The organism is Allorhizobium sp. GW101-3B10 (assembly GCF_059424725.1).
In genome coordinates this window covers 2417926-2527732 of record NZ_JBWKZR010000001.1, presented here as the reverse complement: position 1 = coordinate 2527732, position 109807 = coordinate 2417926, and the positions used below count along the sequence as shown (strand labels likewise).

At 65.8% G+C, this 109807-nt stretch carries 116 protein-coding genes and 2 pseudogenes (2 of these 118 running past the window's edge); 69 read left to right on the top strand and 49 right to left on the bottom strand.

All coding sequences use genetic code 11. From position 1 onward, the window contains the following. Positions 1–874, top strand: the 3' portion of a protein-coding gene (locus tag AC07Y0_RS12520) for an AI-2E family transporter (RefSeq protein WP_498680229.1). It extends 350 nt beyond the left edge of the window; 874 of the gene's 1224 nt are visible here — the last part of the coding sequence; the start codon falls outside the window, past its left edge; it ends in the stop codon at positions 872–874. A gap of 219 nt (positions 875–1093) precedes the next feature. Then, entirely contained in the window at positions 1094–1435 is a 342-nt protein-coding gene (locus AC07Y0_RS12515; protein ID WP_498677675.1) for a DUF1491 family protein, read from the top strand. Between the two features lie 197 nt (positions 1436–1632). On the opposite strand, the gene AC07Y0_RS12510 is transcribed toward AC07Y0_RS12515, so the two are convergent. Next, positions 1633–2820, bottom strand: a complete 1188-nt coding sequence (locus AC07Y0_RS12510) for a DUF2336 domain-containing protein (protein ID WP_498677673.1) — start codon at positions 2818–2820, stop codon at positions 1633–1635. Positions 2821–3221: 401 nt separating this feature from the next. Here AC07Y0_RS12510 and AC07Y0_RS12505 point away from each other — a divergent pair, with 401 nt between their 5' ends. Next, positions 3222–3419, top strand: a complete 198-nt coding sequence (locus AC07Y0_RS12505) for a hypothetical protein (RefSeq protein WP_498677669.1) — start codon at positions 3222–3224, stop codon at positions 3417–3419. A gap of 45 nt (positions 3420–3464) precedes the next feature. Here AC07Y0_RS12505 and AC07Y0_RS12500 read toward each other — a convergent pair whose 3' ends face one another. Together AC07Y0_RS12500 and AC07Y0_RS12495 are read right to left on the bottom strand one after the other, a co-directional pair. Continuing rightward, a complete protein-coding gene (locus AC07Y0_RS12500; RefSeq protein ID WP_498680228.1) occupies positions 3465–4037 on the bottom strand; it encodes a DUF1254 domain-containing protein in 573 nt (190 codons plus the stop codon). Further along, on the bottom strand, positions 4034–4618 hold the full coding sequence (locus AC07Y0_RS12495) for a DUF1214 domain-containing protein (RefSeq protein ID WP_498677667.1): 585 nt from the start codon (positions 4616–4618) through the stop codon (positions 4034–4036). Before AC07Y0_RS12495 ends, AC07Y0_RS12500 begins: the two co-directional genes overlap by 4 nt. A 528-nt stretch (positions 4619–5146) precedes the next feature. Between AC07Y0_RS12495 and AC07Y0_RS12490 the strand changes: the two genes are divergently transcribed. After that, positions 5147–5395 (top strand): FitA-like ribbon-helix-helix domain-containing protein, encoded by a 249-nt coding sequence (locus AC07Y0_RS12490; RefSeq protein WP_498677664.1) that lies wholly within the window; start codon positions 5147–5149, stop codon positions 5393–5395. Continuing rightward, positions 5392–5823: a type II toxin-antitoxin system VapC family toxin gene (locus AC07Y0_RS12485; RefSeq protein ID WP_498677662.1), complete on the top strand. Its 432-nt coding sequence runs from the start codon at positions 5392–5394 to the stop codon at positions 5821–5823. The genes AC07Y0_RS12490 and AC07Y0_RS12485 overlap by 4 nt, the downstream gene beginning before the upstream one ends. A gap of 277 nt (positions 5824–6100) precedes the next feature. On the opposite strand, the gene AC07Y0_RS12480 is transcribed toward AC07Y0_RS12485, so the two are convergent. From AC07Y0_RS12480 to greA, 3 genes are all read right to left on the bottom strand, one after another. Further along, complete coding sequence (locus AC07Y0_RS12480) at positions 6101–6340, bottom strand: type II toxin-antitoxin system RelE/ParE family toxin (protein ID WP_498680227.1); 240 nt, start codon at positions 6338–6340, stop codon at positions 6101–6103. Between the two features lie 25 nt (positions 6341–6365). Next, positions 6366–6662, bottom strand: a complete 297-nt coding sequence (locus AC07Y0_RS12475; RefSeq protein ID WP_498677660.1) for a type II toxin-antitoxin system ParD family antitoxin — start codon at positions 6660–6662, stop codon at positions 6366–6368. Between the two features lie 88 nt (positions 6663–6750). Beyond that, complete coding sequence (gene greA, locus AC07Y0_RS12470; protein WP_498677659.1) at positions 6751–7233, bottom strand: transcription elongation factor GreA; 483 nt, start codon at positions 7231–7233, stop codon at positions 6751–6753. A gap of 324 nt (positions 7234–7557) precedes the next feature. On the opposite strand from greA, the gene AC07Y0_RS12465 reads away from it, so the two are divergent. Further along, positions 7558–7770 carry a hypothetical protein gene (locus tag AC07Y0_RS12465; protein WP_498677657.1) on the top strand — a complete coding sequence of 71 codons (213 nt, stop codon included), beginning with the start codon at positions 7558–7560 and terminating at the stop codon, positions 7768–7770. A 26-nt stretch (positions 7771–7796) separates the two neighbouring features. On the opposite strand, the gene AC07Y0_RS12460 is transcribed toward AC07Y0_RS12465, so the two are convergent. Both AC07Y0_RS12460 and AC07Y0_RS12455 read right to left on the bottom strand, forming a co-directional pair. Then, the gene (locus AC07Y0_RS12460; RefSeq protein WP_498677656.1) at positions 7797–8999 is read right to left on the bottom strand and encodes a GGDEF domain-containing protein; all 1203 of its coding nucleotides are present in this window, start codon (positions 8997–8999) and stop codon (positions 7797–7799) included. 170 nt (positions 9000–9169) lie between these two features. Further along, on the bottom strand, positions 9170–11335 hold the full coding sequence (locus AC07Y0_RS12455) for a transglycosylase domain-containing protein (protein ID WP_498677655.1): 2166 nt from the start codon (positions 11333–11335) through the stop codon (positions 9170–9172). Between the two features lie 208 nt (positions 11336–11543). Between AC07Y0_RS12455 and AC07Y0_RS12450 the strand changes: the two genes are divergently transcribed. Beyond that, positions 11544–12008: a YcgN family cysteine cluster protein gene (locus AC07Y0_RS12450; protein WP_498677652.1), complete on the top strand. Its 465-nt coding sequence runs from the start codon at positions 11544–11546 to the stop codon at positions 12006–12008. Positions 12009–12792: 784 nt separating this feature from the next. Here AC07Y0_RS12450 and AC07Y0_RS12445 read toward each other — a convergent pair. From AC07Y0_RS12445 to AC07Y0_RS12420, 6 genes are all read right to left on the bottom strand, one after another. Beyond that, a complete protein-coding gene (locus tag AC07Y0_RS12445) occupies positions 12793–13293 on the bottom strand; it encodes a chemotaxis protein CheW (protein WP_498677650.1) in 501 nt (166 codons plus the stop codon). Between the two features lie 102 nt (positions 13294–13395). Then, a complete protein-coding gene (locus tag AC07Y0_RS12440) occupies positions 13396–13860 on the bottom strand; it encodes a DoxX family protein (RefSeq protein WP_498677648.1) in 465 nt (154 codons plus the stop codon). 125 nt (positions 13861–13985) lie between these two features. After that, positions 13986–14756 (bottom strand): HvfC/BufC family peptide modification chaperone, encoded by a 771-nt coding sequence (locus tag AC07Y0_RS12435; RefSeq protein ID WP_498677646.1) that lies wholly within the window; start codon positions 14754–14756, stop codon positions 13986–13988. A gap of 7 nt (positions 14757–14763) precedes the next feature. Then, positions 14764–15618, bottom strand: coding sequence for an MNIO family bufferin maturase (gene bufB / locus AC07Y0_RS12430; RefSeq protein ID WP_498677643.1), 855 nt, complete (start codon positions 15616–15618; stop codon positions 14764–14766). Between the two features lie 75 nt (positions 15619–15693). Continuing rightward, positions 15694–15984 carry a BufA1 family periplasmic bufferin-type metallophore gene (locus AC07Y0_RS12425; protein ID WP_498677641.1) on the bottom strand — a complete coding sequence of 97 codons (291 nt, stop codon included), beginning with the start codon at positions 15982–15984 and terminating at the stop codon, positions 15694–15696. A 42-nt stretch (positions 15985–16026) separates the two neighbouring features. Then, positions 16027–16299 carry a BufA1 family periplasmic bufferin-type metallophore gene (locus tag AC07Y0_RS12420; RefSeq protein WP_498677639.1) on the bottom strand — a complete coding sequence of 91 codons (273 nt, stop codon included), beginning with the start codon at positions 16297–16299 and terminating at the stop codon, positions 16027–16029. A gap of 266 nt (positions 16300–16565) precedes the next feature. Between AC07Y0_RS12420 and AC07Y0_RS12415 the strand changes: the two genes are divergently transcribed. The 3 genes from AC07Y0_RS12415 to AC07Y0_RS12405 all read left to right on the top strand — a co-directional run bounded on the left by AC07Y0_RS12415 (position 16566) and on the right by AC07Y0_RS12405 (position 19794). After that, positions 16566–17081 (top strand): sigma-70 family RNA polymerase sigma factor, encoded by a 516-nt coding sequence (locus AC07Y0_RS12415; RefSeq protein ID WP_498677638.1) that lies wholly within the window; start codon positions 16566–16568, stop codon positions 17079–17081. Further along, the gene (locus AC07Y0_RS12410; RefSeq protein ID WP_498677635.1) at positions 17078–17713 is read left to right on the top strand and encodes an NrsF family protein; all 636 of its coding nucleotides are present in this window, start codon (positions 17078–17080) and stop codon (positions 17711–17713) included. The genes AC07Y0_RS12415 and AC07Y0_RS12410 overlap by 4 nt, the downstream gene beginning before the upstream one ends. A gap of 155 nt (positions 17714–17868) precedes the next feature. Beyond that, positions 17869–19794: an FAD-binding monooxygenase gene (locus tag AC07Y0_RS12405; protein WP_498677632.1), complete on the top strand. Its 1926-nt coding sequence runs from the start codon at positions 17869–17871 to the stop codon at positions 19792–19794. Positions 19795–19802: 8 nt separating this feature from the next. On the opposite strand, the gene AC07Y0_RS12400 is transcribed toward AC07Y0_RS12405, so the two are convergent. Together AC07Y0_RS12400 and AC07Y0_RS12395 are read right to left on the bottom strand one after the other, a co-directional pair. Continuing rightward, complete coding sequence (locus AC07Y0_RS12400) at positions 19803–20126, bottom strand: type II toxin-antitoxin system PemK/MazF family toxin (protein WP_498677631.1); 324 nt, start codon at positions 20124–20126, stop codon at positions 19803–19805. Next, on the bottom strand, positions 20123–20344 hold the full coding sequence (locus AC07Y0_RS12395; RefSeq protein WP_498677629.1) for an antitoxin MazE family protein: 222 nt from the start codon (positions 20342–20344) through the stop codon (positions 20123–20125). Before AC07Y0_RS12395 ends, AC07Y0_RS12400 begins: the two co-directional genes overlap by 4 nt. 599 nt (positions 20345–20943) lie before the next feature. Here AC07Y0_RS12395 and AC07Y0_RS12390 point away from each other — a divergent pair. From AC07Y0_RS12390 to AC07Y0_RS12360, 7 genes are all read left to right on the top strand, one after another. After that, positions 20944–23529 (top strand): heavy metal translocating P-type ATPase, encoded by a 2586-nt coding sequence (locus AC07Y0_RS12390; protein WP_498677628.1) that lies wholly within the window; start codon positions 20944–20946, stop codon positions 23527–23529. Positions 23530–23566: 37 nt separating this feature from the next. Then, positions 23567–24019 (top strand): Cu(I)-responsive transcriptional regulator, encoded by a 453-nt coding sequence (gene cueR / locus AC07Y0_RS12385; RefSeq protein ID WP_498680226.1) that lies wholly within the window; start codon positions 23567–23569, stop codon positions 24017–24019. Between the two features lie 90 nt (positions 24020–24109). Further along, the gene (locus AC07Y0_RS12380) at positions 24110–24316 is read left to right on the top strand and encodes a heavy-metal-associated domain-containing protein (protein ID WP_498677625.1); all 207 of its coding nucleotides are present in this window, start codon (positions 24110–24112) and stop codon (positions 24314–24316) included. A gap of 645 nt (positions 24317–24961) precedes the next feature. Further along, complete coding sequence (locus tag AC07Y0_RS12375; RefSeq protein ID WP_028738586.1) at positions 24962–25312, top strand: carboxymuconolactone decarboxylase family protein; 351 nt, start codon at positions 24962–24964, stop codon at positions 25310–25312. A gap of 160 nt (positions 25313–25472) precedes the next feature. Continuing rightward, complete coding sequence (locus AC07Y0_RS12370; protein WP_498677622.1) at positions 25473–25823, top strand: hypothetical protein; 351 nt, start codon at positions 25473–25475, stop codon at positions 25821–25823. A 483-nt stretch (positions 25824–26306) separates the two neighbouring features. Beyond that, the gene (locus AC07Y0_RS12365) at positions 26307–26870 is read left to right on the top strand and encodes a hypothetical protein (RefSeq protein WP_498677621.1); all 564 of its coding nucleotides are present in this window, start codon (positions 26307–26309) and stop codon (positions 26868–26870) included. 409 nt (positions 26871–27279) lie between these two features. Further along, positions 27280–28869, top strand: coding sequence for a DNA-packaging protein (locus tag AC07Y0_RS12360; RefSeq protein WP_498677620.1), 1590 nt, complete (start codon positions 27280–27282; stop codon positions 28867–28869). Positions 28870–29648: 779 nt separating this feature from the next. On the opposite strand, the gene AC07Y0_RS12355 is transcribed toward AC07Y0_RS12360, so the two are convergent. Beyond that, positions 29649–29780, bottom strand: a complete 132-nt coding sequence (locus AC07Y0_RS12355; protein WP_454745179.1) for a hypothetical protein — start codon at positions 29778–29780, stop codon at positions 29649–29651. A 238-nt stretch (positions 29781–30018) separates the two neighbouring features. On the opposite strand from AC07Y0_RS12355, the gene AC07Y0_RS12350 reads away from it, so the two are divergent. Together AC07Y0_RS12350 and AC07Y0_RS12345 are read left to right on the top strand one after the other, a co-directional pair. Beyond that, on the top strand, positions 30019–30645 hold the full coding sequence (locus AC07Y0_RS12350; RefSeq protein ID WP_498677618.1) for a glycoside hydrolase family 19 protein: 627 nt from the start codon (positions 30019–30021) through the stop codon (positions 30643–30645). A 106-nt stretch (positions 30646–30751) separates the two neighbouring features. After that, positions 30752–31081, top strand: coding sequence for a Dabb family protein (locus tag AC07Y0_RS12345; RefSeq protein WP_498677617.1), 330 nt, complete (start codon positions 30752–30754; stop codon positions 31079–31081). Positions 31082–31249: 168 nt separating this feature from the next. Here AC07Y0_RS12345 and AC07Y0_RS12340 read toward each other — a convergent pair whose 3' ends face one another. Beyond that, positions 31250–31603 carry an endonuclease domain-containing protein gene (locus AC07Y0_RS12340; protein ID WP_498677616.1) on the bottom strand — a complete coding sequence of 118 codons (354 nt, stop codon included), beginning with the start codon at positions 31601–31603 and terminating at the stop codon, positions 31250–31252. A gap of 348 nt (positions 31604–31951) precedes the next feature. On the opposite strand from AC07Y0_RS12340, the gene AC07Y0_RS12335 reads away from it, so the two are divergent. From AC07Y0_RS12335 to AC07Y0_RS12205, 27 genes are all read left to right on the top strand, one after another. Further along, positions 31952–33151 carry a phage portal protein gene (locus tag AC07Y0_RS12335; protein WP_498677615.1) on the top strand — a complete coding sequence of 400 codons (1200 nt, stop codon included), beginning with the start codon at positions 31952–31954 and terminating at the stop codon, positions 33149–33151. 898 nt (positions 33152–34049) lie between these two features. Beyond that, positions 34050–34370, top strand: a complete 321-nt coding sequence (locus tag AC07Y0_RS12330; protein ID WP_498677613.1) for a DUF6107 family protein — start codon at positions 34050–34052, stop codon at positions 34368–34370. 331 nt (positions 34371–34701) lie between these two features. Further along, complete coding sequence (locus AC07Y0_RS12325; protein WP_498680225.1) at positions 34702–35277, top strand: HK97 family phage prohead protease; 576 nt, start codon at positions 34702–34704, stop codon at positions 35275–35277. 3 nt (positions 35278–35280) lie between these two features. Continuing rightward, positions 35281–36567 carry a phage major capsid protein gene (locus tag AC07Y0_RS12320; protein WP_498677611.1) on the top strand — a complete coding sequence of 429 codons (1287 nt, stop codon included), beginning with the start codon at positions 35281–35283 and terminating at the stop codon, positions 36565–36567. Positions 36568–37575: 1008 nt separating this feature from the next. Further along, the gene (locus tag AC07Y0_RS12315; RefSeq protein WP_498677610.1) at positions 37576–38145 is read left to right on the top strand and encodes a head-tail connector protein; all 570 of its coding nucleotides are present in this window, start codon (positions 37576–37578) and stop codon (positions 38143–38145) included. A 2-nt stretch (positions 38146–38147) separates the two neighbouring features. Continuing rightward, positions 38148–38483, top strand: a complete 336-nt coding sequence (locus AC07Y0_RS12310; protein ID WP_498677608.1) for a phage head closure protein — start codon at positions 38148–38150, stop codon at positions 38481–38483. Between the two features lie 20 nt (positions 38484–38503). After that, entirely contained in the window at positions 38504–38737 is a 234-nt protein-coding gene (locus AC07Y0_RS12305) for a hypothetical protein (protein WP_498677607.1), read from the top strand. Continuing rightward, positions 38734–39132 (top strand): DUF3168 domain-containing protein, encoded by a 399-nt coding sequence (locus AC07Y0_RS12300; protein ID WP_498677604.1) that lies wholly within the window; start codon positions 38734–38736, stop codon positions 39130–39132. The genes AC07Y0_RS12305 and AC07Y0_RS12300 overlap by 4 nt, the downstream gene beginning before the upstream one ends. A 90-nt stretch (positions 39133–39222) precedes the next feature. Beyond that, positions 39223–39471 (top strand): type II toxin-antitoxin system TacA family antitoxin, encoded by a 249-nt coding sequence (locus AC07Y0_RS12295; RefSeq protein WP_454745191.1) that lies wholly within the window; start codon positions 39223–39225, stop codon positions 39469–39471. Positions 39472–39495: 24 nt separating this feature from the next. Then, a complete protein-coding gene (locus AC07Y0_RS12290; protein WP_498677602.1) occupies positions 39496–39990 on the top strand; it encodes a GNAT family N-acetyltransferase in 495 nt (164 codons plus the stop codon). Positions 39991–40068: 78 nt separating this feature from the next. Further along, a complete protein-coding gene (locus tag AC07Y0_RS12285) occupies positions 40069–40476 on the top strand; it encodes a phage major tail protein, TP901-1 family (protein ID WP_498677601.1) in 408 nt (135 codons plus the stop codon). Continuing rightward, on the top strand, positions 40476–40859 hold the full coding sequence (locus tag AC07Y0_RS12280) for a gene transfer agent family protein (RefSeq protein ID WP_498677600.1): 384 nt from the start codon (positions 40476–40478) through the stop codon (positions 40857–40859). Before AC07Y0_RS12285 ends, AC07Y0_RS12280 begins: the two co-directional genes overlap by 1 nt. Next, positions 40856–41104 carry a rcc01693 family protein gene (locus AC07Y0_RS12275; RefSeq protein ID WP_498677598.1) on the top strand — a complete coding sequence of 83 codons (249 nt, stop codon included), beginning with the start codon at positions 40856–40858 and terminating at the stop codon, positions 41102–41104. The genes AC07Y0_RS12280 and AC07Y0_RS12275 overlap by 4 nt, the downstream gene beginning before the upstream one ends. A 415-nt stretch (positions 41105–41519) precedes the next feature. Further along, a complete protein-coding gene (locus tag AC07Y0_RS12270) occupies positions 41520–41744 on the top strand; it encodes a hypothetical protein (RefSeq protein ID WP_498677597.1) in 225 nt (74 codons plus the stop codon). A gap of 77 nt (positions 41745–41821) precedes the next feature. Next, positions 41822–42121, top strand: coding sequence for a hypothetical protein (locus tag AC07Y0_RS12265; protein ID WP_454745202.1), 300 nt, complete (start codon positions 41822–41824; stop codon positions 42119–42121). A gap of 54 nt (positions 42122–42175) precedes the next feature. Next, complete coding sequence (locus AC07Y0_RS12260; RefSeq protein WP_498677596.1) at positions 42176–42847, top strand: response regulator; 672 nt, start codon at positions 42176–42178, stop codon at positions 42845–42847. Next, entirely contained in the window at positions 42844–44250 is a 1407-nt protein-coding gene (locus AC07Y0_RS12255; protein ID WP_498677594.1) for an ATP-binding protein, read from the top strand. The genes AC07Y0_RS12260 and AC07Y0_RS12255 overlap by 4 nt, the downstream gene beginning before the upstream one ends. A gap of 115 nt (positions 44251–44365) precedes the next feature. Beyond that, entirely contained in the window at positions 44366–44791 is a 426-nt protein-coding gene (locus AC07Y0_RS12250) for a hypothetical protein (RefSeq protein WP_454748768.1), read from the top strand. A gap of 117 nt (positions 44792–44908) precedes the next feature. Further along, the gene (gene ccmI, locus AC07Y0_RS12245) at positions 44909–46063 is read left to right on the top strand and encodes a c-type cytochrome biogenesis protein CcmI (RefSeq protein ID WP_498677592.1); all 1155 of its coding nucleotides are present in this window, start codon (positions 44909–44911) and stop codon (positions 46061–46063) included. Beyond that, positions 46060–46506: a cytochrome c maturation protein CcmE gene (ccmE, locus tag AC07Y0_RS12240; RefSeq protein WP_498677590.1), complete on the top strand. Its 447-nt coding sequence runs from the start codon at positions 46060–46062 to the stop codon at positions 46504–46506. Before ccmI ends, ccmE begins: the two co-directional genes overlap by 4 nt. Further along, positions 46503–48494 (top strand): heme lyase CcmF/NrfE family subunit, encoded by a 1992-nt coding sequence (locus tag AC07Y0_RS12235; RefSeq protein WP_498677588.1) that lies wholly within the window; start codon positions 46503–46505, stop codon positions 48492–48494. Before ccmE ends, AC07Y0_RS12235 begins: the two co-directional genes overlap by 4 nt. 170 nt (positions 48495–48664) lie before the next feature. Continuing rightward, complete coding sequence (locus AC07Y0_RS12230; protein ID WP_498680224.1) at positions 48665–49096, top strand: cytochrome c-type biogenesis protein; 432 nt, start codon at positions 48665–48667, stop codon at positions 49094–49096. Positions 49097–49246: 150 nt separating this feature from the next. Continuing rightward, positions 49247–50812, top strand: a complete 1566-nt coding sequence (locus AC07Y0_RS12225) for a Do family serine endopeptidase (protein WP_498677585.1) — start codon at positions 49247–49249, stop codon at positions 50810–50812. 139 nt (positions 50813–50951) lie between these two features. Next, positions 50952–51653, top strand: coding sequence for a response regulator transcription factor (locus AC07Y0_RS12220; protein ID WP_169734068.1), 702 nt, complete (start codon positions 50952–50954; stop codon positions 51651–51653). A 7-nt stretch (positions 51654–51660) separates the two neighbouring features. Beyond that, positions 51661–53073 (top strand): sensor histidine kinase, encoded by a 1413-nt coding sequence (locus tag AC07Y0_RS12215; RefSeq protein ID WP_498677584.1) that lies wholly within the window; start codon positions 51661–51663, stop codon positions 53071–53073. A 172-nt stretch (positions 53074–53245) separates the two neighbouring features. Beyond that, a complete protein-coding gene (locus AC07Y0_RS12210; RefSeq protein ID WP_498677582.1) occupies positions 53246–56206 on the top strand; it encodes a bifunctional [glutamine synthetase] adenylyltransferase/[glutamine synthetase]-adenylyl-L-tyrosine phosphorylase in 2961 nt (986 codons plus the stop codon). Positions 56207–56351: 145 nt separating this feature from the next. Beyond that, positions 56352–58178, top strand: coding sequence for a methyl-accepting chemotaxis protein (locus AC07Y0_RS12205; protein ID WP_498677580.1), 1827 nt, complete (start codon positions 56352–56354; stop codon positions 58176–58178). A gap of 142 nt (positions 58179–58320) precedes the next feature. Here AC07Y0_RS12205 and AC07Y0_RS12200 read toward each other — a convergent pair. Next, a pseudogene (locus AC07Y0_RS12200) lies at positions 58321–58560 on the bottom strand (ATP-binding protein); the annotation flags it as partial. 28 nt (positions 58561–58588) lie between these two features. On the opposite strand from AC07Y0_RS12200, the gene AC07Y0_RS12195 reads away from it, so the two are divergent. Beyond that, entirely contained in the window at positions 58589–58762 is a 174-nt protein-coding gene (locus tag AC07Y0_RS12195; RefSeq protein ID WP_498680338.1) for a hypothetical protein, read from the top strand. Between the two features lie 35 nt (positions 58763–58797). Here AC07Y0_RS12195 and AC07Y0_RS12190 read toward each other — a convergent pair whose 3' ends face one another. Beyond that, positions 58798–59016 (bottom strand): hypothetical protein, encoded by a 219-nt coding sequence (locus AC07Y0_RS12190; RefSeq protein ID WP_498677578.1) that lies wholly within the window; start codon positions 59014–59016, stop codon positions 58798–58800. 249 nt (positions 59017–59265) lie between these two features. Between AC07Y0_RS12190 and AC07Y0_RS12185 the strand changes: the two genes are divergently transcribed. Continuing rightward, a complete protein-coding gene (locus tag AC07Y0_RS12185; protein WP_498677577.1) occupies positions 59266–61242 on the top strand; it encodes a putative bifunctional diguanylate cyclase/phosphodiesterase in 1977 nt (658 codons plus the stop codon). Positions 61243–61257: 15 nt separating this feature from the next. Here AC07Y0_RS12185 and AC07Y0_RS12180 read toward each other — a convergent pair whose 3' ends face one another. Continuing rightward, positions 61258–63600: a PAS domain-containing sensor histidine kinase gene (locus tag AC07Y0_RS12180; protein WP_498677575.1), complete on the bottom strand. Its 2343-nt coding sequence runs from the start codon at positions 63598–63600 to the stop codon at positions 61258–61260. Between the two features lie 335 nt (positions 63601–63935). On the opposite strand from AC07Y0_RS12180, the gene AC07Y0_RS12175 reads away from it, so the two are divergent. After that, positions 63936–64823: a DUF4344 domain-containing metallopeptidase gene (locus AC07Y0_RS12175; protein WP_498677574.1), complete on the top strand. Its 888-nt coding sequence runs from the start codon at positions 63936–63938 to the stop codon at positions 64821–64823. A gap of 106 nt (positions 64824–64929) precedes the next feature. Here AC07Y0_RS12175 and pepN read toward each other — a convergent pair whose 3' ends face one another. Beyond that, on the bottom strand, positions 64930–67578 hold the full coding sequence (gene pepN / locus AC07Y0_RS12170; protein WP_498677572.1) for an aminopeptidase N: 2649 nt from the start codon (positions 67576–67578) through the stop codon (positions 64930–64932). A gap of 266 nt (positions 67579–67844) precedes the next feature. Then, positions 67845–68954 carry a methyl-accepting chemotaxis protein gene (locus tag AC07Y0_RS12165; RefSeq protein WP_498677570.1) on the bottom strand — a complete coding sequence of 370 codons (1110 nt, stop codon included), beginning with the start codon at positions 68952–68954 and terminating at the stop codon, positions 67845–67847. Positions 68955–69321: 367 nt separating this feature from the next. On the opposite strand from AC07Y0_RS12165, the gene AC07Y0_RS12160 reads away from it, so the two are divergent. Together AC07Y0_RS12160 and AC07Y0_RS12155 are read left to right on the top strand one after the other, a co-directional pair. Further along, a complete protein-coding gene (locus tag AC07Y0_RS12160) occupies positions 69322–70260 on the top strand; it encodes a DMT family transporter (protein ID WP_498677566.1) in 939 nt (312 codons plus the stop codon). A 273-nt stretch (positions 70261–70533) separates the two neighbouring features. Then, positions 70534–71437 (top strand): annotated as a pseudogene (locus AC07Y0_RS12155) (hypothetical protein). Positions 71438–71465: 28 nt separating this feature from the next. Here AC07Y0_RS12155 and AC07Y0_RS12150 read toward each other — a convergent pair. The 7 genes from AC07Y0_RS12150 to AC07Y0_RS12120 all read right to left on the bottom strand — a co-directional run bounded on the left by AC07Y0_RS12150 (position 71466) and on the right by AC07Y0_RS12120 (position 76527). Further along, positions 71466–71624, bottom strand: a complete 159-nt coding sequence (locus tag AC07Y0_RS12150) for a hypothetical protein (protein ID WP_498677563.1) — start codon at positions 71622–71624, stop codon at positions 71466–71468. Positions 71625–71745: 121 nt separating this feature from the next. Beyond that, complete coding sequence (locus AC07Y0_RS12145) at positions 71746–71928, bottom strand: hypothetical protein (protein ID WP_498677561.1); 183 nt, start codon at positions 71926–71928, stop codon at positions 71746–71748. A gap of 153 nt (positions 71929–72081) precedes the next feature. Next, positions 72082–72954, bottom strand: coding sequence for a uracil-DNA glycosylase (locus AC07Y0_RS12140; RefSeq protein WP_498677558.1), 873 nt, complete (start codon positions 72952–72954; stop codon positions 72082–72084). A gap of 343 nt (positions 72955–73297) precedes the next feature. After that, positions 73298–74590, bottom strand: coding sequence for an Hsp70 family protein (locus AC07Y0_RS12135; protein ID WP_498677554.1), 1293 nt, complete (start codon positions 74588–74590; stop codon positions 73298–73300). Positions 74591–74957: 367 nt separating this feature from the next. Then, positions 74958–75152 (bottom strand): hypothetical protein, encoded by a 195-nt coding sequence (locus AC07Y0_RS12130; protein WP_498680223.1) that lies wholly within the window; start codon positions 75150–75152, stop codon positions 74958–74960. Between the two features lie 83 nt (positions 75153–75235). Then, on the bottom strand, positions 75236–75460 hold the full coding sequence (locus AC07Y0_RS12125; protein WP_454745227.1) for a hypothetical protein: 225 nt from the start codon (positions 75458–75460) through the stop codon (positions 75236–75238). Positions 75461–75642: 182 nt separating this feature from the next. After that, a complete protein-coding gene (locus AC07Y0_RS12120; RefSeq protein ID WP_498677551.1) occupies positions 75643–76527 on the bottom strand; it encodes a LysR substrate-binding domain-containing protein in 885 nt (294 codons plus the stop codon). Positions 76528–76630: 103 nt separating this feature from the next. Here AC07Y0_RS12120 and blaOXA point away from each other — a divergent pair, with 103 nt between their 5' ends. Next, positions 76631–77452, top strand: coding sequence for a class D beta-lactamase (gene blaOXA, locus AC07Y0_RS12115; RefSeq protein WP_498677549.1), 822 nt, complete (start codon positions 76631–76633; stop codon positions 77450–77452). Positions 77453–77606: 154 nt separating this feature from the next. Here blaOXA and AC07Y0_RS12110 read toward each other — a convergent pair whose 3' ends face one another. The 4 genes from AC07Y0_RS12110 to AC07Y0_RS12095 form a co-directional block, all read right to left on the bottom strand. Beyond that, a complete protein-coding gene (locus tag AC07Y0_RS12110; RefSeq protein WP_498677547.1) occupies positions 77607–78395 on the bottom strand; it encodes an SDR family oxidoreductase in 789 nt (262 codons plus the stop codon). 145 nt (positions 78396–78540) lie between these two features. Next, positions 78541–79170 (bottom strand): class I SAM-dependent methyltransferase, encoded by a 630-nt coding sequence (locus tag AC07Y0_RS12105; protein WP_498677546.1) that lies wholly within the window; start codon positions 79168–79170, stop codon positions 78541–78543. Positions 79171–79266: 96 nt separating this feature from the next. Next, entirely contained in the window at positions 79267–79857 is a 591-nt protein-coding gene (locus tag AC07Y0_RS12100; RefSeq protein ID WP_498677543.1) for an NADPH-dependent F420 reductase, read from the bottom strand. 29 nt (positions 79858–79886) lie between these two features. Next, a complete protein-coding gene (locus AC07Y0_RS12095; protein WP_498677541.1) occupies positions 79887–80621 on the bottom strand; it encodes an SDR family NAD(P)-dependent oxidoreductase in 735 nt (244 codons plus the stop codon). A 226-nt stretch (positions 80622–80847) separates the two neighbouring features. Here AC07Y0_RS12095 and AC07Y0_RS12090 point away from each other — a divergent pair, with 226 nt between their 5' ends. After that, on the top strand, positions 80848–81741 hold the full coding sequence (locus tag AC07Y0_RS12090; RefSeq protein WP_498677538.1) for a LysR family transcriptional regulator: 894 nt from the start codon (positions 80848–80850) through the stop codon (positions 81739–81741). A gap of 95 nt (positions 81742–81836) precedes the next feature. Here AC07Y0_RS12090 and AC07Y0_RS12085 read toward each other — a convergent pair whose 3' ends face one another. Then, on the bottom strand, positions 81837–83246 hold the full coding sequence (locus AC07Y0_RS12085) for an FAD-binding oxidoreductase (RefSeq protein WP_498677536.1): 1410 nt from the start codon (positions 83244–83246) through the stop codon (positions 81837–81839). A 303-nt stretch (positions 83247–83549) separates the two neighbouring features. Between AC07Y0_RS12085 and AC07Y0_RS12080 the strand changes: the two genes are divergently transcribed. After that, positions 83550–85214 (top strand): electron transfer flavoprotein-ubiquinone oxidoreductase, encoded by a 1665-nt coding sequence (locus AC07Y0_RS12080; RefSeq protein ID WP_498677534.1) that lies wholly within the window; start codon positions 83550–83552, stop codon positions 85212–85214. Between the two features lie 96 nt (positions 85215–85310). Here AC07Y0_RS12080 and AC07Y0_RS12075 read toward each other — a convergent pair whose 3' ends face one another. Next, positions 85311–85769, bottom strand: coding sequence for a MarR family winged helix-turn-helix transcriptional regulator (locus AC07Y0_RS12075; protein WP_498677532.1), 459 nt, complete (start codon positions 85767–85769; stop codon positions 85311–85313). 135 nt (positions 85770–85904) lie between these two features. Here AC07Y0_RS12075 and AC07Y0_RS12070 point away from each other — a divergent pair, with 135 nt between their 5' ends. The 4 genes from AC07Y0_RS12070 to AC07Y0_RS12055 all read left to right on the top strand — a co-directional run bounded on the left by AC07Y0_RS12070 (position 85905) and on the right by AC07Y0_RS12055 (position 89648). Beyond that, on the top strand, positions 85905–86726 hold the full coding sequence (locus tag AC07Y0_RS12070) for an alpha/beta fold hydrolase (RefSeq protein ID WP_498677528.1): 822 nt from the start codon (positions 85905–85907) through the stop codon (positions 86724–86726). Positions 86727–86769: 43 nt separating this feature from the next. Continuing rightward, complete coding sequence (locus AC07Y0_RS12065; protein ID WP_498677526.1) at positions 86770–87537, top strand: alpha/beta fold hydrolase; 768 nt, start codon at positions 86770–86772, stop codon at positions 87535–87537. A 223-nt stretch (positions 87538–87760) separates the two neighbouring features. After that, positions 87761–88255 (top strand): EF-hand domain-containing protein, encoded by a 495-nt coding sequence (locus AC07Y0_RS12060; RefSeq protein ID WP_498677521.1) that lies wholly within the window; start codon positions 87761–87763, stop codon positions 88253–88255. A 286-nt stretch (positions 88256–88541) separates the two neighbouring features. Next, entirely contained in the window at positions 88542–89648 is a 1107-nt protein-coding gene (locus AC07Y0_RS12055) for a branched-chain amino acid aminotransferase (protein WP_498677516.1), read from the top strand. 96 nt (positions 89649–89744) lie between these two features. Here the strand turns inward: AC07Y0_RS12055 and AC07Y0_RS12050 are convergent, their stop codons facing one another. Continuing rightward, positions 89745–90140 carry a DoxX family protein gene (locus AC07Y0_RS12050; protein WP_498677512.1) on the bottom strand — a complete coding sequence of 132 codons (396 nt, stop codon included), beginning with the start codon at positions 90138–90140 and terminating at the stop codon, positions 89745–89747. A gap of 274 nt (positions 90141–90414) precedes the next feature. Here AC07Y0_RS12050 and AC07Y0_RS12045 point away from each other — a divergent pair, with 274 nt between their 5' ends. Continuing rightward, positions 90415–91029, top strand: a complete 615-nt coding sequence (locus AC07Y0_RS12045; protein ID WP_498677507.1) for a L,D-transpeptidase — start codon at positions 90415–90417, stop codon at positions 91027–91029. An 18-nt stretch (positions 91030–91047) separates the two neighbouring features. On the opposite strand, the gene AC07Y0_RS12040 is transcribed toward AC07Y0_RS12045, so the two are convergent. Continuing rightward, positions 91048–91965 (bottom strand): DMT family transporter, encoded by a 918-nt coding sequence (locus AC07Y0_RS12040; protein ID WP_498677505.1) that lies wholly within the window; start codon positions 91963–91965, stop codon positions 91048–91050. Positions 91966–92090: 125 nt separating this feature from the next. Between AC07Y0_RS12040 and AC07Y0_RS12035 the strand changes: the two genes are divergently transcribed. Further along, complete coding sequence (locus AC07Y0_RS12035; RefSeq protein WP_454745243.1) at positions 92091–92567, top strand: Lrp/AsnC family transcriptional regulator; 477 nt, start codon at positions 92091–92093, stop codon at positions 92565–92567. A 1-nt stretch (position 92568) separates the two neighbouring features. On the opposite strand, the gene AC07Y0_RS12030 is transcribed toward AC07Y0_RS12035, so the two are convergent. The 3 genes from AC07Y0_RS12030 to AC07Y0_RS12020 all read right to left on the bottom strand — a co-directional run bounded on the left by AC07Y0_RS12030 (position 92569) and on the right by AC07Y0_RS12020 (position 94247). Further along, positions 92569–92877: a type II toxin-antitoxin system RelE/ParE family toxin gene (locus tag AC07Y0_RS12030; protein ID WP_498677504.1), complete on the bottom strand. Its 309-nt coding sequence runs from the start codon at positions 92875–92877 to the stop codon at positions 92569–92571. A gap of 1 nt (position 92878) precedes the next feature. Beyond that, on the bottom strand, positions 92879–93124 hold the full coding sequence (locus AC07Y0_RS12025) for a type II toxin-antitoxin system ParD family antitoxin (RefSeq protein WP_498677502.1): 246 nt from the start codon (positions 93122–93124) through the stop codon (positions 92879–92881). A gap of 106 nt (positions 93125–93230) precedes the next feature. Then, entirely contained in the window at positions 93231–94247 is a 1017-nt protein-coding gene (locus AC07Y0_RS12020) for a zinc-binding alcohol dehydrogenase family protein (protein WP_498677501.1), read from the bottom strand. A 123-nt stretch (positions 94248–94370) separates the two neighbouring features. On the opposite strand from AC07Y0_RS12020, the gene AC07Y0_RS12015 reads away from it, so the two are divergent. Further along, positions 94371–94784 carry a winged helix-turn-helix transcriptional regulator gene (locus tag AC07Y0_RS12015; RefSeq protein ID WP_498677499.1) on the top strand — a complete coding sequence of 138 codons (414 nt, stop codon included), beginning with the start codon at positions 94371–94373 and terminating at the stop codon, positions 94782–94784. Here AC07Y0_RS12015 and AC07Y0_RS12010 read toward each other — a convergent pair. Further along, positions 94773–96008: an MFS transporter gene (locus AC07Y0_RS12010; protein ID WP_498677497.1), complete on the bottom strand. Its 1236-nt coding sequence runs from the start codon at positions 96006–96008 to the stop codon at positions 94773–94775. The two genes, AC07Y0_RS12015 and AC07Y0_RS12010, sit on opposite strands and share 12 nt — an antisense overlap. Before the next feature lie 286 nt (positions 96009–96294). Between AC07Y0_RS12010 and AC07Y0_RS12005 the strand changes: the two genes are divergently transcribed. After that, positions 96295–97203: a diacylglycerol/lipid kinase family protein gene (locus tag AC07Y0_RS12005; protein ID WP_498677496.1), complete on the top strand. Its 909-nt coding sequence runs from the start codon at positions 96295–96297 to the stop codon at positions 97201–97203. 26 nt (positions 97204–97229) lie between these two features. Here AC07Y0_RS12005 and AC07Y0_RS12000 read toward each other — a convergent pair whose 3' ends face one another. Further along, positions 97230–97664, bottom strand: a complete 435-nt coding sequence (locus tag AC07Y0_RS12000) for an RbsD/FucU family protein (RefSeq protein ID WP_498677493.1) — start codon at positions 97662–97664, stop codon at positions 97230–97232. Continuing rightward, entirely contained in the window at positions 97648–98895 is a 1248-nt protein-coding gene (locus AC07Y0_RS11995) for an ROK family transcriptional regulator (RefSeq protein WP_498677489.1), read from the bottom strand. Before AC07Y0_RS11995 ends, AC07Y0_RS12000 begins: the two co-directional genes overlap by 17 nt. Before the next feature lie 236 nt (positions 98896–99131). On the opposite strand from AC07Y0_RS11995, the gene AC07Y0_RS11990 reads away from it, so the two are divergent. From AC07Y0_RS11990 to AC07Y0_RS11970, 5 genes are all read left to right on the top strand, one after another. After that, the gene (locus AC07Y0_RS11990; RefSeq protein WP_498677487.1) at positions 99132–100157 is read left to right on the top strand and encodes a sugar ABC transporter substrate-binding protein; all 1026 of its coding nucleotides are present in this window, start codon (positions 99132–99134) and stop codon (positions 100155–100157) included. Between the two features lie 161 nt (positions 100158–100318). Further along, complete coding sequence (locus AC07Y0_RS11985) at positions 100319–101401, top strand: ABC transporter permease (protein ID WP_498677485.1); 1083 nt, start codon at positions 100319–100321, stop codon at positions 101399–101401. Then, positions 101401–102183 (top strand): ATP-binding cassette domain-containing protein, encoded by a 783-nt coding sequence (locus AC07Y0_RS11980; protein ID WP_498677483.1) that lies wholly within the window; start codon positions 101401–101403, stop codon positions 102181–102183. The genes AC07Y0_RS11985 and AC07Y0_RS11980 overlap by 1 nt, the downstream gene beginning before the upstream one ends. Further along, positions 102180–102806 (top strand): nucleoside triphosphate hydrolase, encoded by a 627-nt coding sequence (locus tag AC07Y0_RS11975; RefSeq protein WP_498677481.1) that lies wholly within the window; start codon positions 102180–102182, stop codon positions 102804–102806. The genes AC07Y0_RS11980 and AC07Y0_RS11975 overlap by 4 nt, the downstream gene beginning before the upstream one ends. A gap of 93 nt (positions 102807–102899) precedes the next feature. Next, complete coding sequence (locus AC07Y0_RS11970; RefSeq protein WP_498677479.1) at positions 102900–103289, top strand: hypothetical protein; 390 nt, start codon at positions 102900–102902, stop codon at positions 103287–103289. 18 nt (positions 103290–103307) lie between these two features. Here the strand turns inward: AC07Y0_RS11970 and AC07Y0_RS11965 are convergent, their stop codons facing one another. Further along, the gene (locus tag AC07Y0_RS11965; RefSeq protein WP_498677476.1) at positions 103308–104666 is read right to left on the bottom strand and encodes a glutamine synthetase family protein; all 1359 of its coding nucleotides are present in this window, start codon (positions 104664–104666) and stop codon (positions 103308–103310) included. A 209-nt stretch (positions 104667–104875) separates the two neighbouring features. Here AC07Y0_RS11965 and AC07Y0_RS11960 point away from each other — a divergent pair, with 209 nt between their 5' ends. Continuing rightward, the gene (locus tag AC07Y0_RS11960; protein ID WP_498677474.1) at positions 104876–106246 is read left to right on the top strand and encodes an aspartate aminotransferase family protein; all 1371 of its coding nucleotides are present in this window, start codon (positions 104876–104878) and stop codon (positions 106244–106246) included. 62 nt (positions 106247–106308) lie between these two features. On the opposite strand, the gene AC07Y0_RS11955 is transcribed toward AC07Y0_RS11960, so the two are convergent. The 3 genes from AC07Y0_RS11955 to AC07Y0_RS11945 all read right to left on the bottom strand — a co-directional run bounded on the left by AC07Y0_RS11955 (position 106309) and on the right by AC07Y0_RS11945 (position 108012). Beyond that, positions 106309–107085, bottom strand: coding sequence for an SDR family NAD(P)-dependent oxidoreductase (locus AC07Y0_RS11955; RefSeq protein ID WP_498677472.1), 777 nt, complete (start codon positions 107083–107085; stop codon positions 106309–106311). A 67-nt stretch (positions 107086–107152) separates the two neighbouring features. Then, positions 107153–107440 (bottom strand): DUF2218 domain-containing protein, encoded by a 288-nt coding sequence (locus tag AC07Y0_RS11950; protein ID WP_498677471.1) that lies wholly within the window; start codon positions 107438–107440, stop codon positions 107153–107155. A gap of 2 nt (positions 107441–107442) precedes the next feature. Continuing rightward, the gene (locus AC07Y0_RS11945) at positions 107443–108012 is read right to left on the bottom strand and encodes a PadR family transcriptional regulator (protein WP_498677469.1); all 570 of its coding nucleotides are present in this window, start codon (positions 108010–108012) and stop codon (positions 107443–107445) included. Positions 108013–108193: 181 nt separating this feature from the next. On the opposite strand from AC07Y0_RS11945, the gene AC07Y0_RS11940 reads away from it, so the two are divergent. Further along, the gene (locus AC07Y0_RS11940) at positions 108194–108667 is read left to right on the top strand and encodes an OsmC family protein (RefSeq protein ID WP_498677467.1); all 474 of its coding nucleotides are present in this window, start codon (positions 108194–108196) and stop codon (positions 108665–108667) included. Between the two features lie 17 nt (positions 108668–108684). On the opposite strand, the gene AC07Y0_RS11935 is transcribed toward AC07Y0_RS11940, so the two are convergent. Further along, a protein-coding gene (locus AC07Y0_RS11935; RefSeq protein ID WP_498677465.1) for an ArnT family glycosyltransferase crosses the window boundary here: on the bottom strand, positions 108685–109807 show its 3' portion. The gene runs 374 nt beyond the window's last position; the window shows 1123 of its 1497 coding nt (coding positions 375–1497); its start codon lies off the right edge, out of view; its stop codon occupies positions 108685–108687.

Sequence of the window (109807 nt, the reverse complement as noted above, 5' to 3'; positions counted from 1 at the left end):
CGTGCCCTCGTGGCTCGCCGGCATCCCGATCATCGGCCAGTCGCTCGCCGAACAGTGGACGCGCTATTTGAGCCATCCCGGCGGGCTCGGCGAAGTGGTCCAGCTCACCAGCGGCTCGAATATCGGCAGCATCTATCGCGGCCTGCTGGTCGTCGGCGCCTCGGCCTTCCAGTGGTTCCTGACGCTGCTGTTCATGCTGATCTCGCTGTTCTTCGTCTATCGCGACGGCGAGCAGCTGGTCGCCCAGCTCGATCGGCTGGGCGAGCGCATCCTGCCGAAACGCTGGGAGCGCGTGTCGCGCATCGTGCCGCTCACCATTTCGTCGACCGTCACCGGCATGACCATCATCGCGATCGGCGAGGGCATCGTGCTCGGCACCGCCTACTGGCTGGCCGGCGTGCCCTCGGCCGTCACGCTCGGCCTCATTTCCGGCGTCATGGCGCTCATCCCCGGCGGCGCGCCGCTCGCCTTTTCGCTGGTCTCCTTCTACCTCATGGCCAGCGGCTCGCTGGTCGCCGGCATCGCGCTCTTGGCCTGGGGCACGATCGAGCTGTTCATCGTCGACAAGACGCTGCGGCCCCGCCTCGTCGGCGGGCCGATCAAGCTGCCCTTCCTGCCGACCTTCTTCGGGCTGATCGGCGGGGTGAAGACCATGGGCTTCCTCGGCCTCTTCGTCGGGCCGGTGCTGATGGCGCTGCTCGTCGCCATCTGGCGCGAATGGATGCGCGAGGTGAGCGCCGAGGAGGTGAGCCCCGAGGGGCTGGCGACCGAAACCCTCGAGCTTGCCGTGGCCGCTGAACCCGTCGAGCCCGCCGGCATCGCCGCGCAGCCGGCCCCCGCCGCCCGCCTCGCCGGCAAGCGCGAAAGCGTCTGAGCGGGCAGGCTTGCAAAGCACGACAAGGGCCGTCCGGACCAGCGCGGCCGACCGGGCCGTGGCGCGTCCGCCCGGCAAGGGGGCAGGGCATGGGCACGGCCGGCGATGGCACATGGCCGGCTCGGCGGGCCAGGCCCGGGCCTGGCCGTGCGGTCCAAGGGGGCGGTGTCAGGGGCCTGGCCATTCCCATGCCCGCCCGGTTCGGCTAAGACACGCCCCATGCGTGTCCGTTCCGATCTTTTCGTCTCCGCCCTTGTCCGCCGCGTCTTTTCCGCCGGCGGCTTTGCCGCGGTCACCAAGAAGGGCATCGAGGAGGCGGGCGCCATCTATGTGCGCCAGCGTTTTCGCGACGGCAGCGAAACCCTCTACGGCCCGGCTCCCCAGGCCCTGGTGATCGACGAGGACCGCGACAGCCGCCTCTTCGAGATCCGCCTTGCCCGCGGCGAACCGCAGGCCATCGACACCCTGCTCGAGCGCGAACGCCGCTTCGATTCCGATTTCTGGGTGCTGGAAATCGAACTCGACGACCTCGGCCCGCTGCTGCCCATGGCGGCCGGGTGAGCGGCATTCTCCTCTCCCCCAGTGGGAGAGGATACAATTTCAGCATCTTAGCGTCAGCTAAGTGCTAGAAATTGTTGGTGAGGGGGGCTCTCTCGCCATGCCCCGCCCAACCCCCTCATCTGCGAAATCTGAGGTTTAGCCTTCGGCTAAGCCCTCGATTTCGCTTCTTCTCCCACAAGGGGAGAAGAAGTCGTCCATCACCGCATGCGATGCCGCAGGACCGGGCGGCTGCGGGTGTCGCTGGAAGGGACGAGGGTCGGGGCGGGGCGGGGGGTCGGCGTGTTGGCCGGCGCAAGGGCGGGGACGTCCTGGTCGGGCTGGAAGGTATAGCTGTCGGCGCGCCGCCAGGTCTCGATGCGTTCCTCGCAGTCGAGGGCGACGAGCCCGTTCCACAGCTGCTCGGCGCGGGTTGCGCCCGGCGCCGGCTTGGCGAGATGCGGATAGAGCTTCTCCAGCACGAACACCGCCTCGGCCGCTTCCATGCCGACGCCCAGAAGCGTGGTCGCCAGCTGCCGGCCGGACAGGTCGAGCAGGATGCGCTCGGCCAGCCACCGGCTGGAGGACAGGATGTCGGCGAGCGTCGTGGCGAAATGCGCGCCTTCGCGGTTGCGGGCGAAGCGCACCAGAAGCGCCGCCTGCATGGCGGTGATGGTGCGAAGCCCCAGCCGGTCGCTGCTCGGGCGGTTGACATGGGCGGCGAGCCTACGGATCTGGTCGCGCAATTGCTCCTCGCGCTCGGCGGCGCTGATGGCGACGGCGCCTGCGGCCGTATCGGCCTCGGCCGAAGAAGCGGCAGGTGCCGCGGACTTTCCCGTCTTGGCAGACCTGGCCGTCTTGCCGCGCTTGGATGTTGCGGCGGGAGCGACGGCGGTCTCCGCTGCTGCACCTGCGGCGGAAAGGTCCGGCGTTGCTCCGGCGGTCGAACCCGCCTCTGCCGTCGCGGCCCGGTCGGATGCGGCGGTTCTGGCCGTCGTCCGGGCCATGGCTTCGGCCTTCGGCTCTGCCTCGGCGGCGGGTGCTGCGGTCCGGGTGGGCTCGCTGTGGCGCAGGCCGACCAGCGTGTCGATCACGGTGGGCGACAGCTGCTCGCGCCGGACGATGGCGCGGGCGTGGTCGGCCCCTTGGGTGCGGGCGATCATGATCAGCAGGTCGTCGGAGAGACAGGGCGAGGAGACGAGGAAGGGCGCGGCGATCGAGATCGGCTGCGAGGCGATGAAGAGCGCGACGGCGCCCGGAACGTTGGGGCATTGCGACAGCGCCGCCACGGCCTGGCGGCGGGCTTCCTCGGTCGAGGCGTGGAACAGCGGCGTGAACAGTTCGGCGAATTGCCTGAGTTCGGATTTGGACGGGAAGGTAAGGGCTTCGAAACTCGTGACGGTCGCCATCAACACAACGTCCCTTTTCCTCACGCTCACCGGCTTTTCCAGCTCTCGAAACTGATCGATCACGACAAGACCCACACCTACGCAATACCTGATTGGCACACTGTAGAGGCAATTTGTTAGCAACCTGTTAACTAAGCTATGGCTCAATCGACAGGTAGCGAGGTGGCGCGGCGGTGATTCGCGTCGACCCCGCAAGAACCGCAGTTTGCGTGCCCTCGGAGGGCAGGACCCGACCCCCTCTTTGAGCGCGCAAGAGAAAGGCGCAGAATGGCTTCGGCCGGCGCCGGCCGCATTATGTCGCGCGGTCCGGCGGTCGGAGACTGCGCTGGCTCTTCCAGGCGAAGGGCAGGGTGAGATCGCTCGAACTTCATCCGTCTCGATTTTCAATCATGGAGACGAGAATGGCGGACATTATCAGGATTACGGACAGGCTTTCGTTCGGTGCGCGCGCCGTGCGCAGCGATGGTGCGGCGGCGAAGGTGCTGCTGTTCACCGGCATCCGCTACGAGCGGCGCGAGCCGCCGGCGAAGGCCGAGCCGCGGCTTCCGGCGCTGCCGCGCCCGCAGGGCGGCAAGGGCCAGGACAGCCTCGGCCGCTGAGGCGGGCCGAAGCATTGCCGACAGCCGGCGCGGGCCTTCCTGGCCTCAGTCGCCGGAAAGCGGCGCGCACACGGCCTCGTCGAGGAAGGCGGAGGCCTGGGCGGCAAAGCTCGGCGCCGGCACCATGGTGCGCAGCACGATATAACCCGTCGTGCCCCTGTGCTCGACGATGATCGACTGGGTCAGCGCCGCCCCCGGCGCCTTGCGGATCTGCGCCACCTGCACCGGGCTTGCCACCAGCGCATCCAGATCGCCGCCGACCGAGGTGCGGTCGTTCATCGAGAACACCTCGTTGGAATCCTGGTCGTAGACCGCCATCGACCAGAAGCTCGGCCCGGCAGGCGCCAGAAGCCGGATCGGCGCCAGCGTCAGGTCGAAATGGCAGACCGCCACCTTCAGGAACGGATCGACATTGGAAAGCCCGCCCGCATCGGCCCGCGTGTCGGCCCGGGCGTCCGAGAGGTCGGGCAGGCTGATGAAGCGATGCGACGGCCCGGTCATCTTGACGCGGGTGAAGGCGTCCTTGCCGGTGAAATTTGGCAGCGACAGGATGATGATGATGTGCAGCAGGGCCGCGCCGATCAGGCCGGTCAGCACCGCATAGGTCAGCCGGTTCATTGGCCGCATCCGAGGCTCTCCACCTTCGGCATTTCCAGCCCGATCAGCCCCGAACTGCCGGCCGCCGGCGTGTCGAGCAATGTCAGCACCAGCGAAAACGCCCCGGCATCGGGCAGCGCCAGCCAGTTCATCGGCTTGGCCGTCGGCGAAACCGTGATCTCGAACGAGCCGTCGCGATTGCGCAATATGCCTTGGGAATTGTGCGCGAAGGGCAGTTCGGCCCGCGTCTCGAGCGGTCGTCCGTCCGGACTGGCGGCATAGAGCGTCCAGAGTCTCGCCGTCGGCGTGCGCCCGACGATCTTATAGGTGCAGTTGGCGGTCAGTTGCCGTCCGCTCTCGTCGGTCGAGGCGGTGAATGTCAGCCCCTCGGCCGAACCATAGAGCAGCCGCCCGGCCTTGGCCCGGTGCGACTTGGCATAAGGATCGGCCCCGGCCGTCTGCACGTCGGGAAAGGCGCTCCACACGCCGAGCCGAATGGCGCCGAAGCCGGCCGACGCATTGAGCGCCGAAAGCGTCGTCAATATCCCCCCGCCAAAGGCGATGAAAAGCGAAACGGCGATGAGAAGGGGAACCCGAAACACGTGATGCCTTGAACCAGATTGCACGGTCAAACGGGTAGCACTGATTCCGGGGAAGGTGAAGGGTGAGGAATGGTCGGCGCAGCCGACGAAACGATCCAGCGAATCGTTTCGAACGACGAACGCCCGGAGCCCAAGCGAAGGGCCGGGGGCGGCGGCAGGCAGGCGGACGAGGAGCGGGGGAGACCGAACCTGGAGTTCGCGAATGACGCAAGAACCGCAAACATCGGCGGCCACGAGTTCGCCGCCGGTCGAAAGCCACCCCCGTCACCGGCCGTCGAGTCTCCGGCCTTGCCCCTCACCCTGACCCGACCGGGGTCGAGCCACGTGTCTCGACCCGTCCTTCGGACCCCCGTAGAAGGGGGAGAGGGGATGGCCCCGGCGGGGGCCGCATGTCCCTTCTCCCCGCGTGCGGGGAGAAGGTGCCGGCAGGCGGATGAAGGGCAGCGGAGACGCAACCCTTGACGCGCACCAGCCTTGATCGCAATGCTATCATTGACTACATTGCGATCATTGATGACAGAGGCAGAAATGGCGAGCATTACCATTCGCAATCTCGATGACGGGCTGAAGCAGCGGCTGCGGCTGCGCGCCGCGAGCCATGGACGGTCCATGGAGGACGAGGCGCGCGACATTCTGCGTTCGACGCTCTCGGCGGAAGGCCCGCGGCCCGGCAATCTGGCCGAGACGATCCGGCAAAGGGTCGCCGCGCTGGGCGGCGTCGAGCTCGAGATCGCCCCCCGCGAACCGATCCGGGAAGCGCCGGTCCTGGGCGAATGATCGTACTCGACACCAATGTCCTGTCGGAGCTTCTGGCGCCGAGCCCTTCGCCGGCGGTTGTCGCCTGGCTTGCCGCACAGCCTGCCGCAGCGGTTTTCACCACGGCCGTGACCGAGGCGGAAATCCTCTACGGATTGGCGCTCCTGCCCGATGGCCGCAGGCGTCAGGCGCTCGAGACGGCCGTGAGACCGATCTTCTCCGAGGACCTCGCGGGCCGTGTGCTCGCCTTCGATCGCGAGGCGGCAGGAAGCTATGCGGTGATTGCCGCCCGTCGCCGTTCCATCGGTCGGCCGATCAGCCAGTTCGACGCGCAGATCGCCGCCATCGCCGTCTCGCGCGGTGCTTCGATTGCCACCCGCAATGTCGCCGATTTCGCCGAGACCGGTGCGCTCGTCATCAATCCCTGGGAATTTCGCGCATTCGATTAGCGCTTTTTAGCCGGCGAGGTGGGCGCATCGACGAGCGTCGGCCACGAGGCTGCATCCGCCGGGCGAATGGACCCCGGCCTTGGGGCGCTGCGGATGCAACATCTGGGCGCGAGCGAACCGGCGGCGCGCCGGCGCACCGTATGGCTCCCCATCACCCAGCGCCACGATTTCGGCTCCTGCATCGCCAATGCCGCCAGATCACCGTCGGTCTTCCCGAACAGCAGCCGGTTTACCAGGTGACGTGGACATTCCCCCGCCCACAACACCGCGCCCCTCATTACTCCCCACCGAAGTCCACCGGCCTGACGTCCTGGGCGCCATGCAGCACGCGCAGGATCACGATGCGGTCAGGATAGGTGCGGAAATAGATGCAGCGGTCGCGGTATGGCAGGCCCCGCAGGCCCTCGAGAATGTGGTCGCGGGGCGAGCCGGAGAAGTCGACCTCTGCGATCCATGCGATCTTGGCGGTCAGGTCCGCCAGGAACGCGCGGGCATAGTGCGGGCTGGTCCGGGCGATGTAGCGCCGAATGCCCCGCAGATCTTCAATCGCCAGCGGCGCGATGATCAGGCGTTTCGGTTCGATGGCTCCGGCTCTCCTCCATCACCTCGTCCAGGATTTCGGCACTCGAAGAATATGTCTTGCCGCGCCCTGCCGCAATCTCCGCATCGGCGGCGCCGACGTCCTGCCGCAGCGAGCGCATCTTGACCTCGTAATCCGCGAGCATGCGGATTCCGGCCCGGACCACTTCGGTTTCCGTGCCGAACCGGCCGCTTCGCACCAGATCGGCCAGAATGCCGTCATAGGCGTCACCGAGGGAAAAGGTCTTTGCGCGTGCCATGGGCTGGGCTCCTTCGTTGCCCACAATATATGGAAAAACACAATAGTTTTGCAATATGAATTGCGCGTGCCTTCCTCCAGGCACCCCATCACCCCACCGCGACGATCTCCAGTTCCTGCTCGCCCATCGAGACCACGTCGCCGACTTCCTTGCCGAGCAGAAGCCGGGCGACCGGGGAGACGTAGGAGATCGAGCCGGTCTTCGGGTCGGCCTCGTCCTCGCCGACAATGCGGTAGGTCTGCACCCGGCCGTCGCTGCGCGAGAAGGTGACGGAGCCGCCGAAGGCGACGCGGTCGCTGGCCTCCGGCGCAGGCACGAGCTGGGCGGAGTGGACGCGTTCGGCATAGTAGCGCAGGTCGCGCAAGGGGCCGGCCGCCTGGCGCCGGCGTTCGTTCACGTCCTCGATGGCCGTCGTCGCCTCATAGGCCGCGCGCGCCGCCTCGAGCTGCTGCTCGAGCGCCTTCAGGCCCGCCTCGGTGACGAGATTGGGATGGGGCGAGACCGGGCGGTCGGGCAGCAGGGTTTCCGCCGCCGCTTCGGCACTCTCTTCCTTGACGAAGGCAACGCTCACTCTGCAACTCCTCTTGCCATGCTGATGCGCCTGCCGGCATCGGGCGAAAACCCTTGGCCGCCGGAGCGCATCGAGAGACCATAGACCAACCGCCCGCCTTGATCCATCGCCGGCATCTGTCGCTGCAATCCATGATGGGCAGGCTTTGCCCGGATCGGGGCGCGGGGTGCGGGGCGCGGGGGCAATTGACGTCCGCCCGCCGCCGGACGCACGAGCCGGATCGTCCGACCCTCGGGGGCAAGCCCGCCATCCTCGAAAACGTGATTTAGAAATCGCTCAATAAAGCGCTATCCTCTGCTCTGTGAACCAACGGAGGAATGAGCCATGAAGACTCTTGCCTTGAGTGCCGCCGTGCTGGCGATGTCGGCGGGCTGGGCCCTGGCCGATTGCAGCACGCACACCACCAGTGCCGCCGTGAATCTCGACGGTCGGATGACGACGGCCAGCATCGTGCCGGATGCGCCGGCGGCGACCGAGGATGTCGTTCTGCTCAAGCAGTCGCGCCTGCCGGCGGAAGAGAAGGCCGCCACCGAGTAGCACCGGCCGCCGGCCGGGTGGCGGCGTCAGGCCGCGTTGGTCCTTGCCGGTTCGGGCGCCGGAGCGGCCAGCTGCCAGCCGTTGCGGCCCGATGCCTTGACGGCGTAGAGCGCCTCGTCGGCGGCTTGAAGCAGCTGCGCCAGCGCGGAGTCGGTGGCGATCGAGCCGCAGGCGACGCCGAGGCTGATGGTGACGCGGCGGTTGCGGTCGCCGGTATTGTCGTGGCGGATGGAAAGCGCGCTGACGGCCCGGCGCAGCCGCTCGGCCAGCATTTCCGCGCGCGCCGGCACGGCCTGCGGCAGCACGACGAGAAATTCCTCGCCGCCCAGCCGGGCGATGTGCACCGCGTCGGGCAGTTCGCGCCGCATGACCTGGGCCACCCGTTTCAGGCATTCGTCGCCGGCGCCGTGGCCATAGGTGTCGTTGAACGCCTTGAAATGGTCGATGTCGATAATCAGCACGGCGCTGTCGGCGAGCCCCGCCGGCGTCAGCAGCCGGCGCAGCCGGGCGATCTCGGCCTCGGTGCCGCGCCGGTTGGGCAGCTGTGTCAGCGGATCGGTCGAGGACAGCCGCTCCAGCTCGTCGTTCTGCCGCGACAGCTCGCGCTTCAGCGCCTCGTTCTCGTGCAGTTGCAGGAAGGCGCGCTGCCGCTCGACCTCCAGCTGGTGGCTGGCGACCAGCGTCAGCACCAGGATCGGCACATAGACCGCCAGGTGATAGAAGAGGTAGACGGGCGTCACGCCTTCGAGCAGGCCGATCATGGCGTAATTGATCGCCGTCGTGCCGAGGCTTGCCCACACGGCGAGGCCGAAGGTCGGGCGGATCGCGATCGTCACCACCATCTGGAAGATCGCCGCGGCATAGAAATAGTGCAGCACCGCCGGATTGTGGCTCGAAGCGAGCACGAAGCACCAGACGAGATTCGCCGCCATGCTGACGCAAAGCGTGGCGATCTCCCGGGCGCGCATCGAGCGCGCCATGCCCGACTGATACCAGCCGAGCAAGAACGCCAGCGGCAGGATGAGGCCGAAGCGCAGCGACAGCGACAGCCAGACGATGTCGCCGAGGATCAGCGTATCGACCAGCGCATAGGACAGGTAGAAGGCGGCGATCGTCACGGTCATGCGCGACAGGGCATGGCCGCGGGCTTTCGCGCGCGATATCTCGTAGGCCGCCATCTGCTCGTCCGTCAGACGCGGAAGCGCGGCAAGGCCGAGCCAGTGGTTCATGCTTGGTCCTGTGATCAAAATCGGGTCAAACCTGACCGCCGGGTGATGCGGCACGCCCGAATCGGGCGGCTGGCCCCCTAGCAATAGACGGGTTTGGCGCCGCTGCCCATGCAGACCGGCGGACGCGGTTAACCGCGCGTAAACAAGCCGGTGCAAGATCTGCCATGGCATCAGTCGATGCTCGCCACCTTCTGCGGGTCGAGCTTGAGGGGCTTGGCTTCCTTGAGGCGGCGGGCGATGTCGCGGATCATCCGGGTCGTTTCGGACGACAGCGAGCGGGCCCGGATCATCGGCGCGACAGTGTCGGTGCCGGCCGCGGGCTTTGCCGTCTTGGCCGCGGCGATCGCCTTCTCCGCCTCCGGCGTCGGCGTCTCGACGCCGGGAATGGCGCGCAGGTCGATGCCCTGGTGGGCATAGTCCATCAGCGTCTTGAAGGTCATCGCCGGCAGCGAACCGCCGGTCATGTTGTTGGTCGAGGTATAGTCGTCATTGCCGAACCAGACGGCCGTGGTGTAGTTGCCGGTATAGCCACAGAACCAGGCGTCGCGATAGGCCTGGGTCGTGCCGGTCTTGCCGCCGGTGAGCACGCCGTCGACGGCGGAACGCCTGGCCGTGCCGACATAGGGAACGCGGGTCAGCATCTGGTTCATGTAGGCGGCGGCCGTTTCCGACAGGACGCGGGTCGCTGGCGGCGCGTCGCGCTCGAAGTCATAGAGCACGTCGCCATTGTAGTTCATGATCTGCGCGATCCCGTGGCGGCGCGACTGGTAGCCGCCGGCGGGAAAGACGGCATAGGCGGTCGCCTGGTCGAGCACGGTCACTTCCGACGTGCCGATCGGGATGGTCACGTCCTTGCGGATCGGCGTCTCGACCCCGAACTTCTTCGCCTCCGCCATGATCTGGTCGATGGCGTTGGGGCCGAGCTTTTCCTTGGCCAGCCGCACCGGGATGGTGTTGATCGATTTCGCCAGCGCCGTCTTGATGTCGATGCGGCCGGCATAGGAATTGCCGTAATTGTGCGGGCTCCAGTTGCCCCAGGAGATCGGCGCGTCGGTGATCGGCGAGTCCGGCGTCAGCCCCTTCTCCATCGCCAGCGAATAGGTGTAGATCTTGAACGAGGAGCCCGGCTGGCGCAGCGCCCGCGAGGCGCGGTTGAACTGGCTTTCGCCGTAGTCGCGGCCGCCGACCATGGCGCGCACCGCCCCGCCATTCTCGATCATCACCAGGGCGGCCTGCTTGACGTGATAGCTCTCGCCATATTCGCGCAGGCTCGCCGCCACCGCCTCTTCCGCCGCCTTCTGCAGGCCGGTGTCGATCGTGGTGCGCACCACCAGCGTATGGTCCTTGAACTTCGCGGCGATCTTCTGCACCTCCTCGAAGGCCCAGTCGAGGAAGAAGTCGGGCGCCTCGGCCTCGTCGCGGTCGATGATCGTGGCCGGATTGCGCCGGGCGGCGATCACCTGGCCCTCGGTCATCATGTCGCCCTGCACCATGTTGGACAAGACGACGTTGGCGCGGGCGCGCGCGGCGGGCAGGTTGACGTGCGGCGCATATTTCGCCGGCGCCTTGAACAGGCCGGCCAGCATGGCGGATTCGGCGAGATTGACCTCGGTCAGCGGCTTGCCGAAATAGAATTGCGAGGCCGCCGCCGCCCCGAACGTGCCGCCGCCCATATAGGCGCGGTCGAGATAGAGCGACAGGATCTCCTTCTTCGTCAGGTTGGCCTCCAGCCACAGCGCCAGATAGGCTTCCTTGATCTTGCGCTCGATCGAGCGCTCGTTGGTGAGGAAGAGGTTCTTGGCCAGCTGCTGGGTCAGCGTCGAGCCGCCCTGCACCACGGTACCGGCCTTGGCATTTTCCGTCATGGCGCGGATCAGGCCGAGGAAGTCGATGCCGAAATGCTCGAAGAAGCGCCGGTCCTCGGTCGCCAGCACCGCCTTGATCAGATGGTCGGGCAATTCGTCGATCGGCACGGAATTCTCGTGGATGATGCCGCGATGACCGATCAGGTTGCCGTAGCGGTCGAGAAAGGTGACGGCGAAGTCGCCATGGTTGCGCCAGTCCTTCTTGGTTTCCTCGAAGGCCGGCTGGGCGAGCGCCAGCATCAGCACGGCGCCGGCCGTGCCGAGCGTCATGCCCTCGCCAAGCACTTCGAAGAACAGCTTTTTCCAGCCGCGCACGCGAAAGCGGCGGAAGAAGATGGTGATCTCCTCCCAGATCTCCGACAGGCGGAAACCGGCATTCCACATCGACGAATCGATCCAGCTGTCGATCTTCAGCAGGATATGGCGCTTGAGGCGCGGCTTGTTCTCGGCTGGCGGGCGTTCGTCGGCCACTTCACTAGATCCCTGAACGAGACGGACCTTTCGGCCCTTGACGCGCGTGCCGGCAGGGCTCAAGAGCAAGCCTTGGCGCCGGCAAATCGGCATACTCCACGATATGCTGATAGATTGTCGATTTGCCGGCAAAGAACAAGAAAAAAGCGAGGCGCGGTCGGATGCGGCCGGCCTTCGCCATGGCCCGGCGCTTGGCCGGTGACGACGGATGACCGATTTACCCTACTGGAAGACCAGGACGCTTGCCGAGATGAGCCTTTCCGAATGGGAAGGGCTTTGCGACGGCTGCGGCCTGTGCTGTCTCAACAAGCTCGAGGACTGGGACACCGGCGACGTGGTGTTCACCTCGGTCGCCTGCCGCCTGCTCGACGGGGAGAGCTGTCGCTGCAAGGATTATGACAACCGCCAGGCGACCGTGCCCGACTGCATCCAGTTGACCGTCGAGGGCGTCGACGAGATCGCCTGGCTGCCGCCGACCTGCGCCTACCGCCTGGTCGCCGAGGGCCGCGACCTCTACTGGTGGCACTACCTCGTCTCCGGCGACCGCGAAACCGTACACCAGGCCGGCATCTCCGCCCGCGGCCGGACCGTGAGCGAAGACGACGTGCCGGTCGAGGATTTCGAGGACTATGTGGTCGACTGGCCGCTGACCGTCGGGGGCAAGGCGGAGTAGGGGGACGAGGCGGACTGCCTCGCGTCCTCAGGCTCTTGCGTCTCCACCCCGGTTCCGGCGGTCGCCGTCGGCAATGCCTGTTCAATCTGCCGACGTGGCCTGCCCCTCACCCTGACCCGACCGGGGTCGAGCCGCGTATCCCGTCCCGTCCTTCAGCCCCCCGTAAACGGGGAGCGGGAATCGTGCCCCACGCCCGCCCCCGTAAACGGGGAGAGGGAATCGTGCTCCACGCCCGCCCCTCATCCTGAGGTGCCCCAAAGGGGCCTCGAAGGATCGAGGCCCCCGGCGCTGCCGCTTGTCCCTTCTCCCCGTGTCTAGGAGCGCCCATTGTGCGGGGTTCCTGACCGAGCTGACTTGCGAAGCGCGCGGATGAGGGGCGATCTCCGTTTACCGTCGGCGTTCTCGGGCCCCCCTCTGTCCTGCCGGACATCTCCCCCTCAAGGGGGGAGATCGAACCGGGGCCGGCCCGCCGCTTCGGATTTGATGTCGAGTCTTTGGTGGTGATGATCCGCTATCCGGGTCCGCCAATCCGGCGCGGCCCGTCTTCCGAAACCGATACGAAATGCCGGGCGCCGGCGGCACGCCGGTCTCCCTCCTTGAGGGCGAGATGCCGGGCAGGGCAGAGGGCGGCGGGCTTGCGCTGAGGCAGGCGGCCTCGCTCCGGGTCAAGCGAAGTGAGCAAAGGTCGCTTGCCGGAAGCACCGCCGTTGCGGGACTAGGGCCACAGGTGCAGGGGCTTGGCGTTTGCAGGCGGCGCTGCAAGGCCTCAAAACGCCTCGGACCCTCAGAACTCCTCCCAGCCGGGACCTGCACCACCGCCACCACCCCCGCCACCACTCGGGCCGTTGGCGGAGAACAGTTCTTCCAGGTTGAGGAAGCAGATCATCTGGTCCTGATGGGCGAGGATGCCGTCGATGAACTGGGTCGCCTGTCCGGCATTCTGCGGCACGGGCTGGAGGCTTTCGGCGGGCACGGTGAGGATGTCAGAGACGCCCTCGACCAAAAGGCCCATGGTCATGTTGTTGACGTCGGTGACGATGATGGCGCTGCGTTCGGAGGCTTCCGTGCCCTGCATGCCGAGCTTGGCGGCGAGGTCGATGATCGGGATCACCATGCCGCGCAGGTTGATGACGCCGAGCACCTCATAGGGCGCATGCGGCATCGGCGTGACGGGCACCCAGCCGCGGATTTCGCGGATCGATCGCGTCCTGACGCAGAAGGACTGGTCGTTCAGCCGGAAGGCGATGATTTCCAGGGACGCATTGGTCAGGGCATTGATGTTCACGCAAGTCTCCTCGCGACAGTGGGAATTCGGAAACCCTTCCTATCCGTCAAAGCTGGCGCCGGGCTGGCGAGGCGCAGGTGCCGCCATTCCCCGACAGCCCCTTCAGCGCCGCCCGAAAAGCCCGGCGAGCCAATGGTCGAGCGAGGCGCGGCCGGGGCCGCGGGCGAGGATGAGAAGCAGGCAGGCGGCCCAGGTGCCGTGCGTCGGCCAGGCGCCGGGATAGACGAAGACCTCGATGACCAGCGTCATCGCCAGAAGGGCCGCTGCCGAAAGCCGGCTGGCAAGGCCGACCACCAGCAAAACCGGGAAGAGGTGCTCCGCGAACGTCGCCATATGCGCGGCAAGCCAGGGTGAGATCAGCGGCAGGCGGAACTCGTTCTCGAACAGGTAGAGCGCGCTGTCGGAAACCTTCCAGCCGTCGAGCTTGGTCTGGCCGGACTGAAAGAACACCCCGGCAATCGAGAGACGCGCGACGAGCGCGATCAGGTCGTGTGGGATGCGGTTGGCAAGGCCGATCGCGCCGGCGATCGCCCGCAGGGCCGGGTGCCTCGTGGAGGACAGTGCCATTGGCGTAGCTCCGGTCGCCGGTGCCGGCCTCGTGCGTGCCGTCGTGTCGGCAGGCGTCATCGCGGGTGACACAGCAGGGCTCAAAGCCGGTCCTGGCGTGGAATTTGGGGCGAGATCCTGGGGCATCATGCTTCCTCCCGGAAAGCGAGTTGAATGAATGCGCCGGTGGTGATCAGCCCGGCGAGATTGGCGGCAAGGTCGAAGGCCGGCGCATCTGCGACGGCGGCCTGCACCGCCTCGGCAAGCGTCTGCCCGGTCGAAAGGGCGGCGAAGAAGGCAGCCCCACCGGGCGGCAGGCGGTGCACCTCGACCGTCATTCGCGGTCGCACGGTCAGCGCATCCTCGCCCGTCCAGTCCTTGATCGGCGCAAGCGGCAACTCGCCGGCATTCATCGCCCAGATGGTGACGACCGGATGGGGCGAGCGCAGGAGCGCGAGCGAGGGATGCGGTTCGAGCACGAGATCGCCCAGCCGCTCCGCCGGGACGGCGGCGAGATCGGCGGCTGCGAGCGGTTCGGCATCGGCGGCATGATAGGCGCGGCTGCGCGCCGCCTCGAGGCGGATCACGCCGGGCAGATAGGCAAGCCCGGCCGCCGGTTCGAAGCCTTGGACGAAATCGGCAAAATCCTCGCCGTAAGCCAGAAGCAGCGGCGAGCGCGGCGGATGGGCGGCTACGAATGCCTGCGCCAGGGCGGCGAAGAAGTCCTGCCCGACGATCGCCTCCGTCGCGGGAAAGCGTGCCGCGAGCGCGCCGGTCAGGCCGACCCGCACATTGTTGCGGTAGACGCCGAAGCGGCGCGCAGGGCGGTTCCCGGTCCAGGCGGAGAGCCCTTCCGGCACGGGGTGGTCAGGATCGGTGAGCGCGGCGGAGAAACCGGACTGGAAGCTCTTTGTCATGGCGAACTCACGCGGCGTGGCGGCGGGCGCGGTCGGCCAGCAGCGCGTCGGCTGCCTGCGCTTCGACAAGCAGCACCGGCCAGTCCGGCACGTCATTGTCCCATTCGATCAGGGTGGCGACCGGGCCGGTGCGCTCCAGCACCTCTTCAAAAAGCACCCAGACCGGGTCCTTGACGGGCGTGTCGTGGCTGTCGATCAGAAGTGCCGCACCCGCATCGTCGACCGTCTCCGAATGGCCGCTCAGGTGGATTTCCCGCACGGCGGCGAAGGGGAAGCGGGCGAGATAGGCGCGCGGGTCGAGATTGTGATTGGTGGCGGCGACGAAGACATTGTTGACGTCGAGCAGCAGGCCGCAGCCGGTCAGGCGCACCAGTTCGGCGAGGAAATCGGTCTCCTCGATCGTGCTCTCCGTGAATGTCAGGTAGGTCGCGGGGTTTTCCAAGAGCATCTGCCGCTTGAGCAGATCCTGCACCGTGTCGATGTGCTCGGCGACCCGGGCAAGCGTCGCTGCGGTATAGGGCAGCGGCAACAGGTCGTTGAGAAAGACCTCGCCATGGCTCGACCAGGCGAGATGTTCGGAAAAGCTCTCCGGCTCGTAGCGGTCGCATAGGCTTTTCAACCGGGCGAGGTGGTCACGGTCCAGCGGCTGCATGGCGCCGATCGACAGTCCGACGCCGTGGATCGAGAGGGCGTAGTCCTGCCTGAGGCGCGACAGCTTCGCATGGGGCGGGCCGCCGGCGCCCATGTAGTTCTCCGCATGCACCTCGAAGAAGCCGAGCGGCTGCGGGGCAGCGTCGATGGCCACGAAATGCTCGGGCTTGAAGCCGACGCCGGCGCGGGGCGGGAGGCTTGCGGGTTTCATGGGGCTTCTCCGATTGCATGAGGGGAGGGAGGGGCGGCGCGAAGCTGCGCGCCGCCGCTTTGGGGTGGGCCTCGCTCAGACCGGCGCGGGGCCCTGTTCCAGCGTGCCGTGGCCGCCGTCGGGTGTCGTCATCGTCATGCAGCTGCCGGCCGGCACGAGCTTCCAGGCATTCTTCTGGTAGTCGATCTTGGAGGTTCCGGCGCAGGTCGTGCCGGGGCCGGCGGCGCAGTCGTTCTGGCCTTTCAGCGCCACGCCGTAGCATTTCTCCTTGGTGGCATCCTGGGCGGCAGCCGCGCCCGGCAGGGCGGCGGCAAGGGTGAGTGCCGTGGCGAGCGAGGCGGCGAGCGCATGGGTGGTTCTGGTCATGTCTTGTCCTTAGATGAGAATGGAGACGGTTCGCGGCCGGGCTCAGGCTGGGGTCAGCATGCCGTGGCTGCCGTCGGGCGCCATCATCGTGGCGCAGGTGCCGGCGGGCACGAGCTTGAAGGACTGCTTGTCATAGTCCATGGTCGCCTTGCCGGCGCAGTCATGCGCGCCGGCGGCGCAGTCATTCTGGCCCTTCATTGCGACGCCGTAGCACTTTTCCTTGGCGGCATCCTGGGCAGCAGTGGGCATGGCGACGGAGGCGAGCGCGGATGCGAGCGAGCCGGCGAGCGCCAGAGTGACGAGGCTGTTTTTCATGATCGGTTCTCCCTTGGAGTGGCAGGCCGGAATTGGCCTGGACATCGGGAGCTACGGGCCGGGGTGAGGAAACGTTACGCGGCCCTTTGTAGGTTTTTTCGCGCCTCGGGTCCGGCGCCGGTCGAGGGATGAATAAAAGCCAAAGCAATTTCAGTGGCTTGGCTTAAAATTCAGGAACGGCGCCCGGTGCCGGTAACAAAAACGTGTGTGGCGACGTAGAGGATGGTGTGAGGCAGGCGAAACGGGAAAGCGAGTGGGCAGACTGGATGCGCGGCGCGCTTGACGGCGACGCGCAGGCCTATGAGCGTTTTCTCTCCGCCGTCACGCCGCACCTGCGCACCATGGCGAGGCGCCGCTGCGAACAGTTCGGCGCGCCCGCCGGCGAGGCCGAGGACATCGTGCAGGAAGCGCTGATCGCCGTGCATCTGAAGCGCGGCACCTGGGATACGGCCCGCCCGATTGGCCCCTGGCTCTCGACCATCGTCCGCCACAAGCTGATCGACAGCCTGAGGCGCCGGGGTCGCCATGTCAGCGTGCCGATCGAGGACGTGATGGAAACGCTGGCCGCCGCCGAGCGCACGGACGCGACCGACCGGATGGACGTCGAGACCCTGCTCGCGCGGCTGAAGGACCCGCAGCGCGACATCGTCCGCTCCATTTCGCTGAACGGGGCGGGTGTCGGCGAGACTGCGGCGCGGTTGAAGATGAGCGAAGGTGCGGTGCGGGTGGCGCTGCACCGGGCATTGAAATCCCTGGCCGCCCTGTATCGGAGCGAGACGTGAAGACGGACGAGTTGATCAGGCTGCTGTCGCAGGACGCGCCGGTGCGCATGCGCCTCGGGCGCGCGCTGGCACTGGCGGTCGCCGCCGGCATTGTCGCATCGGCCGTGTTGCTGCTGGCAACCGTCGGGCTGCGCGACGATCTGGCAATCGCCATCGGGACCGTGCGCGTCGCCTTCAAGATCGGCATGACGCTCGTGCTTGCCATTGCCGCCTTCGGCCTCGTTTCGCGGATCGGCAAGCCGGGTGTTCCGCTCAGGCCCTGGGCGCTGGCGCTTCTCCTGCCGCTTGCGCTCATGGTGGTGGCGGTCGGGGTCGAGCTCTTGGTTGTGCCGCAGGACGCGTGGGCGGCAAGGCTCATCGGCCGGAACGCCGCCTTCTGCCTGTTCTTCATTCCGGTTCTGTCGCTTGCACCGCTTGCCGGCTTCCTTGCTGCCCTGCGCAATGGCGCGCCGGAGAATCCGGGTTTGGCGGGGGCCGCCGCGGGCCTTGCCGCGGGCGCGATCGGGGCGGCGCTCTACGCCTGGCATTGCCCGGACGACAGCCCGCTTTTCGGCGCCGCCTGGTATACGCTCGCCGTCACGTTCGTCATTGCCGTCGGCTACGCCACCGGCCGCCGCTTTCTCCGCTGGTGACGGCTGGCGGAGCGATCCGACCGATTGACAGATCATAATAAGAAGCATACTTATTAAATTCTTCGAGCCGCCGGGAGGGCGGGTCGGCGCGACGGTGCCAACGGCCGTGAAGGCCGGGAGCCGGCAGTTCCTGACGCCTGGGGAGGAGAGACAGCATGCAATTCCATCAGAACGGATTCCGCGCCGGCGATCCGGCGATCGCCGAGCCGCTTTCGACCGCCAGGAACGCCGCATCCGCCGGTGAGGTCGACGTGCTGATCGTCGGCACCGGTCCGGCCGGGCTGACGCTCGGCGCCCAGCTTTGCGCCTTTCCCGGCATCAGCATTCGCATTGTCGAGCAGCGCGCCGGCCCGATCACGCTTGGCCAGGCCGACGGCATAGCCTGCCGGACGATGGAAATGTTCAATGCCTTCGGCTTTGCCGACCGGGTGTTGAGGGAAGCCTATTTCGTCAACGAGACGACCTTCTGGAAACCGGACGACCTGGACCGGAAGACCATCGTCCGTCACGGCCGCATCCAGGACACCGAGGACGGGCTTTCCGAATTCCCGCATGTGATCCTCAACCAGGCCCGCGTGCACGATTTCTACCTCGACGTGATGCGCAACGCGCCGCACCGGCTGGAGCCGGACTATGCGCGCCGGCTTGTGGATCTTGCGGTCGATCCTTCGACCTCCTCCGACCATCCGGTGACGGTCCGGCTCGAACGGCTGGACGCCGGCCACGAGGGCGAGGTGGAGACGGTGAGGGCGCGCTATGTGGTCGGCTGCGATGGCGCCCGCAGCGCGGTGCGCAAGGCGATCGGCCGGGAGCTTGTTGGCGATTCCGCCAACCAGGCCTGGGGCGTGATGGACGTTCTCGCCGTCACCGACTTCCCCGACATCAGGCTGAAGGCCGCGATCCATTCGGCCAATGAGGGCAATATCCTCATCATCCCGCGCGAGGGCGGCTATCTGGTGCGGCTCTATATCGAGCTCGACAAGCTGAAGGCCGACGAACGTGTCGCCAACCGCGCCATCACCGCCGACCAGCTGGTGGCGGCGGCCAAGCGCATTCTCCACCCCTATACGCTCGACGTGAAGGAGATCGCCTGGTGGTCGGTCTACGAGATCGGCCAGCGGCTGACCGACCGCTTCGACGACGTGGCCGAGGCTGAGGTGGGCCGCCGCCAGCCGCGCGTCTTCATCGCCGGCGACGCCTGCCATACCCACAGCCCCAAGGCCGGGCAGGGCATGAATGTTTCCATGCAGGACACCTTCAATCTCGGCTGGAAACTGGCGGCGGTGCTGGAAGGCCGGAGCACCCCGGCGCTGCTGGACACCTATTCGGCCGAGCGCCAGGCGATCGCCAGGGAACTGATCGATTTCGACCGCGAATTCGCCAAGATGTTCTCTGCGCCGCCGAAGGGCACGGAAGGGGCCGGCGCCGACGCCGTCGATCCGGCCGAATTCCAGCGCTATTTCGTCAAGCAGGGCCGCTTTACCGCCGGCACCGCGACGCGCTACCGGCCCTCGATGATCCAGGGCGAGGCGACCCACCAGCATCTGGCCGAAGGTTTTGCCATCGGCACGCGCTTCCATTCCGCCCCGGTCATCCGGCTCGCCGATGCGAGGCCCGTCCATCTCGGCCATGTCGGGCCAGCCGACGGCCGCTTCCGCCTCTATGCCTTTGCCGACCGGCTGGACCCGGCAGCGTCCAGCTCGGCCATCCGCGCGCTCTGCGAATTTCTCGAGCATTCGGACCGTTCGCCGATCCGCCGCTTCACCCCCGCCGGTGCCGACATCGATTCCGTCATCGATTTGAGGGCGATCTTCCAGCAGGCCCACCGCGACCTGTCGCTTGACGCCATGCCGGCGCTCCTGAAGCCCGCCAGGGGACGCTACGGCCTCACCGACTATGAAAAGATCTTCTGCCCCGACCCGAAGGCCGGCCCCGACATCTTCGACCTGCGCGGCATCGATCGGGAGAAGGGCTGCTTGGTCGTGGTTAGGCCGGACCAGTATGTGGCCCATGTCCTGCCTCTCGACGCTCATGAGGCGCTTGGCGGCTATTTCGATGGGTTCATGGTGGAGCAGGGGTGAGCAGGGCGTCAGGCAATCCCGAGAAAGACGGCGAGCGCCCGTGTAACGGTCAGCATGGTCTCATCGTCGAGACGGCCGATCGGGACGCCGATGCGTTCGCGCCGGACCGACATCGCCTTGTCGATCATCACCTGGGAAGGCCTCGTCAGACCATTCGCGGCGCTGGGCTCGATAGGGGGCCTGATCAGCGGAGCCTCGGTCAGGGTGCCGGTCAGGAGCAGGACGGTGACCGTTCCGGTGGCGTCGAAGGCGTCGGCCTGAATGATGACGGCGGGGCGCGGCTTGCCGAAATCACCGGAGATCGCCACGGTGACGACGTCACCGCGCTTCAATCTTCATGCTCCCCGAGATCGGAAAGCGCGGCATCGAGGAAGCTTTCGATCGTGCGGTCGTCTGCGTCGGCCGCTGCGGCCAGCAGCGACTGCCGCCGGCATTCCTCGGCAAAGCCCGGCCGGCGGGTGTCGGGCACCCAGATCTGCACAGGGCGAAGACCGGCGGCCCTCAGCGCCTCACGCCGCTTCTCGACACGCTTGCTGACAGGTATTGCCATCGCCGTACTCCACGAAAGCGTTACATGTAACACGAAGAGCGGATTGGGGCAAGGGAGGATAGGGTTGGCGATCTAGCCTTACGCGGTAGCCGTAAAGCGACAATCCATCGCATCACTTCGCGGCTTCTCTAGACTCCTTGCCGTGCAAATGCTTCGAGCATCTGAAGTCCTGGTCAAGAACTTCTCGCGCAGTTCGATGTTTCGCTTGTGAACATCTTCCCTTCCAGTATTGATTTTGTTGATATTTTCTTCGCTAAAAATGCGGTCATCGCACTCGTATTCCTCCTCCCGTAGTGCTCACTTCAGCACGCGCGCTGGCTGTCTATGGCAGATATGAGGCCAATCTGGCGTCCCTGGAGTGGACGCCGTATGACCGGAAATGCCAACTTATCTGGGCCAGAAATAGAACACATTGACCTGTCGCCTTAAAATAAGTTTCTCCGCCTCCCCTTGACCCTCCCATGATGGGAAGGTGCATCTAGGGTCAAGTCGCCGGGGCCGGATGGTCGCGAGGCGAGAAGGAAACTGGTTTTCCGTGCCTTGGCGGTTCTTGCGACCTATATTCGGGGCAAGGCCCGGCACGGGCGAGAGGTGATGAGATGAACGAACTGCCGAAGATCAATCCGCACGAAGTGTCTGGCGCTGCGCCGGGTGTTGCGACAGCTGCGGCCCGGGCTCACGCACCGCTGAAGGCGCCGGCGCTCCAGCCGATCATCCTGCCGGTCGAGGGCATGACCTGTGCCTCCTGCGTCAAGCGTGTGGAGAAGGCCGCGGCCAAGGTGCCGGGCGTCGAGGCGAGCGCGGTGAATTTCGCCACCGAGACGCTGTCGGTGACGCCGGGGCCGGGCTTTTCCGCCGAGGCGCTGGTCAAGGCCGTCAAGGATGCCGGCTACGAGGCGAGGGCCGAGACGGTGATCCTCGACATCGAGGAGATGACCTGCGCGTCCTGCGTGTCGCGGGTGGAAAAGGCGCTGAAAAGCGTAGCCGCGGTGGAGACGGCTTCGGTCAATCTCGCGACCGCCAAGGCGGTGGTCACGGTGCTCGGCGGCAAGGCGGCCGTGCCGGCCATGGTCAAGGCGGTCGAGAAGGCCGGCTACAAGGCGAAGCTTGAAGCGGAAGCCGGCGAGACGGATGTGCATGAGGAGGCCAAGGAACGCGAGATCGGCCGGCTGACGCGCGATTTCTGGATCGCACTGGTTCTGACTCTGCCGCTCTTCGTCATGGAAATGGGCAGCCATCTCTATCCGCCTCTGCATCATACGCTGATGGATCTCTTCCCCGGCAACCTGTTGAATTACATCCAGTTCGCGCTGGCGACCGCAGTGCTTGCCGGCCCCGGCAGGCGCTTCTTCGTCAAGGGCGTACCGGCGCTCTTGCGCGGCGGGCCGGACATGAATTCGCTGGTGGCGATCGGCACTGGCGCCGCCTATCTCTATTCGCTGGTGACGACCTTTGCGCCGGCCGCGCTGCCGGCCGAGGCGCGCTATGTCTATTACGAAGCCGCGACCGTCATCGTCACGCTGATCCTGCTCGGCCGGCTCTTGGAAGCCCGCGCCAAGGGGCGCACCGGCGCGGCGATCAAGAAGCTCGCCGGGCTGCAGGCCAAGACCGCCCGCGTCGAACGCGACGGGCGGACGCTGGACATTGCCGCCGCCGACGTGGTGGTCGGCGATGTGGTGGTGATCCGCCCGGGCGAGCGCATTCCGGTCGACGGAACGGTGATCGACGGCGCCTCGCATGTCGACGAGGCGATGATTTCCGGCGAGCCGCTGCCGGTCGAGAAGGGGGAAGGGGCGATCGTCATCGGCGGCACGATCAACGGCAAGGGTTCGTTCCGTTTTAGGGCCGACAAGGTCGGCGCCGACATGATGCTCTCGCAGATCATCCGCATGGTCGGCGAGGCGCAAGGCGCCAAGCTGCCGATCCAGATGATGGTCGACAGGGTGACGGCCTGGTTCGTGCCGGCGGTCATGGCGATCGCCGCCGTGACTTTCCTCGTCTGGCTCTACGTCGGGCCGGAGCCGGCCTATACCTATGGCCTGGTCGCGGCGGTGGCCGTGCTGATCATCGCCTGCCCCTGCGCCATGGGGCTCGCCACGCCGACCTCCATCATGGTCGGCACGGGCCGGGCGGCCGAACTCGGCGTGCTGTTCCGCAAGGGCGAGGCGCTGCAGACGCTGCGCGACGTCGATACCGTGGTGATGGACAAGACCGGTACGATCACCAGGGGCCGGCCGGAACTGACCGATGTCGCGGTGGCCGACGGCTTTGTCGAGGCCGAGGTGCTGGCGCTGGCGGCAGGGCTGGAGGCGCGCTCCGAGCACCCGGTCGGCGAGGCGATCGTCCGGCATGCCGAGAAGCGCGGATTGGCCATAGCCGCGGCCGAAGGCGTCGAGGCGGTGGCCGGCTACGGGATCACCGGCACGGTTTCGGGCCGGACGGTTGCGGCCGGCGCCGACCGCTACATGGTCAAGCTCGGGCTCGACGTTGCGCCCTTTGCCACGGTTGCCGGGCGGCTGGCGGGCGAGGGCAAGACGCCGCTCTACGTGGCGATCGACGGCAAGCTTGCCGCGGCTCTCGCCGTTTCCGACCCGCTGAAGCAGACCAGCATCGCGGCGATCGAGGCCTTGAAGGATCTGGGTCTTTCCGTCGTGATGGTGACGGGCGACAACCGCGCGACGGCCGAAGCGATCGGCCGGGCGACCGGGATCGACGAGGTGGAGGCCGAGGTTTTGCCGGACGGCAAGGTCGCGGTGATCAACGCGCTGAAGGAGAAGGGCCGCAGGGTCGCCTTTATCGGCGACGGTATCAACGACGCGCCGGCGCTCGCCACCGCCGACACCGGCATTGCCATCGGCACCGGCACGGACGTGGCGATCGAAAGCGCCGACGTGGTGCTGGTTGGCGGCGATCTCGGTTCGGCGCTGCACGCCATCGAGCTCAGTCGCGCGGTGATCCGCAATATCGGCCAGAACCTTTTTTGGGCATTCGGCTACAACGTCTTGCTGATCCCGGTTGCTGCGGGCATCCTTTACCCGAGTTTCGGCATACTGCTGTCGCCCATGGTCGGCGCGGGTGCCATGGGCCTCTCGAGCGTCTTCGTGCTGACCAATGCGCTCCGCCTGAGACGGGCTCGGGTGACCGAGCTTGGCGGGCAGGGCAGAAGCGCCGGGGCCGCGCAATGAGGCCAGGTGAAGAGGCCAGAGCATGAAGACTGACGGCATGAATATCGGCGAGGCCTCGGAGGCCTCGGGCGTTTCGTCGAAGATGATCCGCTATTATGAGGAGATCGGTCTGGTGCGCCCGGCGCATCGCACTGCGAGCAACTACCGCGTCTATGGCGAGGACGAGGTGCACCGGCTGCGCTTCGTGCGCCGCGCCCGTTCGCTCGGCTTCTCGCTCGAGGAGACCGAGCAGCTGCTGACGCTGTGGGCCGACAAGGCGCGCACCAGCGCCGAGGTGAAGAAGCTGGCGCTCGACCATGTGGCCGAGCTGGAGGAGAAGATCGCCGGCCTGCAGGCCATGGTGGCGACGCTGAAGCAACTGGCGGACTGCTGCCATGGCGACGAGCGGCCGAACTGCCCGATCCTTGCCGATCTGTCCGGCGGCAAGACCGCGCGGGAACCGCAGCCTACGCCGCGCCGGCCGCTGCCGCGGGTGGCGGGCCGGGCTTGAGCAGGGGCGTGCGTTTTACCTCTTGACCTTCCCACCGTGGAAAGGTGCATGAAGGGGAAGACGCAAACGTCTGCCAGGAAAGGAATTGGAATGAGCGTGACCCATCTGTTTCAGGTCGAGGACATGACCTGCGGCCACTGCGAGAAGGCGATCACCAGGGCGCTCGACGAGGCGCTGCCGGGAGCGGCGGTGAAGATCGACCTCAAGGCGCATGAAGTGGCGGTCGAGGGCGATGCGGCGAAAGCCGAGGAAGCGATACGCGAGGCCGGCTATACGCCGGTCCGGAAAAGCGCCTGACGGCGTGGGGCCCCGGGGGGTAAGGGGCCGGCGGCCGGGAGGAAACTCCCGGCCGCCGTTCTTTTGTTCGCAAGGTCGGGGCCGGGAGGAAACTCCCGGCCTTTTCTGTTCTGGAGGGCAGGCGCTGTCCGTCCCGCGTCTCCCCGACGGGGAGAAGGTGGCGCGGAGCGCCGGATGAGGGAGGGTTCGCGGCGAGTAGAGTGGCTTCGCCCCCCTCATCGCCTCGCATGCGCTCGGCACTTCTCCCCGCGGGGGAGAAGAGGGTGTCCCCCACCCGCGCCGCATGGTCGGCAGCCGGATTGTCGAGCGATTGCAGTGGTTTGTCGGGATCCGCAGGTGAGCGGCAACTCCGAGCTTCTTTTCCGGAGGGCAGGCGGTATCCGGTCCTCTTCTCCCCGGCGGGGAGAAGGTGGCGCGTAGCGCCGGATGAGGGGGGGCGAAGCCGAAGGTGTCGTAGCACTTGGCCCCCTCATCGCCTCACCGCGTTCGGCACTTCTCCCCGCTGGGGAGAAGAGGGTGTCCCCCATCGGCGCCGCAGGGGGATTGGCCGCGCCTTCGATTTTCACCGCCATGGCTCTTGCGTATCTACGGAGTGTCGTACATATAGGAGGATATATGTATGCTTGAACCGCGAAAGGTTTCCCCATGTCCAAGAACTATCACGACATCACCAAGCAGATCTCGAGCGGCATCAGGACCTTGCGCAAGGACATTCCCGACGTGATGGCCGGGTTCTCGGCCATGGCGCAGGCGGCCGGCAAGGACGGGGCGCTGGACAAGAAGACCAAGGAACTGGTGGCGCTCGGCATTGCCATTTCCACCCGTTGCGACGGATGCATCGGCTTTCACACCGAAGCGCTGGTCAAGCTCGGCTGCACCCGCGCCGAGTTCGAGGAAACGCTCGGCATGGCGGTCTACATGGGCGGCGGTCCGTCGCTGATGTATGCCGGCGACGCCATGACCGCCTGGGAACAGTATGGAGGGGCAGCCGAGTAAGCCGTCTCTTTTCCGTCATCCGCGGCAAGCCCTTTTTCCTCGCCGGCGGGCCGGCGAGGGCGGCCGCGGCAGCTCTCCGGGATCGGTCCGGATTTGGCGGTTTCGCCAAGCGCCCGCGGAGGCTAGACTGGGGACCGACGAATCCCCTGGAGTTGCTCCGATGCGCCGCATGATCCTGATTTCGCTTGGTGTTCTTGCCCTGCCGGGGCTGGCGCTCGCCGGCGAGCCGACCTTCTTCCAGAAGGCGGCAAGCTCGCTCGCCGAATGCGAGAAGGCCTTTTCCGACACCACGCCGAACTTCAAGCGCCGCCGCGACTTCTTCATCCGCCGCACCACCGACGGCCGCGAACGGGTGATCCACTGCCTGCCCGACGGGGTGGTCGAACTGTTCTGCGACCCGGAGGCCAACCGCTCGATCGTCGCGGTGCTGGAGGGCGAGACGCTGCCGATTTGCGCCAAGCTGTCCATGGGCCTGAAGGTACGCAAGGAGCAGACGCTGATTGCGCAGTGAGGGGCTGCGGGTGGTTGCGGACGTTGCAGTGGACAGAGGAAAAAAATCAGAACGATAGGAAAATAATCCTTGACGGCGTGACGGTCGTTTGATAGGGTTCAAGCATAGTCGGAAAACTGCGGCCGGATCCTTCGAGGCCCGGTTGCGCCGGGCACCTCAGGATGAGGGGGCTTCGGCGGGTGGGCCGGCACAGGGATTTTGGTCAAGGCTCGGGAAACCGGGCCTTTTTTTGTTGGGCGCGGGGGTGGGCCCTTCGAGGCCCGGCTTTGCCGGGCACCTCAGGGTGAGGGGCGTGTCAAGCGGCTCCGGTCGGCTGCCGCCAGACGTCTGGCCGCTGCGACGGACTTACCCCCCTCTGTCCCTTCGGGACATCTCCCCCTCAAGGGGGGAGATCGGGCGGGCGAGTGCCCGGCTTCGTGCGGTCCTTGCTTGCGCTGGCGGGCAGGGCGGACACGCGACGGGCCTCGAGGCGAGGAGATTGTCATGGATCACGAACAGGATTTCGACCTTGCGCTGCTGGGCCTTGCGCCCGACGCGGACGGGTGGCGTGGGCTGGAAAGCGGGCGGGCGGCGGATGCGGCGGGGCTCGAGGTGAAATCGGCCGACGCGCTGTCGCCGCTCGACCGGCTGGCGGCGCTGCTCGACGACCTGACGACCGAGATGCGCCAGCAGTTCGAGCTGTTTCGCAAGCTGCGCGCCACGGCCGAAACGCTGATCGACGGCGCCGACGAGGCGGCCGCCAAGGCGGCGCGCGCCGATGCCAAGGCGGCGACCGACGCGATCGCGCTGATCGTGCGCACGCTGGAAAAGATCGACAGCCTGCAGCGCCAGCTGGCGCGCGACCGCGAGGACGCGGCCTTGGCAAGCGGCGAGGGCGAGGATGAAGAGGCGATCACGGCAGAACTGCTCCGCATCATCGAAACCCAGGCCGAAGCCCGGGCGAAAGCCCGCCTCGCCGCCTGGCAAAACGGCACCGAAGGGGCCGCCGCCGCGGGGATCGGTGGGGCAATCGAGCCGGCATCGACGCCTGATGCGGGAAGCGGTTGAGGCAAAGATCGTCGTGCGCCGGGGCAGACAGGCCCGCCGGGCTTTCGGTGAACACGGGGACGGCATGCAGACCCTGCTCGCCGATGCCGCGGGTCATGCGCTTGGCTGCGGGAGCGCGTTGATCGGCACGATCAGTGCCCGCCTCCCTGAGACCGAGACGGCGGTTGCCGATCCGGTCAGGGAGGGGGCGGATGGCACCAGAGCCAACGGCCCGGGGGAACCGGTGGCCGGAGAATGCGTCGCCCCGCCGATGGCCGCAGCCATAGCCCCGCTCACGACCGATGGAGCCGCACCGTTTCGGCTACCCACACTCGCCGTCCATGGGTGCGAAGACGGGATGCGAAGCACGGCGCCATGCCGGCCAGGCAGCGAAGCGTCCGCTCGCCACGGGGAGATGCAAGTCGCGCCGATGAGTGGTGCGCTGACCGGATCGCTGGACGAGACGGTCTGCGGCGTCGATGCCGAAGCGGATGACAAACGTTGTGAAGTCACCGCGGGCGACAATGGGCTTGCAGGAATTTCGACGGAGGCCGGGGCCGGTGGTGCGGGGCGGCAGATTGCACAGGCTGATGCCGAGCGTGGGGTCGCGGTCGAAGATGCGGGACCGCCGGTTGCTGCGGCTGATTCCGAAGCTCAGTTCAGCGAGGCGACGGACACAGCCGATCCGGCTGATGCCGAATCGCAGGTCATCGAGGCACCAGAAACGGCCGATCCTACTTCCGCGGCACTGGAGCAAGACCTGGCCGCCCTGGTCGCCGAACGGGGTCTGCTCGCCAGCCGGCGAAGCGGGCACAGCTGGGCGGTCACCGGCCGCGAGGAACAGAGGCCTCCCGCGGGCGACTGGTCGACCTGGCTGGTCATGGGCGGGCGCGGATCGGGCAAGACGCGGGCCGGGGCCGAATGGGTGCACGGGCTGGCGCTTGCCGCCGGCGCGCGCACCGATCTGCGGATCGCGCTCATTGCCGAAACGCTGGGCGATGCCCGCGAGGTGATGATCGACGGGGCCTCGGGCATTGCCCGGATCGCCCGGCGCCTGCGGCCGGAGGTGGAAATTTCCCGGCGCCGGATCGTCTGGCCGAACGGGGCGATCGCCCAGATCTTCTCCTCGGAGGACCCGGAAAGCCTGCGCGGGCCGCAGTTTCACTATGCCTGGTGCGACGAGCTGGCCAAATGGAAACATGCCGAGGAGACCTTCGACATGCTGCAGTTCGGGCTTCGGCTCGGCGAGCGGCCGCGCCAGCTGGTGACCACCACGCCGCGCGCCGTGCCGCTGCTGAAGCGGCTGATCGGGGACACGGAGACGGTGGTGACGCGGCTGTCGACCGCCGACAATGCCGCCCATCTGGCGCCCGGTTTCATCACTGCGCTGGAGCGGCGCTATGGCGGCACGCGGCTGGGGCGCCAGGAACTCGGCGGCGAGCTGATCGAGGACCGCGAGGACGCGCTGTGGAGACGCGACCGGCTGGAGGCGCTGACGGTGAGGCTGATCGAGCCGCTGCGGCGCATCGTCGTCGCGGTCGACCCGCCGGCTGGCAGCGGCCCGGCCTCGGTCTGCGGCATCGTCGTGGCCGGCCTGATGGAAAACGGCCGCGCCGCGGTGCTGGCCGACTGTTCGGTCGAGGGCCGCAGCCCAGCGGACTGGGCACGCGCCGTGGTCAACGCCTATCGCCGCTTCGAGGCGGACCGCGTGGTGGCCGAGGTCAACCAGGGCGGCGACATGGTGGCGGCCATGCTGAAGAGCGTGGAGGCCAACCTGCCGGTGACCATGGTGCGGGCGACGCGCGGCAAATACCTGCGTGCCGAACCGGTGGCGGCCCTCTACGAGCAGGGCCGGGTGGTGCATGCCGCCCGCTTCGTCGCGCTGGAGGACCAGATGTGCGATTTCGGCCCGGACGGACTGTCGGGCGGCCGCTCGCCGGACCGGCTGGACGCGCTCGTCTGGGCGCTGACGGCGCTGATGCTGGAGGGGACGGGCGAGCCGCGGATTCGCGGGATGTGAGGCCTCGATCCTTCGAGGCCCCTGCGGGGCACCTCAGGATGAGGGGCGAGGTGGGGGCTTGGCACCGACGCTAGCGTCCGCCGTGAGATGCGTGCCGACGATAGCCCTCACCCTGAGGTGGGAGCGTGAGCGACCCTCGAAGGGCGGGGGCGGGTGGTGTTTGCTGGCGGGTGGCGGTGAGTGGGTGGCCTCGATCCTTCGAGGCCCCTGCGGGGCGCCTCAGGATGAGGGGTAGCGTTGTGGGTGGATTGGCTTCGATGCGCGGGCGGGGGTCCCCCTCACTTGGAATTTCTAGCACTTGGCTGAAGCCAAGATGCTGAAATTCCTTTCTCTCCCACAAGGGGAGAGAAGGGGCCGCCACTCCAGCGGCAGCTCCTCACCGTGCGGGAGCGCGCCAACGGTAGCCCTCACCCTGAGGTGGGAGCGTAGCGACCCTCGAAGGGCGGGGGCGGGTGGTATGCGCGGCGATTGATGGAGAGTGGGTGGCCTTGATCCTTCGAGGCCCCTTTGGGGCACCTCAGGATGAGGGGTAGCGTTGTGCGTGCTTGGCACCGACGCTAGCGCCCACCGTGAGATGCCCGCCGCCGGTAGCCCTCACCCTGAGGTGGGAGCGTCAGCGACCCTCGAAGGGCGGGGGCGGGTGGTGTTTGCTGGCGGGTGTCGGTGAGCGGGTGGCCTTGATCCTTCGAGGCCGCTGCGGGGCACCTCGGGATGAGGGGGGAGCAGCGCAAAACAAAACCGGCGCCAGGGGCGCCGGTCGGAAGGGTGGGCAGAGAAGTTTACTTGGAGGCGGAGGCCGGCTGGGGGGATGCCTGTCGCATCTGCCGCCATTCGTTTTCCAGGCGCTCCAGCACATGGGCCGGGATGGTGGCGGCGGGAGCCTTGGACTGGGTCGTGCTGTTGATCTGCATCGCGCTACTCCTCACGGGGTTCATCTCGGTACTCAAACTCGGAATGCGGCGGAAGGTTCCACAGTGTTAAATCTTTGTAAATACGACCTTCTGCCCCTCTAAACGATTGAAATTCCTTCAAACGATTTAATCGCCCAAGAAAATTCGGTGGTGGTTAACCGCCGCGCCGGGCAAGGGGCTCAAGACCGGGCGCAAGCACGGCCAGGCGGGCCAAACGCCGTTTCGACAGGAGACCTTCATGACCTTCGACGAGCAGCGATTCTTCAAGACGGCGCGGCGCGACCTGTTTTCCGGGCGGCTGACGACCGCCCAGGTCTCGGGCATGACGGCGCTGATCGCCGGCTGGCGGGCGTTGACCGACATCGACGATCCGCGGCGCCTGGCCTATTGCCTGGCGACCGCCTTTCACGAGACCGGCGGGCGCATGCAGCCGGTGCGCGAGACCTTTGCCCCGAGCGACCGGGCGGCGATGCTCAGACTTGAGCGTGCCCATGCGGCGGGGCGGCTGCGCCAAGTGCGCACGCCCTATTGGCGGCTCGATGCCGAGGGCAAGAGCTGGTTCGGCCGCGGGCTGGTGCAGATCACCCACAGGCGCAATTACGAGAGGCTGTCGGCGGCGACCGGCATCGACCTGGTCGGGGATCCCGGTCGGGCGATGGAGATCGACGCGGCGGTGAGGATCCTGGTGATCGGCATGCGCGACGGGCTGTTCGGCGGGGTGACGCTGGCCGACGCCTTCGGCCGCGGCACGGCCGACTGGATTGGCGCCCGGCGCATCGTCAACGGCCGCGACCGGGCAGCCCTGGTGGCGGGCTACGGACAGGCCTTTCTCGCGGCGATCACCGGGGAGGGGCCGGGCGGATGACCGGGGAGAGCTCCGCCGACGCATTGAGCGCTGCGGCCGGGCATGCTATCGCCGCTCGCCGGCGCGTGTGCGCCGCACCTGAACGTCCAACCGGAACGCAAGGCCCGTGATCCGCCACATCGTCTTCTTCACCGTGCCCGAACGGGACAATCTCGAAGCCGTTCTCGAGGGCCTGTCGTTGCTGACCGGCATTCCGCATGCGCGGCGGCTGGAGATCGGCACCAATATCCGCGCCGACCGTTTCGACGGGCGGATCGACGTGGTGGTGCATGGCGAATTCGACGACGAGACGGCGCTCGCCGCCTACCACGCCCATCCGCTCTACCAGCAGTCGATCGATCGGGTGAAGCCGCTGCGCGGCGAGCGCTATGCGGCGGATTACGTGGTGGAGGATGCGGTGGGGGGTGGCGTCGTCCCCCTCACCAACAAAATCTGAGGTTTGGCTTCGGCCAAGCCCTCGATTTTGTCTCCTCTCTCTCGCCGGGGAGAGGAGGGGCGCGGCTGGCTCGGGATCCTCTTCTCCCCAACGAGGGAGAAGACGCGAAATCGGTATCTTAGCTTTAGCTAAGTGCCAGATTTCGCAGATGAGGGGGCTGGAAGAGCGTCAGGCTCGACCCTCCAGAACCTCGACGACATGGGCGAGGGCCTGACCGACATCCGCGTAGATCTCTTGGTTCCAGAAGCGGAGAATGCGGTAACCGAGCGAGGACAGATAGCGGTCGCGGTATTCGTCGCGCGGGTCTTCGGCATGCTGAAAGCCGTCGAGTTCGACGATGAGTTTCCTGTCCGCACAGACAAAATCGACAATATAGGGACCAATCGGGACCTGACGTCGAAACTTGTGGCCGTTCAAAAGCCGGTTGCGGACCTGCGACCAGAAGATCGCCTCGGGATCGGTCGCATCGATCCGCATTTGCCTGGCCCGCTTTCGGGCCAATTCGGGAAACTCTCTGGCCATCTCGGCTCTCCGGAGAAGACCAAATCATGCAGTTTCACCGCAGACGACGCAAGGCAGGTCCCCGCCTCCTCTCCCCAGCGAGGGAGAGGATACAAAATCACGATCTTAGCGACGGCTAAGTCGTAGATTTTGTTGGTGAGGGGGACGAATTGATACGATGGCCCTTCCCGGAGAACCGGGGATGCGACCGGTGCAAGGGACGTTGCAGATTGCTCGCGGCGGTCCAGCCCCCTCATCTGCGAAATCTGGCACTTAGCTTTCGCTAAGATACCGATTTCGCTTCTTCTCCCTCAAGGGGAGAAGAGGGGCGCGGCCTGCATCCAACCACCCAACAACAGGACGAATCCGATGAGATTGCCGTTTCGTCTGCCGTGGGCTTTCCCGGCGGAGCAGAGAGCCGTGTCCGATGCCAAGGCGGCGGGCGGGGGGGTGTCGCTGGTGGCGGCGGAAGGCGAGGCGCGGTGGACCGGGCGGTCCTATGCCGCGCTTTCGCGCGAGGGCTTCATGAAAAACCCGGTGGCCCACCGCACCGTCAGGCTGGTGGCCGAAGCCGCGGCCGCCATTCCCTGGCTCGCCTATCGCGACGCGCAGGAGCTCGACCGGCATCCGGCGCTCTCGCTGATCGGCCAGCCGAATGCCCGCATGGGCGGGGCGGATTTCTTCGAGGCGCTCTACGGGCACCTGCTGCTCTCCGGCAACGCCTATGTCGAGGCGCTGGCGATCGGCCCGCGGCCGGCCGAACTGCATCTTCTCAGGCCCGACCGGGTGTCGGTGGTCGCCGGCGCCGACGGCTGGCCGGAGGCCTATGACTATCGCGCCGGATCGCAAAGGCGGCGGATTCCGGCGGGCGGCGGCGCGGCAGGGGGCGCAGGCGTCGGTGGTGGCACAGGGCGGGGCGGCGGGCTGCTGCATGTGAAGCTCTTCCACCCGCTTGACGACCATCTCGGCTTTCCGCCGCTGGCGGCCGCCCAGGTGGCGCTCGACCTGCACAATGCGGCGGCGCGCTGGAACAAGGCGCTGCTCGACAATTCGGCAAGGCCCTCGGGCGCGCTGGTCTACCAGCCGAAGGAGGGCGGCAATCTCTCGGCCGACCAGTACGAGCGGCTGAAGGTAGAACTCGACGAGGGCTATTCCGGGCCGATGCGGGCCGGCCGGCCGCTGCTGCTGGAAGGCGGGCTCGACTGGAAGTCGATGGGGTTGTCGCCGAAGGACATGGATTTCGTCGAGGCGCGCAACGGCGCGGCGCGCGACGTGGCGCTCGCCTTCGGCGTGCCGCCCATGCTGCTCGGCATCCCCGGCGACAACACCTATGCCAACTACCAGGAGGCGAACCGGGCCTTTTACCGGCTGACCGTCTTGCCGCTCGCTGCGCGCACCGCGGCGAGCTTTTCCGGCTTCCTTTCGGGGCTCTATGGCGAGCCGTTGCGGCTGGTGCCGGACCTCGACCAGGTGGCCGGATTGGCCGCCGAGCGCGACGCGCTCTGGGCAAGGCTGGGCGCGGCGGATTTCCTCACCGAGGAGGAGAAGCGGCAGGCGGTGGGGTATTGAGGGCGTGCGGATTGCGCGTCGTCCTGAGGGGGGAGCGCAGCGACCCTCGAAGGGGTCCTGGCGGTGGCGTGGCCTCGATCCTTCGAGGCCCCTGCGGGGCACCTCAGGATGAGGCGAGGCGTTGGTGGGCGCGCGGGTGTCAGCTGACGTCGATGCCGGCGTTCCCTCTCCCCGCTTGCGGGGAGAGGGTTAGGGTGAGGGGCAATCATGGGCGTCGACTATCCGGTTGCCGGGCAAAGGGTGGCACAGCCGCCGGCCTAGGGCCTTGGCTCCTGCCCCTCATCCGGCTGCCGCCACCTTCTCCCCGTAAACGGGGAGAAGGGACGTGCCGCACCGCCGTGGCTATTCCCTCTCCCCGGTTGCAGGGGGGTCCGAAGGACCCGTGGAGACAGGCGGCTCTGTGCCGGTAGGTCAGGGTGAGGGGCAAGTTAACGGTGGTCGGCAGGCGGCGTGGGGCGGCGCGCGGTATTGGCTTGCGATCTCCCGCCTCGAGGGGGAGATGCCCGGCGGGGCAGAGGGGGTATCGCTCCTCGCGCGGTGGCGGATCACCCCCCTCTGTCACTGCGTGACATCTCCCCGTCAAGGGGGGAGATCGGCGGGGAGGCGAGCGCCCGGCGACTTCAAGCTGAATCGGAAGATGAGGCCGTTGAAGCGGCACATGCAGGGCTTGAATCAGGCTGTGAGCAACGGGCCGCAAGCGATTCAATCGACTCGGGAAAACGCAGCCACTTGAAGTGCTGCGTAAAGCGGGTTGCGCAGGGGAAACCGCCCTGATTGCGGGCCGGACCGTGCGTCCGACTGCGAAGGTCGAGACGGCCTCGAACGGATCGAGGCGTCAGGGCCGGCGCGTGGCGCGGACTCTCGACTGATCCGTATAATAGCGATGGGGGATTAACAAATGACTGACTTCAGCCATGACGGCGGTCTGTGGAGCGCGCGCGTGATCGGGGCGGTGGCGGGGTCGGCGATCTCGCTCGTCTACCTTTTGCCGAAAGGCCGGCGCGAGGCGGCGATCCGGTTTCTGACCGGGGTCTGCTGCGGCATGATCTTCGGCGGGCCGGCGGGGCTGTGGATCGTGCGCAAGCTCGACGTGGCGGCCGGACTGTCGCCGCCGGAGACCATGCTCGCCGGCGCGACGGCGGCAAGCCTCACCGCCTGGTGGGGGCTCGGACTGCTGGTTCGGCTCTTCGCCCGCTACGGCCAGCGGCCGGGCGGTTGAGGGGGCTGTGAGACCTCACCCTCAGGCGGGAGCGCAGCGACCCTCGAAGGGGCCTGGCTGCAGACACGATTGCCATTGGTGATCCTTGCTCCTCATCCGCCTGCCGGCACCTTTGCCGGCCCTTCGCTTTGGCTCAGGGCGTTCGTCATTCGAAACGATTCACTGGATCGTTTCGTCGGCTTCGCCGACCATTCCTCACCCCGTTCTGACGGTGAGAAGGGACGAGTGGCACCGCCGGGGCCGTCCCGATCCTTCGAGGCCCCTTCGGGGCACCTCAGGATGAGGGCGGAGCGTGGCCCAGACAACCATCATTCATCACGAGGAGAATGCCATGCGCGCGCATCGCGGGCCTGTTTCGCTGACGGAAAAATTCGTCAACCTGACATTGAAGGGGGTGGAGGGCGACGGGTCGTTCTCGGGTTATGCCAGCCTGTTCGGCGAGGTCGATCTCGGGCGCGATGCGATCGAGCCGGGGGCCTTCGAGAAGTCGCTGGCAAAGCGCGGCGCCAAGGGGGTGCGCATGCTGTTCCAGCACGACCCGGCCGAGCCGATCGGCGCCTGGCGCGTGATCCGCGAGGATGCCCGCGGGCTCTATGTCGAGGGGCAGCTGTCATTTGGCGTGGCGCGGGCCCGCGAGGTGCATGCGCTGATGAAGTCGGGCGCGCTCGACGGGCTGTCGATCGGCTTTCGCACCGTGCGCTCGCGGTCCGACCGCAAGAGCGGCGTGCGCCGGATCATCGAGGCGGATCTCTGGGAGATCTCGGTGGTGACCTTCCCGATGCTGCCGGCGGCGCGGGTTTCGAACGTCAAGCATGCGCGGTTCTTCCGCGACAAGGAAACCGAGCTCGTCCGCGCCATGCGCCGGGCGGCGCGGACAATGGCCATGGATGTCTTCAGGAAAGGATGACAGATGAGCGATGCAGTGATGGACGAACAGACGGCCGGCGCCCCGCGCAAGCGGACGGCACCGGAGGTCAAGGCCGTGCCCGACAGCGTGACGGCGGCGTTCGAGGACTTCATGGGCGCCTTCGAGGCGTTCAAGGACGTCAACGATCGGCGGCTTGCCGAGATCGAGCAGAAGCTTTCCGCCGACGTGGTGACCCGCGACAAGATGGAGCGGATCAACAAGGCGATGGACGAGCAGGGCCGGATGCTCGACGAACTGGTGCTGAAGAAGATGCGGCCGCCGCTTGGCCGCGGCGGGGAGGCCGACGGGCCGGAGGCGGCCGAGCACAAGGCGGCCTTCGAGGCCTATATCCGCCGCGGCGACGAGGCGGGCCTGCGCGAGCTGGAGGCGAAGGCGATGAGCGCCGGCACGCCCGCCGACGGCGGCTATCTCGTGCCGCCGGAGACCGACACCGAGATCGGCCGCAGGCTCTCCGTCGTCTCGCCGATCCGGGCGCTGTCGACGGTCCGGCAGGTCTCGGGCTCGGTGCTGAAGAAGCCGTTCTCCCCGGGTGGCATGACCGCCGGCTGGGTGGCCGAGACCGCGGCGCGGCCGCAGACGGCGAGCGCCCAGCTTGCCGAACTCTCTTTCCCGACCATGGAACTCTATGCCATGCCGGCGGCAAGCCAGGCGCTGCTCGACGATGCGGCGGTCGATATCGAGGCCTGGATCGCCTCGGAAGTGGACATCGCCTTTGCCGAGCAGGAAGGCACGGCCTTCGTCTCCGGCGACGGGGTGAACAAGCCGAAGGGCTTTCTCGCCTATGACCAGGTGGCGGACGGCGCGTGGGAATGGGGCAAGATCGGCTATCTTGCGACCGGCGTGGCGGGCGGCTTTGCCGCCTCGGGGCCGTCGGACGTGCTGGTCGACCTGGTCTATGCGCTGAAAGCCGGGCACCGGCAGAATGCCAGCTTCGTCATGAGCCGCAAGACGCAAGGCGAGATCCGCAAGTTCAAGGATGCCGACGGCAACTATCTCTGGCAGCCGCCGGCCCGGCCGGGGGAGGCCGCCTCGCTGATCGGCTTTCCCGTGGCGGAGGCGGAAGACATGCCGGCGATCGCCGCCAATGCCACGGCGATCGCGTTTGGCGACTTCCGCTCGGGCTATCTGGTGGTCGACCGGGTCGGCGTGCGGGTGTTGCGCGATCCCTATTCGGCCAAGCCCTATGTGCTGTTCTACACCACCAAACGGGTGGGCGGCGGGGTGCAGAACTTCGAGGCGATCAAGCTGGTGAAGTTTGCGGCGAGCTGAGCTGCTGGGCCGGTTTGAGGCGTGCGGGGCGGGAGGCACCGTGCGGGGCGGTGCCCCTCACCCTGAGGTGGTCGAGCGTCAGCGAGACCCTCGAAGGGTCGAGGCCTGCCCCTCATCCGCCTGCCGGCACGTTTGCCGGCCCTTCGCTTAAGCTCAGGGCGTTCGTCATTCGAAACGATTCACTGGATCGTTTCGTCGGCTTCGCCACCATTCCTCACCGTCGGGACGGGGAGAAGGGACGTGGGCCACCGCCGTGGCCGCCCCGGATCCTTCGAGGCCCCTGCGGGGCACCTCAGGATGAGGGGTGGTACGGCCAAAGCTCCTCTTCTCCCCAGCGGGGAGAAGGTGGCGCGTAGCGCCGGATGAGGGGGGCGAAGCCACCTGATGTTGCGCACCAAGCCCCCTCATCGCCTCACTGCGTTCGGCACTTCTCCCCGCTGGGGAGAAGAGGGCTTCCACGAAGCGCCGGGGCCGCCCCGGATCCTTCGAGGCCCCTGCGGGGCACCTCAGGATGAGGGGGGGGAAGCGTGGTGCGGGCGCGCTCCCTCACGATGACAATCTGCGACTTGCCCCTTGTCAGCCTGCCTTTGCCCCTCATCCGCCTGCCGGCACCTTCTCCCCGTAAACGGGGAGAAGGGACCAAGAGGCACCGCCGTAGCCGTTCTCTCTCCCCGCCTGCGGGGAGAGGGTCAGGGTGAGGGGCAATTGTCGAGCGGCCGAGGCTCCTCTTCTCCCCAGCGGGGAGAAGGTGGCGCGCAGCGCCGGATGAGGGGGGGCGGAGCCACTTTATGTCGTCGCACTTGGCCCCCTCATCGCCTCATTGCATTCGGCACTTCTCCCCGCTGGGGAGAAGAGGGTTTCACGACGTGCCGGGCGCCATCGGACCCACCCGGGTAAGAGGCCCTGTTCCGGTCGCACCCCCCTCTGTCGGCTGCGCCGACATCTCCCCTCAAGGGGAGATCGCCCGAACTGTTCCGCTCTTTTCCAGTTCAATCCCGGGAGAAACTCATGACCCTATTTCCGACGGCGCCGCCGGTGGCCGAGGCGGTGACGCTGGCTGAGGCCAAGGCACATCTGCGCGTGGACGGCAATGACGAGGATGCGCTGATCGCACAGTTGATCACGGTGGCGCGCGAGCATATCGAGCGCGAGACGGGGCTGGTGCTGATCGCCGGCCCCTTTCGCCTCTGCCTCGACGACTGGCCGGCGGACGGCGTGATCCGCATCGGCCGCGGGCCGGTGCGCGAAGTGACCGGCGTGACCGTCTATGACGGCGAGGGCAGTCCTGCCGCCGTGTCGCTGGCCGACCATCTGCTGGACGGCGAGGCCCGGCCGGCGCGGCTGTGGCTGCGCGATCCGCCCGCACCGGGGCGGGCACTGAACGGCATCGAGATCGATTTCGTCGCCGGCTTCGGGCCGAGCGGCGCGGATGTGCCCGACACGCTGAAGCGGGCGATGCTGCTGCATGTGGCGGCGATGTTCTCGCTCCGCGGGGCGATCCCGGTCGCGGCGCAGCCGGCGGCGGTGCCGCCCGGCTATGAGCGGCTGATCGGACCCTTTTGCCGAAGGGGGCTCTGACCATGGGGCTCGTCGATTTCGACCCGGGGGCGCTGACGGCCAGGCTGAGGCTGGAGCGGCCGGTGGAAAGCCCGGACGGGCAGGGCGGCGCAACCGTCGGCTTCGAGACCGTCGCCGATCTCTGGGCGCGGATCGAGCCGCTCACGGCCGATGTCGAGGAGGTGGCAGCTGCGGGGCGGGTGATCGTCACGCACCATGCCTGGCTGCGTTTCCGCGCCGATGTGGCGACGGGCATGCGGCTGGTGAAAGGCACGCGGCGCTTCGCCATCGAGAGCGTGCGCGATCCCGACGAAACCGGGCGCTATCTCGTCTGTCGCTGCCGCGAGGACGGGCGATGAGGGCGGGGGTCCGGGCGTCGATGGCACGGACTGGCGAGGATCTGGGGGTGGCGTTGCGACGTGCGCTGACCAATGGGCTGGCGCGGCAGGTTGCTCGGCAGCTTGAGCAGGGCACGGCCGGGCAGACGCCGGACGTGCTCGTGCCGGGCGACGGGCTGGCATCCTCGGACGACGGCAGGTCCGTCGGGCGGGGCAAAGCCGGGTCCGTCGGCAAGGCCCGCAGCGGCATCAAGAAGAGCGAGGGCAGGCCATGAGCGGTGCCGTGAACGAGGTTCTGGCCGCCATCCAGGCGCGGCTGACCGCCGATGCGGGGCTTTCCGCCCTGATCGGCGCGTGCGGCATGCGCGACCGCAGGGCCGACCGGCTCGACCTGCCGGCGCTGGTGCTTTCGGCGGTCGAGTCCCGCGACTATTCGACGGCCAGCGAGGCAGGTCTCGAGATCCTGCTGACGCTCGAGGCCTGGTCGGCCGAGGGGCGGCGCGAGGTCGAGGCCATCGGCGAGACCGTGCGCGGCTTGCTGGACGACGCGGCGCCGGCATTGGCGGGCCACGCGCTGGTGAGCCTTCGCCATCGTCGGACGATCAGCCGGCGTGAGGCGAAGACGGGATTCTTCGTCGCCGAGATGGTCTTTCGGGCGGTGGTGGAGTGAAGCGTTGCCGGTATCCCATCTCTGATGTATGGTCAATGTCATTACAGTTGATGAGGCCTGCCGATGGTTGCACTGAAGAAGACGGAAACGGTGAACATCCGCATCGACGCCTCGACGCGCGACCTGATCGCGCGCGCGGCGGAGGTTTCCGGAAAGTCGGTGACGGCCTTCATGACGGAGGCGGCCCAGGCAGCGGCCGAGCGCGAATTGCTGGAGCAACGTTTCTTCCGCGTCGATGCCGAAATATTCGGTGCGATCGATGACATGCTCGGGCAGGAGGGCAAGGTGAATGAGGGGCTGCGCGGGCTGTTGCACGCGCGCCCCGCCTGGCTCGACTGAAGCATGTATCGGCGCCCGGCACCCTTGGCCGACAGGCATATCCTGGATGGCTTCGACAGTGGCCGGCCCTCGCTCGATGCGTTTCTCGTCGACATGGCCCGCTTCAACCATCAGCAGGGCTATGCGCGAACCACCGTGATCGCCGACGGGGATTTGCGGGTTGTCGCCTACCATGCCCTGTGTGCCGGCGTGATTTCGCGGGACGCCGCACCGCGCGGGGTGAAGGCCCATGGTGCGCCGGCGGATATACCGGTGGCCTTGCTGGCGCGGCTCGCTGTCGATCGGCGTCACCAAGGCAAGGGACTGGGCGCGGCGCTGCTGCAGAATGTGCTTCTCTCCGTCATCGCGGCATCGGAAAGGGTGGCCTTCCGCGCCGTCATGGTGCACGCGCTGGACGATGCGGCGATCGGCTTTTACAGCCGCTACGGCTTCCGCCCCGCAAGGGGCCTTGAGCGCACCTTGCTCCTGCCGGTGCAGGATATTGTCGCCTCCTTTAGCGGCGTCGACCCCGCCGGCTGACGATTCCATACCAATCTGCACATGCTTCCAGGCGTCCTTCGGGGCGCCTTTTCGTTTTGGTTCTGAAAGGATTTCGACATGGTGGCACAGAAGGGCAAGGACCTGCTTTTGAAGGTCCAGGACGGGGCGGGTTTCGGGACGGTGGCGGGGCTGCGGTCCAAGCGGCTTTCCTTCAACGCCCAGACCGTCGACGTGACCGATGCGGAGAGCGTCGGGCGCTGGCGCGAGCTTCTGGGCGGGGCCGGCGTGCAGCGCGCCGCACTCTCGGGCGCCGGCCTGTTCAAGGACCAGGCCTCGGATGCGCGGGTGCGCAGCGCCTTCTTTGCCGGCGACATTCTCACCTGGCAGGTGGTGATCCCGGATTTCGGCACGGTGAACGGGCCGTTCCAGGTCACCGCGCTCGAATATGCCGGCGCGCATGACGGCGAACTGACCTTCGAGATCGCGCTGGAATCGGCCGGCGCGCTTTCCTTCGCGGCGCTGTGATGCGCGGCGGGGGCGAGGGGTTTGGTGCGCTGGGCCGGGCCAACCGGCGGCGCGGCGAGGTCGAGGCGGTGATCGGCGGGGAACGCCGGATCCTTTGCCTGACGCTGGGCGCGCTCGCCGAACTGGAGACGGCCTTCGGGGCGGAAAGCCTGGCCGATCTCGGCCAGCGCTTTGCCGCAGGTCGGCTGAAGGCGGCCGATCTGATGCGCATCCTCGGGGCGGGCCTGCGCGGCGGCGGCAACCGGCTGCGCGACGAGGACCTGGCGGAGATGACGGTCGAGGGCGGGATCGCCGGGGCGGCGGCGGTGGTGCGCGACCTGCTGGTCGTGACCTTTGCGCCGGACCAGATGGCCGGCGCGGGGGCGGTGACGGCGGACCCTTGAGGGCCGCAGGCTGCGAGGCGGCGACGGCGCGGGCCTTCCCCTGGGAGGCGGTGCTCGATGCCGGGCTTTGCCGTCTGCGGCTCCATCCGCATGTGTTCTGGGGTTTGAGCCTCGTCGAGTTTGCCGCCATGGCCGGGGCATTCGCACCGCGGACGGCACGGCTTTCGCGGGCCGGGCTCGAGGGCTTGATGCGGGACTATCCGGACGTGGCGGATGGAGGCTCACCCCCCTCTGTCACTGCGTGACATCTCCCCCTCAAGGGGGAGATCGGGCTGCGGCGTGCCGCGCCGGCCCCTCACCCTGAGGTGGGAGCGCAGCGACCCTCGAAGGGTCCAGGCCTGCCCCCTCATCCGTCTGCCGGCACCTTCTCCCCGCTTGCGGGGAGAAGGGACGTGCGGCGGCGTGTGGGCGGCCTCGATCCTTCGAGGCCCCTGCGGGGAGAGGGTCAGGGTGAGGGGCAATTCGTTCCCCATCTGCGAGGGCGAAGCGTGGGCAGACACGCGTCTGTACCCGAACGACATGCCGATCAGCGTAGCGGACGCCAGTCGCTAGAGACTGCCGGGGGCGAAGTGCGGGCTCTGCTGGCCAAAGTGCCGCTGACGCAGGGACCTTCTCCCCACCCATCCATTCCCATCAAACATCCACAAAAGGGAGAGCGAGATGCTCGAGGCGAAGCAGTGGTACCAGTCGAAGACGGTGTGGGGCGCGGTGATTGCGATGGCGGCGCCGCTTCTGAAGCATGTGGGTGTCGAAATGGGGCTTGCCGAACAGGCCGACCTCGCCGATGCTCTGGCGACGCTCGCCGGTGCGTTGGGCGGGGTGCTGGCGATCTATGGGCGGGTCAAGGCGACGCGGTCCATCGGTCCCGGCGCCGGGCGCAATTGAAGCGAGCATTCATTTGCCATTCAGAAGGCATGCGATAGATAGTCAGCAAGAGTTCAAGTTGTGCGGAAGAAAAAGCAATGGCATCGATCATGATCATCGCGGGCCTGGCGGCCGGAATGGCGGCTTCGCCTGTACCGGACAGCCTCGGCATCGGTGCCATGACGGGGCCGATCGTGCTGGCGCAGGCGCAGAGCGGCGACAATGGCGGCTCGGACGGCGGCGTCGACTGCCGCAGCGCGGCCTACCGGGCTGTCGAGGAAGTCGGCGGCCAGTTGCTCTCCGTGCGCCAATCCGGCAATGAATGTGTCATCACGGTCCTGATTCCGGGCAGTGGAAACGAACGCCCGCGCAAGGTCACGATGCGGGTTTCCAGCTGATTGCCGCCGCGGCCCTGGCTGCGGCGTACGGCATTTCGAAGAGGGGCGTGAAAGATGCGCATTCTGGTCGTCGAGGACGATGTCAACCTCAACCGGCAGCTCGTCGAAGCGCTGCAGGAGGCCGGCTACGTCGTCGACAAGGCTTTCGACGGCGAGGAAGGCCATTTTCTCGGCGATACCGAGCCCTATGACGCCGTCATCCTCGACATCGGCCTGCCGGAAATGGACGGCATCACGGTGCTGGAAAAGTGGCGCACCGCCGGCCGCGTCATGCCGGTCCTGCTGCTGACCGCCCGCGACCGCTGGAGCGACAAGGTCGCCGGCATCGACGCCGGCGCCGACGACTATGTCGCCAAACCCTTCCATCTCGAGGAAGTGCTGGCCCGCATAAGGGCACTGATCCGCCGCGCGGCCGGACACGCATCCTCCGAGATCACCTGCGGCCCGGTCCGGCTCGACACCAAGAGCTCCAAGGCGAGCGTCGACGGCAAGGCCTTGAAGCTCACCTCGCACGAATACCGCCTCCTGTCTTACCTCATGCATCACATGGGCGAGGTGGTGTCGCGCACCGAACTGGTCGAGCATCTCTACGATCAGGATTTCGACCGTGATTCCAACACGATCGAAGTCTTCGTCGGCCGGTTGCGCAAGAAGATCGGCATCGACATGATCGAGACCGTGCGCGGCCTCGGTTATCGCATCCAAGCCCCGCAAGAGGCCAAATGATTCCCGTCTCCCGGTCGCTGACCGTCCGCGTGCTGCTTCTGGCCACGCTGTGGTCGGCGGCCTCGCTCGTCACCATCGCGCTGGTGATCTCGGCCTTCTATCGCCAGGGGGTGGAGCGCGGCTTCAACAATCTCCTGCGCGCCCAGCTCTACAACGTCATCAATTCCGTCTCGATCGGCGACGGCGACAGCCTGTCCGGCAGCCCGGAACTCGGCGACCTGCGCTTTTCCCAGCCGGAGACCGGCTGGTACTGGCTGGTCGAGCCGCTCGGTGACTTCGCCGCCGCCCCCCTTGCCTCGACCTCGCTCGGCATGGCCGAACTCGCCGTTCCGAGCCTCGAACAGGTGCCGTTTGACGAGCATTACGAGCGCTTCTATCCGATGGTCGACGCGGTCGGGAACAAGCTGCTGGTCGCCGAAACCGAAGTCGTGCTTGACGGCGGCGACCGGGCGGCGCGGTTTCGCGTGTCCGGCAATCTCGACGTGGTCGAGGAGGAGATCGGCTTTTTCTCCACCCGGCTCTATGCCGGGCTCGCGCTGTTCGGCTTCGGCGGCCTGGTGGTCAACGGCCTTGCCATTCTCTACGGCCTGAAGCCGCTCGACCGGGCGCGCCGGGCGCTGGAGAAGATCCGCGGCGGCGAGGCCGAGCGGATCGAGGGCGACTATCCGCGCGAAATCCAGCCGCTGGCCACCGAGATCAATGCGCTGATCGAAAGCAACCGGCGCATCGTCGAGCGCGCCCGCATGCAGGTCGGCAATCTCGCCCATTCGCTGAAGACGCCGATCGCCGTTCTGCTCAACGAGGCGCGCGGGCTCGACAAGGCGCAGGCCGAGGTAGTCCGCAGCCAGGCGGAGGCCATGCAGGCGCAGGTGGCGAGCTATCTCAACCGCGCGCGCATCGCCGCCCAGCGCGATTCGGTGCTGGCGCGCTGCGAGGCGGAGCCGGTTCTGGAGAGGCTGGTGCGGGTGATGCGAAGGCTCAACCCGCAGATCGATTTCACGCTCGACGTGGCCCAGGGCCTGGCCTTTGCCATGGAACAGCAGGACGTCGAGGAAACGGTCGGCAACCTCCTGGAAAACGCGGCGCGGTTTGCCAGGGCCCGCGTCGCGGTCATGGTCACGCCTGCGGCCCACGAACCGGAGTCGGCGGGCGAGGGCGCGCGCCGCGGATGGATCGAGGTGACGGTGGAGGACGACGGTCCGGGCCTGGCGCCAGAGCAGATCGGCGAGGCGCTGAAGCGCGGCAAGCGGCTCGACGAGAGCAAGCCCGGCACCGGGCTCGGCCTGTCGATCGTCAAGGAAATTTCCAGCGAATATCAGGGGGCTTTCGGCCTTTCGCGCGCGCCGATCGGCGGCCTCAAGGCGGCTCTTGTGTTGCCGGCTGTGACGCGGGACACTGTATAATCAATTTTGTTGTGAAAAAACAATGGCGGCCATAAAGATGCCATGTGGGTGCCGCAGCAGGGTAAGGACAGACGTGATGATCTATCGTTCCGATGACGGGACTGGGGCTGTTCCTATGGGTGTTTCCCGCTTTCGGGGCGCGGCAGTGATCGCGCTGGCCGCATTCGCACTTTCCGCCTGCACGACGAGCGGCGGGTCGAAGGGCGGGCTTTTGTCCTCGGGCAAGCCCAATCCCTCGGCGCTCTACATCTCGGCCCTGCAGGGCGGCATCGTCGCGCGCACCGGCGTGAAGCTGTCGGACAGCGAATTGCAGCGCGCGCTCGAAGCCGAATATCGGGCGCTCGAGGCGGCACCGGGCTTCCAGCCGGTCGCCTGGGCGGGCCAGAATGTCAGCGGCCAGGTGGTTGCCGCCGCTCCCTACCAGGTCGGCCAGCAGAACTGCCGCCAGTATGTCCACAAGCTGAACGACAAGGGCCGGCAGATCGAGGCACGCGGTGCGGCCTGCCGCAATTCGAACGGCACCTGGACGCCCTTGACGTAAGTCAAGGCTGAGGGTCGCCTGCTCACCTACGGATCGGCTTGCGGCCAAACGCCTCAACTTTGCGTCATCCGCCGTTTGTTTGTGGCGTCGAGCCTCGGCTTGCAGTAATTGGGCATCATGTTGTTCTGGATCGTATCTGCCTTGTTGACGGTGGCGGTTGCCGTCGCCCTCCTGTTGCCGCTCCTCAAAGGGGCGGCGCCCGCGCCTGTCGACGATGTCGGCGAAGCCGCCGTCTACCGCGACCAGCTCAAGGAACTCGAGCGCGACAAGGCCGCCGGCCTGATCTCCACCGAAGATGCCGGCTATGCCCGCGCCGAAATCGGCCGCCGCCTGCTGGCGATGTCGGGCGAGGGGACGAAGACCGTCGACGCGGCGAGGGCCAAGGGCCTGAACGCCCTGTCGCAGGCCTTCATCATTCTCTGTCTGCCCGCCATCGCGCTTGGGCTCTACCTGAAGACGGGCAGCCCCGACATGCCGGCGGCGCCGCTCGCCGCGCGGCTGGAGAACCCCGGCAACAATATCGAGCTGCTGGTCGCCAAGGTCGAGCGCCATCTGGCGGAAAACCCCAATGACGGCTCCGGCTGGGACGTTCTGGCGCCGATCTACTTCAAGATGCAGCGTCTCGGCGACGCCGAACTGGCCTTTCGCAACGCGATCCGCCTGCAGGGCACCAACCCGGCGCGGATGAACGGGCTCGGCGAAGTGCTGATGGCCGGAAACGACGGCATCGTCACCGACGACGCGCGCGCCGCCTTCGAAGAGGCGCTGCGCCTCGATGCCAAGGACCCGCGGGCGCGCTTCTACCTGGCGCTGTCGCTCGAACAGGGCGGCAAGAGGCAGGAGGCGCTCGCCGACTTCCAGGCGCTCGCCAAGGATTCCCCGGCCGATGCGCCGTGGCTGCCGCTGGTGCAGGAGCATATCGCCGCCAATTCCGGCGGTGCGCCGGTCGCAGGCTTGCCGGCCCAGTCCAAGGCTCCGGGTGGCCCGACCGCCGGTGACGTGGAGGCCGCCGCCGGCATGTCGGCGACCGATCGCAACGCGATGATCCGCGGCATGGTCGAGGGGCTGGATGCCAAGCTGAAACAGGACCCGAACAATTTCGAAGGCTGGATGCGCCTCGTTCGCTCCTATGCGATGCTGAACGAGCCGGACAAGGCGATCGCCGCGCTGAAGTCGGCGCTGGTCGCCTTTCCGCCCGAAGAGGTTCAGGGCAAGCAATTGATCGGCGTCGGCCGCGAACTCGGCCTGCCGGTGGAGGAGGCGTTGAAATGACCCGCAAGCAGAAACGACTGGCCGTGATCGCCGGCGGCATGAGCTTCATCATCGCCGCGGTTCTCCTGGTGATGTTCGCCTTCGGCCAGTCCGTCGCCTATTTCTACATGCCCGCCGATCTGGAAAAGACGGCGGTCGGCCCCGGCACCCGCATCCGCCTCGGCGGCCTCGTCGAGGAGGGGTCGGTTGTGCGCGGCGAGGGCTCGACGGTCAAGTTCTCCGTGACCGACGGCACCGCGACCGTTCCCGTCACCTATGTCGGCATCCTGCCGGACCTGTTCCGGGAGGGGCAGGGCGTGGTGACCGAGGGCAAGTTCGATGCCGGCAGCACCATCTTTTCCGCCGACAGCGTGCTGGCCAAGCATGACGAGAACTACATGCCGAAGGAAGTCGCCGACCGTCTGAAGAAGGACGGCGTCTGGCAGGAGGAAAAGACCCAATGATCATCGAACTCGGCCACTATGCCCTGGTGCTGGCGCTGGCCGCATCGATCATCATCGCCATCCTGCCGGTGATCGGCGCCAAGCGCGGCGACGCCGCCCTGATGGCGGTCGCCGTGACCGGGACCATGGCGCAGTTCCTGCTGGTCGCCTTCTCCTTCTCCGCGCTGACCTGGGCCTATGTGGTCTCCGACTTCTCGGTGCAGAACGTCTGGGAGAACTCCCATTCGATGATGCCGACGATCTATCGCTACTCAGCGGTCTGGGGCAATCACGAAGGTTCGATGATGCTCTGGCTGTTGATCCTGACCCTGTTTTCCGCGCTTGTCGCCTTCTTCGGCGCCAACCTGCCGGACCGGCTGAAGGCCAATGTGCTGGCCGTGCAGGCGTGGATCTCCTCGGCCTTCCTGCTGTTCATCCTGCTGACCTCCAACCCCTTCATCCGTCTGTCGCCGATCCCGGCCGAGGGCAAGGACCTGAACCCGATCCTGCAGGACGTCGGCCTCGCCATCCATCCGCCGCTGCTCTATCTCGGCTATGTCGGCTTCTCCGTCTGCTTCTCCTTTGCCATCGCCGCCCTGATCGACGGCCGCATCGACGCCGCCTGGGCGCGCTGGGTGCGGCCCTGGACGCTCGCTGCCTGGACCTTCCTCACCGCCGGCATCGCCATGGGCTCCTACTGGGCCTATTACGAACTCGGCTGGGGCGGCTGGTGGTTCTGGGATCCGGTCGAGAACGCCTCCTTCATGCCCTGGCTTGCCGGCACGGCGCTCCTGCATTCCGCACTCGTCATGGAAAAGCGCGATGCGCTGAAGATCTGGACGGTGCTGCTCGCCATCCTCACTTTCTCGCTATCGCTGCTCGGCACCTTCCTAGTGCGCTCGGGCGTGCTGACCTCGGTCCATGCCTTCGCCACCGATCCGAGCCGCGGCATCTTCATCCTCGGCATCCTGACCTTCTTCATCGGCGGCGCCTTCGCGCTGTTCGCCTTCCGCGCGCCGCTGCTGAAGTCGGGCGGTCTCTTCCATCCGATCTCGCGCGAAGGCGCGCTCGTCCTCAACAACCTGATCCTGACGGTATCGACGGCGACCGTGCTGATCGGCACGCTCTATCCGCTGCTGCTGGAAACCCTGACGGGCGAGAAGATCTCGGTCGGCGCGCCGTTCTTCAACCTGACCTTCGGCCTGTTGATGGCGCCGCTTCTCGTCGCCGTGCCCTTCGGGCCGATGCTCGCCTGGAAACGCGGAGATCTCTACGCGGCGATGCAGCGGCTCTATGTGGCGGCCGGGATCGCCTTCGTGCTCGCCGTGGCGCTCTACTATGTCGAGAATGGCGGACCGGTGCTGGCCGTCTTCGGGCTTGCCGCCGGTTTCTTCCTGGTCTTCGGCGCGCTCTCCGACCTCTGGTACCGCGCCGGCTTCGGCAAGATGGCGACCGGCGTGGCGCTGCGCCGCCTGAACGGTCTGCCGCGCTCGGCGATCGGCACGGCGCTCGCCCATTTCGGCCTCGGCGTGACCGTGCTCGGCATCGTCGCGGTGACCACCTTCGAGACCGAGACCGTCGTCGAGATGAAGCCCGGCATGACGGTCGAGGCAGGTGGCTACACCGTCACCTTCGACGGCATGAAGTCGGCCGTCGGCCCGAACTTCACCGAGGATCGCGGTCACTTCACCATTCGCGAGGCCGGTGTCGACAAGGGCGACGTCTGGTCGTCGAAGCGGCTTTACACGGCGCGGCGCATGCCGACGACCGAGGCCGGCATCCGCACCTTCGGCGTCAGCCAGCTCTATGTCTCGCTCGGCGACATGATGGACGACGGCGGCATCGTCGTGCGCATCTGGTGGAAGCCTTACATCCTGTGCATCTGGTACGGCGCGCTGATCATGATGGTCGCCGGCTTCGTCTCGCTCTCCGACCGCAGGCTGCGCGTCGGCGTGCCGAAGCGGCATGCCAAGACGGCGGCACCTGGGGCGCTGGAGGCGGCGGAATGAGGTCGGCTGTTCTCAAAGGAAAAAAAACCTCCCCAACCCCTCCCCACAAGGGGGAGGGGCTTTTCCGTCTCAGCCGGCTGTCAACGGGGGCGCGAAGCCTTGCCGCGCGTCTTCTCCCCCCTTGTGGGGGAGATGGCCGGCAGGCCAGAGGGGGTTTTGGTTCGTTCCTCCTGATTCTTTTCCTCCTCGCCCCCCTTCCGGCTCTCGCCGTCGATCCGAGCGAGAGGCTGGCCGATCCGAAGCTGGAGCAGCGGGCGCGGGATCTCTCGGCCAATCTGCGCTGCATGGTCTGCCAGAACCAGTCGATCGACGATTCGAATGCCGATCTGGCGCGTGACCTGCGCGTTCTGGTGCGTGAGCGCATCATGTCCGGAGACAGCGACGAGCAGGTCATCAACTACGTCGTGTCGCGCTACGGCGAGTTCGTGCTGTTGAAACCGCGGCTGTCGGCCAAGACGCTGATCCTGTGGGGCGCACCGGCATTCCTGCTGGTGATCGGGCTGGGCGTCGCCATCGTCTATGCCCGCGGGCGCAGCCGGCCGGAGCCGAAGAGGCTGTCCGACGAGGAAGAGGCCCGTCTCGGCAAGCTGCTCGACGAGTGATCCGGCACCCGCGCGAAAACACCCCTAAAGATTACCAATATTTCATCTGCCGTACAGTTCGCAGTAAGGTGACACGCCCTATATCTTCATCATCCACCGCCTCCGCCGGACGTTCCGGCTCCAGTCAGTAAACAGATGAAGGTAGAACTCATGTCCGCACAAATCGGCCGTTCCAAGCTGAAGACGATCCTGAAGAACTCGACCGCCGCGGGTCTTGCAGCGGTCATGCTGGCCGGCGCATTTCCGCTCGCCGCAGCCCCCGCCTATGCCGAACCCGTCAAGGTCGAGGCGGCCCAGGTGCCGAGCTTCGCCGACGTGGTCGAAGCCGTGTCGCCGGCCGTCGTCTCGGTCCGCGTCCAGTCCAATGTCGAGCAGACCTCCGACCAGAGCAATTTTTCCTTCGGCTTCGGCGGCCAGGGCTTCGAAGACCTGCCGGACGATCATCCGCTGAAGCGCTTCTTCAAGGAGTTCGGCGGCCCGGACGGCGAGCAGTTCGGCCAGCGTGGGCCTGATCGCATGCCGCATGGCCGCGGCGACGGCAAGGGCCGCCTGCGCCCGACCTCGCAGGGCTCCGGCTTCTTCATCTCCGAGGACGGCTATATCGTCACCAACAACCATGTCGTCGACGACGGCGCCGCCTTCACCGTCGTGATGAACGACGGCAAGGAACTCGACGCCAAGCTGGTCGGCAAGGACAGCCGCACCGACCTCGCGCTCTTGAAGGTCGAGAACCCGAAGCAGAAGTTCACCTATGTCGATTTCGCCGAGGACGAGAACATGCGCGTCGGCGACTGGGTCGTGGCCGTCGGCAATCCGTTCGGCCTGGGCGGCACGGTGACCGCCGGCATCATCTCGGCCCGCGGCCGTGACATCGGCTCCGGTCCCTATGACGACTACATCCAGATCGACGCCGCCGTGAACCGCGGCAATTCCGGTGGCCCGGACTTCAACCTGGCCGGCGAAGTGGTCGGCATCAACACCGCGATCTTCTCGCCCTCGGGCGGCAATGTCGGCATCGCCTTCGCCATCCCGGCCTCGGTCGCCAAGGACGTCATCGCCAAGCTCAAGGACGGCGGCACCGTCGAACGCGGCTGGCTCGGCGTGCAGATCCAGCCCGTGACCCAGGACATCGCCGACTCGCTCGGCCTGTCGGAAGCGAGCGGCGCGCTGGTCGTCGCCCCGCAGGAAGGTTCGCCGGGCGGCAAGGCCGGCATCAAGCAGGGTGACGTCGTCACCGCCGTCAACGGCGAGCCGGTCAAGGATCCGCGCGATCTCGCCAAGCGCATCGCCGCGTTCAAGCCGGGCACCACAGTCGACGTGTCGCTGTGGCGCGAAGGCAAGGCGACGAGCGTCAAGGTCGAACTCGGCGAACTGCCGAGCGAGCAGGCGATGGCCGGTCCCGAAAGCCAGAACGGCGACACGCCCCAGGCTCCGGCAACCGAACAGGCGCTGGCCGGAATGGGCCTCTCGGTCACTCCGGCCGAAGACGGCAAGGGCCTGACCATCGTCGACGTCGATCCGGACTCGGATGCCGCCGACAAGGGCATGAAGGCCGGCGAGAAGATCACCTCGGTCAACAACCAGGCGGTGGTGAGCGCCGCCGACGTGCTGAAGGTGCTCGAACAGGCGAAGAAGGACGGCCGCACCAAGGCGCTGTTCCAGATCGAATCCGAGAACGGCAGCCGCTTCGTGGCACTGCCGATCGTCCAGGGCTAAAGGCGAAAGCCTGACCCGATCGGGGCGCCGCGGTCCTTGGCGACGCGGCGCCCCTTTCTCTTTTGAACGAAAGGGCTCCAACATGAACACCGGGCAGGGCGATGCGCCGCAGCCGGGCGATTCCGGTTGTGCGCAGGGCATGGCCGGCGGTAATGTCCCGCACATGAAGATACTTGTTATTGAAGACGATCTCGAAGCCGCCGCCTACATCACCAAGGCCTTCCGCGAGGCCGGAATTGTCGCCGATCACGCCAGCGACGGCGAGAGCGGTCTCTTCATGGGCTCAGAGAACGGCTATGACGTCATGGTCGTCGACCGCATGCTGCCACGCCGCGACGGCCTCTCCGTCATCAGCGAACTGCGCAAGCGCGGCGTCGACACCCCGGTGCTGATTCTCTCCGCCCTGGGTCAGGTGGACGACCGCGTCACGGGCCTTCGCGCCGGCGGCGACGACTATCTGCCGAAACCCTATGCCTTTTCCGAACTCCTGGCGCGTGTCGAGGTGCTGGGGCGCCGCAAGGGCAAGCCCGAGCAGGACATGGCCTACCGGGTCGGCGATCTCGAGCTCGACCGGCTGTCGCACGAGGTGCGCCGCGCCGGCAAGGAGATCCTGCTACAGCCGCGCGAATACCGTCTGCTCGAATATCTGATGAAGAATGCCGGCCAGGTGGTGACCCGCACCATGCTGCTCGAAAACGTCTGGGACTATCATTTCGACCCGCAGACCAACGTCATCGACGTGCATGTTTCGCGGCTGCGCTCGAAGATCGAGAAGGATTTCGACAAGCCGCTGCTGAAGACGGTGCGCGGCGCGGGCTACATGATCAAGGACGAGGCCTGAGCCCGCCATGAATGCCCGCGCCAAGCTCCTTTTCAAGTCGACCGCGGTCCGGCTGTCGGCACTCTATATCGCCTTGTTCGCCCTCTGCGCGGCACTTCTGGTCATCTATGTGACGGCCATGTCCGAGCGCATCCTCTACGTCCAGACGCGCGAGACGCTGAAGGAGGAAGTCGAGGAGATCGAGACCGCCTTCGAGCGCGGCGGCATCAACCGCCTGCTCGGGCTGATGGAGCGCCGCGCCCGCCAGCCCGGCGCCAACCTCTACGTCATCGCCGGCCCGAACGGCGAGATCCTCGCCGGCAACGTCGCTTCCGTGGAGCCGGGCCTGTTCGACCAGGAGGGCTGGACCGACCACCCGTTCCGCTACGAGCGCTACAACGAGAGCGGCGACGTGCAGCGGCATGTGGCGGCGGGCCATGTCTTCTTCCTCGACAACAAGCTCAGGGTGCTGGTCGGCCGCGACCTCGGCGAGCCGAGCAAGCTGCGGCTCCTGGTGCGCCAGGCGCTGATGGTGGCGCTTGCCATCATGGGGTTAGGCGCCGTCATCATCTGGTTTGCCATCGGCCGCAATGCCTTGAGGCGCATCGACCGGGTCTCGGCGGCGAGCAAGAAGATCATGGCGGGCGATCTCTCGCAGCGTCTTCCGGTGTCCGGATCGGGCGACGAATTCGACCGGCTGTCCTCCTCGCTCAACGAGATGCTCGGCCGGATCGAGAAGCTGAACGAGGGCCTGCGCCAGGTTTCCGACAATATCGCCCACGACCTGAAAACGCCGCTGACACGCCTGCGCAACAAGGCTTCCGATGCGCTGGCCGAGGACGACGAGACGGCGCGGCGCGCGGCGCTCGAAGGCATCATCACCGAGTCCGACCAGCTGATCCGCACCTTCAACGCGCTGCTGATGATCAGCCGCGTCGAGGCCGGCTCGATCGCCGCCGAGCTGTCCGACATCGATCTCTCGGCGATTGCGGCCGACAGTGCCGAACTCTACGAGCCGGTGGCCGAGGAGGCGGGGCTGGAACTGGAAACGCGGATCGCGCCGGGCCTGTCGGTCAGGGGCAACCGCGAGCTGGTGGGCCAGGCGCTGTCCAACCTGATCGACAACGCCATCAAGTATGGTGCGACGGCCGAGGGCGAGCAGAAGATCGTCGTGACGGTCGCCAAGGTCGGAGGGGCGTTGCAGCTGTCCGTCGCCGATAACGGCCCGGGCATCGACGCCGACAAGCGCGAGGCCGTGGTGAAGCGCTTCGCCCGTCTCGACGCCAGCCGCAGCAAGCCCGGCACCGGGCTTGGCCTGTCCCTGGTCGAGGCGATCATGGCGCTGCATGGCGGGCGGCTGGAGCTTTCCGACACGAACCCGGAAGGCGGCGCCTCGCGCGGCCTGATCGCCAGCATGGTCTTTCCCGGCCAGAAGGCCTGAGGCAGGCCGTCCCTTCCGCCAAGTCGCCCACCCATTCGAAGAAGACCTGCGCCGGCGAACAGCCGCACCCGGACGGCGAGCATGGCCTTTGCCGGCCATAGCGCCTAACTTCCCAAGGGACGGCGAGATTCGCTAAGAATGATCTTGCGAACGGCGCGCGCGGAGGCTGGCGATGAACGAGACGACGACGAAAAGGCTGGCCGAGGTCGCGGACGGGGTGATCCGCCCGCTCAACCTGACGGAACAGAAGTCGGTCGTCTCGTTGCTCAAGGATGCCGCCAAGCACCAACCGGCGATTGCCGATCTGCTGGCAACCGAAGGCCCGCTCAAAGCCTTCGTCACGGCAGCGCTCTCCCTTTCGCCCTATCTGCGCGACATGGCCATGCTCGATCCGGCGACGCTGGCGCTGGCGCTGGAGGAGCCGATCGAACCGCTGCTGGACGGGCTCGTTGCGGATGCGCGCAATGCCTGGCGCGGCGAGGACGACGGACCGCTGGCCGGCGAAGCCCAGGTGATGACACGACTGAGGGTCGCCAAGCGCAAGCTCTCCTTCATCACGGCGCTCGCCGATCTCGCCCGCATCTTCGACGCCCGCGATACGACCCGCTGGCTGTCCGCCATGGCCGACGCCTGCGTCGCCGCCGCCATCGACCATCTGCTGCTCGCCGGAGAAGACACGGGCAAGCTCAAGCTCGCCGACCGGCAGGCGCCCTCGCTCGGCAGCGGGCTGATCGTGCTCGGCATGGGCAAGCTCGGCGCCTGCGAACTCAACTATTCCTCCGACATCGACCTCGTCGTCTTCTTCGAGGCGGAAGCCGGCATCCTCGTTTCCCCCGAGGATGCGACCGAGACCTATGGCCGCATGATGCGCCGTCTCGTGCGCATCCTGCAGGACCGCACCGGCGACGGCTATGTCTTCCGCACCGACCTGAGGCTCCGTCCCGATCCGGGCTCGACGCCGCTCGCCGTGCCGGTCGAGGCGGCGCTGCTCTATTACGAGGGCAGGGGGCAGAACTGGGAGCGCGCCGCCTATATCAAGGCGCGGCCGGTGGGCGGCGATCTGAAGGCCGGGCAGAACTTCCTGCGCGAACTCGTGCCCTTCGTCTTCCGCAAATATCTCGACTATGCGGCGATCGCCGACATCCATTCGATCAAGCGGCAGATCCATGTGCACAAGGGGCACGGTGCGATCGCGGTGAAGGGCCACAATGTCAAGCTCGGCCGCGGCGGCATCCGCGAGATCGAGTTCTTCGCCCAGACCCAGCAGCTGATCGCCGGCGGGCGCATGCCGGAACTGAGGCTGCGTCCGACCGAGGCGGCCTTGCACGCCCTGACCGTCGCCCGGTGGATCGACGCGGCGACCCGCGACGAACTGATCGAAGCCTACTGGTTCCTGCGCGATGTCGAGCACCGCATCCAGATGGTGCATGACGAGCAGACCCATCTCCTGCCGGAGACCGAACCAGAACTGCGCCGTATCGCCTACATGGCGGGCTTTGGCGACACGACGGGCTTTTCCACCCGACTGGAAAGCGTGCTGAAGACCGTCGAGCGCCGCTATGCGCGGCTGTTCGAGCAGGAGGAGGTCCTGTCCTCGGCCTCGGGCAATCTCGTCTTCACCGGCCAGAAGGATGATCCCGACACGCTGAAGACGCTGAAGGGGCTCGGCTTCGAGCGGCCGGAGGATATTTCCCGCGTCATCCGCACCTGGCACTATGGCCGCTACCGCGCCACGCAATCGGTCGAGGCGCGCGAGCGGCTGACGGAACTGACGCCGCAGCTTTTGAAGACCTTCGGCGAGAGCCGGCGGGCCGACGAGGCACTGCTGCGCTTCGACAGCTTCATTTCCGGCCTGCCGGCCGGTATCCAGCTCTTTTCCCTGCTCACCAGCAATCCGGCCCTGCTTGACCTGATCGTCAACATCATGTCGTCGGCGCCGCGGCTGGCCGAGATCATCGCCCGGCGCCCGCATGTGTTCGACGGCATGCTCGATCCCGGGCTGATGGTCGAACTGCCGACGCGCGACTATCTGGCAAAGCGGCTCTCGTCCTTCCTCGGCGGCAGCCGGCACTATGAGGAAATCCTCGACCGGCTGCGCATCTTCGCCGCCGAGCAGCGCTTCCTGATCGGCATCCGGCTCTTGACCGGCACGATCGGCGGCGCCCAGGCCGGCCATGCCTTCACCGACCTCGGCGGCCTCGTCATCGACGAAGCGCTGAAGGCGGTGATTGCGGAAATGGAGGCGGCCCATGGCCGTATCCCCGGTGGCCGCGTGGCGCTCGCCGGCATGGGCAAGCTTGGCTCCTTCGAGCTGACGGCAGGCTCCGACGTCGACCTGATCCTGCTTTACGAGCATGACGACGACGCGGTGGAATCGAATGGCGGCAAACCGCTCGATCCGGTGCGCTATTTCACGAGGCTCACCCAGCGGCTGATTGCGGCATTGTCAGCGCCGACTGCGGAAGGCGTGCTCTACGAGGTCGATATGCGGCTTCGGCCCTCCGGCAACAAGGGGCCTGTCGCCACACGGCTCCGTGCCTTCGCCCGCTACCAGCGCGAGGAGGCCTGGACCTGGGAGCATATGGCGCTGTCCCGGGCGCGCATGATCTCCGGCGATCAGAGCCTGATCGCCGAAGCGGAGACGATCATCAAGGAGGTGCTGGCGGCACCTGGTGATCAGGCGAAGATCGTCAAGGACGTCCTGGAGATGCGCTCGCTGATCGAACAGGAGAAGCCGCCGAGGGACATATGGGACGTCAAGCTCATTCCCGGCGGCCTGATCGATATCGAATTCATCGCGCAATATCTGGCCCTGGTGGCCCCTTCGAAGGGTCACCGCATTCGCACCAACGAGCTGTCCACGGCGGACGCGCTGAAGGCGCTCGGCGAACTGATCGACCCGAATGACCTCGACACCTGCCTGACGGCGCTGAAGCTCTACACCGATCTCTCGCAGGTTATCCGCCTTTGCATTGATGGCGCGTTCGAACCGCAGTCCGTTCCGGCAGGCCTCGTCGACCTCGTTGCCCGTGCCGGCGAGAGCCCCGACCTGAAGGCGGTAGAGGCCGAGCTGAAGCGCCTGTCGAAGGCGGTGAGGAGAGTGTTTTCCAAGGTTGTAGTGGGGTCAGGATGACCTAGAAGTGGAGAAGACCCTCCACATGTTGAATTTAATATCAAGAATCCATGATTTAGTAATTAATGATTAAGCATCATTGCGGATGTTACCTCCATCGACCAACCATCAAACAGTCTATCGGTTCTGGATCTCGGAGGAGCGGATGAAAAATATTCCGATCGTGGGAAAGTTTCTCACAATCATGGCAGCGTTCGGTATATTTGCGCTCGGTGTAGCTTTCTACACCAGTGCGCAGTTGAAGAGTATCGACGATAGTTATAGCAGCCTTCTCGAAGGCGAGGCAAATTCGGCATTGCTTCTGGCTCGCTCCAACCGATCGATGCAGAACATGCGGGCCGCGATTGGCGATCTTGTTCTGTCCAGGACATCCGAACTGAACGAAGCGGCGACCAAGGACTTTACGACGGCGCGGGAGAGCTTCATCAAGTTCATCGATGGAGCAGCAAAATCCATGCCGTCGAATACGGACATTCCAGGGCTGAAAGCGGCGGTCCTGCAGGCCGTTGACACCGCATGCGCGGCGACGCGTGCCGCCGGCACGTCAGCGGTCGAAGAACAGGCCGTCGTCGCCAGCCAGGCCTTGTTCCTGAAGGAATGCCAGCCGGAATTTGCCAAGATCGCGCCGCAGTTCACGGCTGTGACCACGCAGATGACCGAGGCATCGGCGGCTCGCAGCATCGAGCTGACGGACGAGACCAATGCCATATCCCGAAACAGCACGATCGGCGTCATCGCCGGCATCGTCCTGGTACTGCTCGGTGGCTTTTTTGCCATCCGCGCCTGGATGGTGGCGCCCATCCGGTCTCTCTCCAGCACGATGGAGACGCTTGCCGGTGGTGATCTGACAACAAGCGTAGAGGGCACGGAGCGTCGCGATGAAATCGGTCTGATGGCGCGCTCGGTGCAGGTATTCAAGGATACGGGCCTCAAGGCGAGGGAACTGGCCGGCGAAGCCGATGCCGCCCGCAACCAGACTGAAGCCGAGCGCATGCGCGCAGCCGAAGCCGACCGCAAACGTGCGGCTGACATGGCCCAGGCGACGGAAGGCCTGGCCGCTGGCTTGCAGCGTCTCGCCGACGGCGATCTGGGTTACGAGTTGGCACAACCCTTCGCCGCCGATTTCGAAAACCTGCGCGCCGACTTCAACTCGGCGGTTTCCAAGTTGCGCGCCACGCTGGGTGCGGTCGCGCATGCCACCAGTACCATTGACGGTGGTTCCCGCGAACTGAGCCAGAGCGCGTCCGATCTGTCGAGACGCACCGAACAGCAGGCGGCATCGCTTGAAGAAACGGCGGCAGCGCTGGACCAGATCACGGCCAATGTGCAGAACTCCTCCAAGCGCACCGAGGAAGCCCGCAGCATGGCGGTGCAGGCGAACGGTTCGGCGAAAAAGTCGGGTGAAATCGTGGCCAGTGCCGTCGATGCGATGCAGCGGATCGAGAGCTCGTCGAGCCAGATCTCCAATATCATCGGTGTCATCGACGAAATCGCCTTCCAGACCAACCTCTTGGCGCTGAACGCCGGCGTAGAGGCGGCCCGTGCCGGCGAAGCGGGCAAGGGCTTTGCCGTCGTCGCGCAGGAAGTGCGCGAACTGGCCCAGCGCTCCGCCCAGGCGGCGAAGGAGATCAAGGGGCTGATCAGCAAGTCCGCCGAAGAGGTCGAAAGCGGCGTCAAGCTGGTGACCGCGACCGGCGAGGCCCTGAAGGTGATCGGCGACCATGTGGTGGCCATCAACGGCCAGCTCGACGCGATCGCCACCTCCGCCCGCGAACAGTCGGTCGGCCTCTCCGAGGTGAATACGGCGGTCAACCAGATGGACCAGACGACACAGCAGAACGCTGCCATGGTGGAAGAGGCGACAGCCGCCTCTGCCTCGCTGGCGACGGAAGCCGATCGCCTGCGCCAGTTGATCTCGCAGTTCCAGCTCGGCCAGGCTTCCAATAGCACGGCCACCCGCCGGGCCGCGTGATCCGGGAACCAGGCGGTTCAGCATTTCCGCAGGTCAGCGGGTCTGATCGCGGAGAATGATCCAAACCTGGAAAGCTCCAGCGCAAACACAAATGCCGCCCTTTTCTCTCAAGGGCGGCATTTTTTATGCGGGCTAAAAGGGGCTACGCCTCACCCCACCCGACGCATCGGGGCGAGGGCGAGGGCGAGGGAATGCGCAGCGAAACCACGGTGCCCTGACCTTCGCGCGACCGGATCCGGAGTGATCCGCCATGCAGCGCGACCAGCGAGCGGGAAATGGCGAGCCCCAGGCCCGAGCCGCCCTTCGATTTTGCATATTGGCTCTGCACCCGCTCGACGGTCTGCCAGAAGTGCGCGGCCCGGTTCGACGCGCTGCGGGCGATGATCGACAAGGAAAGGCCGCCGACGGACATGCGGGACCTGAAGCGCATCCCCGGCGGGTTCGACCCTGCAACCGTTCCGGCCGGCCTCGTCGATCTCGTCTGCCGCGCCGGCGACAGCCCGGACCTGATGACGCTCGAGGCGGAGATCAAAAGGCTGTCGAAAGCGGTCAGGAAGGTGTTCCAGACGGTCGTGAAGGGATGAACGTGTGGGCCTGCATCCGTCCGTGGCTCCCGCTCCTAGCCGCCCTCATGGCCTGAATCGATGCTGTCGGCCAACTCGCTGTCGTCTGGAACAGGCTTCGGGATGAGTGGGGCGGAGGGCTTCGTGCTGTCCGGCAGACCTTCGGTCGCCTCCGTCTCGAGAACGGTCCGGGGGTCGGCCTCGTCCTCGCAACGAGCCGAAGAGGCAGTTGTCGCCCACAGGGCCAGAACGAGGGTGGCGGTACGCATCAGCATGGCGAACTCTCTTTTCCCGATCTTTACGAGCGGCGGCCTAAGGCGCGGTTAAGGCCGGCGGCGATGCTCGCGATCATCGGCGATCCGGCGGCTCGGGCTCGTCCGGAGCTGAAACGAGACGGATCCGCAGCAGGATGCCGGCCTTTGTCGCCGGGATTCTCTCTAATTTAACCGACCCTGAAGTAGAAAGGCAAAATGGAGTGGTCGGGAAGGGCTGCGGCGGTTGAAGAGACGCCGGACATCGGGACAATGATGCACAAGATCAGATGGATCCTGGAGACCCTGAGGGTCCCCAATGACAACCCCGAACTCACGCTTTCGCAGTTCGAAGCCTTTTCGAAACAGGTTCCGCTGCTCTACTTCATCCTGACCACCAACATGCTCTCTCTGGCCTGGACCCATCGGGACATCGCGCCGGCCTATCTGGTGATCTACCTGCCTGCGGTTCTTTCCGTCGTCTTCATCCTGCGGGCCGTCGGCTGGCTCGTCGCGCGCAATCGCAAGGTGGATGCTGCCCAGGCGTATCATCGGTTGCGGGCTACCAACCGGCTCGCCGCGCCCATTGCCATATTCTGCACGGCCTGGTCGCTCGCCCTCCTGCCTTATGGCAACGGTTACGAGCAAGCCCATGTGGCCTTCTTCATGGCGATCACCGTGATCGGCTGCATCTTCTGCCTGATGCACCTGCGCTCGGCGGCAATGGTCGTCACCGTCCTCGTCAACATCCCCTTCTTCTTCGCCATGGTTCTGAGCGGCGAGCCGACGTTTATCGCCACCGGCGTCAATGTCATTCTCGTCAGCATGGCGATGATCGCCATTCTGCTCACCCACTATCGTGACTTCCGCCAGCTTGCCGAACAGCGGCATGTGCTTCAGGCGCAGAACAAAACGATGCAGGCCCTGTCGGACGAAAACCTGCGTCTCGCCAATCTCGACAGCCTGACGCTGATCGCCAATCGCCGCAGCTTCTTTCACACCCTCGAGCGCCGCCATGCGCAGGCCAAGGCGGAAAGGGGCACCCTTGCCGTCGGCGTCATCGACCTCGACGGTTTCAAGCCGATCAACGACATGTATGGCCACTCGGCCGGAGACAGGGTCCTGGTCGAGATCGCCGAGCGGCTCCAGCGTTTCGAGAGCGAGACGGTCTCCGTCTACCGCCTCGGCGGCGACGAATTCGCGCTGATCCTGGAATCGTTCGATGATGCGAACGCCATGGCGCTTGGAACCAGCATCTGCGACGCCATCGCCCAGCGCATCAATCTCGGCAGTGGCATCGTCCACGTGACCGCCTCGCTCGGCATCGCCCTCTACCCCGATGTCGGCGAGAACGGCCACGACCTCTACGAGCGCGCCGACTATGCACTCTACACGGCCAAGCGCCACCACCGCGCCGGTGTCGTGGTGTTCAACGCGGTGCAGGCGCGCGAACTGTCGCGCCAGAAGGTGGTCGAGGAGACGCTTCAGGTCGCCGACCTGGAAAAGGAACTCTCGCTCGTCTATCAGCCGATCATGGACGTCCCCTCGCGGCGTTGCGTCGGCTTCGAAGCGCTGGCGCGCTGGGACTGCCCGACCATCGGTCCGGTTTCGCCGGTCGAATTCATCCCGATCGCCGAATATAACGGCCGCATCGGCCTGATCACCCGGCTCCTGCTGGAGCGGGCGCTTTCCGTTGCGGCCGCCTGGCCGGACGATGTCTTCCTGTCCTTCAATCTCTCGCCGCACGACCTCGTCACCATAGAGGGCGTCATGCGCCTCATCGGCATCGTCGAGGACAGCGGCTTCGATCCCAGGCGCATCACCTTCGAGATCACCGAGACGGCGGTGATGAGCGATTTCGAACAGGCCAGCACGGCGATCCATCTGCTGCGCCAGCTCGGCTGCGGCATCGCGCTCGACGACTTCGGCACCGGCTATGCAAGCCTGAGCTACGTGCACCGCCTGCCGCTGTCGAAGATCAAGGTCGACGGCAGCTTCGTCAGCGAGATCCATCGCCGGGGCACCAGCTTCAAGATCGTCAAGTCGGTCCTGGCCCTGTGCTCGGAAATGGGGCTGGAAGCGATCGTCGAGGGTGTCGAGACCGAGGAGGAACTGGTGATCCTGGAGGAACTGGGCGTGCGCTCGGTGCAGGGGTATCACTTCGCCCGCCCGATGGCGGAGGAACTGACCCATACCCTCTTCGCCCAGCCCGAAGACCGGGTCGCGGCCAGGCTCCGCAGCTATTCCTGAACGACAGGGCTGGCTTCAGGCCCGCTTGCGCATGGTCTCGATGACCAGGGTTTCCGGGATGCGCACCGACACGATCGTTCCCTTGCCCTCGACAGAGCGGATCCTCAGGCTTCCGCCGTGCATGTTGACCAGCGAGCGGGAAATGGCGAGACCAAGGCCTGAGCCGCCATTGCTCTTGGCATACTGGCTTTGCACCTGCTCGAAGGGCTGTCCGATCTTGCCGAGTGCCGCCCTGGGAATGCCGATGCCGGTGTCGGCGATGGTGATGGTCACGGCGTCGCCGATCTTGCGGGCACGAAGCGCGATGCGGCCGCCCGATTCCGTGAACTTGACGGCATTCGACAGGATGTTGAGCAGGATCTGCTTCATCGAGCGGCGATCGGCCGTCATCGTCAGGCCGGACGAAACGCGCTGTTCGATGTGAACATTCTTTTCTTCCGCCGGGATCGAGGTGAGACGCAGGCTCTCCTCGATCAGCGCATCGAGATCGACCGTCTCGCAGCGGATCTTCATCTGGCCCGCCTCGATCTTCGACATGTCGAGAATGTCGTTGATGACGTGCAGCAGGTGCTTGCCGCTCTCGTGGATGTCGCGGGCATATTCCGAATATTTCGGCGAGCCGATCGGGCCGAACATCCCGGCGAGCAGGATTTCCGAGAAGCCGAGAATGGCGTTGAGCGGGGTCCGGAGCTCGTGGCTCATATTGGCGAGGAACTCCGACTTCGCCTTGTTGGCGGCCTCGGCGCGCTCCTTCTCCGCCTGGTAATTCGCATTGGCGACCGACAGTTCGGCCTTCTGCCGCTCCAGCTTGCGCTGCGACGACGACAGGTCTCCGATGGTCGCCATCAGCCGGCGCTCCTGGTCGCGCAGGCGCTCCTGGTGGCGTTTCAGCAGCGTGATGTCGGTGCCGACCGACACGAGACCGCCGTCGCGCGTGCGCCGTTCGTTGATCTGCAGCCAGCGCTCGTCGGCGAGCTGCACCTCGGTGGTGCGCGACGAACCGCTCTGGTCGGGGTCGGCGACGCGGCGCTGGATGATCGGGCGCTGGGCGGCGGCCTGCACCACGGCCCGTTCCGTGCCGGGCACGAGAATGCTGTCCGGCAGGCCGTAGACGTGCTGGAAGTGGCCGTTGCACATGACCAGCCGGTCGTTCTTGTCCCACAGCACGAAGGCTTCCGACGTGCATTCGATGGCGTCGGCGAGGCGCTGGTCGGCTTCGGCGTAGCGCTGGGCGAGGCGGTGCTGTTCGGTGACGTCCATGGCGATGCCGATGACGTGCATGCAGCCGGTGTTGGAGCAGATCACCTGGGCGCGGGCCCGCATCCAGACATAGTGGCCGTGGGCATGGCGCATGCGGAAGATCTGGTCGATCTGCTTGGACTTGCCGCGGCCGACGGCGCGGGCGAGCGCAAAGAGATTGCCGTCGTCGGGATGCATCAGCCGCGCCGCGTTGGCAAAGGCCATCACGTCGCCGGATGGTGGCAGCCCCAGCATTTCGTACATCGAGCGCGACCAGAACAGCTTGCGGTTGGCGAGGTCGAAATCCCAAAGGCCGCAACGGCCGCGCGACAGGGCCGCCTCGACCCGCATATTGCTCTCGAGGAAGATGTCGTCGGCATCGCGGGCGCGCTTCACCTGCTGGAAATAGGCGTAGAGGATGACGCTGAGGATCAGCGAAATGCCGGCGAACAGCGTGACGTTGAGCGCGACCTCGCTGCGCCAGAAAGCCATGCTCTGCTGCAGCGAATGGGCGGTCAGGACCAGAGCTCCATCGGCACCGACCGGGGTCAGCACGGCGAAATGACGCTCCCCGCCGATATCCGTCTCGATGCCGCCGCCCTGGTCGGCGAAGCGGCGGATGGCGGCGACCTGCGGGAGCAGGTTGGCGAGCGGCAGGCCGACATAACCGGCGCCGGCGGACGACGAGGCGAAGATCCGGCCCGATGGCTCCACCATCAGCACGAAAGAACCGTCGCCGAGACGCTCGGCCGGCAGCAGGGTCGAGAGCGCGGCCTCGGCGGCGGCGCGGTCGGCTGAGACGAACAGCGCTTCGCGCCCAGCAAGGGCGGCATTGGCGGTGGTGGCGACGAGCACCGTGGTCTGGCGCACGCTGCTTTCCATGCGGGCATGTTCGCCCAGGATGCCGGCGATACGCGCGATGGCCACGACCGACAGGAAGGCGAGGATGAGGACGGGAATCGAGCGGCGCAACACGGTCTCGATCCATCGCGACGGCCCGTTGTCGGGATTGTTCGCGCCCGCGATGCGCTCGCGCAGGCGGTTGAAAAACGCCACAATGACTGCAAAATTGAGTCGCAACCGCTCATCGGCTGCGGTTGCCCGCCGCACGTTCGACATTGTCCCTGCCTCGATCCCTCGCGTGATCCGAAGCGCCGCTCGCCCGAATCTGACTCAATGAATCACCGGTGATTCGCCTTGTCCAGACGGGGCGGGTAAACAAAATCTTAAGCCCTTCATCGGAATCGGCTTTTTTTGTGCAACGGCGGCCAAAGGCTTGAATCTGATTGAAAACAGGGGCCGGTCTCGCCTATCGATGGGATGTTCACATCCATTCCGGCAGAGCCGAAAGGAACTTTTCCATGCGTTCGAGATCGCCCCGCCGGTCATCATTCTGGGCAGCGTCGGCGGCTGCCACGCTCGCTTCCCTCATGACAACGGCCCCGGCACGGGCCGTGGAGCCCGCACCGCCCGAGCTCTATGACGAACTCACGGAAGAACAGGCCACCGAGGCCGACCAGTTCGCGCTCAACAACGCCATCGCCACGGTCTTTCATGAGGCCGGCCACATGCTGGTCTCCGAGTTTTCGCTCCCCGTGCTGGGCAAGGAGGAGGACGCGGTCGACGGGCTTGCCGTGCTGCTCCTGCTCGAAGCCGAGGACGAGGACTTCAACAGTGCCGTCGAGGACTGGGCCAATATCTGGTTCCTGTCCGCCGGCGCGAAAGAGGATCAAGCGGACGACATCGCGTTCTGGGACAGCCACGGGCTGGACGAGCAGCGCGCCTATGCGACCGTCTGCCTGATGGTCGGCAAGGACAAGGAGCGTTTCCAGGATTTCGCCCAGTCCATCGACTATCCCGAATACCGTGCGGAGGAATGCCTCGGCGAATACCAGAGCCAGCTGCAAAGCTGGGAGAAGGTGTTGAAGCCGCACGAGGCAAGCAAGAGCGACAAGACGGCGTTCACGATCACCTATGCGCCGACCAAGAACCCGCAGCTCGCCTATTTCCGTGAGATCATCAAGACGGCGGGCGTCATGGAAATGGTCGCTGCCGCCTTCTCCGGCAGCTACAAGCTCAAGGACGGGATCAAGCTGACGGCGACTGAGTGCGGGGTCGCCAACGCCTTCTGGAGCGCCGACGATCGCGAGATGACGCTGTGCTACGAGGACCTGCTCAACAGCGCCGAGCTTGACGCGCAGTGGTACATCGACAATCCGGATGGCGAAGAGCAACAGGCCGAAGACGAGGACGCCGTCGAGGCGGAGGACACGGACGAGGCCAGCCCGCCGCGCCAGCGCCAACCGATCGTGCCGCAGGCCGGGACGTCCCGTTCGGGCTGACGTCCGGTGCGATCCGCAATCTCCGTACCTGGCGGATCAGTTCGACCCCAGGGTGCCTGCCTCCCGAACCGGTGACCACCGTTTCCGGGAGGCAAATCCTCGATAATCAGCCTTTCAGCATCCGCTCGACGATGTCGGCGACGTCGGACGACAGCGAAGGCGCCCGTTCGATGGTCATCAGAGCCTCGCGGGCCTGATCGGCGCGAACCGGCTCGAGCAGGCGCCAGGAGCGCAGCGCCGTCAGCAGGCGGGCGGCGAGCTGCGGATTGCGCTTGTCGATCGACAGGATTTCTTCCGCGAAGAAGTGATAGGCCTTGCCGTCCGGCCGGTTGAAACCGGTCGCGTTGGCAAAGGCGAAGGTGCCGATCAGCGCACGCACCCGGTTCGGGTTCGATGCGGTGAAATGTGGGTTCTGCATCAGGCGCATGACGCGCTCCAGCGCGCTTTCGCCCGGGATGGTCGCCTGGATCGAGAACCACTTGTCGAGCACCAGCGCATTTTCGGCGAAGCGGCTTTCGAAGGCGGCGAGCGCCCCATGGGTCTCGGCCGCGTCCGGGAAGCGGTGCGCCAGCACGGTCAGGGCCTGCGACAGGTCTGTCATGTTGTCGGCCTTGGCAAAGGCTTCCGCCGCACCGGCCGGGCTGTTCTCGCTCAGCGCCAGGAAGCCGAGAGCGGCATTGCGCAGCGCCCGGCGACCGGCGCCGGCGGCGTCCGGGCTGAACGGCGTCGATGCGGCGAGCCCGTCATAGAGGCTGCGGAAGGTTGCGGCCCCTGCCTTGGCGATGGCGGACAGGATTGCCTGGCGGCCCTGGTGGATCGCGTCGGGATCGTTGTTGGCGCCCAGTTCACGGGCGATGTCGGATTCGCTCGGCAGCGCCAGGGCCTGGGCGCGGAAGGCCGGCTCAAGGCCGTCGTCGGCGGCGATCGCCAGCAGGGCGTCGCAAAGGGCGGCGTCGCATTCGACCGGCTTGCCGGCGCCGGCTGCCTTGGCCGCCGCCGTCAGGTTCGGAAGGGCCAGATCGGTGATGGCCTGCCAGCGGGCGAAGAGGTCGCTGTCGTGGCGGGCGATATGGGCGAGGTCTTCCTTGGTCTGGGCGAAGTGCAGGTTCACCGGTGCGGAGAAGCCACGATTGAGCGACACGACCGGCCGCGCCCCGATCCCGTTGAATACGAAGGTCTGGCTGCGCTCGGTGAGGTGCAGCACGTCGCCGGTCACTTCGCCGCCGCTGACTGCGCTCGGCAGAGCCTCCGCGCCGTTCTCGCCGATCAACGTGAATTTCAGCGGAATGTGCATCGGCTCCTTGGCGGTCTGGCCGGGCGTTGCCGCGACCATCTGCTCAAGCGACAGGGTCAATGTCTTGGCACTCGCATCGTAGGACGACGAGACGGTGATCTGCGGCGTGCCGGCCTGGTGATACCAGAGCGAGAACTGGGTGAGGTCGCGGCCATTGGCGTCCTCGAAGCACTTGACGAAGTCCTCGACGGTGGCGGCATCGCCGTCATGGCGCTCGAAATAGAGGTCCATGCCCTTCTTGAACCCTTCGCGGCCGAGAATGGTCGCGATCATCCGGGTGACCTCGGAGCCCTTCTCGTAGACGGTGGTCGTGTAGAAGTTGTTGATCTCGCGGTATTTGGTCGGGCGCACCGGATGGGCGAGCGGGCCGGTATCCTCGGGAAACTGCTCCGAGCGCAGATGGCGGACCTCGGCGATGCGCTTGACGGCGCGCGAGCGCTGGTCGGCGGAAAATTCGTGGTCGCGATAGACGGTCAGGCCTTCCTTGAGGCACAGCTGGAACCAGTCGCGGCAGGTGATGCGGTTGCCGGTCCAGTTGTGGAAGTATTCGTGGGCGATGATCGCCTCGATATTGGCATAGTCCTGGTCGGTCGCGGTCTCCGGGTCGGCGAGCACGTACTTGTCGTTGAAGACATTGAGCCCCTTGTTCTCCATGGCGCCCATGTTGAAGTCGGAGACGGCGACGATCATGAAGATGTCGAGATCGTATTCGCGGCCGAACTTCTCCTCGTCCCACTTCATCGACCGCTTCAGCGCATCCATGGCATAGGCCGCGCGGGCCTCCTTGCCGTGCTCGACATAGATCTTCAGCGCCACTTCGCGTTCCGACATGGTGACGAAGGTGTCCTCGACGACGGCGAGATCGCCGGCGACCAGGGCAAACAGATAGCTCGGCTTCGGATGCGGGTCGAACCAGGCGGCGAAATGCTTGCCTTCGCCGTAACCGGCGCCGCCGAGGAAGTTGCCGTTGGACAGCAGCAGGGGGTTGGCGGCCTTGTCGGCGATGATGTTGACCGTGTAGACGGCGAGAACGTCCGGCCGGTCGGGGAAATAGGTGATGCGGCGGAAGCCCTCGGCCTCGCACTGGGTGCAATAAATGCCGTTCGAGCGGTAGAGACCCATCAACTGGGTATTGGCCTCCGGATTGATGATCGTCGTGACGGTAATCTCGAAGGGTACGGTTTCCGGCAGATCGCGGATCGTCAGGCTGTCGGCGGTTTCGGTATAGCGCTCGGGCGCCATTTCGATCTGGTCGAACAGCAGGCTGGTCATCTTCAGCTCGTCGCCGTCGAGCACCAGCGGAGCCTGCGGGTCGGCGCCCTCGCGCCGGTGGAAGATGAGCCGGGCTTCAACCTTGGTCTCGGTCGGATCGAGTTCGAAGGTAAGGTCTACACGTTCCAGGATGAAGTCGGTGGGGCGGTAGTCTGCCAGATTGATGATCCGGCCGGTGTCTGTTCGCATTGTCTATCCTGATCTCGTCCGTGAGCCGCCTTGCGTAATCGCGATACCCGAACCTGCGCATGCAAGGATGTGATTTCGCCGGAGAGACTGACACAGATTTCTGAACGATTGTTAAAAAGCCAGGAAATAAAACGTCCTGCGATGTCGAACGGGCGTTGTTTACCGACGAATATTTGCGCTCTTGTTGCGATTGATTGCGCGCGAGCGCTCAGGTTCGACGGCGCCAGCCAACGGCTTTCCGATTGGGTCAGGCTGCGGCGGCGGTTTCAGCGGATGCCGAGCGCGGCGCGAATGGCGTCCTCGTCTTCGGTCTGCTGGATGATGACGCCATACCAGCCGAGCCCGTCATAGTCCTCGTAACCGAGCGTCTTGGCGAAGGCGACGATCGAGCCGGAATTGTCGTGGTAGCTGCCGCGCATCGCCTGGCCGGGATTGTTCAGCGCGAAATGCGTATAGCGCCGCGCCGGATTGCTGGAGGCGATGACCCGGAGCGCGCCGTCCAGCAGCAGGACTTCGGTCTTCTCCGCCACCTGCGGCGGCAGATTGGCTTCCTTCTCGACGATCGCCTGGCCCTGCGCCTGCCAGTCGAAATAGACGCCGAGCGTTCCGACCAGCCGACCCTTGCTTTGGCCCTCCTCGCGAATGCCGGTGGCATAGACCAGCACGTCGCGATCCTCGTGCAGGGGACTCGGCTTGACCTGGTCGACGACATAGGCGTCCCCGTCGGCGCAATGTCTTGCCGCCTCGAACCAGGGGTCGCCGGCGAGGTTGCGGTCCTTCAGCCCCCGCTGGAAGCGCGGATTGGCCGAGGCGACGACGCGGCCGGCCGCATCGGTCATGACGAGGTCGAGATAGACGGTATAGAAGCGGTTGATGACCCCGAGCCGCTCGGCGGCATAGGCGAAACGCGCGGGCGAGGGGTCGCCGAGCGCCTGCCACAGAGCCGGATCGGTTGCCCACCACCGCACGTCGGCGGTGCGCTCGAAGAGGTTGCGGACGATGAACTGCACCAGCGTCTGGGCGAGGTCGGTCAGCCGCGCGCCTTCCATTTCGCTGACCAGCGTGTCCGCCATGGCCCGGCTGAGGCCGATGCGGCCCAGCACGTTCTCCTGGAACCGCCCGGCGATTTCGGCGGCGGCCTGGGCGAGGCGCTGGACCTCGTGGGCGACGACCGCAAACCCCTTTCCGGCTTCGCCGGCCCTGGCTGCCTCGATCAGCGCATTGATGGCCAGCAGCCGGATCTGCCGGACGATATGGGTGTTGTCGGCGCTGAAACGCTCGAGATCGGCACCGATCCCTTCGGTAACGACGCGCATGGACCGCGGCGTGGCCTGGTCGGCGGTGACGACACTCTGTTTCGGCGCAATATCGGTCATCGCAAAGAACACCGGATAGTCGTTGATCGCGCAGCTGTGGGCAACCTGGCCTCGACGCGACCGAGAAGAATGCAGGGTTTGGACTATGATGTATTATTGGTGATATTGGTTAATGGTGCATAAAACAGGACGTGCAAGAAGATGTTATTTCAATGATTTAGGGTGCTTATATTTAATTCATCTGCCTATATTGTAAGCAATTGAAGGAGATCGTCGGGCCTGATCTTGCCCTTGTCCGCGCGCGCCGGAAGTGCCAGTCTTCGGGACTGGGATTCTGTCGATCGCCAAGGCGGTCGCACCTTTCCTTGCCCTTCGCTTGCGGTGCCGCCGCTCCCCCATCTCCGCTGCCCAGATACGAGTCCCGCCTATGGCCGCCGCCGCCTCCAGTCCGCTTCGTGGCATCGTCATGAAGATCGCTTCCGTCGCCGTCTTCGTCGGCATGCAAGCCTGCATCAAGCTGGCAGGCCATGGCATGCCGTCCGGCCAGATCACTTTCTATCGCTCCGCCTTCGCCATCGTGCCGATCCTCGTCTATCTTGCCATTCGCGGCGATCTGCGCTCCGCCTTCCAGACGAACAATCCCTTCGGTCACCTCAAGAGGGCGCTGATCGGAGTGACCTCGATGATGGTCGGCTTCTACGGTCTCGTACTTCTGCCGCTGCCGGATGCCATCGCCATCGGCTATGCCATGCCGCTGCTCGCCGTCGTCTTTGCCGCCGTGTTCCTGCGTGAGACCGTGCGCCTCTATCGCTGGACGGCGGTCTTCGTCGGGCTGATCGGCGTGATGATCATTTCCTGGCCGAAGCTGACATTGTTCAGCGAACAGGGTTTCGGTTCGGCTGCGGCAACCGGTGCCGTCGCCGTCCTGCTTTCGGCCGGCCTCGGCGCTGCCGCCATGCTGCAGGTCCGCCAACTGGTCAAGGAGGAGAAGACCGCGACGATCGTGCTGTTCTTCTCGCTGACCGCCTCGGTGCTTTCTGCCTTTACCTGGTTCTTCGGTTGGCAGGTGCTGAGCTGGCAGGCGCTGGGGCTGATGGCGCTTGCCGGCTTCTTCGGCGGGCTGGGGCAGATCCTGCTGACCGAGAGCTATCGCCACGCCGATGTCTCGACGGTCGCCCCCTTCGAATATACCTCGATCATCCTCGGATCGATCATCGCCTATCTGCTGTTCGGCGAGGTGCCCACCGCGACCACGCTCACTGGTGCGGCGATCGTCGTCGGCGCCGGAATCTTCATCATCTATCGCGAGCACCAGCTGGGTCTCGAGCGCCGCGCGGCGCGCAAGGCCTCGACGCCGCAGGGCTGATCCCGGCGCAAAGATCGATCGCCACCACCGGCTTCCGTTTTTCTTTTGTTACGGCCGAGCGATAAAGGTTGAAACAGAGGGAAGGTTGGGGCACGGTGACGGTCCACACCGATACCGCCACATCAACGGAAACGGCCTGATCGACGTGAATTGCATGAGCATGGACCGCGAAATCCTCCCGACCGACCCACGGCCCGATGGCCGCTACACCGCCGTTCCCCTATCGCATCCGCATACGTCCGATGTCGTTTCGCCGCCGTGGGGAGGGTGACCTTGGCTTTCTCCATCGACGAACTTCGCAACAGTCCGGCCTTCTGCGAGGCCCTGCGTGTCTATTCGGTCGAGCTGCAGGGCGAGTATGACAGCAATCCGCGGCTGGCGCGGCTCCTGTCGTCGCACCAGCGCTGGCTGCTCAGCCAGTGCGCCTTCGCGCTCAATCTCGAACATGATCCCGCGGTGCCGGGCTCCGGGCTGACGGCTTCGCGTCTGCGCGACATGATCACCTCCTACAACGCCGCAAGCCGCAACACGGTGTTGAACTTCCTCGACCAGCTTCTGTCCTATCGTTTCGTCCGCATTGCCGGCGATGCCGGACGCCGGCCCCGCCGTTTCGAGGCGACCGATGTGAGCTACAATGCGATGGTGCGCTGGACGCTCGCCAACCTCACCCTGCTCGACCGGCTGGACGGCGGTTCGCGCGCGGCGACGATGATGGCCAATCCCGAACTTTTCCGGCTGATCCAGCCGTATACGGCCCGCCGCTCGTTCGAGCATGACGGCTGGCGCGAGCCGCCGCCGCGCGTGGCGATGTTCCTGTGGACGGAAGCGGGCGGGCTGGTGATGGACGAGCTCGTTCGGCGCATCGAGGCTGCCGACCCTTCGGCCGACCGCTACGACATCGGCCGTGTCGACGCCCGTGCGATGGCCGAGCATTTCATGATGTCGCGCACCCATCTGCAACGCCTGCTGCGCCGCGCCGTCGAGGCCGGGGGGCTGCCAATGGCAGGACGAGGGCAAGAAGACCCACCTGTGGTTCATGGCCGATCTGCTGCGCGAATACTGCAGCTGGCAGGCGATCAAGTTCTCGATCGTCGACCAGGCCTTCGAACATGCCTGCAGCCGAATGCTTCCGGTGCAGAGGCCGGCTGAGCCGGTCGTGGTCGCCATGGAGAAGTGATCGCCCCGGCGGTCGGCGCCGACCCGGCTTACAGCGGGATGTGGCCGACGAGGGCGTTTTCGGCGCGCGCGCCGCGCTTCGAGCGGCCCGAGGCGGCCCGGCTGTAGGCTTCCGACGCATCGATGGCGCTGCCGATCTGCGTGACGGCGGCCTTCAGGCTGCGGAGCGGATGAAACATCGTGGTCATGGTCTATTCCTTTGCGTTGGCCGCATGGCCGAATCTTGAGGACGTCTTTGACGGGGCGTTCGGAGCGGGCGTTGCTGACGAGGCTATTGTGCGTCGCACAATCAGTTCTGCACCGCCGGCCTCACGCCTCGCGGAAATCGGCGAACAGGGCGATCGGGCGGCTGATCCGGCCGAACACGCGCGCCGTCAGCTGTTCGTTCGTGGCGAGGCCGCAACGGTGATAAGGCTGTCCGTTGCGCATCGGCTCGGCGGCGAGGCGGAGCGTCTCGAATTTGCAGTGCATGGGGCGGGCGCGAACGGTCATGGCCTTCAATCCTTGTCTTCCGACTCCCCCCGTGAGTGCCAGTATATATCGCAGTGCAGCATGAATGAGGCAGGGGCGCAGACGCGACCCAGCCATGCGCACTGCGCATGGCGCGCATCACAACACTGTCACATGTGCCGAAATTTTGGACGATTAGTCCTGGGCGAGGCGGGCGGCGAAGGCCTGCAGGTCGCGCCAGGCGAGCGCCTTGCTGGCCGGCGCGGTCAGCAGTTCCTGCGGATGCAGGGTGGCGATGGCCGGGACGGCATGATTGCCGCAGGCGATGTTGCGCCACTGTCCGCGCAACGCGTGGATCGTGCCCGTCTCACCGAAGAAGAAGCGCGCGGTGAAATTGCCGAACAGCAGCACGGCCTTCGGCTCGGCGAGTTCCACCTGCCGTTCGATGAACGGACGGCAGATGGCCGCCTCCGGCACGGACGGCGCGCGGTCGCCCGGCGGACGCCAGGGGATCACCGTGGTGATCAGGACAGCCTCGCGCTTGAGGCCGATGGCGCCGAGCATGCGGTCGAGCAGCAGGCCGGCGCGGCCGGAAAAGGCCACGCCCTCACGGTCGTCGTCGGCGCTCGGCATCGGCCCGATGACCATGATGCGGCTTGACGGATCGCCGGCAGCAAAGATGGTCGAGCGGGCGCTGGTCTTCAGGTTGCAGCCGCCGAAGGCCTCGACGGCGGTCTTGAGTTCGGCCAGCGAGCGGGCGCTTTCGGCGGCAAAGCGCGCCTCGGTGATGGCATGTTCGTCGGGAATGGCCGGCAGCGCCGACGGGGAGGCGGGCCGCGGCGGTGGCGGCGCTTCGGGCCTGGTCCGCCCGGGAGACGTCTGCACGGTCGTCGCCTGCGCCATTGCGATGGCCGCCGGGGCACGCACCTCGCGGGCGGTGCGCTGGTCGGCGAACTCGGCGACCCGGTCGACCGGCTGGTCCTCCACCAGCCATTCGACGCCGGCTTCCGCATGGAAATGCAGAAGGGCTGCCAGTTCGGCGGGCGTCATGTCGCGGGCGGAGATCATGGACCCGTTCTAATGCAGCGGTTGTCAGAAGGAAACTGATTCCTGCGGGCGGCCGGAAACGTCGCGGCGGATACCCTCTTCTCCCCACCGGAGAGCAGGTGGCCCCAAGGGCCGGATGAGCAAGGGGGCAAAGCGCGCGTCGATTAATCCGTCTCCTCTCCCTTGGTGGGAAAGGACGCGATTTTCGGCATCTCTGGCCGAAGGCGTAAGTGCCAGAAATCGCAGGTGAGGGGAACGAGGCGACCGACCCCCTCTCTCGGGATTTCTAACACTTAGCTTCCAGCTAAGATGTTGAAATTCCATTCTCCCCCGCCAAAGGGGAGGGAACAAGACCTCAATCCCCTCACGCCACCCATTGCGCGATGTCGTCGCGTTCGCCGATCAGCGCCAGGCCGTGGGCGATGGAGACGAGTTCGCCGCCGGTCTCGATGCGTGAGGCGTCGAAGCGGTCGGTGAAGATCTTGCGCACGGCCGGAACGAAGGACGTGCCACCGGTGAGGAAGACCTTGTCGATCGAGCCCGGCGCCGTGTTGGTCGTGGTCAGGACCTCGTCCAGGGCGCCCTCGATGCGGGCGAGGTCGTCGGCAATCCAGCTTTCGAATTCGGCACGTTTGACCGTCTTCTCGCCAGCCCGCCCAAGCGGCGAGAAGCGGAATTCCGCTTCCTCGGTGGATGACAGCGCCATCTTGGTGGCCGAGACCGCCTGGTAGAGCGGATAGCCCTCGTCATGCTCGACGAGGTCGATGAACAGTTCCAGCTTGTCCGGCTCGAGGCTCTGGCGCACCAGCGATTTCAGGTCGGCATATTCGCGCGAGGTCTTGAACACCGACAGCTGGTTCCAGCGCGAGAAGCTGGTGTAGTAGTTGCTCGGCACGTCGAGCACCTTGTCGAAGCTCTTGAACTGGCTGCCCTTGCCGATTTCCGGCGCGACCAGATGCTCGATGATGCGGGCGTCGAACTGGTCGCCGGCGATGCCGACGCCGGAATGGCCGACGGGCACGGCGGAAAGCCTGCCGCCGCTCGTCTCGAAGCGGATCAGCGAGTAGTCGGTCGTGCCGCCGCCGAAATCGGCGACCAGTACGGTCGCATCCTCCTTCAAGTGCTGGGCGAAGTAGAAGGCGGCCGCCACCGGCTCGTAGACATAGTGGATCTCGGGAAAGCCGAAGCGCGTCAGCGCCGCATTGTAGCGGGTGATGGCCAGCTCCGGATCGGGGTTTGCGCCGGCGAAATGCACCGGCCGGCCGGCGACGATGCGTTTCGCGCCCGACGGCCAGCCGTCGCCGGCATAGGCTTCCAGGCGCTTGAGGAAGACCTCCATCAGGTCCTCGAACTGGAAGCGCCGGGCATGGATCAGCGTGCCCTGGAACAGGGCCGAGGCAGCGAAGGTCTTGATCGACTGCAGGAAGCGGCAATCGCCGGGATTGTCGATGAAGGCACGGATCGCCGCCTGTCCGGCCTCGACCTTCAGCGCGCCCGCGCCGAGATTGCGGTCCTTCATGAAGGAAAGCGCCGTGCGCATGCTGTCGCTTTCCCCGGCCGGCGAGGAAAAGCGCACCGAATGGGTGGCCCGCTCGCTGTCGGCCAGCGCCATCACCGTGTTGGTCGTGCCGAAATCAAGCCCCAGCGCCTCAGCCATCGCCGCGCTCCTTCGTCGTCTTGTCGGTTGTTGAAGCCGGGCAGCGCCCGAAGATGAAAAAGGGCGCCGTGAGCGCCCGCAGTGGAGAGGGCGCCTATTGCCACGAAGGGGAGGGGTAAGGCAAGGGGCGAGCGGTATCCGTTCCTCTTCTCTCCAGCGGGGAGAAGGTGGGGCGTAGCGCCGGATGAGGGGGAGAATCGGATATGAGCAAAATGGCTTCGCCCCCCTCATCGCCTCGCATGCGCTCGGCACGTCTCCCCGATGGGGAGAAGAGGGCATTCCAAGACCGGCGCCGCACGCCTCAACAATCGTATCGTGAAGGAAGGCCGGTAGGGGTTGCCACCCGTCCGAGCCGGTATGTGCCGACCTACCGCCGCGAGCGCCGGCCGAGGGCGATCAGCACGATGCCGACGAGGGCGAGGCCGGCGCCATAGGCGATCCACGGGCTCTGGTCGATCATGAAACTGGAGGCCGGATAGGGGAAAGTGCCGCTGCCCTGGCCCATCCAGACCAAGCCCATCAGCACGGCAAGCGCGCCGATAAGGGTGAGTATGCGTCGCATGGACATGGCATTCGTTCCCAAAGAGGCGACAGACCGCGCGCCAGGCGCGGCCGTCGGATGCATCAAGGCGTCAGATCCGGCCTTCAGTTGGCCGAATGGTGCTCCCGGCGCAGGAACCAGCGCGCGCCGATGAAGACGATCAGGCCGAAGACGGCGACGAGTGTGCCGTTGATCGTCCAAACGCTTTCATTGGGCATGAAGTCGGTGCCGGGCAGGCGAAGCATGCCGGTGCCGTGGGCAACCCAGGCGATGCCGACCAGCAGCGTCAAGGCGCCGACGACGGTGAAAAGTTGGCGAATCTGCCCCAATAGTTTCTCCTCCCATGGAACAATTTGTCGCACCCACTATAGTCGAGTCTGAGCCGGACACCAGCGAAATCCTGTTCCGCTTGCGCCATGGCCAAAATAGCGAAAACCCCGAGGGCGCAGCGCCTTGAGGGGGCTTTCCCAAGGTGCAGCCGGGCAGGGCCGCGGCCGATCGATGGTGCGATCTACGCGCCGGCGCGCGTCTGCTCCGCCATCTCGCGCATCCACTCGGAAAACAGATTCATCGCCGGCGTCGGCGTGCGGGATTTGAGCCGGGTCAGCCAGTAGCTGCCCTTGGAGACATAGACCGGGAAGGGCTGTTCCAGCGCGCCCGAGGCGAGGTGGCGGGAAAACATCAGCGGCGGTGCAAGCGCGATGCCCGCGCCCTGCAGGGCCGTCTCGACCATTAGCACGGAGGAATCGAAGACCGGACCGGTGATCGGCGGGGCGGCGATGGCGGCCGCCTCGAACCAGCCCGGCCATTCGTCGGCCCGGTAGGAGCGCAGCAGCGTCTCGCGCCCGACACCCTCGGGGCTCCTCAGCCGCGCGGCGATCGCCGGCACGCAGAGCGCCGACAGTGGTGCCGCAAACAGCGCCTCTGCCTCCGTATCGTGCCAGGCGCCGTTGCCGAAGCGGATGGCGAAGTCGAGACCCTCGGCGGCGATGTCGACGCGGTTGTTGTTGGTGGAGAGACGCAGGTCAATGAAGGGGTGGCGGGCATGGAAATCGGCAAGGCGCGGGAGAAGCCAGCCGACGGCAAAGGTTCCGACGGCGCCGAGCGTCAGCACCTCGCGCATGTGCCCGCCCTCGAAGCGCTCCAGCATGTCGGCCATGCGGTCGAAGCTGTCCCTCAGCGTCGGCAGCAGCGCCAGCCCCTCCTCGGTGATCAAAAGGCCACGCGGCAGGCGGCGGAAGAGCGTGACGCCCAGCCGCTGTTCGAGCAGCTTCACCTGGTGGCTGATGGCCGCCTGGGTGACGCAGAGTTCGATCGCAGCGCGGGTGAAGGAAAGATGGCGCGCGGCGGCCTCGAAGGCGCGCAGCGCGTTCAGCGGAAGATGCGGCCGGACCATCGCATGCCCTAATTCTGTTTATGGCTCCCGCCAGTTATCATCGTTTGTCGCGCACCGGCAATGGCGCCTAGAACAGGCCGATCCAAACCAAGGGAGCCATACCATGATCCTTGAAAGACGCTGCCTTCTGGCTGCCGCTGTCGGCCTTTTTGCCGTATTCTCTGCCGCAGGCCCGGCATCTGCGGTCGATCCGATCCGCTGCACGGTCGTTCTCGACGCGCAAAACGGAGAGGCGATCCACCGCGAAGGGACCTGCGACAAACGCGTCTATCCCATGTCGACCTTCAAGCTGCCTTTGGCCATGATGGGCTATGATGCGGGCATTCTGAAGGACGAGACGACGCCGCGCTGGGACTATCAGGCGAAGTTCGGCGGCCCGGCGCGGGTGAAGAAGGCCTTCGATCCGACCGGCTGGGAGAAGGAATCGATCGTCTGGTATTCGCAGGAGACCGCCCGCCGCCTCGGCGCGGAACGCTTTGGCGATTACGTCCGCCGCTTTGGCTACGGCAACCAGGACGTTTCGGGCGGACCCGGCGGTTCCGACGGCCTGACCGAATCCTGGCTGATGTCGTCGCTCACCATTTCGCCCGACGAGCAGGTGGGATTCCTGCGCCGCTTCCTCGACGGAAAGCTGCCGGTCTCGGACCATGCAAGGACCATGACCCAGGCGATCACGCCGCGCTTCGAGGCGGCGGACGGCTGGGTGATCCATGGCAAGACGGGCAGCGGCTGGATGCGGGACGCGAAGGGCGCGCGCGACAGCAATCGCCCGATCGGCTGGTTCGTCGGCTGGGCCGAGCGGCAAGGACGCAAGGTGGTCTTCGCGCGGCTGCACGTGGCCAACCGTCCCTATGAGGAGCCGATCAGCTTCGAGACGCGGGACGGGCTGATTGCTGACCTGCCGGGGATCCTGGCGGACCTTTAGACGGAGCAGACCGGCGCGGCGTTCAGCGTCGCCGCGCGGTCCGGTATGTCGGTGATGCTTGGCGCCGGTCCGGCATCGGCCAAGATGACGAAAACCCCGCACGCAGGACGCGTCGCGGGGTTTTGTTTCGGGGGTCGCCGGGCCGACGATCGGGTCAGATCGACCGGGCCGCTCCACCGTCGACGCGCAGCATCGTGCCGGTGACATAGGAGGCGGGCGCCGAGCAGAGGAAGGCGGCGGCGGCGCCGAATTCCTCGACCGTGCCGAGTCGGCCGGCGGGGATCGACTTCAGCGAGGCGGCGCGCACCTCGTCCACCGTCTTGCCGGCCTTCTTGGCATTGGCGGCATCGAGCTCGTCGATCCGGTCGGTGTGGATGCGGCCGGGCAGCAGCATGTTGGCGGTCACCCCATAGGAGGCGACCTCGGTCGCAAGCGTCTTGTTCCAGCCGACCAGCGCCGCGCGCAGCGTGTTGGACAGCGCCAGATTGGGGATCGGCTCGAACACGCCGGACGAGGCGACGGTGAGGATGCGGCCAAAACCTTGCGTCTGCATCAGCGGCAGCAGCGCATTGGTCAGCGTGATGACGCGCACCACCATCGACTGGAAGAAACTATAGAGCTTTTCCGCCGTCATCTCCTCCGCCGTGCCCGGGGTGGGGCCGCCGGTATTGTTGACCAGGATGTCGATGCCGCCGAGCTTGTGGTGGACGGCGGCGAGCATCGTGTCGACGAAGTCGCTGTCGGAAAGATCGGCCTCGACCCAGTCGGCCTTGCCCCGACCCTCGGCATTGATGGCGTCGGCATTGGCCTTCAGCTTGTCGGCGCTGCGGCCGCACAGGAGCACATGGACTCCCTCATCCGCCAGCGCCCTGGCGATGCCGAGGCCAAGGCCGCGCGACGAGGCGAGCACAAGCGCCCGCTTGACCGAAATTCCGAGATCCATGTCTGTCTCCTTCCCTGGTTCCTGTGTCCGCCGCAAGCGGTTCAGGGACGAAGGTTATAGGGTGGCCGGCGGCTTTGGGAAGGGGGAAGGGAAGGGATAGTCCTGAGGACGTGGGAGGCCGACATGCGGTCGACGCCGGGACCTGTCAGGGCTTCACGAACCGATAGGCGAAGCGATCGGTCTCGCCTTTGATCGAGGGATCGAACACCTTCACCGAGTGCGGATCGGCCCTGTTCGAGAGCAGGGTGCTTTCCGCGTCCAGCTCGAAGCCGGCCGCCTCCACCTCCTCGCGAACGGACGCAGGGTCAATCCGATGCAGCGACTGGGCCTCGCTCGTGCCCGCCCCGGCGGCGACGTGGTCGACGATGACGTAGGTCCCACCGGGCTTCAGCCGCTCATAGACGGCCCGATTGAAGCCGGCCGCCGTCGCGCCACTGGCCTGGATCAGCCCGGTGTGGAGATCGTGATAAAACAGGTGCAGCCACACGACATCCGCTGGTTGCGTTACCTCCGGCATCGCCAAGAGGTCCGCCGAGACGGCTTCGACGTTCTTCCGACCCGGCTGCTTCGCAAGCGTCAACATGCGGCCGAACTGATCGTTCTTTACGTCGGCGATTTCCGTCGGCACGAAGCTGAAGACTCGTCCTTCGGGTCCCACGGCGTCGGAGAACAGGCGCGTCCAGTCACCGTCGCCCGGGTATACGTCGATGACAGTTGCGCCCGCATCGATGCGTGCGAACCGGATCAATTCGGATAGCTTGGATTGGTCGTACATTGGGATCTCCTTTGGAAATTTCTCCATTTGCACGGATCGGATCACGCTCGACCCGATCCGTGCATCTCGGCGCACCCGGTGGGCACGTCGCGTTCGTCAGTCGAACTTGACCAGGTCCTTGAAGATCAGCCGACCCCAGCTATTGCCGTGCGCCTGCACCAGCAGTCCGCCTTCAGAAAGCCCGCCAAGCTCGATGGGCGCGAAACCGAGATCTTTCGCCAGCGCACCGATCTCCGCTGCGGCGGCGTCATCGTCGCTCGCCAGGAACACAACGCGCCTGCCGCCCCGCGTGGGCGGATCTTGCTCGAGGACGCCGGCGACCAGATGGTTGAAGCCTTTGACCAGCTTGCCGCCGGTGAACGCCTGCTCGACGATCTTGGCGGAAGGCTGACCTCCAAGGTCCACGCCATAGGCATTGGTCACATCGACGATGGTCTTGCCCTGCCAGGTGGGAAGCGCCCTTGCGACATCCGGATGCGACTCGAAACGGACAGCCAGAAAGATGATGTCCGCCTTGACGGCTTCCGCCAGAGTTTTGGGAATGATCGTAGGCCCGATCGCGGCCGCTTCGGATGCAAAGCTCTCCGGGTCGCGCGTGGTTGCGACCGATACTTCGATGCCCTTGCGGGCAAATGCCTTTGCCAGGGTCTTGCCGATAGTGCCGAAGCCGATAATTGCGTAGCTCATATGTGTTCTCCTTGAGTTTGCCGCGTGCGTCAGAGCTGGGCCAGGCCGCCGTCGACGGCGACTTCGCTGGCGGTCATGAAGCTGCTGTCGGACGATGCGAGAAAGGCGGCCACCGCCGCGATCTCCGCCGGATCGGCCATGCGCTGCAGCGGAGTCATCGCGCCGTAGGCCTTCTGGCCTTCCTCGCCGAGTGCTTCCTTCGCGAGTTCGGTCGCTGTCGCCCCGGGCGACAGCACGTTGATCCGGATGCCGGTGCCCTTCAGGTCCTCTGCCCAGGTCCGCGCGAGGTTGCGCACGGCTGCCTTGCTTGCGCTGTAGGCCGTAAATCCCGGGGCTCCGGTGGTGCCGGCACTCGATCCGGTCAGGATGATCGAACCGCCCGGGCCCATCAGCGGCAACGCCTTCTGGACCGTGAAGATCGTGCCCTTCACATTGGTGCCGAAGGTCTCATCAATGTGCTCGGCGGTGATCTGGCCGAGCGCAAGCGGACTTCCCGCACCGGCATTGGCGAAGACGATATCGAGGCTTCCGCGCTCGGCCGTCACCGCGGCGTAGAGTTGCTCAAGGTCGGCCTCATTCGAGACAGAGCCCTTCACCGCCCGCGCGTTGGGCCCGAGGTCCGCCACAGCGGCGTCGAGCGCTTCCTGCCGGCGGCCGAAGATGAAGACGAAGGCGCCCTCTTCGATGAATCGCTTTGCCGCCGCCCGGCCGATGCCGGTGGCGCCGCCGGTGATCACGGCGGTCTTTCCGTTCAATCTGGTCATGTCTTAGATCCTTCGTTTCGCCAACTCGGTCTTGGCCGTGCGGAGAGGTCGTCCGAGAACCTCAAAATGGGGTCGCGATAGTCAGGTGATGAGTGCGGAAATGCGCACATCAGTGGTGCGAAAACGATCCAGGCAGACGAATGAACACCACGTCGTTGGCGTACATACTGTATATGGGTGTTAGACGATGCTTCGGAGGCCGCGCCGCGCGGCGCAGGAATGCACCATGATCGACTGGGATGACGTTCGTTACTTTCTCGCCGCGGCGCGCGGAGGCTCAGTGCGTGCCGCCGCCAAACGTCTCGGAGTGAATCACGCAACCGTGCTGCGACGCATCGCGCAGCTCGAGGAGCGCCTTGGCGCCCGGATGTTCGAGAAGCTTCCTACGGGCTACCGCCTGACGCCTGCAGGCGAGGAGGTCCTCGATCTGGCGGAACAGATGGAAGCGTCGTCCCACCAGCTCGAAACGCGCGTCTTCGGGCGCGATCAGAGCGTGCGCGGGCTCCTGCGCGTGACGCTGCCGCCGCCCCTCGCGACACATCTGCTCATGCCGGACTTCGCCGATTTTGCGCGTCTGCATCCGGAGATCGAAATGGAAATCCTGTCATCCGGCGAACTGGCAAACCTGACCAATCGGGAGGCGGACGTGGCAATCCGCGTCGTCTATGATCGCGAGGCCCTGCCACTCAATCTTCACGGGCTCAAGGGGCCAGAACTGTTCGGCGGCTTCTATATGTCTCGCGATCGGCTCACCGAGTGGCAGGCGGGCCCACCGAATCCCAGGTGGATCGCCATAAGGGGTCATGGAGTACCGGGCTGGACCCGCGAAGGAGAGGCCCGCACAACTGGAACCCAATTCAGGACCATGGATTTCGAAACCCAGATCGCGGCGGTACGGCAAGGCATCGGAATCACGGCGCTGCCATGCTTCGTCGGAGATGCCGATCCCCTGTTGGAGAGGGTACCGGACACCGGCCTGCACCTCTACGGCCCGGTCTGGCTTCTCACTCAGGGGGAGACACGCAAGACCAAGCGGGTGCGGCTCTTCACCGAATTCGTATCCCGCAGACTGGCCGAATACGCTCCGCTTCTTGCGGGGCTGTCCATATCGCGCGACTGACTTCCGGTTCAATTGGCTATGTGTGGCTCGGGAAGGCAGACGGTCCGCATCCGGCCCCAAGCCCGCCCTGAATCGCAACCGTTACATCCCGCCCCTCAAAACGGCACCTTGCCCGGATTGAACAAGGCCTTCGGATCCACCGCCTGCTTGATCGTGCGGGCGAGTGCCTGCTTTTCCGGCGATGCGAAGGTCTCGTAGGCGTGGCGCTTTTCGGTGCCGACGCCGTGTTCGGCGGAAAACGAGCCTCCGGCCTCGACGATGCCGGCATAGACCGCATTCTCGACGGCCAGAAGCTCGTCCTGCGGCAGCGGGCCGGGCTTGATCAGGGTGAGATGCAGATTGCCGTCGGCGACATGGCCGTAGACATAGGCCTCAAAGGTCGGATCGATCGCCTTCAGCCGCGCGTCGAGGCCGGCGACATAGGCGTCGAGATAGGTCGGCGGGACCGAGATGTCGAAGGACGGGGCGTGCGGGATCGCCGGATAGTAGAAGCCGGAATCCTCGCGTATGTCCCAGAACCGGCGCGCCTGATCGAGCGACTGGGCGATCACGCCGCCCTTGAGGCCGACCGGCTCCCAGAGCGTTTCAAGTCCTTCTTCCAGGGCTGCCGTCGCCGCCTCGACCGTTTCCGCCGAGACCTCGATCAGCAGGGCCGCGGCGCCGTCTTCCAGCCAGGAGAGATCGAAACCCTTGAGCGCCGCGCCGTCGCGGATGTAGCGCGGCCACATCATTTCCGCGCCTTCGAGCGTCACCGAGGAGAGGCCGCGGAAATGCCGGATGACGGCAAGCGCCGAGGCCGCATCGGCCACGCCGAGGAAGGCGGTGGCGCGGGCGGGGCGCTGCGGCTCCAGTTTCAGCACCACCTGGGTGACGAAGCCGAAGGCGCCTTCGCCACCGATGAACAGGTGCTTGAGATCCGGCCCGGCCGAAACCTTGACCACGCGGGTGAGGTCGGAAAAGACGTCCCCGGACGGCAGCACCGCCTCGAGGCCGAGAACCTGGTGGCGCATCACGCCGTTGCGGAAGGCGAGAATGCCGCCGGCATTGGTCGAGACCATGCCGCCGATCGTCGCCGAGCCGCGCGAGCCGAGGTCGATGCCGGTCGTCAGGCCATGCGCGGCGATCGCCTGCTGCAGGGTCTCGAGCGGTACCCCGGCTTCGACCGTTACCGTCATTTCCTCCGGATAGAGGGCGACGATGCGGTTGAGCCGGGCGGACGACAGGATCACCTCGCCGGCATGGCTGACATTGCCGCCGACGAGCCCGGTGAGCCCGCCCTGCGGCACGATGGCCACGTCATGCGCCGCACACCACGACACCAGCGCCGCCGCTGCCGCGGTCGAGCCGGGCTGCGCCATCACGCCGCCGGCGAAGTTGTCGGCATGTTCGCCGGGATGCCGGCCTTTCAGGTCCGTCGGACCCAGGATGACGAGGTCGGGATGTAGGCCGGAGAGCCGTTCCAGCAGTTCCGTCGCGGTGAACCGGGTGCCTGGTTCGTGGGTCATTCGTGCTTGTCCTGTCTGGTCGGGCGTTGCGCGGTTCAAGCCCTTTCGGGCGATGTTTAGTGCGCGGCGGCGTCCGGGACAATCGCCCAGCATGGGACGGATCCAATTGGTCGCGGCAAATCGGCTCAGGGCGCTCCGCCCCGGACGAAAGATTGACGTTAACGTAAGCGTTAGATATTCTGTTCAGGAATATCGCCCAGCCTTAATTTCGGGCCACTGCGTGTCGCATTGCGGCTCGACAGGGCGCTTGTGTTTTGACAAGGAAGAAGCCGAAGACTGGGATCGGCCGAGCGGAGAGAGACGATGAGCGAGCAACTGGAACTGCCCGAACGCGAGAGCATGGAATTCGACGTGGTGATCGTCGGGGCCGGTCCTGCCGGTCTGTCGGCGGCGATCCGCCTGAAACAGGTCAATCCGGAGCTCACTGTCGTCGTGCTGGAGAAGGGTTCGGAAGTCGGAGCGCACATCCTGTCGGGCGCCGTGGTCGATCCGATCGGCGTGGACAAGCTGCTGCCCGGCTGGCGCGAAGAGGCCGACCATCCGTTCAAGACCGAGGTCAAGGACGACCAGTTCCTGTTCTTAGGACCCGCCGGCTCGATCCGCCTGCCGAACGCCTTCATGCCGCCGCTGATGAACAATCACGGCAATTACATCGTCTCGCTCGGCAATGTCTGTCGCTGGCTCGCCACCCATGCCGAGGCGCTGGGTGTCGAGATCTATCCGGGCTTTGCCGCGACCGAACTGCTCTATAACGGCGAAGGTGCCGTGATCGGCGTCGCCACCGGCGACATGGGCATCGAAAAGAATGGCGAACCGGGCCCGAACTACACCCGCGGCATGGAACTGCTCGGCAAATATGTGCTGATCGGCGAGGGCGTGCGTGGTTCGCTCGCCAAGCAGCTGATCGCCAGGTTCGACCTGTCGAAGGATCGCGAGCCGCAGAAGTTCGGCATCGGCCTGAAGGAACTCTGGCAGGTGAAGCCCGAGCACCACAAGCCGGGCCTGGTGCAGCACTCGTTCGGCTGGCCGCTCGACATGAAGACCGGCGGCGGGTCCTTCCTCTACCACCTGGAAGACAATCTCGTGGCGGTCGGCTTCGTCGTCCACCTGAACTACAAGAACCCCTATCTCTTCCCCTTCGAAGAGTTCCAGCGCTTCAAGACCCATCCGCGCATCGCCCCGACCTTCGATGGCGCCAAGCGCCTGTCCTACGGCGCCCGCGCCATCACCGAAGGCGGCTACCAGTCGGTGCCGAAGCTCTCCTTCCCCGGTGGCGCGCTGATCGGCTGTTCCGCCGGCTTCGTCAACGTGCCGCGCATCAAGGGCAGCCACAATGCCGTGCTGTCCGGCATGCTGGCGGCCGACAAGATCGCCGAAGCCATCGCGAGCGGCCGCGCCAATGACGAGCCGGTCGAGATCGAGAACGAATGGCGCTCGACCGATATCGGCACGGACCTGAGGCGCGTGCGCAACGTCAAGCCGCTGTGGTCTAAGCTCGGCACGGCGCTCGGCGTGGGCCTGGGCGGTCTCGACATGTGGACCAACCAGCTGTTCGGCCTTTCCATCTTCGGCACGCTGAAGCACGGCAAGACCGATGCGGCCTCGCTGGAGCCAGCGGCCAAGCACAAGCCGATCGCCTATCCGAAGCCGGACGGCGTCTTGACCTTCGACCGCCTGTCGTCGGTGTTCCTGTCCAACACCAACCATGAAGAGGACCAGCCGGTCCATCTGCAGGTCAAGGACATGGACCTGCAGAAGCGTTCGGAGCTCGGCGTCTTCGCCGGCCCCTCGACCCGCTACTGCCCGGCCGGTGTCTATGAATGGGTGGAGAAGGATGGCGAGCAGGTCTACGTGATCAACGCGCAGAACTGCGTGCACTGCAAGACCTGCGACATCAAGGACCCGAACCAGAACATCAATTGGGTCCCGCCCCAGGGTGCCGAAGGTCCGGTTTATCCGAACATGTAAGAGCGTCCGCCCCTGGCGGTCGTTCAGAAAACGAGACGCCTCCTGTCCTTGCTGGACAGGAGGCGTTTTTGCGTTGACGCTTTCGCGTGCGTCCTTCTAGGCGCGCTTGTGCAGGCTGTCGCGGATGGCGTCGATTACGGTCCGGATCGTCTTGACCGTGTCGACATCGAGGCCGACGGCCTCGCCGACGCAGCGCGCCACCGGGGCGGCCTCCTGCTGCAGCTCGCGGCCCTTTTCGCTGACATGAAGCAATACCTGCCGCTCGTCCTGCGGATTGCGTGTGCGGGTCAGCAGGCCGGCCGCCTCCAGCCGCTTCAGGAGCGGCGTCAGCGTGCTGGAATCGAGGAACAGCGTTTCGCCCAGCTCCTTGACCGTGCGGCCGTCGCGGCTCCACAGCGCCACCATCACCAGATATTGCGGATAGGTGAGGCCGATCGCATCCAGCAGCGGGCGATAGAGCTGATTGAAGGCGTGACCCGCGGAATAGATGGAAAAGCACAGCATTTCGTCGACGTCCGGGGGGCTGGGCATGTCTGGTTCGGACTTCTGGCGCATGAGGGTCTCCTGTCTCCGTCAATTTAATTTGCGCGCGATTTGTTTGCAAGCTATTGACTCGCGCTTTTCCTTTGCGTATTTAGATCGTGCACAAAGTAATCGAGCACAAGTTAAATTGGCAAAAGGAGATCTGACATGAGCTATTTCATCACCACCGACGGGACGCGCCTCTTCTACAAGGATTGGGGAACGGGCCAACCGATCCTGTTTTCGCATGGCTGGCCGCTGTCCTCCGATGCCTGGGACCAGCAGATGCTGTTCTTCGGCCAGCAGGGCTTTCGCGTCATCGCCCATGATCGCCGCAGCCATGGCCGCTCCGACCAGACCTGGGACGGCAACAACATGGACCGCTATGCCGACGATCTGGCGGAGCTGATCGAGGCGCTGGACCTGAAGGATATCGTCATGATCGGCCATTCGACCGGCGGCGGCGAGGTGGCCCACTATCTCGGCCGCCATGGCACGGCTCGTGTCGCCAAGGTCGTGCTGGTCGGCGCCGTCCCGCCGCTCATGCTCAAGACCGAAGTCAACCCGGACGGCACGCCGATTGAGGCCTTCGACGGCATTCGCGAAGCAACGGCCGGGAACCGCTCGCAGTTCTATTACGACCTGACCATGCCCTTCTACGGCTTCAACCGCGACGGCGCCGCGGTCAACGACGGCCTGCGGGAAAGCTTCCGGCAGATCGGCCTGCAGGGCGGCATCAAGGGGCAGTATGACTGCATCCGCGAGTTCTCCGAGGTCGACTACACGCAGGACCTGCGCCGCATCGATCGCCCGACGCTGATCGTCCATGGCGACGACGACCAGATCGTGCCGATCAAGGCCGCCGCCCACCGCGCCGCCGAGATCGTGCCGAATGCGACCCTCACGGTCTACGAAGGCGGCTCGCATGGCCTCGCCCAGACTGAGGCGGACCGCTTCAACGCCGACGTCCTGGCCTTCATCCGGGCCTGATTGCTCGATCCATTCCAACGCGAAACCAGAAAAGGAATTCATCATGTCCAAGTCCGCTCTCGTCGGCGCCGTCGTCGGTGCCCTTCTTTCCGGAACCGCCGCGGCCGAGCCGGCCAAGCCGACCGTCGTTCTCGTCCATGGCGCATTCGCCGACTCCTCCAGCTGGAACGGCGTCATCGAAATCCTGCAGCAGGACGGCTATCCGGTCGTCGCCGCCGCCAATCCGCTGCGCAGCGTGGCGGCTGATGCCGCCTATGTCTCCAGCCTCGTCGGCAGCATCGAAGGCCCGGTCGTCCTCGTCGGCCATTCCTATGGTGGTCAGGTGATCTCCACCGCCGCCAGGGGCCGCGACAACGTCAAGTCGCTGGTCTATGTCGCAGCCTTCGCGCCGGAGGCCGGAGAAGCGGCTGCCGACCTCGCCGGCAAGTTCCCCGGCGGCACGCTCGGGGAGGCGCTGGCCGCGCCGGTAAAACTGCCGGAGGGCGGCGTCGATCTCTTTATCGACCAGGCCAAGTTCCACCAGCAGTTCGCCCATGACGTTCCCGCCGCCGAGGCGGCGCTGATGGCGGCCGGCCAGCGGCCGATCACCGAGGCGGCCCTGACCGAGAGGTCGGGCGAGCCGGCCTGGAAGACGCTGCCGTCCTTCTTCGTCTATGGCGACGGCGACAAGAACATCCCGGCCGCGGCGCTCGGCTTCATGGCCGAACGCGCGGGTTCCAAGCGCACCGTCGTCGTCGAAGGCGCATCCCACGTCGTCATGGTGTCAAAGCCGCGGGTGGTCGCCGAGCTGATCGAGGAAGCTGCGCACTAAGTCATCTGGCGGCAGACATGAAAGCCAGGCCGGCGCGTGACCGCGCGTCGGCCCGGTTCGCGTTGCGGCAGCGGTCGAAGGCGCCGCGGTCGATTTCAGGCATCGTTGATGCATGTCAATTTTCATATGTGATCATGAGGTAGAATGGCGCCATTCGACGAAGCCGCGGCGCGGCCGCTTTCGTCGTCTTGCCGCAAAGGCATACAACAGGAGGAACTTTCAGATGACACGCAATGTGAAGTCCCTGGTCGCCTTGACCCTCACGGCAGCCTTGCTGGCAGGCATCGCTGAAGCGCAGCAGTTCGGCATGGGCGCCGGCCCCGGCTGGGGCCGTGGCGGAATGATGATGATGAATGGACCCGGGCGGGGTCGTTTCCCGATTGTCGATGCCGACGACAACGGTGTCATCAGCGCCGAGGAAGCGGCCTCGGCCGCTGAAGAAGTGTTCGCCGCCATGGACGTCGACGACAATGCCGAACTGACCATGGAAGAATACTTGACCGTCCGCATGGGGCCGCAGGACGGCTGGAACAAGGCGCGCCAGGCCGCGCGCGAAGAGGCAAAAACCGCGCGTTTCAGTGAGATGGACAGCGACAAGAACAAGGCCGTGTCGCAGGCCGAGTTCATCGCCGGCGCCAAGGCGCGCTTCGAGGCGGCCGACGGCGACAAGGATGGCAAGGTCACGCCGTGGGAATGGCGCAGCCAGCAGTGGAACTAATCTCTGTGATGCAATGGGAACCCGGCCGGTCGCCAGGAGGCTGGCCGGGTTTCCGATCAGAGCAATCATCGACTGCAAAGCCCTGATGAAAGTGGAGACCCGTCGCAGCGTGCTGCGGATTGCGTGGTGACGTCTTGGCTTGCAGCGACCGGATCCTCCCGACGGGTAGGACGCGCGGATCGCGATCGGCATGCGGCGTACCGATCTCCAATAATATCGGCTTGAAAATTGGCGGCTAAAGCGGCAGTTTGCGCCCACCCTAGAGATCCGCCGAAAGATCACCGCGATGCAAGCTGAAACAACCCGCCTTACGTTCGACATGAAGCCGAGTGCCAACTGCTTGCCCGAGCAGGATCGCCTGAAGGCGTTCGAGAGTCTCGGTTTCGGCACGCTTTTCTCCGACCACATGGCTGTCATACGCTGGAGCGAGGGCAAGGGCTGGCACTCGGCGGAAGTGACCGCACGGGCACCGTTCCAGATCGACCCGGCGTCGAGCGTGCTGCACTATGCCCAGGAGATCTTCGAAGGCATGAAAGCCTATCGCACGGCGGATGGCCGCGCTGTGCTGTTCCGTCCGGAGGAAAACGCCCGCCGCTTCAATGAGTCGGCACGCCGCATGGCGATGCCGGAACTGCCGGAGGCCGATTTCCTCGCGGCCGTCGAAAAGCTGGTCGAGATCGATGCCAAATGGATCCCCAAGGCCGAAGGCAGCAGCCTCTATCTGCGTCCCTTCATGTTCGCCAGCGAGACCTTCCTCGGCGTGCGTCCGTCGAAGGAATATATCTTCTGCGTCATCGCATCCCCGGTCGGACCCTATTTCAAGGGCGGCGCCAAGCCGGTCAGCATCTGGGTGTCGCAGGACTATACCCGCGCCGCACCCGGCGGCACCGGCGCTGCCAAGTGCGGCGGCAATTATGCGGCAAGCCTCGTCGCCCAGGCCGAAGCCTATGCCAAGGGCTGCGACCAGGTCGTCTTTCTCGACGCTGCCGAGCATAAATGGGTCGAGGAACTGGGCGGCATGAACGTTTTCTTCGTCATGGCGGACGGCTCGATCGTCACCCCGCCGCTCGGCGGCACGATCCTGCCGGGCATTACCCGCAAGTCGCTGATCGCGCTCGCCCGCGAAGAGGGCATTACCGTCGACGAGAAGCCCTATTCCTTCGACGAGTGGAAGGCGGATGCGGCAAGCGGCAGGCTGAAGGAGGCCTTTGCCTGCGGCACTGCCGCCGTGGTCGCCGCCATCGGCACGGTCAAGTATCCGCAAGGCGAATTCCAGATCGGCGGCGGCGAGACCGGCCCGGTCACGACGCGGTTGCGCGACGCGCTGGTCGGCATCCAGCGCGGCCAGAGCAATGATCGTCACGGCTGGATCCACGTCATCGAAGGCGTTTGATCCGCAGGGCGTCGAGCCGCTTGAAGACATGAGGCCCGTTCGTAGCGCGAACGGGCCTCATGTCGTTTCGGGTCTCGGCAGGGACCGCTCCCAGCGCTATCGCCCGGCCTTCCAGGCCACGACCATCAGGGCGCCGACGATCGAGATGTGCTCCATCACCACATAGAATTCGATGGTCTTGAAGGGTTCTTCCATCGTCCAGAAATTATGGGCGATCGGGATGGTGAGGAGGGTGAAGATGCCGAGCGCGCCCGCGCCGAGCCATGTCCAGCGGTTGAGGATGATGAGAGCCGAGCCGGCGAGCTGGACGATGATCGTAGCGATGGCAAAGGCCACCGGAGGGTTGAGACCGAAATGGGCCATCTCGCCGACCGCCGCCTGAAAATCGACGAGCTTTGCGATGCCGCTTGCCCAGAACATATAGGTAAGCAGGATGCGAGCGACATAGCCGAACCATGCCGTCGAGGTGAGCGTAGTAACAAAACTGTGCATGAGAATTTTCCCCCTGATGAATGGGTCGGCAGTCTGCCCGTCGATTGGCTATTGGCAATGGTCAATTTTAGCCTTTTCCCGTCAATTCCGCGCAGTTTTCCTCTCCCGCGAAAGCGCTTCGCTTCTTGCGCGAGCCTGTTCGTCATCCGCAGCGGACCGGCCATGCGGCCATGCGGCCCAATCATGGTTAACCGAGCCTTCACCGGCTTAACCCGCCATTAACCATAAATTCCTTACCCTGCGCCAGTATTTGCACTTCTCCTGGGGGCCAGACATGACGATTTCCCGCCGCAGCCTGCTGATCGGCCTGCCGCTCTTGCTTGCCGGTTGCCAGACCGGTCCGAGCCAGCAGTCGATGTACGACGCGCGCCCGGGTGAACCTCATCCGCTGAAGAAGGTGCCGATCGACAAGATCAAGCCGGAACTGCGCCGACAGGAAATCGCCTACGAAACGAGCCAGCCGGCCGGCACGATCGTCGTCGATACCCCGGCGCGCCGGCTCTACTACGTTCTGGGCGGGGGCCGGGCGATCCGCTACGGTGTGGGCGTCGGCCGCAACGGCTATGCGCTGGCCGGCGTCGCCTATATCGGCCGCAAGGCCGAATGGCCGAGCTGGACGCCGTCGCCCAACATGCTGCGCACCAATCCGGAAAGAAACATGAAATATGCCGGCGGCGTGCCGGGCGGCATCAACAATCCGCTCGGCGCCCGGGCGCTCTATCTCTATCGCGGCGGCAATGACACCATGTTCCGCATCCACGGCACCAACCAGCCTCAGTCGATCGGCCAGGCCATGTCGTCCGGCTGCATCCGCATGATGAACCACGACGTCATCGACCTCTACGAGCGCGCCAAGGTCGGCGGCCGGGTCGTGGTGCTGCAGGCCTGAGGCCAGCCTGGGTTCAAGCTAAGCTGAGCGGTCCTGCCGTGCCGAGAGCAGTCCGGTCGACAACAGCACGCCGGCACCCGTCACCAGCGTCGCGACGATCGTCAAGACACCCAGAGGCTCGCCGAGCAGAAGCGCCCCGCCGATGGCGGCCGCAACCGGCGTGACCGCGGTATAGGCGGCGGCCTGCGTGCCACCGAGGCTGCGCACCGCCGTGCCGTAGAGCACGGTGGCCAGGAGGCCGGATAGCAACCCCTGCGTCACGAACGGCACCGCGATCTCCGCGATCGGCACGCTCAGCAGATGCGTGCCGAGGAATGGGATGAGCGCAAGGTTGATGATCGTCGACCAGATGCAGATCAGCGCGCCGCCCTCGAAGGCGGAAAGCCCCGACTTGCGGAAGGCGTGGGTATAGATCGCCCAGAGCGTCGCCCCGGCCGGCAGGATCACGTAGCTGACCCAGGTCAGCCGTCCGGACGACAGGTTGTCGGCCAGCAGCAGGAGGCCTCCGCCAAGGATCGCCAGCATACCGAGCTTGCGCATGCGGTCGGGTCGCTCGCCGAGAAGCAGGATGCCGATCAGCGCTGCCGCGAGCGGCATGACCCCTGGCAGCAGCACGCCGGCGGCGGAGGCGGGCGTCGCCTTCATGCCGAAGCCGACGAGCTGGAAGAACGGCGCGCCCGAACCGAGCACCATCAGCACCAGCGTCCACTTCGGCGTGCCCTTCGGCCAGAGCCCGGTACGCAGCCAGTAGGGCGACAGAAGGAGGGCGGGCACGCCATAGCGCAGCAGGCTGAGGTCCAGCGGTGACAGCAAGGTGCCGACGCTGTGGCGCGTCGAGATCAGCCAGGCCGCCCAGATCAGCACGACCGACAGGGCCGATGCGGCGCCGAGGCCGGTGGAAAGCGGAGGTCGGGTGGCGGTGCTGGCGGCAGTCATGGAACGCTCCTCGAAAGACGGCGCCAGATTAGCCCAGGTGCCCGTGGTGTGTCCTTGCCATTTGCGCTTGTCTGATCGCCCGGATTGGCAGAAACTTGCGTAGATTGGGAGCAGGGGTCGGAAAAATGCCAAAACTCGACAAATTCGATCTGGCGATACTTGCGGCGCTGCAGGACGATGCGCGGGCGACCAATGTCGAGATCGCCGAACGGGTGAACCTATCGCCGTCGCCTTGCCTGAGGCGCATCCGCATGCTGGAGCAGGCGGGCATCATCCGCGGCTATCGCGCCGACATCGACCGGCGCGCGCTGGGCCTTGAACTGACGGTCTTCGTCGCCTTCAAGGTGGCGCATCACACCCGCGAACATGCCCAGGCCTTCCAGCAGGCGCTGCAGGATCTGCCGGAAGTGGTCGGTTGCTACATGATTTCCGGCCACTCGGACTTCATGGCCGAAGTCGTGGTGGAAAACCTGGCGGCCTATGAGGCGCTTCTGACCGACAAGCTGCTGGTACTGCCGCATGTCACCGACATACAGTCCAACTTCGCCATCCGCAGCGTCAAGACCGGCGGCCCGCTGAAGCTGCCGGCGGTCAAGGGGTGAGCTATTCCGTCTTACCGAAATAGGCGTCGATGTCGCGGTGTCCCTCCAGAACATTGATCACCTGGAAGTCGTCGCCCACATAGCGGAAGAAGATCACGTAGGAACCGGAGGCAATGCTGCGAACATCGGGTCGCAGTTCAGGCCGTGGTCGACCCATATGGCCCGGCAGGCTTGCCAAGTGCCGGCATTGCCCGCGCAGCCTTTCGACGAATTGCCTTGCCAGAGCGATGTCCCCGCTCTCGCGATAGACATACTCGAGTATCGAAACGAAATCGGCCCTTGCGCTGTCGAGATAGCGGAGCCGGGGCAAGTCAGTCGCCCTTGGCGGTCAGTTCAGCGGTCTTCTTCTCAAGCGCCGCGTCCAAAGCGTCGTCGCCGAGCTCGCCGCCGGCGGCAATCGAGCGATCCAGTGTGTCGCGCAATGCCGACAGCTTGGCCTCGCGTTCCTCGACCAGTCTCAGGCCTTCGCGCACGACCTCGCTGGCCGAACCGTAGCGGCCCGATTGCACGGTATTCTCGACGAATTTTTCCCAGCGTTCGCCCAGCGAGACGTTCATGGCAAGCTCTCCAACTGCCACAGAGTCTAGATGAATAACAGAAATAGCACAATATATGACATTGTCGGACGGACAGCGAGGCGGACGACCCGCCTCGCTCCGCTCGTCAGAAGCCTTCGAGCACGATCTTGCCCTTGGTGCGGCCCGATTCGATCAGCGCATGCGCCTTCTTCAGGTTGGCGGCGTTGATCGTGCCGAGCGTTTCGGTCAGCGTGGTGCGGATCTGGCCGGTGTCCACCAGTTCGGCGACATGCGTGAGCAGCTTGTGCTGCTCGATCATGTCGGCGGTCTGGAAGACGGCGCGGGTGAACATCGATTCCCAGTGGATCGAAACCGCCTTGCCCTTGAATGGCATGACGTCGAAGCCGCCCTTGATGTCGTCGATGATACCGAAGCGGCCCTGCGGCGCGATGATCGCCTGGAGGTCTGTCACGTGCAGGTCGCTGCGGGTGACCGAGAAGACGAAGGCCGGCGCGCCGATGTCGAGTGCCGCATATTGCGGCGCCAGCGCATTGCTGTGATCCAGCACGTGATGGGCGCCGAGATCCTTGACCCACTGGCTGGTTTCCGGCCGCGACGTCGTGGTGATGATGGTGAGATTGGTCAGCGACCGGGCGAGCTGGATCGCCATCGAGCCGACGCCGCCGGCGCCGCCGGTGACCAGCAGGGCGTTGTTGGCGCCGGCCACCTTGTCATGCACCTTGAGGCGGTGAAACAGCGTTTCGTAGGCCGTGATGGCGGTCAGCGGGATGGCCGCCGCTTCGGCGAAGCTGAGTGTCTTCGGCTTCAGGCCGACGATGCGCTCGTCCACCAGGTGGAATTCGCTGTTGGTGCCCGGACGGTTGATCACGCCGGCATAGAACACTTCGTCGCCCGGCTTGAACAGGGTGACCTTCTCGCCGACCGCCTTGACCACGCCCGCGGCGTCATAGCCGAGAATGCGATGCTGGCCGGGTTCGGGCTGGGCGGCGGAACGGACCTTGGTGTCGACCGGATTGACCGAAACGGCCTTCACCTCGACCAGCAGGTCATGGCCCATGGCTTCCGGAACGGGGAGGTCGATATCGACTAGGGAAGTCTCGGCGGCGATGGGTTGGGGTGTCAGATAGCCGACTGCGCGCATGGAAGGTCTCCTTGAGGGGTTTGCACGCCCTTCAATTGATACGTATATTCGCTCGACGCAAGAATGCACATTTTATGTCTATAGCGACAGAAATTGTATGTAGTATCAAGAAGGATACTGTCCATGTCCCGGCCGCGCGCCAAACTCACCAACAATTTCCCCGGCTGTCCTGTCGAGTCCACCCTGAGCCTGCTCGATGGCAAGTGGAAGGGCGTGATCCTCTATCATCTGCTGAACGACGGCACGCTGCGCTTCAACGAACTGAGGCGCAGGCTCTCGGCCGTCACGCAGCGGATGCTGACCAAACAGCTGCGCGAGCTCGAAGAAGCCGGCATCGTTTCGCGCAAGGTCTTTCCCGTCGTGCCGCCGCGCGTCGACTACGCGCTGACGCCGCTCGGCCTCAGCCTTGAGCCGGTGATCCTGGCGCTCGACGCCTGGGGCCAGGCGCATGTCGCCTGCCGGAACGGGGTGAAGACGGTGTCCTTGCAGGCCAAGCAGGCGGATGATGCCGATACGGATGCGCGCTCAGCGGCCTGAGCTGCGATTTTCGATCAGGACCGAGACCAGGAAGACCGCGAGGCCCAGCGCCGAGAGCGCGGCGCCGACGAAACCGGTCGCGCCGTAGCCATAGCCCCAGGTGATCACCAGGCCGCCGAGCCAGGCGCCCAGCGCATTGGCGATGTTGAAGGCCGAGTGGTTGGAGGCGGCGGCGAGCGTCTGGGCATCGGCTGCGACATCCATCAGCCGGGTCTGCACGGCAGGGCAGGCGGCAAAGCCGCAGCCGGTGAGGAAGACGCAGATGCACAGCATCACCGGATCATGCGCCGTCAGCGAAAACACGCTCATCAGCACCACATTGAAGGCGAGCATGCCGCCGATCGTGCCCTTCAGCGAATAGTCGGCCATGCGGCTGCCCACGACATTGCCGACATTCATGCCGATGCCGAACAGCGCCAGAACGATCGCCACCATGCTGGCCGGAAGGCCCGCCGTATCGGTCGTCGTCTTGGCGATATAGCTGAAGATCGAGAACATGCCGCCAAAGCCGACGGCCGCGACAGCGAGCGAAAGCCAGACCTGCAACCGGCCGAACGCGCCGAGTTCGCGGCGGATGCTGGCGCCTTCCGCCACCTTGTCCCTGGGCAGGTAGAGGGCGATCAGAATCATGGTCAGGGCGCCGATCGCGCCCACCATCAGGAAGGCCGCCCGCCAGCTCATCATCTGGCCGAGGACGGTGGCGATCGGCGTGCCGATCAGGGTGGCGATGGTGAGGCCGAGCATGACACGCCCGACGGCCCGGGCGCGCCTGTGCGGCGGCACCATCGAGGCGGCGACCAGCGCGGCAACGCCGAAATAGGCGCCGTGCGGCAGGCCGGTGATGAAGCGCAGGGCGGTGAAGGAAAGGAAGCCGGGGGCCAGCGCGCTGGTCACGTTGCCGATGGCAAAGACGCCCATCAGCAGCAGAAGCAGGGTGCGGCGCGACAGTTTTGCCGCGAGCACGGCGATGATCGGCGCGCCGATCACGACGCCGAGCGCATAGGCGCTGATCACCCGGCCGGCTTCGGGAACGCTGACGCCATAGGTCGTGGCCACCTCCGGCAAGAGGCCCATGATGACGAATTCCCCGGTGCCGATGCCAAAACCGCCGGCGGCGAGTGCGATCTCGATCAGGATCATCATCAACGGCGTCAGAGCCGGCGCGGCGGCGGCCGTTTCGGCGCCGGTCCCGAGCTCGGGGCAAAGGGCAGTGCAGTCGGTCATGCGATCACCTTGGGTCGACTGCGTCGTCGCAGTCGAGAAAGGACAGGGGAGGAACGGTCTGGTGAGAGGCATCCGGGCGTGCCGGCTGCGTGAAACGCTGCGGAAGTGATTTGACGACTATCATGTTTTTGTGCGGTGCCGCAAAGGCTGCGTGCCCTCCCGCTTGATTTTCGCCCGCCGGAATCCGATTTTCACGATGGACGACGAAACCATTCAGGGCGCGCCGCGTTGACCTGCGCTGCCCAAACGCGGACTCCCCGCCGGCTGGCGGGGCGGAAAAGGATTCATGAAACTCAAAGCGGTTTTCAACCGGGACGGCGGTACGTTCAAGACCACCGACATGGAGGCCTATTGCGCTCGGGCGGAAGAGATTTTCCGTGCCGCCGGCCATGACATCTCCTTCTCCGTCGTCGCCGGGCGCGACGTCGTCGAGCAGCTGGAGGCCGCGGCGCGTGAGGAGGGCATTGATGCGCTGATCGCCGGGGGCGGCGACGGCACGGTCTCCGCTGCCGCCGGCATCGCCTGGAAGGCGGGCATACCGCTGGGTGTCGTCCCGGCGGGAACGATGAACCTCTTCGCCCGCTCGCTGAAGCTGCCGCTCGACATCTACGCCGTTCTCGAAACGCTGGCCGCGGGCAGGGTGCAGGCGGTCGACATCGCCACCGTCAACGATCGCCCCTTCATTCACCAGTTTTCCGCCGGTCTGCATGCCCGCCTGGTGCGGATGCGCAATGCGATGAACTTCGCCTCGAGGCTCGGCAAGATGCGGGCAAGCACCCGTGCCGCCTTCGGTGTGATGCTCCGTCCGTCGCGCTTCGAGGTGATCTTCGACATCGACCATGACGGTCGCAACGAGCACCGGGTGGTGTCGGCGATCTCGGTGTCCAACAATCCTTTCGGTGAGAATCCGCTGTTCTTCGCCGACAACCTGACCACCGGCAAGCTCGGCGTCTATCTGGCGGATTCGCTGAAGCCGATCGGCGTTGCCAAGCTCGCGTTCGATATCCTGCGCGGCAGGCTGAAGGACAATGAGGCGGTGAGCGCCACCACCGCGGAAGTCGTCCGGCTACACTTCCCCAAGCGCCGCCACGGCGCGCTCTGCGTCATCGACGGCGAGCTCGTCCGCATGCCGCGCAACGTCGAAATCCGCCTGCATCCGGGAGAGCTCAAGGTGCTGGCGCCCGCGGACACCTGAGCGCCCGCGCCATGGCCGGCGCGCTGTCATTTCGCCGGATAGATCACGCCTTTGCGCAGGATCATGTTGGCATAGAGCGCCGGTTCGCCCGTCTGGACGACGGCATGGGCCGCCTTCACCCTTCCATAGAAGTCCTGGCCGACCAGCGGCACGACCCGACGCTCGGGCTCGTGGCGGGCGCAGCAGGCGATGAGCTGCTGATGGATCGGGTCGAGCCGTTCGGCGTCAGTGCCGACCGTCGAGCGAAAAATCGCCTCGGGGACGAAATCGTCGATCGGCAGGAGGGTGAGGATGGCGTTGACCACAGCGACGATGCCGTGGCCGTCAAGGCGGATCAGCCGCCGGCCGTGTTCGAGCGCCGGATAGTTGCCGTCGACGATGGCGATTTCGTCTCCGTGCCCCATGGCGCGTAGCGTCGCCAGAAGCTCGGGACTCAGGATTGGGTCAATTCCCTTCAGCATTTTCGATTTCCTTAAACAAGACGGTCTGGTCGATGAGGTAGCGGGCGAAGATCGGCAGACTGGCGCCGCCGATGGCGCGCGCCTGGGCGCCCACCGCGCCCTCGATGATGTCGGGGAACACGATGCCCTGCAGGTCGAGCTTGCCGATCTCCTCGATCGTGGCGCTGACCAGCCGGGCCCGGACCCATTCGGGAAAACCGCCGTCGATGATGGCGGCGGAAAAGTCGATGATCGAGCTGGCGGCGATGATCGCCTGGGCAAGCGCTGCGGCACAGTCGCGGATCCAGATGTCCAGCGGCTCGCCGAAATCGATCCAGTCCTTGGAATCATACCAGAGCGGCTGCGGGTCGATGCCGCGCTCGCGCAGCAGGCGTTCGAGCACGAAGATCGAGGCGATCTCCAGCAGCTGCCGGGTCTCGCCATGCTTGTTGCGCACCGGCAGCGGGCCGATTGCGCCCGCGGTTCCGGTGCGGCCGACGAACACCGAGGAATTGAGCACGATACCGCCGCCGATGAAGGAGCCGATGTAGAAATAGACGAAATCCGGATAACGCGGTCCCACGCCGAAGACCAGTTCGGCCCCGCAGGCGCTGGTGGCGTCGTTCTGCAGGTAGACGGGGTACGATACGCGGGCAGCGACTTCCGCCTGCAGGTCGAAACCACGCCAGGCCTCCATCGCCCCTTCCGGCGCACCGACCTCGCGTGCCCAGTTCCACAGCTCGAAGGGGGCGGCGATGCCGACGCCGGCGATCGCGTTGCGCTGCGACGGCGAAAGCTGCTGTTCCAGCTCTGCGATCTTGTCCAGCAGGAAGGCAAGGATCTCCGTCGGGTTGGGGTAGGGATAGGTGAGATGGCGGTTGAGGCGGATCTTGCCGACGAAGTCCATCAGGACGAGGTCGGCGCTGCGGCGGCCGATCTTGACGCCGAAGGAAAGCACGGCGTCGGGATTGAGGTGCATCGGTACCGAAGGCTGGCCCACCCGGCCGCGCACCGGCTTGCCGCGGATCAGCAGACCGTCCTTTTCCAGGGCCCGCATGATGACCGAGACGGTCTGAGCCGATAACCCCGTCAGCCTGGCGATCTCGGCCTTGGACACGCCGCTGTTGCGGCGGACGTGCGACAGCACCAGCCGTTCGTTATAGGCGCGCACGCGCACCTGGTTGGCCCCGCCGGCAGCAGTGGTCGACGGCGATTGCTCGCTCGACGTGCTCGCGTTTTCCGACAGTGCCATGGTCGCCCCTCCCTTCGGTCGCTCCCGGCAATCTTATAGATCGTGGCTGGCAGCATGTCACAGCGAATTAATAATTCAACTGGATTTATTTATTGACAAGGCAAATCTGCTGATGTTCTAAATGGGGCGTGGAGAAAAGGCGGCCTCGATGAGGATCGCCGGCCCGGCGTGGGAGCGCTTGGGACCACGTTCACGGTCCGGAGGGTCCGGATCTGTCGTTTTTCGGGAGGAATCACATGAAGAAGTCTCTATTCGCCGCCTCGCTTGCTGCCCTGGCACTCGGCACCGTCTTTGCTGCTCCGGCCAGCGCCGCCGACGTTTCGGCCTGCCTGATCACCAAGACCGACACCAACCCCTTCTTCGTCAAGATGAAGGAAGGCGCGACCGCCAAGGCCACGGAACTCGGCGTGACGCTCAAGGCCTATGCCGGCAAGGTTGACGGCGACAGCGAAAGCCAGGTCGCAGCCATTGAAACCTGCATCGCCGACGGCGCCAAGGGTATCCTGCTGACGGCGTCCGATACCAAGGGCATCGTCCCGGCCGTCCAGAAGGCCCGCGACGCCGGCCTGCTGGTCATCGCCCTTGACACGCCGCTCGAGCCGATCGACGCCGCCGACCAGACCTTTGCCACCGACAACCTGCTGGCCGGCGAACTGATCGGCAAATGGGCGGCCGCAACGCTTGGCGACGCCGCCAAGGACGCCAAGATCGCCTTCCTCAACCTCACCCCGTCGCAGCCGTCGGTCGACGTCCTGCGCAACCAGGGCTTCATGAAGGGCTTCGGCATCGACGTCGCCGACATCAACAAGATCGGCGACGAGAGCGATCCGCGCATCGTCGGTCATGACGTCACCAACGGCAACGAGGAAGGCGGTCGCACCGCCATGGAAAACCTCCTGCAGAAGGATCCGACGATCAACGTCGTGCACACCATCAACGAACCGGCCGCTGCCGGCGCCTATGAAGCGCTGAAGGCCGTCGGTCGCGAGAAGGACGTGCTGATCGTTTCGGTCGACGGCGGTTGCCCGGGCGTGCAGAATGTTGCCGAGGGTGTGATCGGCGCGACCTCGCAGCAGTATCCGCTGCTGATGGCCTCCATGGGCATCGAGGCGATCAAGAAGTTTGCCGACACCGGTGAAAAGCCGGCTGCCACCGAAGGCAAGAACTTCTTCGACACCGGCGTGGCGCTGGTCACCGACAAGCCGGCCGCCGGCGTCGAGTCGATCGACACCAAGGCCGGCAAGGACAAGTGCTGGGGCTAAGCCCTGACTTAACCGTGGTCGTGTCGGCAAAGCGGCGCGGGGGAACGTCAGGTCCTCCCGTAAAGCGCGACCACGGTTCATGCGACCGGCTCACCTGGGCGGAGGGCCGGTCGCTCAAATCCAGCAGAGATCCGCGCGGGACAGCCAGGGAGGACGAAGCGATGCAGTCTGCAAATCCGGTTTCGCAGCCGAGCCAGGAATTCGAGAAGGTATTGGCCGACAGTTCGACACAGGTCGCCTCCTTCGACACCCATGACAAGACACCCTTGCAGAAGTTCCAGCACTTCCTGCATTCGAGCCCGGCGGCCGTGCCGCTGATCGTGTTGGTGCTATCTCTCGCCGTCTTCGGCGTGGTGCTCCAGGGGAAATTCTTCTCCGCCTTCACGCTCACCCTCATTCTTCAGCAGGTGGCGATCGTCGGCATTGTCGGCGCAGCCCAGACACTGGTCATCCTGACCGCCGGCATCGACCTCTCGGTCGGCGCCATCATGGTCCTGTCGTCGGTGGTCATGGGCCAGTTCACCTTCCGCTACGGCCTGCCGCCGGCCGTTGCCGTGCTCTGCGGTCTGGCCGTCGGTGCGGCCTGTGGCTGGATCAATGGCCAATTGGTGGCCCGCATGAAGCTGCCCCCCTTCATCGTCACGCTTGGCATGTGGCAGATCGTGCTCGCCTCCAATTTCCTCTATTCGGCCAATGAGACGATCCGCAGCCAGGACATCGCCGCGAGCGCGCCGATCCTGCAGTTCTTCGGCCAGAACCTGCGCATCGGCGGCGCCGTCTTCACCTATGGCGTCATCTTCATGGTGCTGCTCGTCGCGCTGCTCTGGTACGTGCTCAACCGGACCGCCTGGGGCCGCCACGTCTATGCGGTCGGCGACGATCCGGATGCAGCCGAGCTTGCCGGCGTCAACGTCAAGCGCATGCTGGTCTCGGTCTATACGTTGTCGGGGCTGATCTGCGCGCTCGCCGGCTGGGCCCTCATCGGCCGTATCGGCTCGGTCTCTCCGACCGCCGGCCAGTTCGCCAATATCGAAAGCATCACGGCCGTGGTGATCGGCGGCATCTCGCTCTTCGGCGGCCGCGGCTCTATTCTTGGCATGCTGTTCGGCGCCTTGATCGTCGGTGTCTTCTCGCTCGGTCTTCGTCTCATAGGCACCGATCCGCAGTGGACCTATCTCTTGATCGGCGTCCTCATCATCACCGCCGTGGCAATCGACCAGTGGATCAGAAAGGTAGCAGGCTGATGGCTCAGGAACCCATTCTCACCGCGCGCGGCCTCGTCAAGCGCTATGGTCGCGTCACCGCCCTCGACAATGCCGACTTCGACCTCTATCCGGGCGAGATCCTCGCCGTCATCGGCGACAACGGTGCCGGCAAGTCCTCGATGATCAAGGCGATCTCCGGCGCCATTACGCCGGACGAGGGCGAGATCCGGCTGGAGGGCCAGACCGTGCAGTTCCGCTCGCCGATCGAGGCGCGCAAGGCCGGCATCGAGACCGTCTACCAGAACCTCGCGCTGTCGCCGGCGCTGTCGATCGCCGACAACATGTTCCTCGGCCGCGAACTGCGCAAGCCGGGCATCATGGGCAGCGTCTTCCGCTCGCTCGATCGCCCGGCGATGGAGAAGTTCTCGCGCGACAAGCTCTCCGAGCTCGGCCTGATGACCATCCAGAACATCAACCAGGCGGTGGAAACGCTGTCGGGCGGCCAGCGCCAGGGCGTGGCGGTGGCCCGTGCCGCCGCCTTCGGCTCCAAGGTCATCATCCTCGACGAGCCGACGGCGGCGCTCGGCGTCAAGGAAAGCCGCCGCGTTTTGGAACTGATCCAGGACGTGCGCTCGCGCGGCATCCCGATCGTGCTGATCAGCCATAACATGCCGCATGTCTTCGAGGTCGCCGACCGCATCCACATCCACCGGCTCGGCCGACGCCTCTGCGTCGTCAATCCGAAGGACTACACCATGTCGGATGCGGTGGCCTTCATGACCGGCGCCAAGGAAGCTCCGAGCGAGGCACTGGCCGCATGAGCCTGACGGCAGACGAGATTGCCGCAACCATCATACGGCGCGCCGAAGGGGCGCGCCGTTTTCTCGTCGCCATTGCCGGTCCGCCGGGGGCTGGCAAGTCGACGCTCGCCGAACGACTCGCCGAGATCCTCAATGCTCATGGAGAACGGGCGGTCGTCCTGCCGATGGACGGCTTCCACATGGACAACGGCATCCTCGAGCAACGCGGACTCCTGCCGCGCAAGGGCGCGCCGGAAACCTTCGACGTGCGCGGCTTTGCCGACATCGTGCGGGCGGTGAGGGCAGGGAATGAGGAGGTGCTTGTGCCGGTCTTCGACCGTGATCGCGAGATCGCCATCGCCGCAGCCCGCAGCATCGCCCCGCAGGACCGCATCGTACTGGTCGAGGGCAACTATCTGCTGCTGGACCGGGCGCCATGGTCTGGCCTCGCGCCGCTCTTCGATTTCTCGGTCTTCGTCGCGCCCTCGATCGAAGAGCTGGAGCGCCGGCTGACGGCCCGCTGGCAGGGCTACAATCTCGACGCCGCCGGCATCGAATGGAAGCTCGACGGCAACGACCTGCCGAACGGGCGCCTCGTGATCGAGCACAGCCGGCCGGCCGATCTGACGATCGACGTTTTCTGACGGTCTTGAAAAAGCGCCATTCGCGATTGACCTAAGGCGACGAAATCGCGGCCGGAGGCTTTGGACATGACGGCTTTCCCATCGAGACGGGGCTTGGCTCTCGCGACCGTGACGGTTCTCATTGCGCGGGTATCGGCCGCAGGCGCCGAAACGCCGATCGATCCGGCCGGTCCCTACCGCCTTGGCGAGGCCTATGCCGATGTGCCGGCCACCTGCGAGACGATCCGGCAATGGATCGACAAGGCTCCGGACACGCTGGATCGAGTGACCTTGACGATCATCGGCAGACTTGCTGCCGTCGAGTGGGACGGCACGCTCGCCTATCTCATCATGTGCGACGCGCCCGGTGTGCAGGTCATGTGCGTGACCTACAGCAAGGAAAACCGCAAGGTCGGCGACACCGTTCTCTTCGCCGGCGGCTATGGCCGTGCCGGCGAACGTCGCATCATGCTCGATCCCTGCCTTGCCGGCCCGCCGGACTGATCCGCCGCGCCTGCTTGCTCAGATCCTCGGCAGATAGGTCTGGTAGTCAAAGCTCGACACCGTGCGCAGATAGGTGATCGCTTCCTTGCGCTTGGTATCGCCGTAGATCCGCTGATATTCCGCACCGAAGACGTCGGCGATGAAGGCCGAGTTGCGGAACCGGTCGACGGCGGTGAGGAAATCGTGCGTCAGCATGTCGGGGTTTTCCGGCGCGCTGTCGGGCGTGGTGACCGGACCCGGATCGAGGTCGGCATCGAGGCCGAGCAGGATGCCGCCGAGGATGGCGGCCAGCAGCAGATGCGGGTGGGCGTCGGCGCCGGCGACGCGATGCTCGACGCGGGCGGCCGGGCCGTCCTTGTCGGGAATGCGGATCGCCGTGCCGCGATTGCCGAAACCCCAGTCGACCTTGTCCGGCGCGAACGAGCCCGGCTGGAAGCGGCGATAGGAATTGGCGAAGGGGGCGAAGATCAGCTGGGCGTCCTGCATGGTCTTCAGCATGCCCGCGGTGATCGACTTGAGCTTGACCGGATCGCCGCCCTTGGCGTCGAGGATGTTGCGGCCGTCCTTGTCGATGATGCTGGCATGGACGTGCAGGCCGGAACCCGCTTGGTCGGCATAGGGCTTGGCCATGCAGGTGGCCTTGAGGCCGTGGCGGCGGGCGGCGAAGTCCACGACGCGCTTGAGGTAGATACAGTCGTCGGCGGCGGCCATGGCATCCGGCTTGTGCAGCAGGTTGACCTCGAACTGGCCGGCGCCGAACTCGGCGGTCGTGGCGTCGGCCGGAAGGCCCATCTCGTCGGCAAAGCGGCGCACGGTGCCGAGGAAATCCTCCATCGCCGCGGTTGCCCGCATGTCGTAGAGCTGGAAGCCCTCGACTTCGCCGTTCATCACCAGGGCCTTCGGCGGCATTGGCTTGCCGGTTTCGCGGAAGTCCGCCTCGACGACGTAGAATTCCAGCTCGGTGGCGACGACCGGGGTCAGTCCGCGTTCCTCGAAGCGCTTCATCACATTGGCGAGGATGGCGCGCGGGCAGATGAAGTGCGGATTGCCGTCCAGCGTGTGCATGGTGGCGAGCACCTGCTTGGAGCCGGCGGGACCCCAGGGCAGGGTCGTCAGCGAGTTGCGGTCGGCCATGCAGATGCCGTCGGGGTCGCCGAGCGTCAGCGAGATCCTGGTGATGTCGTCATTGTCGTCGCCCCAGATGTCGAGCGACTGGGTGGAGGCCGGAAGCCGAACCGTGTTCTTCCAGACTTTGTCCTCGGCCTTTATTGGGATCATCTTGCCGCGCAGGTCGCCGTTCATGCCGACGAGCAGGACTTCGATACGCGCGGAGGGATCTGCAGCAGACAGATCGGCGGCCTGGGACAATTCGGTCATGAAAAAATGCTTCTCGCTGGCTTTTTGAAGGCGATTTGGCTGCAGGTTGTTGAAAATCGACGCCCTTGCCAAACGCAAATTGGAAGGTCATGTTCGTAGCCGATAACGTTCCGCCTTTCAATCATGCAAGGGCAAGCAGGGCGCCGCGGCGGGCCTTACGGCCTGTGCGTGCATAGAGCTGCGGGTTTCTTGCGCAAGGATATAGTGCCATGACCAAGACTGCCGCCGCGCTTTCCAATCTCGGAGCCATCGACGCCGCCCACCATCTCCACCCCTTCTCCGATATGAAGAAGCTGAACGCCGACGGCACGAAGATCATCAATCGTGCAGAGGGCATGCACATCTGGGATTCGACCGGCAAGCAGTATCTCGACGCGTTCGCCGGCCTCTGGTGCGTCAATGTCGGCTACGGTCGGGATTCGATCGCGGAGGCCGCCTACCAGCAGATGAAGGAACTGCCCTACTACAATACCTTCTTCGGCACGACGACGCCGCCGACCACGTTGCTCGCGCAGAAGATCGCAAGCCACACCGGCCCGAACCTCAATCACGTCTTCTTCTGCAATTCCGGCTCGGAAGCCTCCGACACCTGGTTCCGCATGGCGCGCGTCTACTGGAAGGCGCTCGGCCATGAGACCAAGACCATGGTGATCGCCCGCAAGAACGCCTATCACGGCTCGACCGTTGCCGGCGCATCGCTCGGCGGCATGACCTGGATGCACGAGCAGGGCAATCTCCCGATCCCGGGCATCGTCCATATCGGCCAGCCGCATTGGTACGTCGAGGGCGGCGACCTGTCGCCGGCCGAGTTCGGCCTCAAGGTTGCCCGCGAACTCGAGGACAAGATCCTCGAACTCGGCGAGGAGAACGTCGCAGCCTTCGTCGCCGAGCCCATCCAGGGCGCCGGTGGCGTGATCGTTCCGCCGGATACCTACTGGCCGGAAATCGTCCGCATCACCAAGAAATACAACATCCTGCTGGTCGCCGACGAAGTCATCTGCGGCTTCGGCCGTCTCGGCACCTGGTTCGGCCATCAGCACTACGGCTTCGAGCCCGATCTGGCGCCGATCGCCAAGGGCCTGTCGTCGGGCTATCTGCCGATCGGCGGCGTTCTCGTGTCCGAGCGGGTCGCCAGGGTGATGATCGAGGAACTCGGCGACTTCTACCACGGCTACACCTATTCCGGTCATCCGGTGGCCGCCGCCGCGGCGCTCGAAAACATCCGCATCATCGAGGACGAACAGCTGGTCGAGCGCGTGCGCGACGACATCGGCCCGTATTTCACCGAGGCCTGGCGCTCGCTTGCCGATCACGATCTGGTCGGCGAAGCCGTCAATGTCGGCCTGATGGGCGCGGTGCAGATCGCCGCCGACAAGGCGACCCGCCGCCGCTTCGCCAAGCCCGACGCAGTCGGCACGCTGGTGCGCAACCAGTGCGTCAACAACGGCGTCATCCTGCGCGCCACCGGCGACCGCATGCTGGCCTCCCCGCCGCTGATCATCTCGCGCTCCGAGGTCGACCAGACCGTCGAGACCCTGCGCAAGGGGCTGGATTGGCTGAAGGACAACCACAAGGAATAGACACCACGCAAAGAGGCCGGCATTTCGCCGGCCTCTTCATTTGATACCGTGCTAAGCCGCGGTCATGGCATCAACTGCCCGCCGTTGACGTCGATCGTCTGGCCGGTGATGTAGCCCGACAGCATGTCGGAGGCGAGGAAGAGGTAGGCGCCGACGCAGTCGTCCGGCGTACCTGTCCGACGCAGCGGCACGCTCGCCGCGACCTGGTCGAGCTGGCCGGCCAAGGCGTAGCGATCCTGGAACGGCGTTGCGATCACGCCCGGCGCCACCGCGTTGACGCGGATATTGTACTTGCCGAATTCGAGCGCCATGCCCTTGGTGACGGCCGCGACGAAGGCTTTGGACGAGCCGTAGATCCCCGATCCTGCCGTGCCGCCGCTGCGCGCCGCGACCGATGTCGTGTTGATGATGAAGCCGCCGTCCTTCTTGAGGTGGGCGACGGCGGCGCGGCTGGTAGCAACCACAGAGCGGGCGTTGACGTCCATGACCCGGTCATAGTGCGCGTCGCTCATCTCTTCGTAGAGGACCCGGGCGATCATGCTGCCGGCATTGTTGACGAGCCCGTCCAGCCGCCCGAAGGTCTGCGCGATGCTGTCGACGGCGGCCGCCATCGCATCCGATTTCGCCGCATCCGCCTGGACGAGTGCCACCCTGCCGCCGGCGCGCTCGATGTCGCCGGCGATCGCCTGAGCTGCTTCGACGCCGGAATGGTAGTGAAGGCCGACCGCCGCCCCTTGCGCGGCGAAAGCGCGGGCAAGGGCTGCTCCGATCCCGCTCGAGGCGCCGGTGATCAGCACCGCCTTGCCGGAGAGATCGGGAATGATGAGGGTATTGGTCATGTCGTGCCTCCTTCTGACGGGGGCACAATACACGCTCAATTGAACGGCTTTTCAAGCACCTGCCGGATCAGGCCGCCTGCCATCCGAAGGGCAACGGCGCCTCGCGGAAGGCGAAGCGGTCGAGATGGCTCGACACCACGCCCTTCATCCGCTCCAGCACCTCGTCCGATGCCGCCTCGATTTCCACCGTCAGCGCCTTGTCGTCGGCGCTCATGGCGGCGACCGCCTCGGAGAAGCGGACGATGCCGCTTTTTTCTCCGAGTTCGACGTCAAGCTTGTGGCTCCAGTGTTTGCAGAGCTGCTGCAGGTATTTCCAGCCGTTCTCGGTCGCCACGACCGCGATCGCCTTCGCCATGGTCAGAGCCTCTCGATCTTGCCGGCCGCCTCGTCGATCAGGCGGGCCACTTCGAGCTGAACCTCGCGGGTGACGGTCTCCTGCGACAGGCGGTCCTGCAGGGCGGCCTTGAGGTTCTGCATGGCGCGGCGGACCGGCGCGGCATCCGTGCGTGCGCTGACCTTGGCAAGGGCGGCCAGCCGCGCCATGGCGGTCGCCACCTCGTCGGCCCGTTCGGCAAGATGCGCGCGTCCGGCCTCGGTGATGGCCAGCAGCTTGCGCGGGCCCTCGCTTGCCTCTTCCTCGGCAAGTCCCATGTCGAGCAGCAGGGTCATGGTCGGATAGACGACGCCCGGGCTCGGGGCATAGGCGCCGCCGGAGCGGTTCTCGATCTCGCGGATCAGGTCATAGCCGTGGCGCGGCTGTTCCTCGATCAGCTTGAGCAGGACGAGCCGCAGCTCGCCGCTCTCGAACATGCGACGGCGCTCGCTGCCGGGACCGCGGCCGCCCTCGGGACGTCCGCCGAAGAATCCGTGCCGCATGGCATGGCGGGCAGCGTCGTGTTCGCGATGGCCGAAATGGAAGTGTCTCATGATGTCGTTCCTCTGTGAATAGGTTTGAACTACATCTAAGATATATCGTAAAGCTATCTTTGCAAGTGGGCGGTCTCACTTTTTCTCGCGCGGTTCACGAATTGGAAACACCGGACGCCCTTGGATGGACCAGAGCCTCGGCGTAACCTTGCGCCGGGAAATCAGCAGGAGGAAGCGCGGCATGTCCGGCAAGCACCACGAATACAGCGTGACCGTCACCTGGACCGGCAATCGCGGCACCGGCACGTCCGGCTACCGCGATTACAGCCGCGACCACGTCATTTCTGCGAACGGCAAGCCCGACATTCCGGGGTCGTCCGATCCCGCCTTCCGTGGCGATTCGGAACGATGGAACCCGGAGGATCTGCTGGTCGGGTCGCTGTCGGCCTGTCACAAGCTCTGGTACCTGCATTTCTGCGCGGTCTCGGGCGTCGTCGTGACCGCCTATGAGGACCATGCGGAGGGCACGATGGTGATGGACGAGGAGGGCGGCGGGCGCTTCACCGACGTCGTCCTGAAGCCGCGTGTGACGATCACCGAAAGGAGCGACCCGGTGGTCGCCGAGGAACTGCACGGCGACGCGCACGAAAAATGCTTCATCGCCAATTCGGTGAATTTCCCGGTGCGCTGCGAGCCGGTGATCGTCCGGGGCTGACGGGAACGACCGGTCCCTCAGTTCGCCTGGGGATAGAGGAAGGCGTAGGCGAAGTGATAGAGGTCGCCCTCGCGCCCGAAGATATAGGGCAGGGCGATCGTCTTCGTGTCACCGACCTTCAGATTGCCGTGCGCGGCAAGCCACTCAGCGACATCGTCCGGCAGCGGCATGCTCTCTCGCCCGCGATTGCGCCAGACCACCAGAAGCGGATGGTTCGCATCGAAGGTGAAGGGCTTTTCGAAGGTCTCGTAGCCGGGAATGGTCACCGGGATCTCCGGCGCGTTGAGGCGGATATTGCCGGCGATCTGCTGGTCGCTCGCAATAAACAGCGAAGGCCGGTTGGGGTCGGCGGCGAGAATCTCGGCGACGGCCGCGGCATAGGGCACGTTGATCTTCTCATACTTGCCGAGCATGCCGTGGATCGGGATGCGCAGCAGCAGGACCGAGGGGATCAGCACCATCAGCGTTAGCCCGATCGGCAGGAAGCGCGGCAGCTGACGCTCCGAGGCGAGCCCGGCTGCCTCGATCTTCAGGCAGAGATAGAGCGGCAGCACCAGATAGATCGGCGTCAGCCAGCGGTCCTTGATATTGCTGGCGCCGAACAGGACGACCGCAACCAGCGCCACGGCGGAAATCAGCATGATCCGGCCGATCAGCCGGCTCCATGGGCTTGAGGCCCGCAAGGCCCGCGCCAGGTCGCGGCCGAAGACGATGGCGAACAGAGCGAGGGTCAGCGTGGCAAAGCCGGCAAAAGCCAGCGCCAGCGAGGACAGCCCGGTGATGATCTGCGCCAGCCGGCTGGCGGTCTCCTCCGCCGTCAGCTTGCCGATGGTGCGGCCGGTCGCGGCGTCGAGATGATCGAGGAACCACAGCCCGTGCGGCAGGACCACGATGAGCGCGATCGCTGCCGTGACGAGGATGCGCCAGTCGAACAGCCGGCGGCGGAATTCCGGCTCGGCGAGCATGGCCAGAAGCGCGGCGGCGGGCAGAAGGACGAAATTGTACTTGGCGATCATGCCAAGGCCGATGGCCAGTCCCGTCAGCGCATAGGTGATGAGGCTCGGCGCGCGGATCGCCCGGACGAGCGAGAAGAGGAACAGGCACGAGGTGAAGATCACCGCGACCGTATGCGTCAGGTCG

Coding starts and splice junctions, on each gene's coding strand:
- ccmE (WP_498677590.1), top strand. CDS start 46,060: ATGACCCGCAAGCAGAAACGACTGGCCGTGATCGCCGGCGGCATGAGC.
- AC07Y0_RS12490 (WP_498677664.1), top strand. CDS start 5,147: ATGGCGAGCATTACCATTCGCAATCTCGATGACGGGCTGAAGCAGCGG.
- AC07Y0_RS12110 (WP_498677547.1), bottom strand. CDS start 78,395: ATGGATCTCGGAATTTCGGTCAAGCGGGCGCTTGTGCTCGCCTCGTCG.
- AC07Y0_RS12050 (WP_498677512.1), bottom strand. CDS start 90,140: ATGCACAGTTTTGTTACTACGCTCACCTCGACGGCATGGTTCGGCTAT.
- AC07Y0_RS12475 (WP_498677660.1), bottom strand. CDS start 6,662: ATGGCACGCGCAAAGACCTTTTCCCTCGGTGACGCCTATGACGGCATT.
- AC07Y0_RS12190 (WP_498677578.1), bottom strand. CDS start 59,016: ATGCTGATGCGTACCGCCACCCTCGTTCTGGCCCTGTGGGCGACAACT.
- AC07Y0_RS11995 (WP_498677489.1), bottom strand. CDS start 98,895: ATGGCACTGTCGGAAAACGCGAGCACGTCGAGCGAGCAATCGCCGTCG.
- AC07Y0_RS12485 (WP_498677662.1), top strand. CDS start 5,392: ATGATCGTACTCGACACCAATGTCCTGTCGGAGCTTCTGGCGCCGAGC.
- AC07Y0_RS12225 (WP_498677585.1), top strand. CDS start 49,247: ATGTCCGCACAAATCGGCCGTTCCAAGCTGAAGACGATCCTGAAGAAC.
- AC07Y0_RS12415 (WP_498677638.1), top strand. CDS start 16,566: ATGCGCGGCGCGCTTGACGGCGACGCGCAGGCCTATGAGCGTTTTCTC.
- AC07Y0_RS11990 (WP_498677487.1), top strand. CDS start 99,132: ATGAAGAAGTCTCTATTCGCCGCCTCGCTTGCTGCCCTGGCACTCGGC.
- AC07Y0_RS12165 (WP_498677570.1), bottom strand. CDS start 68,954: ATGACCGATATTGCGCCGAAACAGAGTGTCGTCACCGCCGACCAGGCC.
- AC07Y0_RS12360 (WP_498677620.1), top strand. CDS start 27,280: ATGAGTGGTGCGCTGACCGGATCGCTGGACGAGACGGTCTGCGGCGTC.
- AC07Y0_RS12420 (WP_498677639.1), bottom strand. CDS start 16,299: ATGAAAAACAGCCTCGTCACTCTGGCGCTCGCCGGCTCGCTCGCATCC.
- AC07Y0_RS12450 (WP_498677652.1), top strand. CDS start 11,544: ATGACCGATTTACCCTACTGGAAGACCAGGACGCTTGCCGAGATGAGC.
- AC07Y0_RS12370 (WP_498677622.1), top strand. CDS start 25,473: ATGCGCCGCATGATCCTGATTTCGCTTGGTGTTCTTGCCCTGCCGGGG.
- AC07Y0_RS12440 (WP_498677648.1), bottom strand. CDS start 13,860: ATGGCACTGTCCTCCACGAGGCACCCGGCCCTGCGGGCGATCGCCGGC.
- AC07Y0_RS12355 (WP_454745179.1), bottom strand. CDS start 29,780: ATGCAGATCAACAGCACGACCCAGTCCAAGGCTCCCGCCGCCACCATC.
- AC07Y0_RS12210 (WP_498677582.1), top strand. CDS start 53,246: ATGAACGAGACGACGACGAAAAGGCTGGCCGAGGTCGCGGACGGGGTG.
- ccmI (WP_498677592.1), top strand. CDS start 44,909: ATGTTGTTCTGGATCGTATCTGCCTTGTTGACGGTGGCGGTTGCCGTC.
- AC07Y0_RS12100 (WP_498677543.1), bottom strand. CDS start 79,857: ATGAGCTACGCAATTATCGGCTTCGGCACTATCGGCAAGACCCTGGCA.
- AC07Y0_RS11945 (WP_498677469.1), bottom strand. CDS start 108,012: ATGAGACACTTCCATTTCGGCCATCGCGAACACGACGCTGCCCGCCAT.
- AC07Y0_RS12040 (WP_498677505.1), bottom strand. CDS start 91,965: ATGACTGCCGCCAGCACCGCCACCCGACCTCCGCTTTCCACCGGCCTC.
- AC07Y0_RS11940 (WP_498677467.1), top strand. CDS start 108,194: ATGTCCGGCAAGCACCACGAATACAGCGTGACCGTCACCTGGACCGGC.
- AC07Y0_RS12045 (WP_498677507.1), top strand. CDS start 90,415: ATGACGATTTCCCGCCGCAGCCTGCTGATCGGCCTGCCGCTCTTGCTT.
- AC07Y0_RS12340 (WP_498677616.1), bottom strand. CDS start 31,603: ATGGCCAGAGAGTTTCCCGAATTGGCCCGAAAGCGGGCCAGGCAAATG.
- AC07Y0_RS12390 (WP_498677628.1), top strand. CDS start 20,944: ATGAACGAACTGCCGAAGATCAATCCGCACGAAGTGTCTGGCGCTGCG.
- AC07Y0_RS12335 (WP_498677615.1), top strand. CDS start 31,952: ATGAGATTGCCGTTTCGTCTGCCGTGGGCTTTCCCGGCGGAGCAGAGA.
- AC07Y0_RS12145 (WP_498677561.1), bottom strand. CDS start 71,928: ATGACCGTTCGCGCCCGCCCCATGCACTGCAAATTCGAGACGCTCCGC.
- AC07Y0_RS12260 (WP_498677596.1), top strand. CDS start 42,176: ATGCGCATTCTGGTCGTCGAGGACGATGTCAACCTCAACCGGCAGCTC.
- AC07Y0_RS12280 (WP_498677600.1), top strand. CDS start 40,476: ATGCGCGGCGGGGGCGAGGGGTTTGGTGCGCTGGGCCGGGCCAACCGG.
- AC07Y0_RS12160 (WP_498677566.1), top strand. CDS start 69,322: ATGGCCGCCGCCGCCTCCAGTCCGCTTCGTGGCATCGTCATGAAGATC.
- AC07Y0_RS12265 (WP_454745202.1), top strand. CDS start 41,822: ATGGCATCGATCATGATCATCGCGGGCCTGGCGGCCGGAATGGCGGCT.
- AC07Y0_RS11965 (WP_498677476.1), bottom strand. CDS start 104,666: ATGACCGAATTGTCCCAGGCCGCCGATCTGTCTGCTGCAGATCCCTCC.
- AC07Y0_RS12035 (WP_454745243.1), top strand. CDS start 92,091: ATGCCAAAACTCGACAAATTCGATCTGGCGATACTTGCGGCGCTGCAG.
- AC07Y0_RS12105 (WP_498677546.1), bottom strand. CDS start 79,170: ATGTACGACCAATCCAAGCTATCCGAATTGATCCGGTTCGCACGCATC.
- AC07Y0_RS12135 (WP_498677554.1), bottom strand. CDS start 74,590: ATGGCTGAGGCGCTGGGGCTTGATTTCGGCACGACCAACACGGTGATG.
- AC07Y0_RS12405 (WP_498677632.1), top strand. CDS start 17,869: ATGCAATTCCATCAGAACGGATTCCGCGCCGGCGATCCGGCGATCGCC.
- AC07Y0_RS12365 (WP_498677621.1), top strand. CDS start 26,307: ATGGATCACGAACAGGATTTCGACCTTGCGCTGCTGGGCCTTGCGCCC.
- AC07Y0_RS12075 (WP_498677532.1), bottom strand. CDS start 85,769: ATGCGCCAGAAGTCCGAACCAGACATGCCCAGCCCCCCGGACGTCGAC.
- AC07Y0_RS12510 (WP_498677673.1), bottom strand. CDS start 2,820: ATGGCGACCGTCACGAGTTTCGAAGCCCTTACCTTCCCGTCCAAATCC.
- blaOXA (WP_498677549.1), top strand. CDS start 76,631: ATGATCCTTGAAAGACGCTGCCTTCTGGCTGCCGCTGTCGGCCTTTTT.
- AC07Y0_RS12020 (WP_498677501.1), bottom strand. CDS start 94,247: ATGCGCGCAGTCGGCTATCTGACACCCCAACCCATCGCCGCCGAGACT.
- AC07Y0_RS12000 (WP_498677493.1), bottom strand. CDS start 97,664: ATGCTGAAGGGAATTGACCCAATCCTGAGTCCCGAGCTTCTGGCGACG.
- AC07Y0_RS12070 (WP_498677528.1), top strand. CDS start 85,905: ATGAGCTATTTCATCACCACCGACGGGACGCGCCTCTTCTACAAGGAT.
- AC07Y0_RS12205 (WP_498677580.1), top strand. CDS start 56,352: ATGAAAAATATTCCGATCGTGGGAAAGTTTCTCACAATCATGGCAGCG.
- AC07Y0_RS12380 (WP_498677625.1), top strand. CDS start 24,110: ATGAGCGTGACCCATCTGTTTCAGGTCGAGGACATGACCTGCGGCCAC.
- AC07Y0_RS12220 (WP_169734068.1), top strand. CDS start 50,952: ATGGCCGGCGGTAATGTCCCGCACATGAAGATACTTGTTATTGAAGAC.
- AC07Y0_RS12090 (WP_498677538.1), top strand. CDS start 80,848: ATGATCGACTGGGATGACGTTCGTTACTTTCTCGCCGCGGCGCGCGGA.
- AC07Y0_RS12180 (WP_498677575.1), bottom strand. CDS start 63,600: ATGTCGAACGTGCGGCGGGCAACCGCAGCCGATGAGCGGTTGCGACTC.
- AC07Y0_RS11950 (WP_498677471.1), bottom strand. CDS start 107,440: ATGGCGAAGGCGATCGCGGTCGTGGCGACCGAGAACGGCTGGAAATAC.
- AC07Y0_RS12460 (WP_498677656.1), bottom strand. CDS start 8,999: ATGAACCACTGGCTCGGCCTTGCCGCGCTTCCGCGTCTGACGGACGAG.
- AC07Y0_RS12315 (WP_498677610.1), top strand. CDS start 37,576: ATGACCCTATTTCCGACGGCGCCGCCGGTGGCCGAGGCGGTGACGCTG.
- AC07Y0_RS12235 (WP_498677588.1), top strand. CDS start 46,503: ATGATCATCGAACTCGGCCACTATGCCCTGGTGCTGGCGCTGGCCGCA.
- AC07Y0_RS12300 (WP_498677604.1), top strand. CDS start 38,734: ATGAGCGGTGCCGTGAACGAGGTTCTGGCCGCCATCCAGGCGCGGCTG.
- AC07Y0_RS12010 (WP_498677497.1), bottom strand. CDS start 96,008: ATGACCGACTGCACTGCCCTTTGCCCCGAGCTCGGGACCGGCGCCGAA.
- AC07Y0_RS12505 (WP_498677669.1), top strand. CDS start 3,222: ATGGCGGACATTATCAGGATTACGGACAGGCTTTCGTTCGGTGCGCGC.
- AC07Y0_RS12005 (WP_498677496.1), top strand. CDS start 96,295: ATGAAACTCAAAGCGGTTTTCAACCGGGACGGCGGTACGTTCAAGACC.
- AC07Y0_RS12095 (WP_498677541.1), bottom strand. CDS start 80,621: ATGACCAGATTGAACGGAAAGACCGCCGTGATCACCGGCGGCGCCACC.
- pepN (WP_498677572.1), bottom strand. CDS start 67,578: ATGCGAACAGACACCGGCCGGATCATCAATCTGGCAGACTACCGCCCC.
- bufB (WP_498677643.1), bottom strand. CDS start 15,618: ATGAAACCCGCAAGCCTCCCGCCCCGCGCCGGCGTCGGCTTCAAGCCC.
- AC07Y0_RS12270 (WP_498677597.1), top strand. CDS start 41,520: ATGCTCGAGGCGAAGCAGTGGTACCAGTCGAAGACGGTGTGGGGCGCG.
- AC07Y0_RS12085 (WP_498677536.1), bottom strand. CDS start 83,246: ATGACCCACGAACCAGGCACCCGGTTCACCGCGACGGAACTGCTGGAA.
- AC07Y0_RS12350 (WP_498677618.1), top strand. CDS start 30,019: ATGACCTTCGACGAGCAGCGATTCTTCAAGACGGCGCGGCGCGACCTG.
- AC07Y0_RS12325 (WP_498680225.1), top strand. CDS start 34,702: ATGCGCGCGCATCGCGGGCCTGTTTCGCTGACGGAAAAATTCGTCAAC.
- AC07Y0_RS11960 (WP_498677474.1), top strand. CDS start 104,876: ATGACCAAGACTGCCGCCGCGCTTTCCAATCTCGGAGCCATCGACGCC.
- AC07Y0_RS11975 (WP_498677481.1), top strand. CDS start 102,180: ATGAGCCTGACGGCAGACGAGATTGCCGCAACCATCATACGGCGCGCC.
- AC07Y0_RS12120 (WP_498677551.1), bottom strand. CDS start 76,527: ATGGTCCGGCCGCATCTTCCGCTGAACGCGCTGCGCGCCTTCGAGGCC.
- AC07Y0_RS12015 (WP_498677499.1), top strand. CDS start 94,371: ATGTCCCGGCCGCGCGCCAAACTCACCAACAATTTCCCCGGCTGTCCT.
- AC07Y0_RS12285 (WP_498677601.1), top strand. CDS start 40,069: ATGGTGGCACAGAAGGGCAAGGACCTGCTTTTGAAGGTCCAGGACGGG.
- AC07Y0_RS12375 (WP_028738586.1), top strand. CDS start 24,962: ATGTCCAAGAACTATCACGACATCACCAAGCAGATCTCGAGCGGCATC.
- AC07Y0_RS12310 (WP_498677608.1), top strand. CDS start 38,148: ATGGGGCTCGTCGATTTCGACCCGGGGGCGCTGACGGCCAGGCTGAGG.
- AC07Y0_RS12255 (WP_498677594.1), top strand. CDS start 42,844: ATGATTCCCGTCTCCCGGTCGCTGACCGTCCGCGTGCTGCTTCTGGCC.
- AC07Y0_RS12425 (WP_498677641.1), bottom strand. CDS start 15,984: ATGACCAGAACCACCCATGCGCTCGCCGCCTCGCTCGCCACGGCACTC.
- AC07Y0_RS11980 (WP_498677483.1), top strand. CDS start 101,401: ATGGCTCAGGAACCCATTCTCACCGCGCGCGGCCTCGTCAAGCGCTAT.
- AC07Y0_RS12515 (WP_498677675.1), top strand. CDS start 1,094: ATGCGTGTCCGTTCCGATCTTTTCGTCTCCGCCCTTGTCCGCCGCGTC.
- AC07Y0_RS12025 (WP_498677502.1), bottom strand. CDS start 93,124: ATGAACGTCTCGCTGGGCGAACGCTGGGAAAAATTCGTCGAGAATACC.
- AC07Y0_RS12060 (WP_498677521.1), top strand. CDS start 87,761: ATGACACGCAATGTGAAGTCCCTGGTCGCCTTGACCCTCACGGCAGCC.
- AC07Y0_RS12195 (WP_498680338.1), top strand. CDS start 58,589: ATGCGGGACCTGAAGCGCATCCCCGGCGGGTTCGACCCTGCAACCGTT.
- AC07Y0_RS12185 (WP_498677577.1), top strand. CDS start 59,266: ATGATGCACAAGATCAGATGGATCCTGGAGACCCTGAGGGTCCCCAAT.
- AC07Y0_RS12150 (WP_498677563.1), bottom strand. CDS start 71,624: ATGACCACGATGTTTCATCCGCTCCGCAGCCTGAAGGCCGCCGTCACG.
- AC07Y0_RS12305 (WP_498677607.1), top strand. CDS start 38,504: ATGGCACGGACTGGCGAGGATCTGGGGGTGGCGTTGCGACGTGCGCTG.
- AC07Y0_RS12130 (WP_498680223.1), bottom strand. CDS start 75,152: ATGCGACGCATACTCACCCTTATCGGCGCGCTTGCCGTGCTGATGGGC.
- AC07Y0_RS12065 (WP_498677526.1), top strand. CDS start 86,770: ATGTCCAAGTCCGCTCTCGTCGGCGCCGTCGTCGGTGCCCTTCTTTCC.
- AC07Y0_RS12320 (WP_498677611.1), top strand. CDS start 35,281: ATGAGCGATGCAGTGATGGACGAACAGACGGCCGGCGCCCCGCGCAAG.
- AC07Y0_RS12080 (WP_498677534.1), top strand. CDS start 83,550: ATGAGCGAGCAACTGGAACTGCCCGAACGCGAGAGCATGGAATTCGAC.
- AC07Y0_RS12500 (WP_498680228.1), bottom strand. CDS start 4,037: ATGAACCGGCTGACCTATGCGGTGCTGACCGGCCTGATCGGCGCGGCC.
- cueR (WP_498680226.1), top strand. CDS start 23,567: ATGAATATCGGCGAGGCCTCGGAGGCCTCGGGCGTTTCGTCGAAGATG.
- AC07Y0_RS12330 (WP_498677613.1), top strand. CDS start 34,050: ATGACTGACTTCAGCCATGACGGCGGTCTGTGGAGCGCGCGCGTGATC.
- AC07Y0_RS12250 (WP_454748768.1), top strand. CDS start 44,366: ATGGGTGTTTCCCGCTTTCGGGGCGCGGCAGTGATCGCGCTGGCCGCA.
- AC07Y0_RS11955 (WP_498677472.1), bottom strand. CDS start 107,085: ATGACCAATACCCTCATCATTCCCGATCTCTCCGGCAAGGCGGTGCTG.
- AC07Y0_RS12140 (WP_498677558.1), bottom strand. CDS start 72,954: ATGATCTCCGCCCGCGACATGACGCCCGCCGAACTGGCAGCCCTTCTG.
- AC07Y0_RS12395 (WP_498677629.1), bottom strand. CDS start 20,344: ATGGCAATACCTGTCAGCAAGCGTGTCGAGAAGCGGCGTGAGGCGCTG.
- AC07Y0_RS11985 (WP_498677485.1), top strand. CDS start 100,319: ATGCAGTCTGCAAATCCGGTTTCGCAGCCGAGCCAGGAATTCGAGAAG.
- AC07Y0_RS12055 (WP_498677516.1), top strand. CDS start 88,542: ATGCAAGCTGAAACAACCCGCCTTACGTTCGACATGAAGCCGAGTGCC.
- AC07Y0_RS12215 (WP_498677584.1), top strand. CDS start 51,661: ATGAATGCCCGCGCCAAGCTCCTTTTCAAGTCGACCGCGGTCCGGCTG.
- AC07Y0_RS12465 (WP_498677657.1), top strand. CDS start 7,558: ATGAAGACTCTTGCCTTGAGTGCCGCCGTGCTGGCGATGTCGGCGGGC.
- AC07Y0_RS12435 (WP_498677646.1), bottom strand. CDS start 14,756: ATGACAAAGAGCTTCCAGTCCGGTTTCTCCGCCGCGCTCACCGATCCT.